Source organism: Exiguobacterium sp. s192, from assembly GCF_018618795.1.
GTDB lineage: Bacteria > Bacillota > Bacilli > Exiguobacteriales > Exiguobacteriaceae > Exiguobacterium_A > Exiguobacterium_A undae.
Genome location: NZ_JACSMS010000008.1, coordinates 1 through 115,343, shown reverse-complemented (window position 1 = coordinate 115,343; position 115,343 = coordinate 1). Strand labels below are relative to the sequence as shown.

The 115,343-nt window shown below is 48.7% G+C and carries 104 protein-coding genes and 1 riboswitch; of the genes, 64 read left to right on the top strand and 40 right to left on the bottom strand.

The genetic code is table 11. The features are described from left to right. Positions 1–40 precede the first annotated feature (40 nt). Genes kdpA through KNP87_RS13060 form a run of 4 tightly spaced genes read left to right on the top strand, consistent with a single transcriptional unit; the run spans position 41 to position 5,380 of the window. Positions 41–1,681, top strand: coding sequence for a potassium-transporting ATPase subunit KdpA (gene kdpA, locus KNP87_RS13075; protein ID WP_214721942.1), 1,641 nt, complete (start codon positions 41–43; stop codon positions 1,679–1,681). 17 nt (positions 1,682–1,698) lie between these two features. Further along, positions 1,699–3,762, top strand: coding sequence for a potassium-transporting ATPase subunit KdpB (kdpB, locus tag KNP87_RS13070; RefSeq protein ID WP_214721941.1), 2,064 nt, complete (start codon positions 1,699–1,701; stop codon positions 3,760–3,762). Positions 3,763–3,776: 14 nt separating this feature from the next. After that, positions 3,777–4,298, top strand: a complete 522-nt coding sequence (locus tag KNP87_RS13065) for a potassium-transporting ATPase subunit C (protein WP_214721940.1) — start codon at positions 3,777–3,779, stop codon at positions 4,296–4,298. Beyond that, the gene (locus tag KNP87_RS13060; protein WP_026832036.1) at positions 4,295–5,380 is read left to right on the top strand and encodes a universal stress protein; all 1,086 of its coding nucleotides are present in this window, start codon (positions 4,295–4,297) and stop codon (positions 5,378–5,380) included. The genes KNP87_RS13065 and KNP87_RS13060 overlap by 4 nt, the downstream gene beginning before the upstream one ends. 118 nt (positions 5,381–5,498) lie before the next feature. Here the strand turns inward: KNP87_RS13060 and KNP87_RS13055 are convergent, their stop codons facing one another. Both KNP87_RS13055 and KNP87_RS13050 read right to left on the bottom strand, forming a co-directional pair. Continuing rightward, on the bottom strand, positions 5,499–9,083 hold the full coding sequence (locus tag KNP87_RS13055; protein ID WP_214721939.1) for an SH3 domain-containing protein: 3,585 nt from the start codon (positions 9,081–9,083) through the stop codon (positions 5,499–5,501). Positions 9,084–9,281: 198 nt separating this feature from the next. Beyond that, complete coding sequence (locus KNP87_RS13050) at positions 9,282–11,315, bottom strand: thioredoxin domain-containing protein (protein ID WP_214721938.1); 2,034 nt, start codon at positions 11,313–11,315, stop codon at positions 9,282–9,284. Positions 11,316–12,058: 743 nt separating this feature from the next. Between KNP87_RS13050 and KNP87_RS13045 the strand changes: the two genes are divergently transcribed. Further along, positions 12,059–14,806, top strand: a complete 2,748-nt coding sequence (locus KNP87_RS13045) for a chitobiase/beta-hexosaminidase C-terminal domain-containing protein (RefSeq protein ID WP_214721937.1) — start codon at positions 12,059–12,061, stop codon at positions 14,804–14,806. Between the two features lie 27 nt (positions 14,807–14,833). Here the strand turns inward: KNP87_RS13045 and KNP87_RS13040 are convergent, their stop codons facing one another. After that, positions 14,834–15,190, bottom strand: a complete 357-nt coding sequence (locus KNP87_RS13040) for a hypothetical protein (RefSeq protein ID WP_119923571.1) — start codon at positions 15,188–15,190, stop codon at positions 14,834–14,836. A gap of 358 nt (positions 15,191–15,548) precedes the next feature. Between KNP87_RS13040 and KNP87_RS13035 the strand changes: the two genes are divergently transcribed. Further along, positions 15,549–16,427, top strand: coding sequence for a CAP domain-containing protein (locus tag KNP87_RS13035; protein WP_026832041.1), 879 nt, complete (start codon positions 15,549–15,551; stop codon positions 16,425–16,427). A 253-nt stretch (positions 16,428–16,680) separates the two neighbouring features. On the opposite strand, the gene KNP87_RS13030 is transcribed toward KNP87_RS13035, so the two are convergent. The 4 genes from KNP87_RS13030 to KNP87_RS13015 all read right to left on the bottom strand — a co-directional run bounded on the left by KNP87_RS13030 (position 16,681) and on the right by KNP87_RS13015 (position 20,637). Beyond that, a complete protein-coding gene (locus KNP87_RS13030) occupies positions 16,681–17,496 on the bottom strand; it encodes a MetQ/NlpA family ABC transporter substrate-binding protein (RefSeq protein ID WP_214721936.1) in 816 nt (271 codons plus the stop codon). A gap of 35 nt (positions 17,497–17,531) precedes the next feature. Beyond that, a complete protein-coding gene (locus tag KNP87_RS13025) occupies positions 17,532–18,197 on the bottom strand; it encodes a methionine ABC transporter permease (RefSeq protein ID WP_026832043.1) in 666 nt (221 codons plus the stop codon). Further along, positions 18,187–19,200, bottom strand: coding sequence for a methionine ABC transporter ATP-binding protein (locus KNP87_RS13020; protein WP_026832044.1), 1,014 nt, complete (start codon positions 19,198–19,200; stop codon positions 18,187–18,189). Before KNP87_RS13020 ends, KNP87_RS13025 begins: the two co-directional genes overlap by 11 nt. 83 nt (positions 19,201–19,283) lie before the next feature. After that, a riboswitch (SAM riboswitch) is annotated at positions 19,284–19,387 on the bottom strand. Positions 19,388–19,449: 62 nt separating this feature from the next. Beyond that, on the bottom strand, positions 19,450–20,637 hold the full coding sequence (locus KNP87_RS13015; RefSeq protein WP_214721935.1) for an aminotransferase class I/II-fold pyridoxal phosphate-dependent enzyme: 1,188 nt from the start codon (positions 20,635–20,637) through the stop codon (positions 19,450–19,452). 163 nt (positions 20,638–20,800) lie between these two features. Here KNP87_RS13015 and KNP87_RS13010 point away from each other — a divergent pair, with 163 nt between their 5' ends. After that, entirely contained in the window at positions 20,801–22,405 is a 1,605-nt protein-coding gene (locus tag KNP87_RS13010; RefSeq protein ID WP_214721934.1) for an alpha-glucosidase, read from the top strand. A gap of 87 nt (positions 22,406–22,492) precedes the next feature. Here KNP87_RS13010 and KNP87_RS13005 read toward each other — a convergent pair whose 3' ends face one another. From KNP87_RS13005 to KNP87_RS12990, 4 genes are all read right to left on the bottom strand, one after another. After that, positions 22,493–23,221: an MBL fold metallo-hydrolase gene (locus KNP87_RS13005; RefSeq protein WP_214721933.1), complete on the bottom strand. Its 729-nt coding sequence runs from the start codon at positions 23,219–23,221 to the stop codon at positions 22,493–22,495. A 101-nt stretch (positions 23,222–23,322) separates the two neighbouring features. Then, positions 23,323–24,126: an SMP-30/gluconolactonase/LRE family protein gene (locus KNP87_RS13000; protein WP_026832048.1), complete on the bottom strand. Its 804-nt coding sequence runs from the start codon at positions 24,124–24,126 to the stop codon at positions 23,323–23,325. 43 nt (positions 24,127–24,169) lie between these two features. Continuing rightward, positions 24,170–24,694, bottom strand: coding sequence for a YceI family protein (locus KNP87_RS12995; protein ID WP_214721932.1), 525 nt, complete (start codon positions 24,692–24,694; stop codon positions 24,170–24,172). Between the two features lie 150 nt (positions 24,695–24,844). Then, positions 24,845–25,108 (bottom strand): metal-sensitive transcriptional regulator, encoded by a 264-nt coding sequence (locus KNP87_RS12990; protein ID WP_012371399.1) that lies wholly within the window; start codon positions 25,106–25,108, stop codon positions 24,845–24,847. A gap of 226 nt (positions 25,109–25,334) precedes the next feature. On the opposite strand from KNP87_RS12990, the gene KNP87_RS12985 reads away from it, so the two are divergent. From KNP87_RS12985 to KNP87_RS12975, 3 genes are all read left to right on the top strand, one after another. After that, a complete protein-coding gene (locus tag KNP87_RS12985) occupies positions 25,335–25,880 on the top strand; it encodes an RNA polymerase sigma factor (RefSeq protein WP_214721931.1) in 546 nt (181 codons plus the stop codon). Then, on the top strand, positions 25,880–26,641 hold the full coding sequence (locus tag KNP87_RS12980) for an anti-sigma factor (RefSeq protein ID WP_214721930.1): 762 nt from the start codon (positions 25,880–25,882) through the stop codon (positions 26,639–26,641). Before KNP87_RS12985 ends, KNP87_RS12980 begins: the two co-directional genes overlap by 1 nt. 178 nt (positions 26,642–26,819) lie before the next feature. Continuing rightward, entirely contained in the window at positions 26,820–28,862 is a 2,043-nt protein-coding gene (locus KNP87_RS12975) for a putative bifunctional diguanylate cyclase/phosphodiesterase (RefSeq protein WP_214721929.1), read from the top strand. Between the two features lie 251 nt (positions 28,863–29,113). On the opposite strand, the gene KNP87_RS12970 is transcribed toward KNP87_RS12975, so the two are convergent. From KNP87_RS12970 to KNP87_RS12960, 3 genes are read right to left on the bottom strand one after another with little or no spacing between them, the layout of a single operon-like run. Next, entirely contained in the window at positions 29,114–29,461 is a 348-nt protein-coding gene (locus KNP87_RS12970) for an iron-sulfur cluster biosynthesis family protein (RefSeq protein ID WP_214721928.1), read from the bottom strand. A 51-nt stretch (positions 29,462–29,512) separates the two neighbouring features. Further along, the gene (locus tag KNP87_RS12965; protein WP_026832054.1) at positions 29,513–30,241 is read right to left on the bottom strand and encodes a TspO/MBR family protein; all 729 of its coding nucleotides are present in this window, start codon (positions 30,239–30,241) and stop codon (positions 29,513–29,515) included. Positions 30,242–30,300: 59 nt separating this feature from the next. After that, positions 30,301–31,146 (bottom strand): DegV family protein, encoded by an 846-nt coding sequence (locus KNP87_RS12960; RefSeq protein WP_214721927.1) that lies wholly within the window; start codon positions 31,144–31,146, stop codon positions 30,301–30,303. Between the two features lie 186 nt (positions 31,147–31,332). On the opposite strand from KNP87_RS12960, the gene KNP87_RS12955 reads away from it, so the two are divergent. The 6 genes from KNP87_RS12955 (at position 31,333) to KNP87_RS12930 (ending at position 36,312) form a co-directional block, all read left to right on the top strand. Beyond that, a complete protein-coding gene (locus tag KNP87_RS12955) occupies positions 31,333–31,878 on the top strand; it encodes a helix-turn-helix domain-containing protein (RefSeq protein WP_214721926.1) in 546 nt (181 codons plus the stop codon). 13 nt (positions 31,879–31,891) lie between these two features. Then, complete coding sequence (locus KNP87_RS12950) at positions 31,892–32,986, top strand: ABC transporter ATP-binding protein (protein WP_214721925.1); 1,095 nt, start codon at positions 31,892–31,894, stop codon at positions 32,984–32,986. Next, complete coding sequence (locus KNP87_RS12945; protein WP_214721924.1) at positions 32,986–33,792, top strand: ABC transporter permease; 807 nt, start codon at positions 32,986–32,988, stop codon at positions 33,790–33,792. Before KNP87_RS12950 ends, KNP87_RS12945 begins: the two co-directional genes overlap by 1 nt. Next, positions 33,792–34,592, top strand: a complete 801-nt coding sequence (locus tag KNP87_RS12940; protein WP_251135606.1) for an ABC transporter permease — start codon at positions 33,792–33,794, stop codon at positions 34,590–34,592. The genes KNP87_RS12945 and KNP87_RS12940 overlap by 1 nt, the downstream gene beginning before the upstream one ends. 3 nt (positions 34,593–34,595) lie before the next feature. Further along, a complete protein-coding gene (locus tag KNP87_RS12935) occupies positions 34,596–35,669 on the top strand; it encodes an ABC transporter substrate-binding protein (RefSeq protein ID WP_028105702.1) in 1,074 nt (357 codons plus the stop codon). Positions 35,670–35,802: 133 nt separating this feature from the next. Continuing rightward, positions 35,803–36,312 carry a hypothetical protein gene (locus KNP87_RS12930; RefSeq protein ID WP_026832061.1) on the top strand — a complete coding sequence of 170 codons (510 nt, stop codon included), beginning with the start codon at positions 35,803–35,805 and terminating at the stop codon, positions 36,310–36,312. 32 nt (positions 36,313–36,344) lie between these two features. Here the strand turns inward: KNP87_RS12930 and KNP87_RS12925 are convergent, their stop codons facing one another. Beyond that, positions 36,345–36,953 carry a YktB family protein gene (locus KNP87_RS12925; protein WP_026832062.1) on the bottom strand — a complete coding sequence of 203 codons (609 nt, stop codon included), beginning with the start codon at positions 36,951–36,953 and terminating at the stop codon, positions 36,345–36,347. Positions 36,954–37,202: 249 nt separating this feature from the next. Between KNP87_RS12925 and KNP87_RS12920 the strand changes: the two genes are divergently transcribed. Beyond that, entirely contained in the window at positions 37,203–38,780 is a 1,578-nt protein-coding gene (locus KNP87_RS12920) for a GGDEF domain-containing protein (protein ID WP_251135605.1), read from the top strand. 155 nt (positions 38,781–38,935) lie between these two features. Here KNP87_RS12920 and KNP87_RS12915 read toward each other — a convergent pair whose 3' ends face one another. From KNP87_RS12915 to KNP87_RS12900, 4 genes are all read right to left on the bottom strand, one after another. Further along, entirely contained in the window at positions 38,936–39,586 is a 651-nt protein-coding gene (locus KNP87_RS12915; RefSeq protein WP_028105704.1) for a homing endonuclease associated repeat-containing protein, read from the bottom strand. A 268-nt stretch (positions 39,587–39,854) separates the two neighbouring features. After that, positions 39,855–41,504, bottom strand: a complete 1,650-nt coding sequence (locus KNP87_RS12910; RefSeq protein ID WP_214721922.1) for a peptide ABC transporter substrate-binding protein — start codon at positions 41,502–41,504, stop codon at positions 39,855–39,857. Positions 41,505–41,829: 325 nt separating this feature from the next. Next, positions 41,830–42,279 (bottom strand): thioredoxin-dependent thiol peroxidase, encoded by a 450-nt coding sequence (gene bcp / locus KNP87_RS12905; protein ID WP_026832066.1) that lies wholly within the window; start codon positions 42,277–42,279, stop codon positions 41,830–41,832. A 12-nt stretch (positions 42,280–42,291) separates the two neighbouring features. Beyond that, positions 42,292–43,134: a hypothetical protein gene (locus tag KNP87_RS12900; protein WP_214721921.1), complete on the bottom strand. Its 843-nt coding sequence runs from the start codon at positions 43,132–43,134 to the stop codon at positions 42,292–42,294. A 111-nt stretch (positions 43,135–43,245) separates the two neighbouring features. Between KNP87_RS12900 and KNP87_RS12895 the strand changes: the two genes are divergently transcribed. From KNP87_RS12895 to KNP87_RS12850, 10 genes are all read left to right on the top strand, one after another. Beyond that, entirely contained in the window at positions 43,246–43,533 is a 288-nt protein-coding gene (locus KNP87_RS12895; RefSeq protein WP_026832068.1) for a HesB/YadR/YfhF family protein, read from the top strand. Between the two features lie 126 nt (positions 43,534–43,659). Further along, positions 43,660–45,204, top strand: coding sequence for an L-glutamate gamma-semialdehyde dehydrogenase (pruA, locus tag KNP87_RS12890; protein WP_028105707.1), 1,545 nt, complete (start codon positions 43,660–43,662; stop codon positions 45,202–45,204). A gap of 79 nt (positions 45,205–45,283) precedes the next feature. After that, on the top strand, positions 45,284–46,795 hold the full coding sequence (gene putP / locus KNP87_RS12885; RefSeq protein WP_285801250.1) for a sodium/proline symporter PutP: 1,512 nt from the start codon (positions 45,284–45,286) through the stop codon (positions 46,793–46,795). Between the two features lie 261 nt (positions 46,796–47,056). After that, positions 47,057–47,347 (top strand): Asp-tRNA(Asn)/Glu-tRNA(Gln) amidotransferase subunit GatC, encoded by a 291-nt coding sequence (gatC, locus tag KNP87_RS12880; protein ID WP_014971273.1) that lies wholly within the window; start codon positions 47,057–47,059, stop codon positions 47,345–47,347. Between the two features lie 16 nt (positions 47,348–47,363). Next, positions 47,364–48,806: an Asp-tRNA(Asn)/Glu-tRNA(Gln) amidotransferase subunit GatA gene (gene gatA / locus KNP87_RS12875; protein WP_214721920.1), complete on the top strand. Its 1,443-nt coding sequence runs from the start codon at positions 47,364–47,366 to the stop codon at positions 48,804–48,806. Between the two features lie 13 nt (positions 48,807–48,819). Continuing rightward, the gene (gene gatB, locus KNP87_RS12870; RefSeq protein ID WP_214721919.1) at positions 48,820–50,253 is read left to right on the top strand and encodes an Asp-tRNA(Asn)/Glu-tRNA(Gln) amidotransferase subunit GatB; all 1,434 of its coding nucleotides are present in this window, start codon (positions 48,820–48,822) and stop codon (positions 50,251–50,253) included. A 146-nt stretch (positions 50,254–50,399) separates the two neighbouring features. Beyond that, entirely contained in the window at positions 50,400–51,368 is a 969-nt protein-coding gene (locus KNP87_RS12865) for a diacylglycerol kinase (protein WP_026832073.1), read from the top strand. A gap of 27 nt (positions 51,369–51,395) precedes the next feature. Further along, a complete protein-coding gene (gene rlmD / locus KNP87_RS12860) occupies positions 51,396–52,760 on the top strand; it encodes a 23S rRNA (uracil(1939)-C(5))-methyltransferase RlmD (RefSeq protein WP_214721918.1) in 1,365 nt (454 codons plus the stop codon). A gap of 181 nt (positions 52,761–52,941) precedes the next feature. Further along, on the top strand, positions 52,942–53,586 hold the full coding sequence (locus KNP87_RS12855) for a hypothetical protein (protein WP_214721917.1): 645 nt from the start codon (positions 52,942–52,944) through the stop codon (positions 53,584–53,586). A gap of 16 nt (positions 53,587–53,602) precedes the next feature. Continuing rightward, positions 53,603–53,911, top strand: a complete 309-nt coding sequence (locus tag KNP87_RS12850) for a hypothetical protein (RefSeq protein ID WP_214721916.1) — start codon at positions 53,603–53,605, stop codon at positions 53,909–53,911. 259 nt (positions 53,912–54,170) lie between these two features. On the opposite strand, the gene KNP87_RS12845 is transcribed toward KNP87_RS12850, so the two are convergent. The 3 genes from KNP87_RS12845 to KNP87_RS12835 all read right to left on the bottom strand — a co-directional run bounded on the left by KNP87_RS12845 (position 54,171) and on the right by KNP87_RS12835 (position 58,949). Further along, entirely contained in the window at positions 54,171–55,364 is a 1,194-nt protein-coding gene (locus KNP87_RS12845; RefSeq protein ID WP_214721915.1) for a CDP-glycerol glycerophosphotransferase family protein, read from the bottom strand. Positions 55,365–55,389: 25 nt separating this feature from the next. Continuing rightward, complete coding sequence (locus tag KNP87_RS12840) at positions 55,390–56,544, bottom strand: helix-turn-helix domain-containing protein (RefSeq protein ID WP_214721914.1); 1,155 nt, start codon at positions 56,542–56,544, stop codon at positions 55,390–55,392. Positions 56,545–56,702: 158 nt separating this feature from the next. Then, positions 56,703–58,949, bottom strand: coding sequence for a methyl-accepting chemotaxis protein (locus KNP87_RS12835; RefSeq protein ID WP_251135604.1), 2,247 nt, complete (start codon positions 58,947–58,949; stop codon positions 56,703–56,705). 177 nt (positions 58,950–59,126) lie between these two features. On the opposite strand from KNP87_RS12835, the gene KNP87_RS12830 reads away from it, so the two are divergent. Continuing rightward, positions 59,127–59,549 (top strand): CBS domain-containing protein, encoded by a 423-nt coding sequence (locus KNP87_RS12830; RefSeq protein ID WP_026832078.1) that lies wholly within the window; start codon positions 59,127–59,129, stop codon positions 59,547–59,549. A gap of 127 nt (positions 59,550–59,676) precedes the next feature. Then, positions 59,677–62,472: a putative bifunctional diguanylate cyclase/phosphodiesterase gene (locus KNP87_RS12825; protein ID WP_214721913.1), complete on the top strand. Its 2,796-nt coding sequence runs from the start codon at positions 59,677–59,679 to the stop codon at positions 62,470–62,472. 245 nt (positions 62,473–62,717) lie between these two features. Here KNP87_RS12825 and KNP87_RS12820 read toward each other — a convergent pair whose 3' ends face one another. Beyond that, positions 62,718–64,424 (bottom strand): M3 family oligoendopeptidase, encoded by a 1,707-nt coding sequence (locus KNP87_RS12820; RefSeq protein WP_214721912.1) that lies wholly within the window; start codon positions 64,422–64,424, stop codon positions 62,718–62,720. A gap of 174 nt (positions 64,425–64,598) precedes the next feature. Here KNP87_RS12820 and KNP87_RS12815 point away from each other — a divergent pair, with 174 nt between their 5' ends. From KNP87_RS12815 to KNP87_RS12780, 8 genes are all read left to right on the top strand, one after another. Next, complete coding sequence (locus KNP87_RS12815) at positions 64,599–65,102, top strand: PTS sugar transporter subunit IIA (RefSeq protein WP_012371363.1); 504 nt, start codon at positions 64,599–64,601, stop codon at positions 65,100–65,102. Between the two features lie 165 nt (positions 65,103–65,267). After that, the gene (locus KNP87_RS12810) at positions 65,268–66,029 is read left to right on the top strand and encodes an ABC transporter ATP-binding protein (RefSeq protein WP_026832081.1); all 762 of its coding nucleotides are present in this window, start codon (positions 65,268–65,270) and stop codon (positions 66,027–66,029) included. Then, positions 66,016–67,932, top strand: a complete 1,917-nt coding sequence (locus KNP87_RS12805) for an FtsX-like permease family protein (RefSeq protein WP_214721911.1) — start codon at positions 66,016–66,018, stop codon at positions 67,930–67,932. Before KNP87_RS12810 ends, KNP87_RS12805 begins: the two co-directional genes overlap by 14 nt. 82 nt (positions 67,933–68,014) lie before the next feature. After that, positions 68,015–68,701 (top strand): response regulator transcription factor, encoded by a 687-nt coding sequence (locus KNP87_RS12800; RefSeq protein WP_026832083.1) that lies wholly within the window; start codon positions 68,015–68,017, stop codon positions 68,699–68,701. Further along, a complete protein-coding gene (locus KNP87_RS12795; RefSeq protein ID WP_214721910.1) occupies positions 68,698–69,690 on the top strand; it encodes a sensor histidine kinase in 993 nt (330 codons plus the stop codon). Before KNP87_RS12800 ends, KNP87_RS12795 begins: the two co-directional genes overlap by 4 nt. Further along, positions 69,683–70,447 (top strand): ABC transporter ATP-binding protein, encoded by a 765-nt coding sequence (locus tag KNP87_RS12790; protein WP_026832085.1) that lies wholly within the window; start codon positions 69,683–69,685, stop codon positions 70,445–70,447. Before KNP87_RS12795 ends, KNP87_RS12790 begins: the two co-directional genes overlap by 8 nt. After that, positions 70,413–72,344 (top strand): ABC transporter permease, encoded by a 1,932-nt coding sequence (locus tag KNP87_RS12785; RefSeq protein ID WP_214721909.1) that lies wholly within the window; start codon positions 70,413–70,415, stop codon positions 72,342–72,344. The genes KNP87_RS12790 and KNP87_RS12785 overlap by 35 nt, the downstream gene beginning before the upstream one ends. A gap of 25 nt (positions 72,345–72,369) precedes the next feature. Further along, on the top strand, positions 72,370–72,999 hold the full coding sequence (locus tag KNP87_RS12780; protein ID WP_214721908.1) for a helix-turn-helix domain-containing protein: 630 nt from the start codon (positions 72,370–72,372) through the stop codon (positions 72,997–72,999). A gap of 47 nt (positions 73,000–73,046) precedes the next feature. Here KNP87_RS12780 and KNP87_RS12775 read toward each other — a convergent pair whose 3' ends face one another. The 3 genes from KNP87_RS12775 to KNP87_RS12765 all read right to left on the bottom strand — a co-directional run bounded on the left by KNP87_RS12775 (position 73,047) and on the right by KNP87_RS12765 (position 75,630). Then, on the bottom strand, positions 73,047–73,478 hold the full coding sequence (locus tag KNP87_RS12775) for a hypothetical protein (protein ID WP_026832088.1): 432 nt from the start codon (positions 73,476–73,478) through the stop codon (positions 73,047–73,049). 66 nt (positions 73,479–73,544) lie between these two features. Then, a complete protein-coding gene (locus KNP87_RS12770; protein WP_214721907.1) occupies positions 73,545–74,747 on the bottom strand; it encodes an ABC transporter permease in 1,203 nt (400 codons plus the stop codon). Then, a complete protein-coding gene (locus KNP87_RS12765; protein WP_026832090.1) occupies positions 74,737–75,630 on the bottom strand; it encodes an ABC transporter ATP-binding protein in 894 nt (297 codons plus the stop codon). Before KNP87_RS12765 ends, KNP87_RS12770 begins: the two co-directional genes overlap by 11 nt. Before the next feature lie 173 nt (positions 75,631–75,803). On the opposite strand from KNP87_RS12765, the gene KNP87_RS12760 reads away from it, so the two are divergent. Together KNP87_RS12760 and KNP87_RS12755 are read left to right on the top strand one after the other, a co-directional pair. Further along, a complete protein-coding gene (locus KNP87_RS12760; RefSeq protein WP_214721906.1) occupies positions 75,804–76,748 on the top strand; it encodes a ring-cleaving dioxygenase in 945 nt (314 codons plus the stop codon). Continuing rightward, complete coding sequence (locus KNP87_RS12755; protein ID WP_119923601.1) at positions 76,745–77,347, top strand: alpha/beta hydrolase; 603 nt, start codon at positions 76,745–76,747, stop codon at positions 77,345–77,347. Before KNP87_RS12760 ends, KNP87_RS12755 begins: the two co-directional genes overlap by 4 nt. A gap of 56 nt (positions 77,348–77,403) precedes the next feature. On the opposite strand, the gene KNP87_RS12750 is transcribed toward KNP87_RS12755, so the two are convergent. Continuing rightward, positions 77,404–77,871: a hypothetical protein gene (locus tag KNP87_RS12750; RefSeq protein ID WP_026832093.1), complete on the bottom strand. Its 468-nt coding sequence runs from the start codon at positions 77,869–77,871 to the stop codon at positions 77,404–77,406. A 409-nt stretch (positions 77,872–78,280) separates the two neighbouring features. Continuing rightward, positions 78,281–79,021 carry an SGNH/GDSL hydrolase family protein gene (locus tag KNP87_RS12745; RefSeq protein WP_119923602.1) on the bottom strand — a complete coding sequence of 247 codons (741 nt, stop codon included), beginning with the start codon at positions 79,019–79,021 and terminating at the stop codon, positions 78,281–78,283. Positions 79,022–79,064: 43 nt separating this feature from the next. Here KNP87_RS12745 and KNP87_RS12740 point away from each other — a divergent pair, with 43 nt between their 5' ends. After that, positions 79,065–80,132 carry an acyltransferase family protein gene (locus KNP87_RS12740; protein WP_026832095.1) on the top strand — a complete coding sequence of 356 codons (1,068 nt, stop codon included), beginning with the start codon at positions 79,065–79,067 and terminating at the stop codon, positions 80,130–80,132. Positions 80,133–80,183: 51 nt separating this feature from the next. Next, positions 80,184–80,516 carry an Asp23/Gls24 family envelope stress response protein gene (locus tag KNP87_RS12735; RefSeq protein WP_233550691.1) on the top strand — a complete coding sequence of 111 codons (333 nt, stop codon included), beginning with the start codon at positions 80,184–80,186 and terminating at the stop codon, positions 80,514–80,516. Between the two features lie 48 nt (positions 80,517–80,564). Here KNP87_RS12735 and KNP87_RS12730 read toward each other — a convergent pair whose 3' ends face one another. Both KNP87_RS12730 and secA2 read right to left on the bottom strand, forming a co-directional pair. Continuing rightward, the gene (locus KNP87_RS12730; RefSeq protein ID WP_214721905.1) at positions 80,565–81,323 is read right to left on the bottom strand and encodes an SLAP domain-containing protein; all 759 of its coding nucleotides are present in this window, start codon (positions 81,321–81,323) and stop codon (positions 80,565–80,567) included. Next, on the bottom strand, positions 81,307–83,667 hold the full coding sequence (secA2, locus tag KNP87_RS12725) for an accessory Sec system translocase SecA2 (protein WP_214721904.1): 2,361 nt from the start codon (positions 83,665–83,667) through the stop codon (positions 81,307–81,309). The genes KNP87_RS12730 and secA2 overlap by 17 nt, the downstream gene beginning before the upstream one ends. A 275-nt stretch (positions 83,668–83,942) precedes the next feature. On the opposite strand from secA2, the gene pgmB reads away from it, so the two are divergent. Next, positions 83,943–84,605 carry a beta-phosphoglucomutase gene (gene pgmB / locus KNP87_RS12720; RefSeq protein WP_214721903.1) on the top strand — a complete coding sequence of 221 codons (663 nt, stop codon included), beginning with the start codon at positions 83,943–83,945 and terminating at the stop codon, positions 84,603–84,605. A 200-nt stretch (positions 84,606–84,805) separates the two neighbouring features. On the opposite strand, the gene KNP87_RS12715 is transcribed toward pgmB, so the two are convergent. Continuing rightward, a complete protein-coding gene (locus KNP87_RS12715; RefSeq protein ID WP_214721902.1) occupies positions 84,806–86,290 on the bottom strand; it encodes an N-acetylmuramoyl-L-alanine amidase in 1,485 nt (494 codons plus the stop codon). 292 nt (positions 86,291–86,582) lie between these two features. Between KNP87_RS12715 and KNP87_RS12710 the strand changes: the two genes are divergently transcribed. The 4 genes from KNP87_RS12710 (at position 86,583) to chrA (ending at position 90,481) form a co-directional block, all read left to right on the top strand. Then, complete coding sequence (locus KNP87_RS12710; RefSeq protein WP_014971241.1) at positions 86,583–86,984, top strand: Rok-like winged helix domain-containing protein; 402 nt, start codon at positions 86,583–86,585, stop codon at positions 86,982–86,984. Between the two features lie 57 nt (positions 86,985–87,041). After that, complete coding sequence (locus KNP87_RS12705; protein ID WP_026832101.1) at positions 87,042–88,085, top strand: glycosyltransferase family 4 protein; 1,044 nt, start codon at positions 87,042–87,044, stop codon at positions 88,083–88,085. A 56-nt stretch (positions 88,086–88,141) separates the two neighbouring features. Continuing rightward, positions 88,142–89,251, top strand: a complete 1,110-nt coding sequence (locus tag KNP87_RS12700; RefSeq protein WP_214721901.1) for a DUF418 domain-containing protein — start codon at positions 88,142–88,144, stop codon at positions 89,249–89,251. A gap of 72 nt (positions 89,252–89,323) precedes the next feature. Further along, entirely contained in the window at positions 89,324–90,481 is a 1,158-nt protein-coding gene (gene chrA / locus KNP87_RS12695; protein ID WP_214721900.1) for a chromate efflux transporter, read from the top strand. A 123-nt stretch (positions 90,482–90,604) separates the two neighbouring features. Here chrA and KNP87_RS12690 read toward each other — a convergent pair whose 3' ends face one another. From KNP87_RS12690 to KNP87_RS12680, 3 genes are all read right to left on the bottom strand, one after another. After that, complete coding sequence (locus KNP87_RS12690; RefSeq protein ID WP_214721899.1) at positions 90,605–91,021, bottom strand: GNAT family N-acetyltransferase; 417 nt, start codon at positions 91,019–91,021, stop codon at positions 90,605–90,607. Continuing rightward, the gene (locus KNP87_RS12685) at positions 90,996–92,027 is read right to left on the bottom strand and encodes an LCP family glycopolymer transferase (protein WP_026832105.1); all 1,032 of its coding nucleotides are present in this window, start codon (positions 92,025–92,027) and stop codon (positions 90,996–90,998) included. The genes KNP87_RS12690 and KNP87_RS12685 overlap by 26 nt, the downstream gene beginning before the upstream one ends. A 67-nt stretch (positions 92,028–92,094) precedes the next feature. Continuing rightward, entirely contained in the window at positions 92,095–92,736 is a 642-nt protein-coding gene (locus KNP87_RS12680; RefSeq protein WP_214721898.1) for a YigZ family protein, read from the bottom strand. A 98-nt stretch (positions 92,737–92,834) separates the two neighbouring features. Here KNP87_RS12680 and KNP87_RS12675 point away from each other — a divergent pair, with 98 nt between their 5' ends. From KNP87_RS12675 to KNP87_RS12610, 14 genes are all read left to right on the top strand, one after another. After that, positions 92,835–94,007, top strand: coding sequence for a sensor histidine kinase (locus KNP87_RS12675; RefSeq protein ID WP_028105735.1), 1,173 nt, complete (start codon positions 92,835–92,837; stop codon positions 94,005–94,007). Then, a complete protein-coding gene (locus KNP87_RS12670; protein WP_026832108.1) occupies positions 94,004–94,699 on the top strand; it encodes a response regulator in 696 nt (231 codons plus the stop codon). Before KNP87_RS12675 ends, KNP87_RS12670 begins: the two co-directional genes overlap by 4 nt. 135 nt (positions 94,700–94,834) lie before the next feature. After that, entirely contained in the window at positions 94,835–95,680 is an 846-nt protein-coding gene (locus KNP87_RS12665) for a DegV family protein (protein ID WP_214721897.1), read from the top strand. Between the two features lie 168 nt (positions 95,681–95,848). Further along, a complete protein-coding gene (locus KNP87_RS12660) occupies positions 95,849–97,063 on the top strand; it encodes a helicase-related protein (protein WP_214721896.1) in 1,215 nt (404 codons plus the stop codon). Continuing rightward, positions 97,060–97,698 carry a ComF family protein gene (locus KNP87_RS12655; protein WP_214721895.1) on the top strand — a complete coding sequence of 213 codons (639 nt, stop codon included), beginning with the start codon at positions 97,060–97,062 and terminating at the stop codon, positions 97,696–97,698. Before KNP87_RS12660 ends, KNP87_RS12655 begins: the two co-directional genes overlap by 4 nt. Before the next feature lie 42 nt (positions 97,699–97,740). Then, positions 97,741–98,121, top strand: a complete 381-nt coding sequence (locus KNP87_RS12650) for a hypothetical protein (RefSeq protein WP_214721894.1) — start codon at positions 97,741–97,743, stop codon at positions 98,119–98,121. Positions 98,122–98,157: 36 nt separating this feature from the next. Then, a complete protein-coding gene (gene flgM, locus KNP87_RS12645; protein ID WP_028105740.1) occupies positions 98,158–98,406 on the top strand; it encodes a flagellar biosynthesis anti-sigma factor FlgM in 249 nt (82 codons plus the stop codon). Positions 98,407–98,499: 93 nt separating this feature from the next. After that, entirely contained in the window at positions 98,500–98,907 is a 408-nt protein-coding gene (locus tag KNP87_RS12640) for a flagellar protein FlgN (RefSeq protein ID WP_214721893.1), read from the top strand. Positions 98,908–98,919: 12 nt separating this feature from the next. Continuing rightward, a complete protein-coding gene (flgK, locus tag KNP87_RS12635; RefSeq protein ID WP_214721892.1) occupies positions 98,920–100,446 on the top strand; it encodes a flagellar hook-associated protein FlgK in 1,527 nt (508 codons plus the stop codon). A 7-nt stretch (positions 100,447–100,453) separates the two neighbouring features. After that, positions 100,454–101,416, top strand: a complete 963-nt coding sequence (gene flgL / locus KNP87_RS12630; protein WP_028105743.1) for a flagellar hook-associated protein FlgL — start codon at positions 100,454–100,456, stop codon at positions 101,414–101,416. Positions 101,417–101,430: 14 nt separating this feature from the next. Continuing rightward, positions 101,431–102,009 carry a DUF6470 family protein gene (locus tag KNP87_RS12625; RefSeq protein ID WP_214721891.1) on the top strand — a complete coding sequence of 193 codons (579 nt, stop codon included), beginning with the start codon at positions 101,431–101,433 and terminating at the stop codon, positions 102,007–102,009. Positions 102,010–102,013: 4 nt separating this feature from the next. Further along, complete coding sequence (gene fliW, locus KNP87_RS12620) at positions 102,014–102,454, top strand: flagellar assembly protein FliW (RefSeq protein WP_026832118.1); 441 nt, start codon at positions 102,014–102,016, stop codon at positions 102,452–102,454. After that, positions 102,454–102,687 carry a carbon storage regulator CsrA gene (csrA, locus tag KNP87_RS12615; RefSeq protein WP_026832119.1) on the top strand — a complete coding sequence of 78 codons (234 nt, stop codon included), beginning with the start codon at positions 102,454–102,456 and terminating at the stop codon, positions 102,685–102,687. Before fliW ends, csrA begins: the two co-directional genes overlap by 1 nt. Positions 102,688–102,823: 136 nt before the next feature. Further along, the gene (locus KNP87_RS12610; RefSeq protein ID WP_026832120.1) at positions 102,824–103,648 is read left to right on the top strand and encodes a squalene/phytoene synthase family protein; all 825 of its coding nucleotides are present in this window, start codon (positions 102,824–102,826) and stop codon (positions 103,646–103,648) included. A gap of 54 nt (positions 103,649–103,702) precedes the next feature. Here the strand turns inward: KNP87_RS12610 and KNP87_RS12605 are convergent, their stop codons facing one another. From KNP87_RS12605 to KNP87_RS12590, 4 genes are all read right to left on the bottom strand, one after another. After that, positions 103,703–104,605 carry an alpha/beta hydrolase gene (locus KNP87_RS12605; RefSeq protein ID WP_214721890.1) on the bottom strand — a complete coding sequence of 301 codons (903 nt, stop codon included), beginning with the start codon at positions 104,603–104,605 and terminating at the stop codon, positions 103,703–103,705. Positions 104,606–104,636: 31 nt separating this feature from the next. After that, positions 104,637–105,518: a YitT family protein gene (locus KNP87_RS12600; RefSeq protein WP_026832122.1), complete on the bottom strand. Its 882-nt coding sequence runs from the start codon at positions 105,516–105,518 to the stop codon at positions 104,637–104,639. Positions 105,519–105,599: 81 nt separating this feature from the next. Beyond that, positions 105,600–108,425 (bottom strand): sensor domain-containing protein, encoded by a 2,826-nt coding sequence (locus KNP87_RS12595; protein ID WP_214721889.1) that lies wholly within the window; start codon positions 108,423–108,425, stop codon positions 105,600–105,602. Between the two features lie 538 nt (positions 108,426–108,963). Then, entirely contained in the window at positions 108,964–110,097 is a 1,134-nt protein-coding gene (locus KNP87_RS12590; RefSeq protein ID WP_214721888.1) for a hypothetical protein, read from the bottom strand. 129 nt (positions 110,098–110,226) lie between these two features. Between KNP87_RS12590 and KNP87_RS12585 the strand changes: the two genes are divergently transcribed. After that, positions 110,227–110,886, top strand: coding sequence for a response regulator transcription factor (locus tag KNP87_RS12585; RefSeq protein ID WP_214721887.1), 660 nt, complete (start codon positions 110,227–110,229; stop codon positions 110,884–110,886). Next, positions 110,883–112,151 (top strand): HAMP domain-containing sensor histidine kinase, encoded by a 1,269-nt coding sequence (locus KNP87_RS12580; protein ID WP_214721886.1) that lies wholly within the window; start codon positions 110,883–110,885, stop codon positions 112,149–112,151. Before KNP87_RS12585 ends, KNP87_RS12580 begins: the two co-directional genes overlap by 4 nt. A 45-nt stretch (positions 112,152–112,196) precedes the next feature. On the opposite strand, the gene KNP87_RS12575 is transcribed toward KNP87_RS12580, so the two are convergent. Further along, complete coding sequence (locus KNP87_RS12575; RefSeq protein WP_026832127.1) at positions 112,197–112,700, bottom strand: hypothetical protein; 504 nt, start codon at positions 112,698–112,700, stop codon at positions 112,197–112,199. 137 nt (positions 112,701–112,837) lie between these two features. On the opposite strand from KNP87_RS12575, the gene KNP87_RS12570 reads away from it, so the two are divergent. Beyond that, positions 112,838–113,320 carry a hypothetical protein gene (locus tag KNP87_RS12570; protein WP_214721885.1) on the top strand — a complete coding sequence of 161 codons (483 nt, stop codon included), beginning with the start codon at positions 112,838–112,840 and terminating at the stop codon, positions 113,318–113,320. A gap of 77 nt (positions 113,321–113,397) precedes the next feature. After that, on the top strand, positions 113,398–114,228 hold the full coding sequence (locus KNP87_RS12565) for a GNAT family N-acetyltransferase (protein WP_214721884.1): 831 nt from the start codon (positions 113,398–113,400) through the stop codon (positions 114,226–114,228). On the opposite strand, the gene KNP87_RS12560 is transcribed toward KNP87_RS12565, so the two are convergent. Then, positions 114,223–115,343 (bottom strand): IS1182 family transposase (locus tag KNP87_RS12560; RefSeq protein WP_214721883.1); only part of this gene is annotated, 1,121 nt, incomplete at its 5' end. The genes KNP87_RS12565 and KNP87_RS12560 overlap by 6 nt on opposite strands.

Genomic DNA, 115,343 nt, shown 5'->3' with positions numbered 1-115,343 from the left:
TGTATCCAGAAAAATTCTAATCGCATAGGAGAAACAAATCATGTGGACTCAATTTTTAATCCAATTTTGGATTTTGCTCGTCATTGCACTAGGGGCAGCCATCTTGCTCGGACGTTACATCGGAACTTACTTTGCACCTGTCGAGGATCGGAAAATGAATTCGTTCGGTAAAGTGGAACGGCGATTTTTACTTGTTCTCGGCGTTGATGAACGAAAACAAGACCAGTCGTGGGTCGGTTATTCGAAAAGCCTGTTGCTCGTCAACTTGTTCTTTTTTGTCGGAGGGTACTTGCTACTGCGTTTCCAGGGAAGCTTACCTCTGAATCCGAACGGAGCTGTCAATCTGGATTGGTCGACCGCCCTTCACACGACGATCAGCTTCATGACGAATACGGACCAGCAACATTATTCGGGTGAAGCGTTATCGTATCTGTCACAGACGTTTGTTCTCGGAACGATGCTGTTCGTCGCACCGACGATGGCGTTCACCGTTTGTATGGCAGTCATTCGCGGACTTGCAAATAAGCCGCTCGGTAATTTTTATGCCGACTTCGTCCGTTTCATCGTCCGAATTCTGTTGCCGATTTCGTTTGTGTTTGGACTGGCGATGATTCTGTTTGGTGTGCCGCAGACGTTCGGCGGTGCTGTCAGCGTCACGACGCTTGAAGGAGCAAAGCAACTGATTTACCGTGGACCGGTCGCTGCGTTTGAAGTCATCAAACAGCTCGGGAATAACGGTGGTGGTTTCTTCGGTGTCAACGGAGCGCATCCGTTTGAAAACCCGAACCAATACGTCAACTTCATCCAGATGTTCTTGATGCTGCTGATTCCGATGTCGCTTCCGATTGCTTACGGAAAAATCATCGGTTCGGCCAAACAGGGCCGCCTGTTCCTCGGCGTGATGACGATCTTGTTTGTCATGATGACGTTCGGCATGGCCGGCAGTCTCTTCGCAAATCCGACCGCACATGGTCAAGAGCTCCGGTTCGGACAGATTGGGACAGCATTGTACAGTTCGATTACGACGGCCGCCGAAACCGGTGCGGTCAATGCGATGCATGATTCGCTCCATCCGCTGGCCGGATTGATTCAGCTCGGGAACATGATGCTGAACGTCGTTTACGGCGGAACGGGTGCCGGTTTCTTGAATGTCCTGTTGTATGCGTTCGTTGCCGTTTTCTTGACGGGGCTGTTGATTGGTCGGACACCGACTTTCCTCGGCAAGAAACTGGAGACATTTGAAGTCAAACTGATGGCCATCACCTTGCTCGTCCCACCGTTCCTCATTCTCGTCGGGACAGCGGTCTCGATGTACGTCGCACCAGGAGTCGCTGGGATTTCGAATCCCGGGTATCACGGTCTGTCGCAGGTCTTATACGAATTTACATCCGCGACGGCCAACAACGGCTCTGGTTTTGAAGGGCTCGGCGATGCCAACGTGTACTGGAATGTCTCGACGTCGTTTGCTTTATTCTTCGGTCGCTACATTCCGCTGATTCTGATGCTGGCGATTGCCGGATCACTCAAGGCAAAACCGGCCGTTCCGCAAGATGAATTTTCGTTTAAAACAGATACCCCACTTTTCGGCACAGTTTTCCTCGGTACGGTCGTACTCGTCGGTGCGCTGACATTCTTGCCAGTGCTCGTACTTGGACCGGTCGCGGATTGGCTGACGATGTGAACAGGAGCTAATGAGAAATGATGGAACAAGTAAAATACCAACCAACTGAGCAGGAACCGAACATTCCTGAAAGAGAATCCAAATCTGCTGTCAATCCATCGATTGCGAAACAAGCGACACGCGATGCCTTTAAAAAGTTAAATCCGGTGCATATGGTGAAGCAACCGATCATGTTCGTCGTCTGGATCGGTTGCCTGATGGCGATTGGGTATACGGTTTTCATCGATGAGATGCGTGGCTTCAATCTGGCGGTCAGCATCATCCTGTTCTTGACGGTGCTGTTTGCGAATTTTGCAGAGTCGATTGCGGAAGGACGCGGGAAAGCACAGGCGGATTCGCTGAAGGCATCAAAAGCCGATGTCATGGCGCGCAAACGGGTTGGTCAGATGATTGAGAAAGTCTCGTCCGCGACATTGCGCAAAGGGGACATCGTCTTCGTCCGGACCGGTGAATACGTGCCGGGGGACGGGGAAATCATCAAAGGGCTGGCATCGATTGATGAATCCGCCATTACGGGCGAGTCCGCACCGGTCATTAAAGAAGCGGGCGGCGATTTCTCGTCCGTCATCGGTGGAACACTCGTCGTCAGTGACGAAATCGAAGTCCGGATCACAAGCAATCCCGGGGAATCATTCCTCGATCAGATGATTGCCTTGGTCGAAGGGGCGAGTCGTCAAAAAACGCCAAACGAGTTGGCGTTGTCGACGTTATTGACGAGTTTGACACTGATTTTTTTACTGGTCGTCATGACCTTACCCGTCTTCACGAACTATCTGGGATTTGAATTGTCCGGTCCAATCTTGATTGCGTTGCTCGTCTGTTTGATTCCGACGACGATCGGCGGATTATTATCCGCGATCGGGATTGCCGGGATGGACCGGGTGACCCGCTTCAACGTCATCGCGATGAGCGGGAAAGCCGTTGAAGCAGCGGGGGACATTCAAACGATCATTCTTGATAAGACCGGGACGATCACGTTCGGGAACCGGATGGCATCCGATATCACACCGGTCGGCGATGTGACGCAGGAAGCGGCGTTTGAAGGTGCGATCCTCTCCTCGCTCGCAGACGAAACGCCGGAAGGACGTTCAGTCCTCGAACTTGCCGGACTGCGAAATATGCCGATTGATCAGGATAAGTTACAAGGAGCAGAAATCATTCCGTTCCGGGCTGAAACCCGGATGTCGGGACTCGATTTAACAGATGGACGCCGCGTCCGTAAAGGAGCGGGGCAGGCGATTCAACAATGGGTTACAGAACAGGGTGGTGTGATTCCGGATAACCTGCAAACGACGGTCGATCAGATTGCCCGTCTCGGCGGTACACCGCTCGTCGTCGCCATCGATCAGACGATCTTAGGTGTCATTTATCTGAAGGATACCGTGAAACCGGGAATGCGGGAACGGTTCGACCGTCTGCGTGAGATGGGCATCAAAACGGTCATGTGTACCGGCGATAATCCCCTGACGGCAGCGACGATTGCCCGGGAAGCGGGTGTCGATGACTTCGTTGCCGAATGTACACCGGAAGATAAAATCCGTGTCATCAAGCAGGAGCAGGCAGCAGGACACCTCGTTGCGATGACCGGAGACGGTACGAATGACGCACCGGCGCTGGCGCAAGCGGACGTGGGTCTTGCGATGAACAGCGGGACTCAAGCGGCGAAAGAAGCGGCGAACATGATTGATCTCGATTCCAATCCGACAAAAATCATCGAGGTCGTCGAAATCGGCAAGCAGTTGCTGATGACGCGTGGCGCCTTGACGACGTTTTCGATCGCCAATGATGTCGCGAAGTATTTTGCGATCATCCCCGCGATGTTCATGGTTGCGATTCCGGAGATGGAGTTGCTTAATATCATGCGACTCGATTCACCGACGACCGCGATTCTCTCGGCCTTGATCTTTAACGCCATCATCATCCCGATGCTGATTCCGCTTGCGATGAAGGGTGTTTCCTATAAGCCGATGACGGCGGATCAGCTGCTCGGACGGAACTTATTGATCTACGGTCTTGGTGGGGTCATCGTCCCGTTCATCGGCATTAAAATCATCGATGTCTTGCTCGCAAGCATCCTATAAGGAGAAAAAGGACAATGAAACAAGCCATACGTGTGACGGTCTTCATCACAGCGTTATGCGGGATCGTCTTTCCCGCGTTACTGACCCTGTTTGGTCAGTTGCTCGTACCCGAGAAAGCAGCAGGTTCACTTTTGCAACAGAACGGAAAATTCATTGGATCGGAATTGATCGCCCAACCCTTCACGTCGAAGCAGTATTTCCATGGACGTCCATCGGCAGTCGATCAATTAGCGGGAGCATCTGCTGGGGATAACCTAGCAGCATCCAACCCGGAGCTCACTACGAAGATCAACGAGCAACAGGAACAGTCCAAAGAGGACGGACGTTCGCTTCCGGACGATGCCCTCGTGACATCCGGCTCTGGCTTCGATCCGCACATCTCGCTCGACTATGCACGGGCACAAGTGAATCGTATTGCAACCGAACGGGATCTCTCGCGTGACGAAGTCCGGCGGTTGATTGAGCAAGAAGCAGGAAATGATGCGTACGTAAATGTGCTGTTGCTGAATCTGGCGCTTGATCGGAGTCAGTCATGACACGAGGAAAGCTGAAGCTGTATATCGGCTCAGCTCCTGGTGTCGGAAAGACGTATAAAATGCTCGCCGACGCCCGAATGCTCATCGAAGAAGGGCGGGATGTCGTTCTCGGATTAATTGAAACACACGGTCGACGTGAAACAGCCGAGATGATCGGCTCCTTGGAGCAGGTCCCGTTGTTGGAAGTGTTGTACAAGGACAAGGTGTTTCTGGAAGTAAACGTCGACGCGATCATCGCCCGGCAACCGGATATCGTCCTGATTGACGAATTGGCGCATACGAATGCGCCGGGATCCATCCGCAAAAAACGGTATCAAGATGTTTCGGCGCTGCTTGACGCCGGTATCAATGTCTATTCAGCCGTCAACATCCAACATTTCGAGAGTCTGCTGTTTAAAGTCAAGGAAGTGACGGGGGTCGAGGTTCGGGAACGGATTCCGGACCCATTCCTTGGTGAAGCGGACGAAATTTTACTGGTCGATGTCACACCACAGACGTTGCGCGAACGGCTCGAACAGGGGAAAATCTACAGAAAAGAAAAAATCGAACAAAGCTTGAACTCGTTTTTTTCACTACAAAACTTGGCGAGTCTGCGTGAACTGTCGCTCCGGCAAGTCGCGGACGAGGTCGACGATCAAGTGTATCAGACGCGGTTGTTGATTGAAAAAGATCCGAAGCTGCTACAGGAACGAATTCTGGTCTGTGTTCAGTTAAACGGAAATGCCCGGAAATTGATCTACCGGGGATTCCGGATGGCAAGTCGCCTAAAAGCAGACCTGTATATCCTGACGATTCTACCAGGACCGGAGAATAAGCTGTCGGCAGGGCAAGCGGAAGTCCTCGCCATGTTACGTGAGAGCGGGTCCTTATTCGACGCCGAAGTGTTGATCCGCATTCAAGGAGAACGCTCCATCGCGACGACCATCACGGCGGTCGCGAAGCATCACCGCATCACCCAAATCGTACTCGGTCAATCCGCCCGGACCCGCTGGCAGGAAATCCGGCGCGGCTCGATCGTCAATCAGATCATGCGTCAAAATCGGGGTATCGATCTGCAAATCGTCGCCGATGATCAAGTCTGACAGGATGTCTCTTCCGCGTAAATGCAGGAGATGTCTTCCGTCAGACGGGGACGATGGAAGTACAAAAAAACATCGAGGCAACGAATCGATTGATTCAATGCCTCGATGTTTTTGTTGTTTAACGGGCGAAGACCGGAATATCAAAGACAGCCGTGTAGCTCTCCATCTGTTGATACAGGTTATAGATCTGAGTCGTTTGTTTAACGGCCCAGCCCATATCCGTTGCGTACTGATGCACACCAGGACGCATCGGACTCCAACGCATTTTGTAAAGGGTGTTTTGATCATATTGATTATGCACATATTTTGTACTGATGAATTCAGCACCACCGATGATCGCAGCTTCCGGTGTGAACCAACCTTGGCTGTAAGCATACGCTGCGCCTGTGTTGACGGCATCATAATCGTATGCACCGATGCCGTACATGTTATAAACGGTCCGTCCATTCCAGATGACGCCGGTTGCTAATTTCGAAGAACCGTTACCTGTCTCAAGCAAAGCGTGTGAAATCAAGTACGCTTCGTTCAGCGAATATTTAGCGCCCGCATCGATGAAGGCTTGTCCACAACTGCCGGTCGAACACTTCCCGAAGATGCCTTTTGTCGCAAGGATCTTGTTGAGTGTCGCGGCTGTAGCGCCCGTTGATTTTGATAAATCAAGGAATTGATAGTAAGCCGATGACTGGCGATCCACTTTCAGCGGATCCGCCGCGTTACGGACATCTGCTTCCAACGCATTTAACCAATAAATCGTCGAATAGCGTGTAGTCGATGTATAGATACGCGGATATGTCGTGTAGAATCCGCTGACGTTTTGATAGACCTTGATCATCGCTTGCGGTTTGAATTGACCGTAAACGTGACTTGCTGTCGTTGCGCCGGACCGGATGTTAAGTGGTGTCGTCGCAGTGACCGTTGCGATTGTTCCGTTGACCGGATCCAGTGCGCCACCAAGTCGGACATAATCCGCGCTGACGTACATCAGCTTCGATGCGTACAAATCCGTCTGTGGTGGTGGGTTCAATTTCATTTGCGCACTGATGAAACTGTCAAACGTAAACGGCGTCGCCACTGAATTGTAGATATTTAATTTGGACGATGTCATGACGAGTGTCCCGTTGTACGCATACAGCGTCTTCCCTTCGTAGGAAACTTCATACCAGTTACCGATTTTCCCTGTTACCGGCAAGACGGTGTCGAGTGAAACGGAAGCAACCGGCTGATACGCATCTCCGACATAGGACCGGAGTAAAGTCGTTCCTGTTGCCCGGACAAACGATTTTTCAATCGGTTCATAACCGATGGCTGAAGTCGGTTGACCCAGTTTGATGTAGCCGGTTTTCCCGTTAACCGTGACTTGGTGCCACTGACCATTTGCAGACGTGACAACCAATGTTTTAGTCGTGTAGACGTTTCCTTTGTTTAAGGTAGCGATCGTGCTTGCGGAATCTTTCGCATCACTTTTGACAGCGATGGATGCATCAAGCAAGAAACGAGCTTCTGGAATCGTCTTTGTTTCGGTAAACTCATTTAATGTCGAAGCAGACGCGTAGCCGCTCTTGCCGGCATACGTGATTTTCATCCAGTTGCCGATTTGTCCAGTTACCGTAATGATAGTCCCGCTCGGAATCGTCGTGACGGCCACATAAGACGGACCGGCGTATGAACGAAGTGGTGTCGAGCTGGATGTTTTATACTTTGTTGCTGAGACTGCGTTGTAAGCGATTGGTGTTCCTTGGTTGACGCGAACGTAACCAGTTTTACCGTTAATCGTCATCCGGTGCCATTGTTCAGAACGACCGTTCGTGACGAGTTGTGTCGTGTAGTAGACGTCACTTGCCGTTAATGTCGCCAAGTTGTCGGCTGTCGAATGATGCGTTTTCTTCACGTCGACCGACTTTGATAAGACGAATCGGGAAGCCGAAAGTGTCTTTTTCGTAATCAGTTCCGTCATCGTATCAGCAGGCACATAACCTGTTTTTCCGCTTGCCGACACTTTGTACCAGTCTTGGATTTTTCCGATGACCTGTACGTTTGTCCCGCTCGTAATCGTTGCGGTCGTCGCATACGAGTTACCTGCATATGTACGCAGTGCTGTCGTTGCAGTTGTCTTCATCGCGATGTTTTCCGATGTATAGGAAACCGGTGTCCCCTGGTCAACCGGAAGGTATCCCGTCTGACCGTCTTTCGTCACCCGGTGCCATTTCGATGAACCGTTCGTGACGAGTTGATTCGTTTGATAAATATCATTCGTTTTAAACGTCGTGACGGTCGTCGCCGTTGCTTTTGGAGCGGCTTTCACCGCGACGTCTGTTTTAAGCTCGAAGTCCGTCGTCGGGATCGATTGTGTCGTCACGTGATCGGTAAAGGTTGCACCTGACGCATAACCTGATTTTCCGTCATACGATACTTTGTACCAATTGCCGATTTGACCTTGAATCTTGATCACGGCATTACTTGGAATTGTTTTGACGACTCCGTAAGAAGGACCGGCATACGAGTGAAGAGCTGTCGCCGTCGTCGTTTTTAACGAAAGATCGTGGACCGTGTAATATTTGATGGCTTTTCCCTGGTTGACTTGAACGTAACCGGTCTTGCCGTCTTTTGAGACTTTGTGCCACTGTTGACCAATCGGATTCGTCACGAGTGACGTCGTGTAGTAGACGTTACCGGTTTGTAAGCTGGCAATCGTCGTACTCGATGACGATGGAGATGTTTTGATCGCAACAGCGTTTGATAACAAGAAGCGGGATGAAGCTAATTTCACGGTGGCTGTGTATTCCGTCAGGGAAGCAGTTAAGGCGTAACCTGTTTTCCCATTGTACGTGACACGATGATACAGACCAGACCGCGCCGTTGATTTGACGATCGTTCCGCTTGGGATTGTAATGAGCAGACGTTTTGTTCCGTCCGTCGCATCGTACAAAGCGAGAGCGGCTTTTGTCTTGAAGGCCGTTTCCGGAATCGTCGTTATGTCTTGTTTGGATGAACCGACGAAAGCTGCTTTATGCATGTAGCCTGATTTGCCTGCATAAGTGACGTTATACCAGTCACCGATCCGTCCTGTCGTTTGCAGGGATGTCCCCGTCGGAACGACGAGCTGACGTGGATACGCTGTGCCGGCATACTGGCGCAGGATGTAACCATCTGTCGTTTTCAACGTTGTTTTTGATAAACGCGTATAGCTGATCGGTTGTGCATTCAGAAAATGGGCGTAACCGGTCTTCCCGTCATATTTGACGCGGTACCAGACTTCGCCGACTGAATTCGTGATTTTTTGTGAACTGTAGTACGCATCCTGTTCATTGAGTGTCGTGATGACAGGAGCTGTCGTTGACGCCGCTGTATGGAGCGCCGTCTTTTTCGAAACGAGGAACCGTTGTCCCTTGATCGTTTCTTTTTTGTCGTATGCTGCTAGATATTTTGACGCGACATATCCCGTTTTTCCATTGTATGACACTCTTCTGAAGTAGCCAGAAGTGGACTCATACGTGGATGAAACGATAGTTCCGGTCTTGATCGTCAACAGGCGTTTCCGTGAAGATGTCGTCTTATCGTACAGATAAGTATCGGTAGACAGACGGTAGGTCGTTGCTTTCGTCGTTGCGGCCTCTAATGATGGACTGTAAGAAACAAATAGACCGAGGACCAGGATGAAGCTGACCAGCATCTTCAAGGTTTTCGTGAATAGTGTCGTGTTCAAAGATCGTATCCTCCTAGTTAGAATTCGTCCGAAGACGTATCGGGCTCTAGGATGTCAATTCTAAGATGTGAAATTAATTTGCCTATTCTTACTATCGACAATAAAACATTTATCTACAGTATATTTAGAATTTTTTTGAAAAAAGGGATTTTGTTTTTTAAAAAACCCTTCTGTTTTAGGAAACAGAAGGGAAGACGATTACGGATTCAGCTGTTGAAGAAGTGATTCGAGGTGTGTTGTCGGACGGTCACATTGAAAATCATGACAGAGATAAGCGGTTGGGGCTGAATCGATTGGTTCATAGTCCGCGAGAAAAGGTGCGATGGACAGCAAGTCCGTCTTTTTGCCGACGAGCAGCGACAATTCCGGTATGCGTTGTGCCAGGAGTTGCGATAAAAAAGGTTCGACGGCTTCCTGAGTGTCGGTCAGGATGATCAGCTCTTTTGGCTGCATCAAGGTGCGGACATAGGCACTCATCAGACTGGCGAATCCGGTCGGCTGTGCCTTGACTTCGAGCGCAACGGATGCAAAAATCTGATGGGCTGCGTCCCGATAATCCGTCCGGCCGGTCAGTTGGGACAGACGCAACAGATTCGAGACTGCTGTACTGTTTCCGGCAGGCGTGACGCCGTCGTACAAATCCTTTGGGCGGACCAATAAGGTTTCATCATTAACAGACGTAAAGAAGAAACTGCTGTTGGAATCTCCAAAATCACGGAGCATCCGTTCCGTCAGACGGAGGGCAGCATGAAGGTATTGACTTTTTTGTGTCGTATGATGCAGTTCCAGGTAAGCTTCCGTCAAGAAGCTGTAGTCATCGAGAAACCCATTTCCTTGCACGTGACCTTCACGGTAACGGACTCGAACCGTATCGCCATCGATCAGACGAGTCTCGAGGAACGCCAAGGCACGTTCCGCGACAGACGTGTAATGTGGATTGGCAAAAACCCGTCCGGCCTTGGCATAAGCGGAAATCATCAAAGCGTTCCAAGACGTCAAGACTTTATCATCCCGAAACGGACGTGTCCGCGTGTTGCGGATACGAAGTAACGTCTGTCGTTCCCATTCGAGTTGGCGCACGACGTCGCGAACGGGCATGTCTCGTTCATCAGCGAACGCTTGAAGGGAGTGATCGGTTCGCCGGAAAATATTTCGTCCCTCAAAATTACCGCCGGTAGTAGCCTGATAATAGAGCGGGAACAAGGCTTCTTCCCCAAGTAACGTGGTCAGTTCCTCAGAGGTGAAGGTATAAAACAGTCCTTCCCGTCCCTCACTGTCCGCATCCTCCGCCGAATAGAATCCTCCTTCCGGAGATAACAAATCCCGCTCGATATACGTGAACACTTCTTCCGCGTACTGTTTGAACCGTTCGCGCCCGGAAGCTTGGAACGTTTCGATGCAAGCTGTCGCAAACAAGGCATTATCATACAACATCTTTTCAAAATGCGGCGTTTCCCAACGGGCGTCGACGGTGTACCGATAAAGACCAAAGCCGACTTGATCGGTGATTCCACCGTCGCGCATCGCCGTCAACGTCCGCATGACCATCTGTAAGGCGGTCTCGTCTTCTGCAAAGCGATGATAATCAAGTAAAAAAGTCAGCAGGGAAGGAGAGGGGAATTTTGGTGCTTCACCAAATCCGCCGTTTTTGACATCGAATTGCCGCATCGCCTGATCAAAGGTGTCGTGAACGAGTGACTCGTCGAGTTGACCCGAGGTGTCACCATGAAGGACCTTTGATAGAGCTTCGTTGATTTCAGTGCCAACCCGTTCAATTTTTTCGGGATCCGTCCGGTAATGTTCACTCAGTTGCAACACGACCTGCCGGAAACTAGGACGATTGAATTGCGGCGTTTTTGGAAAATAGGTCCCGATGTAAAACGGGGTTTGATCAGGAGACATAAAGACACTAAGCGGCCATCCCCCTTGACCATTCATCAGTTGGGCTGCCGTCATATAAATTTGGTCGATGTCCGGACGTTCTTCCCGGTCGACTTTGATGGAGATGAAACGGTCGTTCAGCAGATGCGCGGTCTCTTCATCCTCAAAGCTTTCGTGCGCCAAGACGTGGCACCAATGACACGTCGAATAGCCGATCGACAGGAAAATCGGTTTATTGGTCGTCCGGGCCATGGCGAACGCTTCTTCCCCCCACGGATACCAGTCGACAGGATTTTCAGCATGTTGCAATAAATAAGGACTTTTTTCATGGATCAATCGATTCGTAGGCATCTCTTTTGACCTCGTTTCTTCTATAGTAATGTCATCTCCCTAACGATACCGATTTTGAAAGGGGGAATCAACGGTTCGTTCAGTCCGGCAAAAATATCACGCTGAAAAAAAGATTGACTTTATAAAATAAAATGTGTTATATTAAATTTTGTCATGAATCGGGGATGATCACTCATGTGAGAATCTTTCACTTAAATACACAATTTAATAATCAGGTCAGGATTTTTAGACCTTACTGACAAATGAGTCAGACATAAGTCATCGCTTTTATTTTGTCCTTCTTCTGTTCAACTAGAAGAAGTTGACCCAGCAAGATAAACCTTCCATTCGATACTTTTCAGCTCATTCCGAGCGAAATTCTAAAAATCCCAGTAAATACGCAACCCAACGCGTAACTTGATTCTTGCTAAAACGCTTGATTCAGCTGGCGCGGCCAAGGAGCCGTAACAACGAAAGAGAGGTAGGGCTTTCGTCGTTTCAGGTGTTTTGATCACCTGTATCCTCGATTCTCATGACACCTAAAAACAGACACGCTGAAAAGGCGTTTTTTTTATGCCCTTTTTTAAGCAATTGTCTGTCTTTCGTGTTTCTTTGTAACGTAAAGACGAATGATTAATTTTTGTAAGCGTTAACAATTAATTCTTTTACGAATATTAAGGTCTTTTTTTACACAAAATATACACTATCCGTAAATATATCTGATAATATGAAGAAGTGTCAGAAAATTCATAGGGGGTAACATCATGAAGAACGTCAGTACGTTTGGGAAGTGGGCATTGGTCGGCGCATTAACAGCAGGAATTCTTCCGCAAGCAGGCATTACGGTCGGGGCAGAAGGCGAAGGCGTCATCTTGTCTGAGTACATAGAAGGGTCAAGCAACAATAAAGCGATTGAGATTTATAATGGTTCGGGGCAAATCATTAATTTAGCCGATTATACACTTGTCCAATATACGAACGGTGGACCTTCGGAAGCGAAAATCACATTGTCCGGCACGATTGAACCGGGAAAAACGTTTGTGATCGCCAATTCAAGCGCGAACGCAGACATCAAGGGAAAAGCGCAACAAACAACCGGTTCACTGAACTTCAACGGAAATGATCCCGTTGCCCTGAAAAAAGGGGAAGAAGTCCTTGATATCATCGGACCCGTCGGATCGAGCACGGACTTTGCGAAAGATACGACACTTGTTCGCAAGACAAATGTCACAGCAGGATCAAAAACATATGAACCGTCGCAATGGACAAGTTTCCCGGTCGATACGTTGACGGATCTCGGGACACATGCTGCTGAAGCAGGAGACATCTTGGTCGCACCAACAGCATCACCCGTCGGAGAAGTCGAACGCGGCGATCAAGTCACACTGACGGGCGAGGGAACGATCCACTTTACAGTCGACGGCTCGACACCGACAGCAGAAAGCCCTGTTTATTCTGGACCGATTACAATCAATGACGAAGTCACGATCCAAGCGGTTGTGGTTAAAGACGGTAAAACATCTGCCGTATCGACGTTCAAATATTACATCGCACCACCCATCACGAAAATCAGCAGCATTCAAGGGGTAGCCCACACGTCACCATACGCGGATCAACTCGTCCGGACGACCGGTGTCGTCACGTATATCGTTGATGCAAACAACTTCTACATGCAGGATCCGAACCCGGATAACAACAGCAAAACATCAGAAGGTGTGCTGGTATACGCTAAAAATCACGGTGCGGCGATTGGTCAGACCGTCGCAACGACGGGTTACGTCAAAGAATGGTTACTTGGCGGATACAGTGATAAGTTTGACACAGATCTTGCGGTCACGGAGATCAGTACAGTCAACCTCGTTAAGGGAGCATTGAACACAGGATTACCGGCAAGCATCGTGCTCGGGGAGAAGGGTGTCTTGATTCCGACACAAGTCGTCGACAACGATTCGTTCGCTGAATTTGACCCGGCGGAAGATGCGATCGATTTATACGAGAGTGTCGAAGGAATGCGTGTCGCGCTTCCGAACGCCATCGTCACAGGTCCACAGGCCAACCGGACGATTCCAGTGCGGACACAAACGGCAAACAAAGACTATACGAAACGCGGGACACCAATCTTAACGGCAAATAACGTCAATCCGGAGCGTCTGTTCGTTGAGATGGGCAGCAGCTCGTACCGGGCGAAATCCGGCGACCGCTTTGACGGAACGATTGAAGGGGTCATGAGTTATAACTACTCGGCTTACAAAGTGCTTTCAAAAGCAGCTGACTTACCGACGTTGATCACAAGTGAAGTGGATCGCCAGCCGACGAACATCGAAACAGGAGATTCACGTTTAACAGTCGCCTCGTATAACGTCGAGAACTTCGCTTCAACGGCAGATGCCGGCAAGGTAGACCGCGTTTCTGAAGGGATCGCGACGTTCCTGAAAACACCGGACATCGTCGGTTTGACGGAAATGCAGGATAATGACGGCGCGACAGACAGCGGCACGGTAGATGCTTCGAAGTCGTTTGAGACATTGATTGCTGCAATCGAAGCGAAGACGGGTGTCCGTTACGCGTATACCGATATCGCACCGGAAGATAAAAAAGACGGCGGACAGCCGGGTGGAAACATCCGTGTCGGTTTCTTATATAACCCAGCACGTGTCTCACTCGCGTCAGGTGAAAAAGGAACGGCAACGGAAGCAGTGGCTGTCGAGAACGGTAAATTGACGAACAACCCGGGACGCATTCAACCGACGGATCCAAACTTCGATAGTTCACGGAAACCACTCGTTGGAGAGTTTATCTTCAAAGGGGAATCGTATCACGTCATCGCCAACCACTTTAATTCAAAAGGCGGCGATGGAGCGGACTTTGGTAAAAATCAACCAGCCGTCCGTAAAAGTGAAGTCCAACGCCATGCCATCGCGACGATCGTACAAGATTTCGTCCGTGAGTTGGAAACCGAAGTCAAAGATGCGAACGTTGTTGTACTTGGTGACTTAAACGACTTCCAGTTCTCGAAAACGCTGGATATCTTAAAAGGGAAAAACCTTTGGAATACGGTAGATGATCTTCCGAAATCCGAACGGTATTCGTACATCTATAACGGAAACGCACAAGTCCTCGACCATGTCTTGATTTCGAAAAACCTGAAGTCGTATACATCGTCTGATATCGTCAACATCAACTCTGATTACATGGAAGCAGACGGCAGTGCCAGCGATCATGATCCGGCCATTATTTCGATTCAAGGAGCACAAAGCGCTTATCCGGTCAAAGGGAAAGCGGAAATTGGAAAATGGCGTGCTGTTCAAAAAGGAAAACACGTGACCATCGAACGGAAAATTGCAAATCGTTGGTTAAAAGTCAGTGAAACACACGGTCATCAACAAGGTGAACTTTTGGAACTTCGCGTGACAAAAGGTATTCCATATGTACTTGTCAAAACCAAAAAAGACGGTAAAACGTGGCTAGAGCTTTCGAAGCGCTATAAACTAGTCGAGTCGAACAAGTTTTAATCGTTGAATAAACAAGTAAAAGCGGACTTAATCGTCCGCTTTTTTGTATGTTCGGATAAATAGAGAGAGAAAAGAAAACAGACTGATGGAAAGAGTGAGCAGTAAAGCGAGGTGGAGCGGGATAGCGCGGAACATGTACGTAAAGTGTATGATGATCAGCAGAAGGATAATGGAAAGACCGGGAATGAACTGTTTGCGTAATAAATGACCGACGCCGGGCACAAGCAATTCAAAACCAAACCGCTGACTGATATGAACTTCTTCATGGGCATTGGCGATACTGAACGAAACAGTCAGTAAGACTAAAATCATCCATCCGGAAAACAAATACTGCTGGATCGGCAAAAACGTAATCGATTCGTAAATAAAATAAAGTAGGATCATGGCATACTCCTTTGGAAGTAGGATATTATATAGAATTTCCTTATTTTTTCCTTACGAGTTCTAATGATAGCGAGGGTTTTCAGGAACGGCAACAACATTTAAAAGGAATGAAAATAAAAGAATGTTCACACATTTTAACAACAGGGAAAGAATAGTTTATTTTATGTATGATAATGGTGTGAGAATGTGATGAATAAAGACGTCAGACCTCCTTTACACGAAAATCTGAGATGTGTCAAAAGTGTGAAGAGGAATACGCAATCGTGTGATTTCACTTGAAACGATAGCTTAGACTGTTCGAATGGACTGGTTTCTTTTAAAATTAGGGTAATGGAACAAATGAGGAGGCGAAAGACACATGAAAAAGTGGTTAGTGCTCGGAGTAGCAGCGGTCGCTTTCTTTAGTTACGAAAACACCCCTATGGAACAGGCGGAAGCGGATTACCCGAAAAGCGGGGGAACGCTGATTGATCGATATACGAGTGAATACCCGGGTTATGACTGGGAAGTGAGGCGAACGGCGTCTGAGGAGTTTGTCGCCCTGACGAAAGACGGGAAAGATTACGGGAAGTACCGTTCGAAAAATGGTGTGACGACGCAAGGAGCCGTCTTGAACAAAGATACGGAAGCAACACTTGCGAAAAAAGGCTGGAAAGCCGTCAAGTCGTACCGGAAAGGGAATACCAATTATTTGTTGAACCTCGATCACGCTGCCGTTTATGAAAAAAAGGACCGGTACGTCACGTACTTCTTTGATCAACACGACGGCAATAAGGTCAAAGCGACACTCGCGATCCCGAAAGACGTGGAAGCGAAGAAAAGCGGCTTCTATGGAACGGCATCGAGTGCGTTACGGACAACGGATGAGAAATTGATGTTGCGCCTGATGAACTGGGACCGGGCAGAGTATAAGCGTGGGGCACTCACGCCGTACAATGCACTGAAACCTGTCACACGGGCCCACAGTGAGAACATGGCGAAAAATAATTTTTTCTCCCATACCGATCCACAAGGACGCGACCCGTTTAAACGGATGAAAGAAAAAGGAATCCGCTTCTCGACAGCCGGAGAAAACCTGTCGATGGGATACCCGAACGTCTTTGCAGCACACTGGGGGTTGATGAACTCAAAAGGACACCGCGACAATATCATGAACAATGATTTCAAGCAGGCGGATGTCGGTGTGGCTTTCCGGGAAAACTCGCCGTACTTCACGATTAACTTCCGGACACCGTGAAGTAACACTTAAAACGAAAGCGTATATATTACCCCGATTTTGCGAAAGCAGGATTGGGGTACTTTTGTGTGGAACAATCTATTAGGTTGACGTTCTCCACTCGCTTTTCTCGGGCGGAAGACGTGATGTCTCCAGGAGTCATCATTCAATGGAAAACCCCTGAAACCGTTCCGTATCCTTTTTGTAAGGGGAGGGAGCTGTTTCAGGGGTTTTATATCATCTTTAGATGAATGAATCCACAAAAGGAGTTACGTCAGTTTGCCCACTCGGGTTTACTGAAGCCTTTAAAGAACTTTTCAATGACAGCGTTAAAGTCATCTGATTCGACGACAGCCGTCAAGTCTTTCGCGAGCTGTTTCTTTTCATCTGCTGTTTTGACAGCGACTAAGTTACGGTACTGCTCGTCCATTTTCTCGAGTGCCAACGCATCAAGTAAATCGAATTTCGCAGCAAGGGCAAAGTTTCCAGGGACGGCAGAAATATCAACACTCTCGATGGCGCGTGGTAACTGTGCTGCCTCCAGTGGTTTGATGACAAGTTTTTTTGGATTCTTGACGATGTCTTTTTCAGAAACCGTCAATGGATCAGCGTCCGGCTTCAACTCAATCCAGCCTTGTTCAGCGAGTAAGTTTAGCGCGCGGGCTTGGTTGGTCGGATCGTTTGGTGTTGCGACTTCCGCGCCTGTCTTGACGTCATCAAGTGACTTATAGGATTTACTGTATAAGCCCATCGGTGCCGTTGGAACAGTGATCAGCCCTTTAAGATCGAGATTCTTTTCCTTCGCGAACGTCTTCAGATAGATCGAGTGTTGGAACAAGTTCGCGTCGATGTCGCCGCTGCCGAGCGCGATGTTCGGCTGGATGTAATCGCTGAATTCAACGATTTCGACTTTGTAGCCTTTCTTTTCAAGACCAGGCTGAATCGCTTCTTTGACCATGTCACTGTAAGGACCGCTCGTCGCACCGATCTTAATCGACTTGGTTTCTTCTTTCGCACTGCTGTCGCCACAGCCGGCAAGAATCCCGGCTCCGAGTAATCCTGTTGCTAAAAAGGCATATCGTTTTTTCATAGTCATTCTCTCCCTTAGTGGTCTCTATTTTGGATTTAACGTTTATCAGCACGACGGGCGAGTTGATTGCCGAGTCCTTGAATACTTTGGACGATGACGACGAGTACGATGATTGTCACAATCATGACGACGTTATCATACCGGTAATAACCGAAGCGGATAGCGAGGTCACCGACACCACCGCCGCCGACGATGCCGGCCATGGCAGAAAAGCCGATCAGGCTGATTGTCGTCAACGTCACCGCTTGGATGATCCCGGGAAGGGCTTCTGGTAACAGAGCGCTGATGATGATACGAAACGGTGTTGCGCCGCACGCCTCAGCAGCTTCGATCAAGCCCGGTGGAATCTCACGGAGTGAGGTTTCGACGAGTCGGGCAAGGAACGGAATAGCGGCAACACTTAAGCTGACAGAAGCGGCCGTCGGACCGATCGTATTGTCGAGCAACAATTGTGTCAGTGGAATCAGCGCGACAAGCAAGATGATGAACGGTAACGAACGAACGATATTAACGAAAAAGTCCAAAATACTGCGAACGAAGACGTTTTGGAAAAACAATCCACGGTCGGTGATGAATAAAAGAATTCCCAGCGGAATCCCGACGACGAGGGCAAAACCAAGGGAAATCCCGACCATCAAGGCCGTTTCGCCTAAGGCTTTTGCCAACTCCGGTAACATCGTTTGAATCCGGTCAAGCCACATCCTGAATCACCTCAAGCGTATGGAGTTGCTCCTCAAGCCAAGTGAGGGCTCGGTTGACATGAAGTGTTGGACCGGTCAGGCTGACGATCAACACCCCGAAGGCGACGTTTTGAATATAATCGACCTTGCCGTGCAGGATGCTGACCGAGATATCAAATTGTTTGATTGCTTCTGACAGCGTACTCTCACCGGTCTTTTCTCCCGTGAATTGGAGGCGGATGATCTTTCCGGGTGTCGTCCGAAGTATCCGTTCCGGTAACTCGATTTGGAGTGCTGTATCGACGTAATGTTTTGTGACGTCATGGGTCGGTTGACTGAATATGTCGTAGGTGTTGGCGACTTCGACGACTTCACCGTGAGCCATGACCGCGACGCGGTGACAAATCTGTTTGACGACATCAATCTCGTGAGTGATCAGGATGATTGTCAGACCAAGCCGTTCATTCAAGTCCTTCAGCAATTCCAGAATTTGCAGGGTCGTGACCGGATCGAGCGCTGATGTTGCTTCGTCACATAACAGGACACTCGGATTATTCGCAAGGGCGCGGGCAATCCCGACCCGTTGTTTTTGTCCGCCGCTGAGTTGGCTCGGGAAATTCGTCTCAAATCCTTCAAGTCCGACCAGGGCGACGAGTTCTTTGATCCGGCTTGGGAAATCACTGCGTTTGACGCCGGCTGCTTTTAAGGCGAACGCGATGTTGTCGGAAACGTTCCGCGATTGAATTAATTGGAAATGTTGAAAGATCATTCCGATCTTCAGGCGCAACTCTCTTAGGCTGCCTTTGGATAAATCGGACAGTTTGATACCTGATACTTTGACCGTTCCTTGGGTCGGTGTTTCGAGTCCGTTGATCAAGCGCAGCAGTGTACTTTTTCCGGCACCGGATTCACCGATGATGCCAAAAATTTCTCCTTGCTGAATCGTTAAGTTGACGTCACGCAGGGCGAAAATCGGTGTTCGGTCACGTACAAACCGCTTGGTGATGCCTTTGAATTCAATCATCTGTTGTTTCCTCCCTATACAAAAAAATCGCCTTTTTCCAGTTAAGAGCAACCAGAAAAAAGCGACGAAGTGTAAGATTTCGTAACTTATCTCTCAGAATGAAACATTCTGTAGGATGTGGCACCGTTCCTTAAAGGTGGTTGCCGGACGTCGTTGGGCCTAATCCCTCGGTCGCTCGCGATAAGTAGATATGCTGTTGGGATTTACTTTAACGGAAATCATTCCCATCTGTCAAACGTTTTTTCAGAATTATTCCGCAACGGCTTGCTGAAACAGATTGAGCTGACCAATTCGTTCAGCGGCTTCGACCAATCGTTCGGCGTCGGCAATCAAGCTGATCCGGACGTAGCCTTCGCCATATTCACCGAAGAAATGTCCCGGTGTGACGGCGACATGCGCCTCGTCCAGCAAGTGGTCGGTAAAGCTTTGTGATGTAAAGCCGGACGGGACCGGCAACCAGACGAAGAACGAACCACCAGGGATCGGTCCGTCCCATCCGATGTCTTGTAATTTGCCGAACAAGGCATCGCGACGGGCTTCATACAGCGCACTCAGCTCACGGACACACGTCTGGTCGCTTGAGAGGGCGACGGTCGCTGCGTGCTGGATGGGTGTGAAGGCACTGACGTATAAGTGTTCCTGGTACGTTTCAATACTTGAGATGACGGATGGGTTCCCGATTGCAAAGGCGATGCGGAAGCCGGACATGTTGAAGCGTTTGGATAACGAAAAGAGTTCGATTCCGACGTCTTTCGCTCCTGCGGTCTGGAGGAAACTTCGGGTCGGACCATCAAAACTGATACCGCCGTATGCCAAGTCATGGACGACACAAATATCGTTCGCGTCAGCGAAAGCGACCGTCTGTTCAAAGGCTTCCGCCGTCGCCGTCGCGCCGGTCGGATTGCTCGGGTAGTTGAGGAACAGCATCCGCGCCCGTTCGACATCCGTCGTATCGAGTAACGTGTAGTCAGGTAAAAAAGCATTTTCCGCAAGGAGCGGTAATGTGATCGGGTAAGCACCTGCTAATGCCGCGCCGGACAGGTAGTCAGGGTAACCGGGATCGGGAACAATGACACCTTCACCCGGATTGACGATTGTTTGCGGCAAGGCGACGATACCGGCTTTACTGCCGAGCAAAATGGCGACCTCAGAAGCAGGATCAATCGTCACACCGAATTCGGACTGATAAAAATCGGCTACGGCCTGTTTGAGAAAATCATGTCCGCGAAACGGAGGATATTGCAGATTGGAGGCGTCATTGATGGCCTCTTTTAAGGCGTCCAAAATATGTACAGGCGTGGTTTGGTCCGGCGTTCCTTGACCAAGCGTGATGACATCGTGGCCGGCTGCTTTGACGGCACCAATCCGCTGAGCGAGTTCAGCAAAGACCGGAGCGGGCAGCCGATCAATCGCAATCGATGGGGCGAAATGTTTCATCTGTGTTCCTCCTTGTTAGGTATTGTCGTCAAGGATAGCGAATTTTCAGTCAAAAGAAAAGGGTTTTTTCATAATTGTTGATAATTGGGAAAAACGGCCGCTCTCTTTCATGTTTTTGATACACTGAACAAGAAGACGATTAGTTAACTAAGGAGATGATCGGATGAATCGAACCTGGTGGAAAGAAGCCGTTGTCTATCAAGTGTATTGGCGCAGTTTTAAGGACTCGAACGGAGACGGGATGGGGGATTTACGGGGTGTGATCGAAAAGTTGGATTACATCGCGTCGCTTGGTGTGGATGTCATCTGGTTAAACCCCTGTTATACATCACCCGATGTCGATAACGGATATGATATTTCCGACTATTACACGATCATGGAAAAGGCGGGAACGCTGTCCGATTTGGAGGAATTGATTGCGGCAGCCCATGAGCGGGGCTTAAAATTGATTCTTGATCTCGTTGTCAACCATACGAGTGATCAACACGCTTGGTTCGAGGAGTCGCGACGTGGCAAGACGGGCGAGAAGGCGGACTGGTACATTTGGCAGGATGGGGAAAAAAGAACACCTCCGAATAACTGGCGCTCCTATTTCGCACCGAGCCCGTGGACGTGGGATGAGACACGCGAGCAGTATTATTTCCACTCGTTTGCATCGGAGCAACCGGACTTGAACTGGGAACATCCAGCCGTCCGACAAGCCGTCTATACGATGATGCGATGGTGGGCGGACAAAGGCATCGACGGATTCCGGATGGATGTCATCAATCTGATTAAAAAACGTGCCTCGTTTTCGGATGTTGCCGATCCTTTTGATCTGTCCTATCTCGGGAATCAACCGGGCATCCATTCCTTTTTACAAGAAATGCATGACGAAGTACTTGCGGGGACCGATTTATTTACGGTCGGAGAAATTCCGTTCGTCGGTCCGGAAGACGGTTTGCTGTACGTCGGGGAAGACCGGAATGAATTACGGACGCTGTTTCACTTTGAAGTAGCGGATGACATGGAGACGATGGATTTACCGCGGTTCAAGCAGATTCAAAAACAGTGGTATGACGCATTGTATCCGCGTGGGGTCGCGTCCCAGTTTCTGAACAACCATGATCATACACGTCAGGTGACACGGTTCGGAAGCGAACGGTACCGGGTCGAAAGTGCGAAATTACTTGGTTTGATGTTACACACGTTACCCGGCATACCGTATATCTATCAAGGCGAAGAAATCGGCATGACCGGGATCCGGTTTTCTGACCCGGAGGCCTATCAAGACGTCGCATTCCGGAACCAATACGCGGAACGGGTTGCAGCCGGTGAATCACCGGGGACTGTCCTGTCATCGATGCAGATGCGGGCGCGGGACAATTCCCGGACACCGATGCAATGGAACGCAAACCAACTGGCGGGCTTCACGGAATCTGGTCACTCCTGGATGACGGTCAATCCGAATTATTTAGAGATTAACGTCGAGGCGGCGGAACAAGATCCCCATTCCGTCCTCGCCTTTTACCGGACACTGATTGCCTTCCGGAAAAAACATCCGGTCATGGTATACGGCGTCTACCGCGATTTGGCGATTCAAGATCCGTACTTGTACGTCTACGAGCGGGAACTGGACGGTGTCACATGGCGAATCGTCTTGAATCTTCATGACGAAGCCGTCGCGACGACGCTCGCTTTGCCTGAGAAGCAACTGCTGTTGTCCAATCATGAAACCCATGATCCAAAACGGTTGGCACCGTATGAAGCCCGTTTGTACCACTATTAAACAAAATGATTGGACGAATAAAACACCGCCGTTCCTCTTTGTCGCGATGCGATCGGGAGAAACGGCGGTGTTTTTTAGTATATTCGTTTAGGTATAACCGTTTCGCTTTTTAGCGGATAACAGGTGTTCGAATCGATCGACCGCTTGACGCATATCAAAGCTTGGTGCGACGACAAGCGGACCGTGACCGACCGCTAGCACGTCCGGTGTCAACTCCGTCAACTGATGCGCGGACTGGAGTGCCACGTCCTTATCCCACGTAGCGAGGGACGGGAAGGGGAACTGCCATCGTGTGTCGCCGGATACAGCTAGTCCACCTTGTGTTTGAAACGCGTCTCCGGCAATCAAGGTCCGGCTGCCTTCGTGCCAGAGGGAAATCGAGCCTGGTGTATGACCGGGTGACGCTATGACACTTAAACTGCCGATTTGTTGTCCGCTTTCGAGTAGTCGATCAGGACGGGTCTTGATGTTTTTCGGAATGCCGCCTTTAAGAGGTGTCGTTTCGCCTTCGCGTAGCGATTCGTCACCACTGAGCAGGGCGGCGTCCCGATAACTGATGGACACTTCAGCAAGCGGGAAGGCACTCGCTAAAAAATCAAGGGAACCGACATGATCGGCATGCGCGTGGGTCAAGATGATGGATTGTAACGGTTTATCAAAAGACTTGATGACGGAATAGATGGCTTTGGCATTCAGTGAGATTCCTGTGTCAATCAAGGTAAGGCTGTCTGCTTCTTCAAATAGGTAACAGTTGACCGGAAAAAAGGACGGGGTCGTTTGCAGTTGATGAAGCCGTTCAATCGATGAAATACGCATCCAGGTACACTCCCTCGTCAAAATATTCGCTTCTCTTTCAGTATCGCCTGTTTTAGTACAGGCGTCCACAAAAAAACTCCCTTAAAAGGGAGTCTTAAACATCAATACGTGACTTCGAAAACGGCACCGGCATGTTCGGCGTCGTCGCCGTCCGCGGCCGTCGTAACGAGTAAACGGTCTTCGTACAAAATCGGACAAGTCGGATTCGAGACAGGGAACTCGACATGGGCAAGTTTTTCACCTGTTTCAAGATTCCAACGCGTTAAGCACGACCCGGCATAATGGGCGATGAAGACGTGACCGTCCCGATCTTTTGTCATGCCGTCCGGGAAACCATCCTCGTCTTCTAAATCGATGGCGACACGACGGTTCGTCAACGGTTGATCCGCCGCATAATCAAAGGCATAGACCTTTTTCGTCGGCGTATCGATGTGGTAAAGCGTCTTACCGTCTTCCGACCAAACGAGTCCGTTTGAGTTCGTTAAGTTTTCAAGCAAGACATCGACTGAACCGTCATGACGCAAGCGATACAGCGACGCTGTTTCACCGTCTTCTTCATTGATGCTACCCGCTACATATTGACCGGACGGATCCAGTTTCCCGTCGTTCATCCGATCCGATTCAGGCAGTGTCAACTGGGTTTCCAGTGAGAGGCGTCCTTCTTTTAAGTCGAACGTCCCGAAGCCGTGTGCCGACGTGACGCGCAAGAAGTCCGGTGCGTCCGTCAAGGCGATCGAAGTGATCGCGCTTGGCAACTGATACGGTTTTAATGCTTCTGTCGTTAAATCATATGAAAAAAGAAGCTGACCCGGAATATCGACGAAATAAAATCGTTTTGTTTTGGCATCGTACACCGGTGATTCACCGGTCTTACAAGAAACATCAATAAAAAGTGACACTGTCATATCATTTCCCCCTACAGATACTGTTACGTGAATTGATTAATGATTAAGCGTGAATGAATTCGAGGTGCAATTGGAACTTCACATCACTGCCGACCAAGACGCCACCGGCTTCGAGTGCGACATTCCATGTCAGGTTATAATCTTCGCGTTTGATTTTACCGTCCACTTCAAAACCGGATCGTGTATTGCCCCAAGGATCGACGCCGCTGCCTTCATACTCGACCTTAAACGTTTCCGTCCGCGTGACGTCTTTAATCGTCAGATCACCCGTGACTTCATATTCGTCACCGGAGTGTTTTTTAAACGAAGTCACGCGGTAAGTAATGTTCGGATATTGCTCGACATCAAAAAAGTCAGCAGATTTCAAATGCGTATCGCGGTCATTGCTGCGAGTGTCGATGGTTGAGACTGGAATCGTCACGACAGCGGAGGCATGTTCTAAATCATGCGCTTCCCCGCTGACATCAAACGTAAAATCACGGAATTCCCCTTTTACTTTTGAAATCATCATATGTTTGACTGAGAATGAAATGGAGCTGTGGTCTTGATCGAGCTGATACGTGGTCATGGTCGATTCCTCCTCATATTCAATTCACTTTAGGCATGCCTTTTAATGTTCCTTTTTATCTTGATTGCAAAACATCTAAATGAAGAGAATCAAAAATGCCCTGCTCCGCATTCAGACGGAGTAGGGCAAGTAAACGATCCAAAGGGACGATCAACGACTTTTGACAAGTAAGTTGACCGCTTCCTTGACCAATTCTTCAGTTTGTCCTTCACCGGACTGTTCCGCTTCTTTGACACACTCGATGAGATTCGAGCTGACGACGACACCGATCGTCCGGTCGATCGCGGAACGCGCAGCGGACAATTGGGTGATGACATCACGGCAATCTTGCCCTTCTTCCATCATGCGCAAGATACCACGAAGTTGTCCTTCGATGCGGCTGACCCGATTCTTCATTTTCCGATCGTAATCCATTCATTTTCCTCCATTCTAAGATGCAATCCGTCTATTCGATATCTTTATGCTATGCCCATCATGGTATTGCTGTCAATCCAACCGCTTTTTGAGCTATATTTTTTAGTAGAATAGGGAATATGGATGTGGTGGACAAAAAAATGAAAAAAGATAAAAAACTAAAACGATTTCGCGTCAGCTTGCGTATACTATATGATAAGGCTGACTGATCACAAGGAGGAGAAGGATGCATACTCAATCCGATGAATCGCTTTATCATGAGATGCGCAGTGGAGATGAACTGGCTCTGGAAGCACTTTACGAAAAGTACGAAAGGCTTTTGTTCTCATTCGCTCATCGCTTTACGAATAACGATCGTTTATCAGAAGAAGTCATTCAAGAAGTCTGGATGAAGATATGGAACGGACGCGTTGATTTTAATACCGATAAAGGAAAGTTCTCCTCTTGGATATTAACGATTACCCGCAATGCCGCTCTTGACTGTTTAAGACGTGAAAAACGACAACCGACAATCGAAGTCGAGGAACGGGATGGTGGATTCGATGAACCCGTCGAACGCACTGTCATGGAACGGGAGACCGCTTCGGAGGTCCGGAATGCCGTCAGCGAATTAAAACCGGATCAGCAAGAATTGATTGAACTGGTTTATTTTAAAGGATTGACCCAGCAACAAATCTCAGATCAATTGAATTTACCGCTCGGAACGGTAAAAACGAGAATCAGGAGTGCCATCCAATCACTCCGGAAAATAATAGACGGGAGGGAACGTTGATGGAAGAACGTTGTCATGACTTAATCGACTACTTCAACGGCACATTATCAGCTAGCGATCGCGACGCGTTCGAAGCACACTTGGCAACTTGTGATGACTGTAAGCAGGCGCTTCAAGAGATGCAAGACTTGATGCTCCCCATCGCGGAATCGCTTCCGGTACGACCGGTACCAACAGGCATGAAATCAAGAATTCTCGGGGAGGTCCTCGGATCTGCCCGTCCGACTGAAGAACCACTGGAGTCGACATCGAACGAGCCCGTTCGTCAGGAAACGCCACACGTTTCCGAGTTCGAAACCGCTCAAGCCGAGAAAAAGAAAAAGCGTTCCGTCCCACTCGGATGGTTGATGAGTATTGCGGCCGCCTTAATTCTGTCACTTGGTGCCAACGCGTATTTCCTTTCACAGGACGAAGCTTCGCCGGAGGAAGAGTTCGCGATGGACGAAGTCAAAGGAATGGGCAACTTTGAGAGTACCGCCTCCATCAAGGGATCAAGCATGATCTTCACGAAAGATGATCAGGAATATATGCTCGTTCAACTGAAAGATTTACCGCCTTTAAAAGAAGGGGAGTTGTATCAGCTCTGGACGATTCAAGGGGACACCCCACGCGCGAACGGAGTCATTGAACAAGATGGGGAAGCTGCTGCGGTCTTCCCGCTGAAAGGAGACGGAACGATTGATGCCGTCGCCATCACCGTCGAACCGGAACCGGATTTAGAGAAACCGACCGGTGAAATCGTCGCTTCTGTCGCTTTATAAAAAAATGCTCACACGAGATGCCGGAATTCCGGCATCTTTTTTTTGTCCTTTTTCGAGTTTGTCCGTCCATTTTAGAAAAAGCAGATCGATTCTGATGAAATTTCGGAAGAAGACTGAAGAAATGATGGCAAGTAGACGATACTAATAGGAATGTCAGTCAAAAAGAGAGGCACTTACCATGAATGAATGGATCATCTTAACAAAACACTATGAAGAGACATTGGTCATCCTATCGGTCATCGTTGCCATCGTCGGATCCTATGCTTCTCTTGAATTAAATCGCCGGTTAGCCAAGGCAACCTTTTTGAAAAAACGCGCACTGTTTTTATCTTCATTAACAATGGGATTGTCCATCTGGGGCATGCACTTTGTCGGGATGGGGGCATTTGAGTTGGCAGTCCCGGTCAGCTATGACTGGTTCTTGATGTTTTTGTCGATCGTACCCGCCGTGACGGCCGCATGGATTGCCTTTCATTTATTATATTATTCAGAGCTCACCTGGAAAAAGGTGATGGTTGCCGGGACCTTCATGGGCGTCGGAATTGCGATGATGCATTATCTGGGAATGGTCGCGATGCAGTTCGGCGGCGATGTCCGTTATGACGCAACGTTGTTTATCTTATCGGTCCTGATCGCGATTACGGTCGCCTATGTAGCACTGCTATTGCTCTACGTGACACGTCATGTCAAGAAAAAACGGATTTTGATTCCCGTCGCGATTGTGATGGGATTTGGTATTTCAACGATGCATTATGTCGGTATGCTCGGAACGACGTTTTGTATTCCGAGTACTTCAAACGTTGAGATCGCAGCAGGTCCGGTGACATCGAATGTCCTGAGTAATGTGGCCGTTCCTGTATTCATCATCATCATTCTGATTGTTGGATTGTATATACATCTCGAGCGTCGGGCCTTGCAGGTGATGGCGTATACCGACCACTTGACGGGTCTTCATAATCGTCGGTGGCTCGATCATCACATGCACAAAGTCGATGCCCAGTACAGCCGGACCAAACAACATATGGCGATGGCCTTACTTGATCTGGATGGCTACAAATGGATCAATGATACGTTTGGTTTTGATCAAGGAGATGCCGTCATTCGTCAATTTGCGGATCGGATTAAAGGTTTACTGCGAGAGGATGAAGCGTGTATCCGGTACAACGGAACCCAGTTTTTCCTGATTCAAAACATTGATCCGCATCAGCTCGAGCCAGCATTCACTGAGGTGTTGGAAGCGATTCGGCAACCGATTTCGCTGGAAGGACAAGAGATTCATCTGACAGCGACGATGGGCATCATCGTCCCGAATCCGGAAGATACGTTGGAGATGCGGATTGGTCAGATGGAAAGTGCTTTACGCGCCGGAAAAAATGAAGGGCGCGACCGTTTCGTCATTTACGATGAAGCTCTCCATTCTGACCGCCGGGAGCAGCAAATCGTCGGTTCGTTACGTCGGGCGATGACGGATTTTAAAGAATTTAATCTGGTCTATCAACCGAAAATCGCATTAGCGACAGGGAAAGTGGAACAGGCGGAAGTCCTGATTCGTTGGAATCATCCGAAGTTTGGATTCATCTCACCGGCAGAATTCATTCCGCTTGCGGAAAAGTACAGTCTGATTCATCGGTTGACGCAGTGGGTGCTCCAAGAAACCGTCAATCAGATGGAAGTGTGGCGGGAAGAAGACCACTTCATCCGGCAAGTCTCAGTCAACCTGTCGGCGATGCATTTCCGTTCCGAATCACACAACTTGATGATCAAGGAAATCGTACATCACTCACTGAAAAATGGCGGAGAGCTGCAACTGCAACTCGAAATCACAGAGACGTCTGTCATGGAGAACTTGGAACGGGCCCTCTTGATGCTAGGTGAATTGAAGCAGTTGAGTTTAACGATTGCGCTTGATGATTTCGGAACAGGCTTATCTTCGTTGACGCACTTGAAGCACCTGCCGATCGATATTCTGAAGATTGATAAATCCTTCATTGATGAAGTACCACACGATGAGCGGGGGACGGCGATCACGGAGATGATCATTCAGCTAGCGAAGAGTCTCGGGATTGAAGTCGTTGCGGAAGGCGTCGAGACGCTCGAACAACATGAATTCCTAAAACGACTGGGTTGTGATTATGGACAAGGGTATTATTACAGCCGCCCGGTTCAGGTCAAGGATTTGGACCAGCAGACGATCGAACGAACGGTTCTGAATGTCGGCTGAAACTGTCAAAAAAGAAATCCGTTTTACTGTTTTATACGTATACTAGATAAGCACGCGGGTACAATGCGTGTGATCATGGGGGACGCAACAGCTTTATGAACAGATTCCGGGCAGGGATTTGTTCGACTCGTGCAAGATGCAGACAGAATCGCAGTACATTTACGATACGACTCGCTCTGTAATCAACCCAGCTCCTGTCTGTCCATCTAACTACAAAGGCAGCTTCCGTAAAGGAAGCTGCCTTTTTTGATTCATCGGTTAGCCGTCAGCTGACAGCCCGTTTGATCCGTGACAAGAACATTCGTATTGAAATATTGACCGTCACTTTTTAAAATCAGTGATTTCTTCTCGGCGTTGTAGTCGAGGGTCATCTCTTGATCGAGAAAGTGGCTCGACCAACGTTTGACGAGAACAGGACCAACGTTTGAGTCGATCGTCATATCTTCGTCTGTTGCGGCAGGGACAAGCCGGATGCTGAAGATACCGGAGTTCCCGCAACCACAACCTTCTGTATCGTAGTAAAGATGCAATTGACCTGTCGTATCGCCACGTAATTGGTCGATGCGACCAAGAGCGGCTTCTGTAAATGTGATGCGCATGACATTCACTCCTTTGATACTAGTATACGCCGAACGGAACGGAAAATAACGTTACTTGCTCACGTGTACTTGGCGGCGCATCCGGACGAGCAAGAAGACATATCCGGCGAGTAAAACGACGACGCTGCCCAAGACGACCGTATCCACCAGTCCGTTATCTGACTGGAAGTTGATCGCGATATAGGCCCAGACGAAAACGAGCGGATAGATCGGATCGCGGTTCGCAAACATGAACAATAAGGCGACGACGACACCGACACCCAGCATGATCATCGTCCAACCGGCATCCCCGATGCCAAGCAAGGAGTTAATGTTTTCTGTATCGAGTGTCAGGAAGATGTTGGCGATGGTTGCGACCGACACCCAACCGAGGTAGAGCGAAAACGGAAGCTTAAAGCGTAATGCTTTTGTCTCGCGATCGATTTTCGAATAAATGACGATCAACGAAAGCAACAGACCAACGATGACGACGACAGACAATGGGAACAATTTGAAGGAGAACGTGACGATCCAAGCAGCATTAAACAGACAGCTGATCAAGAACCACGGACCAATCTTCTTCGCAATCTCATGTTCCTTGAACTTTGGAATCGTCTGTAAAATCAACCAAACGAGTAAAATTGCATAAATCAATCCCCAAATTGAGAACGCGTAACCTGCGGGTTTGAAGAGTGTCGAAATCGTATCCGAAATACGACCTGTTTTTCCACCGTCTAACGCATTGATGGCAATCGTGAAGACAAAACCAAGCCAGTTGAGCCAAATCCATTTGTTTTTCAAAACAAAAACCTCCTTTAATCTCTAAAGGAGGTTTACCCGGATTCCGGAATTTCTAGACATCATCGTCGGCTCGTCGGATTGAGGAAGGACATGCCGATCGCCGGATTACCGGTATGGGAACCGAGGACAGGCGTCAGATTATCGATTCGGACCGTAACGTCAAACCGTTGCTCAAGCGCCGTCTTCCACTCGAGTGCCAAGTCGTAAGCAGTCGCATGAAACAACGAGACATCGGTCACGGTGCCGCTCTCGAGCATCTCGACGAGGTGATCAAAAATCTTGCCATGTGCCTTTTTAAAGGTCCGGACCGTCTGATACGGTACGATTTTTCCGTCTTCAAAGTGGAACAGGGGACGCAGTTGAAGCAAATTACCGACAAACGCCTTTGTCGAAGAAATCCGCCCGCCGGCCTGCAGTTGATCCAAATTGGCGACAGTAAATTCAATATGATGATCGAGTCGACGGTTCAGAATGTATTGTTCGATGTCTTCGACGGCAGCACCTGTTGCTGCCATTTCGATCGCTTCCGCCAACAGTTGACCTGCCGGATAGATCCCGCAACGGGAATCGATGGCAATCAACCGAAAACCGGCAATCTCTGCTCCTTGGACCGAAGCATTGTACGTACCGCTCAGTTCACTGGATAGATGAACCGCAAAGCCGATATCGTACTGTTCTTTTAAGCGTTCATAGTGTTCGGTGAACGTTCCGATCGATGGTTGGCTTGTCGTCACCTTATGCTTGGCACCAATCCATTCATAAACGGTTTCTGCTTGGACGTCGACGCCGTCGACAAAACTCTCGCCATCCTTCATGACGAGAAGCGGGACGACGGTCAGGTCGTCACGGCCGGCGATCGAGTCCGGTAAAATGGTTGTACTGTCTGTAATCCATGCAATTTTCATGCTGTCTCCTCCTTGTTTTAGTACCTGATATTAATTGTAGGTGTAAGCGTTATCGCTGTCAAATGAACCTCGGAAAAATTAAAACATTTTAGTTGATTAATTGACTGAATACGCTATAATCGGTACGTGATTAGTAAACTTAAAGTCGTCTTATACTAAACTAGCGAATCAAAAGGAGGGCGTGGATTGCGTACGATCGGCAATAAAATCAAGAATCTGCGTCTTCAAAAAGGGCTGACACAAGAAGAGCTCGGTGAAAGAACGGATTTGAGTAAAGGATACATCTCGCAGATTGAACGTGAAATCAGTTCACCGTCAATTGAGACCTTATTCAGTCTGCTCGAAGTACTCGGTATCTCCGCAAAAGATTTTTTCGATGATGATACATTAAATCAAAAGGTCGTCTATGCACAAAATGATGTCACGAGTTATGAAGATATAGAGCAAGGGTATCACGTGACGTGGTTGATACCAGAATCAAACGAGAAAGATATGGAACCGGTATTACTTCAATTGGCGCCAGGAGGCGCGTTCAAGACATACGAACCGTCAGGAGCCGAGACGTTTGTCTACGTGTTAGAAGGACGTGTGACACTTCAGCTGGGACGACAATCCTATATCGCAGCCCAAGGCGAGACATTATACTATAAGGCTTCGGAAATTCATCAATTACGAAACGAATCGGATATGAAGACAAAGGTACTGGTCACGGCAACGGATTCGTACCTATAAGGAGGAACAGAACTTGGCAGAGAACACAATCATTCAATTTACAGACGTGACAAAACGGTTTGACGATCAGACCGTCCTCGATCGGGTCAGTTTTGAGATCGAACGCGGAAAATTCTATACCTTGCTCGGACCATCGGGTTGCGGAAAGACCACCGTCTTACGCCTGATTGCCGGATTCACGGAGGCGACGGAAGGCGATATTCTGTTTAACGGGAAACGAATCAATGATGTTCCTGCCAATAAACGACAGGTCAATACGGTTTTTCAGGATTATGCTTTGTTCCCACATTTAAATGTTTTTGAAAACATCGCATTTGGTCTGCGGATCAAGAAGATGAAGGAAGCGGAAATCAAGACACGTGTGCTTGATGCGTTGAAGTTCGTCAATTTGTCCGGATATGAATCGCGGGAAATCACAGAAATGTCGGGTGGACAACGTCAACGGGTAGCGATTGCCCGGGCCATCGTCAATGAGCCGGAAGTCATCTTGCTGGATGAACCGTTATCGGCACTCGATTTAAAACTCCGGACCGAGATGCAATATGAACTACGGGATTTACAACGTCGTCTCGGCATCACATTCATCTTCGTCACACACGACCAAGAGGAAGCACTGGCGATGTCGGATGAAATCTTTGTCCTGAATCACGGTCTGATTCAACAATCGGGAACACCGACGGATATTTACGATGAACCGATCAACCGCTTCGTCGCGGACTTCATCGGCGAATCGAACATCATCCCGGGCCGGATGCTGTCGGATTACCGCGTATCGTTCGCGGAAAACGAATTTGATTGTGTCGACCGGGGGCTTGAGTTGAATGAGCCGGTTGAAATCGTCATCCGTCCGGAAGACCTGGAGATCACGGGTGTTGCGCAAGGGAAGTTACGTGTCACGGTCGATTCCCAGTTATTCCGCGGCGTTCATTATGAGATTGCCTGCATGGACGAGGTCGGAAACGAGTGGCTCGTTCACAGTACGAAAAAAGCGACCGTCGGCGAACAAATCGGTCTGACGTTTGATCCGGAAGCAATCCACGTCATGCGTCTGAATGAGACGGAAGAGGAATTTGATAAACGTCTGGAATCCTACGACGGGGTGCTCTGATGCAAAAAACACGCAACTGGTATCTCATCCCGTATAGTTTTTGGATTGCGCTGTTCGTCATCGCGCCGATCGTCCTTGTCGTCTATTATTCGTTTTTGGATCTTGAAGGGAACTTTTCGCTCATTAACTATCAAAAGTTCTTCAGCTCAACCTATTTGACAATGACGTTAAGTTCATTTTGGTATGCCTTTTTAATCACGGTATTTTCACTCGCTATCGGTTATCCGACGGCGTATCTGCTGACGAAAACGAAACATAAGCAACTCTGGTTATTGTTGATTATCTTACCGACATGGATCAACTTATTGCTTAAAGCGTATGCCTTCATCGGTCTGTTCAGTACGTACGGACTGGCGAACCAGACGCTTGAAGCGATCGGCATCGGTCGGCAACAGATTTTGTTCACGGATTTCAGCTTTGTGTTCGTTTCCGTCTACATCTTCATTCCGTTTATGATTCTGCCGATTTTTAATGCGCTTGAAAAACTCAATCCATCGCTTGTCTTTGCGGCACGGGATCTCGGGGCTTCAAACTTCATGACGTTCCGCCGGGTTGTCTTCCCGTTGACGCTTGACGGCGTCAAATCAGGCTGTCAGCTCGTCTTCATTCCGGCGCTGTCGCTGTTCATGATTACACGTCTGATTGCCGGGAACCGTGTCATCACGCTGGGGACAGCGATTGAGCAACAATTCCTCGTCACGCAGAACTGGGGCATGGGTGCGACGATCGCCGTCTTCTTGATCATCGCAATGGCCATCATTCTTGCTTTGACGAGCACAAAACGGAAGAAAGGGGCGACAACGTGATGAAACGACTGAAACTAGCGAATCTCTATTTAATCGGTGTCTTCATCATCTTGTACGCACCGATTCTTTACCTGGCATTTTACTCGTTCAACAGTGCCGATAACATGACAAATTTCGAGTCCTTCACTTGGGACTGGTACAAAGAAGTTTTCCAGGATTCACGGCTTTTGATCATCGTCTTGAACACCTTGGTCATTGCCCTCTTATCGGCAGCGATTTCCACGATTATCGGTGTATTTGGGGCGATCGGAATTCAGGCGGTCCGACGCAAGCGGATTGAGACGTCGCTGTTGACGCTCAACAGCATCTTAATCGTCAGTCCGGACGTCATCATCGGGGCATCGTTCTTGATTTTCTTTACGATGCTTGGGATTAAACTCGGGTTTACGTCGGTATTGTTATCGCATATTGCGTTTTCCGTCCCGATCGTCGTCATTTTGGTTCTTCCGAAACTGCAGGAGATGAGTCCGACGCTCGTCGATGCGGCGCGTGATTTGGGCGCAAGCCGACTCGATGTCTTGACGAAGGTCATCCTGCCGTACATCACGCCGGGAATCTTTGCCGGATTCTTTACGGCGTTGACGTATTCGCTTGATGATTTTGCCGTGACGTTTTTTGTGACGGGGAACGGATTCACGACCTTGTCCGTTGAAATTTATTCACTCGCCCGACAAGGAATTTCAATGAAAATCAATGCCTTATCGACAGTGATTTTCCTGTTCACGTTCCTGCTTGTCATCGGCTACTACTTCTTAAACCAACGTGCTGCGATGAAGCTGTCCCGACCGGAGGTGAAATAACCGATGAAAAAACTTATTCAATTGTTCGTCGCGATTTTTCTAATATCGGGGATCATTTTATTTGCTTTGAACCGGTTAAACGCGACACAAGGGTATTCGGGTGAAAATGTCTTGAACATCTATAACTGGGGCGATTATATCGATCCTGAACTGATTGACCAGTTTGAAAAAGAGTCGGGTATCAAAGTCGTTTACCAAACGTTTGATTCGAACGAAGCGATGCTGACGAAAGTCGAACAGGGCGGGACAACGTATGACATTGCGGTTCCTTCCGATTATGCCATCGCGAAGATGATCGATGAAGAGTTGGTCCTGCCGATTGATCAGACGAAAATCCCGAATCTCAAAAACATCGATGAACGTTTCTTGGATTTATCGTTTGATCCGGGCAATCGCTACTCGATCCCTTACTTTTGGGGAACGGTAGGTATCGTCTATAACGAGAAATTGATTGACGGGAAACAACCAACGAGTTGGAAAGATCTTTGGGATCCGGCTTTAAAAAATCAAATTCTTCTGGCTGACGGAGCACGCGAAGTGATGGGGATGAGTTTAAACAGCCTCGGTCATTCGTTGAACGAAACGGACGAAACGAAGCTGCAGGCGGCAAAAGCCAACTTGATGGAGTTGACGCCAAACATCAAAGCGATTGTCGGTGATGAAATCAAATTGCTGCTTGCAAACGAAGAAGCCGGAATCGGCGTGGTCTGGTCGGGTGATGCCAATGAAATCATGAGTGAAAATGAAAATTTAAACTATGTGATTCCGAAAGAAGGTTCCAATGTCTGGTTCGATAATATCGTCATTCCGAAAACAGCGAAAAATGTGGACGGGGCGCACCAGTTCATCGACTTCATGCTTGAGCCGGAGAATGCGGCGAAGAATGCCGATTACGTCGGCTACTCGACACCGAACGCAGCGGCTCTGAAATTACTGGATAAAGAAGTGCGGGAAGATGAACGTTTTTATCCGAACAAAGAAGTCACGGATACACTAGAAGTATATGAAAATCTCGGTAAAGAAATGTTGGCTCATTATAATGAGCTATTTTTAGAGTTTAAGATGCATAAGAAATAACAAAGAAAAGTTGTCGCCTTTTAAGGTGACAACTTTTTTTAAAATATTTTTTAAAAAAATGTATTGAAAGTGAATAGTATTTCAAAAATGGGGGAATGAGATATTTATCAAGCAATTCAAGGGGGAGTACATCATGAAACAAATTTTTGGTCTTATCTTAACTGCCGCACTTACCGTGAGCCTTGTCTCAGGTCCTTCATATAACGAATCTGCAGAAGCTGCCAAACCGACGGACGTCGATTGGTTGAAACAAATCAAAACAAGTGCGACACAAGCAAAATCGACCGACAACAAAGTGAAACTCGAACAGACGACTTTAGCTCAGGTACATAACGCGTATAAAGGGGAAAGAAACTCGACGTGGTGCCAAAGCGGGAAAGGCTTAGTCACACCAAACAAAGCCGTTCATTATTGTTCAACATTCGGCGTGCCGGATCGGAAAGCGAAAGTTTCGGCAATCGTCTACAACCCGAAAGCAGTTGATCGAACAGTCTCTGTCAAAGAAGTTCAAAAAGCCTATTCAACGGCCAAGCTCGATAAAACGTTTAATGTCATGACGGTTTCGACGAAACAGGTCAACATTTATCTAAATTTAAATTCTGACCGTACACAAGTCATGTCAATTCTAGTAAAATATAACTAACGAACAAAGGATGACCTTTTAGGCCATCCTTTTTATTTAATCTTTTTATAGATTGGGACGAGTTGTTCGTAGGTATTTCGAATCATCTGGACTAAGTCATCATGTGACATCGCACTGACTTGATCTGCCGAGACATGGCGACCGACTAAAAACTCTGCCTTTTTTACATCCCGGAAGCGGACGAGACCTTGCTCGAGCGTCGTCTCATCAATCGGCTGTGCGTCCTTTTTCATATGGTCATAGGAAATGACGAAGTCAGACGGGAGCGCATGCAGGAGCTGCTGCTGTTCCAACAACTTGGTCGCGTACTGTGATTTGTTCGGAAGCTCGTAAATATAGGCCAACCAGATGAATAAGTGGTCATCGAACAGACCGACTTGAAAATGAGGATGTTTTTTATACCCTCTTTTGTTAGGAGAAAAGGCCATCCACGTATCATTGGGTGGATTTACTTTCCGACGTGCATGCTGTGCGATATGCACATACATATCTTCTGCAAGATGAACGGTTAAATCAGGAGAAACGTCTTGCCCGATCTGTCTGAAGACGGGCTGTATCCGTTCCCGAATCGCCTCCATCCGTTGTTCCAGTCCATCGATTTGAAACGCATTAAATGCTTCTTTTGTAAATTGATTAGTCACTGAATGATCACCTCTATTATCAGTGTAACAAATTAGCGCGTTCAGAATAGACTTCCATGCTCAGGTAAGGAATAATAAAATTGTGTTTTCCATTTATATACAAAAATGTTTTGGGAAGGGGAAGTCAACGTGCGTCGCTTTCAACAATATCTCCTTCGAAGCTGGATTGTCTTTTTTCTTGTGGTCATTGGGATAGACCTACTGGCGAAAACAAGAGATTACAGTCCGAGTATCGATTTTTTTACATTCATGCTGGTTGTGGTCTTGGCTACGATTTTTGTCATTGATCCGGTTCGCAGAAGACATATGAGTTTTACCTTTCATTTTGGATTCGTTCTTTTTACTTTTTTAACATATGGTTTATTATCAGCCGTCTGTGTCGGTCAATTAACGATGTTGATTTATCAATTACGGACTGTTCACACGGCAATCGGACGGAGACGTATGCTACATAATTATCCGTTTAACGTCACGCTCGAATTATTATTGATCTTGCCGGCAGGGCTTGCCTACAATGCGTTAGGCGGCACACACGGGCAAGATTTCACCTTGATTCAGAATCTTGGACCATTGCTCGTCATGGTCGTGATTTTATGGTGTGTCTTATTGTTCCAATACAAACTATCGAATTTTTTACTCGGTGAAAATATTCCGAGCAGTGTCATGTTACCGTTATTACGTTTTGAAGCTGTCGTCATCGGGGCAGAGTTATTGTTTGGTGTTTTCAGTACATTGATGGTGCAAAACAACGGAAACAGTGGTCTGGTCATGACCGCCTTTGCGCTCTTCATCATCAAACGTTCACTCGGCAGTTCCGTTCATGCTAGTGATCGGATGGAACACTGGGAACAAATTGAACGTTTAAAAGAAGCGGCCTGGAAAGACGGCGATGCTCAGTTCATCATCGAGCGGTATCTCCGGCAATTAAATCATTTTGTTCGTCCTGATATCGCCTGGATCAAGTTTGACTTCAGTGATGGTCATTCCGTTTACTATTCGTTGAAGGATGGGCGGAAATTAAAAGCCGATCATGTCCGGGGGATTGTCATCGAAGAAATCATCGAAGAAAAAGAAGAAGTGCTGCTATATGGCATGCAGCAAGAATGGGATATCCGTCTCTATGATTGTGTTCCGGAAGAAACCCAGTCCATTTTATTCATTCAGCCGGAAGCAACGGAAAAAATCAACTGCTCCTTATTCTTGGCATCCGAGGCGAGCGGTGAATTCACAAAAGATTTTGGCTATGAACTGTACCGGGCGTTACGTGTGCTGTCTTGGGCCGTCGAACGGGCGCAGGAGCGGGAACGCCTCTTGACGGACAGCCGGACTGATGCGATGACCAAATTGCCGAACTACCGTGCCTTACAGGAGTGGGGCGATCGACGGATCAGACAACGGGACCTCTATCCGTTCTCGGCCTTAATGATTGATTTGGATCACTTCAAGCAAATCAATGATACGTATGGGCACGAAGTAGGGGACGTCGTGTTGTTCGAAGTCGCCAAACTTTTGATGCAGGCGACACGCATCACGGATCTCGTCGCCCGGTATGGTGGTGAAGAGTTTGTCGTCTTATTGCCGAACACCGATCTTGATTCCGCACAAATCGTCGCCGAACGGATTCGTGAGACGCTTCATGCCAATCCGATTCAAATCGAGGAACATACATTAAACATCACAGCCAGCATCGGAATCGATACATTAAACGAGCTCGGTGATTTAGCGAGCCTGATCCGGAATGCGGACCGCGCGATGTACATTGGTGCGAAGTTCCAAGGACGAGATCGTGTCGCATCGTATCAGGAATGGAAAGAACGTGTCGTTTGATGAAGAGACGCAAGAACCGCTGAATGATCAGCGGTTCTTTTTTTGTCGTTGAGAGGAGAAGGCAGTCGAAAGACGATGGAAATAAAACACGCCTCGTTCTGATGAAAGAACGAGGCGTGTTCGTCGAATCGTTAAAATAAAGAATAAAAGCAAGATTATTGAGCCTGTTGTTTACTGATCCGGATTTCACTTTCGATGGCATGAATCGCAGCCGACCATGAACCATAGCGGTGCAGCAACGCTTTGGTCGAGGGTTTGTTGTTGCGTTTTGCCCATTCGCGGTATGCTTCGAATGAGAGGGAGAAACCGACTTCTTCGATCGCTTGGCGAAGTGAAGCGGCAAGTTCTGCTTTTGAATACGTCACACTGGCTTCTAATCCGGCTGCCGTACAGGCATCATGCCATGACCCGAACATCTTCACGATATGATAATGACTCGGGGCATGATGAACCGATTTTCGCCAGATCTGATACTTCTTTAATGTGATCGTCGAACCGACATCTTGAGCGTAACGATGAAACGATTTTAAGATTTCATCTTTCGTATATTTTGGAGCACGCTCGAGTTCTTCCGGTTGCTGATCGATATGCCATTCGTATCCGGCTGCGGATAAGGCTTCCGGCCAAGAACCGAACTGACGGATGATGGTCTCAGGTTGTGGCCAACCATGTTCGATGGCGTAGCGACGGTAAATCGTCCGGCGGGGACGGTCTTGAATCAGCTCGCCCAATGCTTGGATGGCTTGGATCATTTCCAATTGTTCCTCCGTCCATGCTTGCTGACTCGTAAGTACACGTTGTTTCAAGGGTGAGTCCTCCTTCCTAGTCAATCGTAATAGTTGAGGCAAAAGTCCTCTGTATAGAATATATCGGCGCTTTTCCATTAATTATGAATAATTACCGTGAAATATTGTAAATAAAGTGAAAATCATTCTTCAGCTAAGTATAAATGGAAGTAATTCAAATGAAAACAGAATGTTATCAATTTTTAATGAATGATATAAAAACAGTTCATTTGACTCATATGGAAAAAAAGACCAGACACGCATATGGCGGTCTGGTCTGAAGTCCTGCTTATTTTCCTTCGATGTATGTCCATTTGAACGAAGTATCCGCACCCACTTTGTGGTTAACGATTCCCTTGACGTAAGGCTTACGTAAGAGTGAAGCACCGCGTTGGTACATAACCGAGATCGCTTGATCGTCTTCAAGTAAAACTTTCTCTGCGTCTTTGAGGGACTGCCAACGTTTCTCAGCATCCGTTTCCTTCATTGCCGATTTGATGAGTGAATCATACTGGTCGCTTGAGTAGCCACCGCGGTTGTACGGTCCACCTGTCATCCACATATCGAGGAATGTCATCGGATCCTGATAGTCAGGTCCCCAACCAGCGAATGAAAGTTCGAACTCGCCTTTTGATTCAAGCTCCAGCTTGTTTTTAAACGGCTGTTGTTTGATTGTAACTTCAAGACCCGGAAGGTTTTTCTCCCACTCGCCTTTGAGGTACTCAGAGATTTTCTTCGAGTTGTCGTCATCATACGAGAGAAGTTCAAGTTTGACTGTCTTCTTGCCGACGTCTTTCAGACCTTTCTCGAACGAAGCTTTTGCAGATGAAGCGTCGAATGAGCCGAATCCTTCGTTGCCGTCACGGAAGTCTTTTCCGTCCGGACCTTTTGCGAATTCTTTAGGCACATAGTAGTAGGCAGGGATTGATCCGTTGTTCAAAAGAACTGCTGCCATCTGCTCTTTGTCGTAACCAGAATCGATTGCTTTCCGGATGTCTTTGTTTTTGAGCAGTTCATTTTTGAAGTTCATTTGGATGTAGTACATCGAAGCATCAAGACGTGTGTCGAACTCATCACTGTCTTTATACTGATCAACGAACTCACTTGTCAGACCGACTGTGTCGATGTCACCTTTTTCATAGAGGTTGACGGAAGTCGAAACTTCCTTGACGACTTTGTAGTTCACTTCTTCAAGTTTAACCGTGTCGGCATCCCAGTACTGATCGTTTTTCTTGTAGCTCCAGCCGACTTCTGTTTTCCAGTCCGTGAGTTGGAACGGTCCGTTGTAGAGGAAGTTTTCTGGGTTTGTCGCAAAGTCTTTTCCTTTTTCTTCGACGAATTCTTGTTTGAGCGGCATGAACGAACCGAAGCCCGTCAACGCTTTAAAGTATTCAGCCGGTTGTGTCAGCTTAACTTCAAGTGTTTTGTCGTCCACTGCTTTGACGCCGACATCAGCTGGTTTTCCTTTTCCAGTGTTGTACGCTTCTGCACCGTCGATGATATACATGATGTACGCATATTGCGATCCGCTTTTTGGATCAAGGACACGTTTCCAGGCATACTCGAAGTCTTTCGCCGTGACGTCACTTCCGTCCGACCACTTTGAATCACGTAATTTGAATGTGTATGTAAGACCATCTTCAGAGACGTCTACACTTTCAGCGACACCAGGTGTTGCTTCTTGTTTCTCATCAAGGCGGAACAGACCTTCTTGAACGTTATTGAGGACTGTGAATGAAACGGAGTCCGTTGCAACGGTTGGGCTGAGTGCCGGGATATCTGAACCGCTTGTCAGGTTAAGGACTTGTTTGTCCGATGCTTTTTTCGTATCCGTAGAACCTGATGTCTCTTTTGAGTCGTCCGTAGAACTACAAGCAGCAAGGCTTGATCCAGCGATTGTCAGGGCACCAACGAGTGCGAGTGTCTTTTTCTTCTTCATAATAATAAGTTCCCTCCCAAGAATGAATATATATGATTGAAATATGAGTACCGATTAGAATAGCGATCCGGTGTCCTATAAAAAATAAGAGGGGTCATCGCCTTTTATTTGTTGAAGGAAAGCACCGGATCAACTTGTTACCAATAATAAATACAATATTCAGAAAAATCAATAGCTTATTTTCAGATTATTTCAAAATCATTAAAATTTCATGTGTTATCAACGTTTTTTTTGTAAAAATAATTTTTTAGGGAGGATAATATTGGGAAGGAAATAGGAATTGAAAATGAAAACACGCGAATCGCTTCGCGTGTTTTCGGGTCGATCAATCGAGTTGGTCAAGAAAGGAAAGTGCTTCTGCGACATGGTCTTTGACTTTTACAGAACGCCACTCCTGAATTAGTTCACCTGATTCGTTAATTAAAAACGTCGAGCGAACAATTCCATAATATTCCTTTCCGTAATTCTTTTTAAGTTGCCAGACGCCATACTGTTCACAGACGGTATGCTCGACATCGGACAATAACTCGAATGGAAGTTCGTATTTCGAAATAAAGTTCTGGTGCCGTTTTTGACTGTCAGCCGAAATACCGAGGATGACGGTATTTTTCGCAGCGAAGGCTTCCGTTGCGTCACGGAAATCACAGGCTTCTGTCGTACAGCCCGGTGTAGAATCTTTGGGATAGAAGTAGAGGATGACTTTTTTGCCGCGGTAATCACTTAACGAAATCAAGTCTCCTTGTGCATTAGGCAGTGTGAAATCAAGTTTGTTCATGAATAGTCCTCCTCAGCCGAGTTCCATGTTTAACTGGTCGGCGTATTTTTCGAGCTTCTTTTGCAGGCTTTCTTTTAAAGGGTCAAGAGCAATCAAATATTTTTCGAAATCCGTGCCGGCTTTTGCCGTCTTTAGCAACAAGGCTTGTTCATCACGGTACCAGTCGGCGTAATCTTCATAATAGTCGACCAGTGTCTCCGGATTTCCTTCATTGCCGAGGGCTTGACCGTAAATCATCAAGATGTTGCTGTTCATCTCAAGCGCCATATAGTCTGTCTGGGCATTGACGCGTGTGAAGACTTCGTCTTGTTGATCTTCTTTCGTATTCCCGACGGCTTCCGCGGCTTTCGCGTTGACCCCATATTCGTCGGCATTAAAGGAATCAAACATCGAGGCGAGTGTCGTAAAGACTGCAGGCTCAAATGTCGTCGGGACGATGACGACCTTCCATTCATCTTCCTGCTTCAAAAACAGCTTGGACGCCCGGTTCGGGAGGGGGGAACCGTCTTCATCGTTAAACTCGTGAATGACGTAAGCTACATTCCCTTCTTGAAAGCTTTTGACGACCTTACCCGGTTTGATTTTTAAGTTTTTAGCACCAAGCATGGCAGGGCGGAGTAATTGTTCCTCTCCGGTATATTCGATCCGGGCAAGGGCTTTGGCGTCAGCCGCACCGGACTGCCCGACGGTTTGTTGGTACGTCTTGTAGACAGCGAGAACGTCTTGATCCGCTTGTTTGGTTTGTTTCGTTTCCGTTGACTTCGGGGATTCAGTATCAGTAGACGGAGCAGAATCGTTTCCACATCCGACGAGGATGATACTCGTTGACGCTAATATCGTCAGCAATCGTTTCATTTTTGGTTCCTCCTAATGAAAAACATCAATACTTTGTGTCTTCACCATACAGGAAATTCGCTTTTTTGAGTAGGGAATAGGTACACTAAACTAAAGGAGAGTGGGTTCAAGATGAAAATTCACGTAACAGACGAAGCATTACAATACTTCAAAGAAGAGATGGAAGCAAAAGAAGGCGACACGATCCGATTTTTCGCCAAATACGGCGGATCAACTGATCTGACACAAGGGTTCTCAGTCGGAGTCCACATGGAAGCCGTTGACCGGGCGGCAGTCGAAGAAACCGTCGATGGAATTCATTTCGTCGTTTCCGACCAAGATGACTGGCTGTTCCAGGGACAAGACGTACAAGTATCCGTCAAAAACGAAGAAATCGTCTTTTCACAGGCGAAGCAATAAGCAGGACATGAAGGGGGCCAAATCGGTCTTCTTCATTTTTTTGGCTAGAATAATTGTAAGCGGCGACATGCTTCTGTACAATGGAGAATGTAAGCGATTAAAAGCAAGTATAAAGGGGGAATAGAGATGATTCCGTACAAACACGAACCATTCACGGACTTCTCACAGGAAGCAAACAAGAAAGCGTTCGAAGAGGCGTTAACTCTTGTATCGAAAGAGCTTGGCAAAGATTATCCACTCGTCATCGGGGGAGAACGCGTGACGACAGAGGACAAAATCGTTTCTGTCAATCCGGCAAACAAAGAAGAAATCGTCGGACGCGTTTCGAAAGCGACACAAGCGCATGCTGAAGATGCGATGCAAGCGGCAGTCAAAGCATTTGAGACGTGGAAATTCGTTAATCCGAGTGTTCGTGCGGACGTCTTATTCAAAGCGGCGAACATCATCCGGAAACGGAAACATGAATTCTCAGCTTATCTCGTCAAAGAAGCGGGCAAACCATGGAACGAAGCGGATGCGGATACAGCAGAAGCGATCGATTTCCTTGAGTACTATGCGCGTCAGATGCTTGTCTTAAAAGAAGGTAAAAAAGTCGAGAGCCGTCCGGGTGAATACAACCGGTACGACTACATTCCACTTGGTGTCGGTGTCATCATCTCGCCATGGAACTTCCCACTTGCGATCATGGCAGGGACAGCGGTTGCTGCGATCGTTGCAGGAAACCCGATTCTCTTGAAACCAGCATCAACGACACCGGTCGTCGCTGCAAAATTCGTTGAAGTCATGGAACAGGCAGGTCTTCCGGCGGGCGTCTTGAACTTCATTCCAGGACCGGGCGCAGAAGTCGGTGACTACCTCGTCGATCACCCGAAAACACGTTTCATCAGCTTCACGGGTTCACGTGATGTCGGACTCCGGATCAACGAACGTGCTTCGAAATTGAATGACGGTCAAATCTGGCTTAAACGTGTCATCGCTGAAATGGGCGGAAAAGACACGATGGTCATCGATGAGTCAGCCGATCTCGACTACGCAGCAGATATGATCACAAAAGCCGCATTTGGTTTCTCTGGTCAAAAATGTTCAGCGTGTTCACGTGTCGTTGCGCTCGATTCAGTCTACGACGAGTTGCTCGCGAAAGTCGTCGAGAACACGAATAAACTCAGTATCGGGAACCCGGTTGATGTGACGAACAACGTCGGTCCGGTCATCGATGCAGCTGCTTTCAAAAAAATCACGTCATACTTCGACGTCGCGAAACAAGAAGGCCGGATCGCAGCGGGTGGTACGGCTGACGATTCAACAGGATACTTCGTCTCGCCGACAATCGTCGCGGATGTAAAGCCGACGGATCGTCTGATGCAGGAAGAAATCTTCGGACCGGTCGTGGCGTTCACGAAAGCAAAAGACTTCAAAGAAGCGATCGATATTGCAAACAACACGGAATACGGTTTGACAGGTGCTGTCATCACGCAAGACCGGACGAATCAAGAGTACGCACGTGCGAATTTCCACGTCGGTAACTTGTACTTCAACCGTGGTTGCACAGGTGCAATCGTTGGATACCAACCGTTTGGCGGCTTCAACATGTCAGGAACGGATTCAAAAGCAGGCGGTCCAGATTACTTGACGTTACACCTTCAAGCAAAAACTACTTCTGAAATGTTCTAAAATGATGTTTAATAGATGAAACGGGTATGCGACCTGCATACCCGTTTTCTTTTTACATCATGGAAAAGGGGGAGCAAGGATGAATGGAATGTGGTTTGCGATTCTGCTGTATCTCGGCCTGATGGTCGCGCTTGGTGTGATCGCCTATTATCGGACGAAGAACATGAATGATTATATGCTTGGAGGTCGGACGATTGGTCCCGTCGTCACTGCGCTCTCAGCAGGAGCAAGCGATATGAGTGGGTGGCTGTTGATGGGATTACCGGGGGCGATGTTTGCAACTGGTCTGTCCAGTGGCTGGATTGTCATCGGATTATTGCTCGGTGCGTATGCCAACTGGTTGCTCGTCGCTCCACGCTTACGTGCGTATACGGCACATGCCGGGGATGCAATCACGATTCCGGACTACTTTGAAAAACGATTCCACGATAAAAGTGGGGTTTTGCGTACCGTTTCAGCTGGAGTTATCTTAATATTCTTTATAATGTACGCGTCAAGTGGTTTTGTAGCCGGTGGTCGGTTGTTTGAATCGGTGTTTGGGTTGGAATATACGACCGGTTTATGGATTTTAGCCGGAGTCGTCATCGCCTATGTGTTCCTCGGCGGATTCCTCGCCGTCAGTTGGACGGATGTCGTGCAAGGGATGATCATGGTCATTGCCTTATTAATCGTCCCAGCCGTCACGTTGTCACTCAGCGGCGGGATCAATGAGACGCTTGAGACGATCCGTTCGACGGACGGATCGAAACTGGAATTGTTTAAAGGAACGACGGTTGTTGGAATCGTTTCATTACTCGCGTGGGGACTCGGTTACTTTGGTCAACCCCACATCATCGTCCGTTTTATGGCGATTCGGAACTTACACGAGATGAAAGCAGCACGTCGTGTCGGGATGATCTGGATGACGTTCTCGATTGTCGGCGCGATGGTGACAGGCTTGTTCGGATACGCTTACTTCACGCAACAAGGCGGGACGCTCGAAAATCCGGAGAACGTCTTCATTCAATTGTCGCGTGATCTATTCCCAGGGTTCGTGACCGGTTTGTTACTGGCAGCGTTACTCGCTGCCATCATGTCAACGATTTCGACGCAGTTACTTGTTTCATCAAGTGCCGCAACAAATGATTTTTATCAACGGTTCTTGAAGCGGAATGCGTCGGATAAGGAACTGATGGTCGTCGGTCGTGTGATGGTCCTCGTGGTTGCTGTCCTTGCGATTTTGTTGTCGTTTGGTGCTCAAAAATCAATTTTAACACTCGTCGGATATGCCTGGGCCGGATTTGGTGCTGCGTTTGGACCAGTCGTGCTGTTCAGCTTATTATGGCGCCGAATGAACAAACATGGGGCTCTTGCCTCGATGATTACAGGAACAGTCGTCGTCATCGGATGGATTTTGATGGTTCAAAACGTCAGTGGTCTGCCATCGTATATCGCCGACCTGTATGAAATGATTCCTGCGTTCTTCGCGTCGACGGTTGCGCTCGTTGTCGGTAGTCTGTTGACGAAAGCGCCAAGTCAGGCAATTTATGATGAATTTGATGCCGTCCAAGCTCAGCTTAAAGGAGCGGAACAAGAACGGAAAGTAGTGTAACGATGCACAGAGGAATGGGAGAGGGGAACCTCTCTCATTTTTTTGGTAATGCTGTTTTGAATATTCAGATTTTTTGTTTTGCTTCTCGACAGCTTGGGTAATTCATAACTAGAAGCTTTCTGCCCGGAAGCTTTGCTACCCCTATAAGGACGATGGTGCGGACCTCCCCCCGATGCACCATCGTCTTTTTTGTCTGGACAAAAAGTGCTATGATTAGAAATAGTGTAAAATATATTGAAAAAGTTCCGGAGGTGGAATCAGATGGCAAAGATTAATGAAGAACAAGTCCGCCATGTGGCGCATTTAGCACGTCTCGCCGTAACAGATGAAGAGGTTCAACAATTTACCGTTCAACTCGAGAAGATTCTTGGGTTTGCAGAACAATTAAATGAGCTCGATACGACAGGGGTCGAACCGACGACACACGTCCTCGATCTCAAAAACGTCTTGCGTAAAGACGAAGTACGCCCATCACTTCCGCGTACGGAAGTAGAACGACTCGCACCTGATTGGGAAGACGGACAAGTCCGCGTCCCGGCAGTGTTCGAATAAGGAGGAGACCACCGATATGTCACTTTTTGAACATGGTGTAAAGAACTTACACACACTCGTCAAAGATGGGGAAGTTAAAGTATCTGAACTTGTCCAAGAATCCTTTGACCGGATTGACCGCGTTGATGGAAAAATCGGAGCCTTTTTGTCTCTGAATGAAGATGCTTTCGAACAAGCAAAACGAATGGACGAAATCGCAAAACACGAAGCAAGCCCGTTATTCGGTTTGCCGATTGGTGTCAAAGACAACATCGTCACAAAAGGAATGACGACGACATGTGGTTCGAAGTTCCTTGAAAACTTCGTACCGGCTCACGATGCGACGGTCGTCGAACGGCTGCATGAAGCAGGTGCCGTCACAATCGGGAAGTTGAACATGGATGAATTCGCGATGGGATCATCAAACGAAAACTCGGCGTATAAGCCGGTTCGCAACCCGTGGAACACAAAACACGTACCGGGCGGTTCGTCAGGCGGTTCAGCGGCAGCTGTCGCAGCAGGAGAAGTCTTGTTCAGCCTTGGTTCTGATACGGGCGGTTCGATTCGTCAGCCGGCTGCGTATTGTGGTGTCGTCGGTTTAAAACCGACATACGGTCTTGTCTCGCGTTTCGGTCTCGTCGCCTTCGCGTCGTCACTCGATCAAATCGGACCGGTGACACGGACTGTCGAAGACAATGCGTACTTATTGAGTGCGATTGCCGGACACTGCGACATGGATTCAACGTCGGCTAACGTCAACCCGACCGATTATACTCAAGCATTGACGGGTGACATTAAAGGCTTGAAGATTGCCGTTCCGAAAGAATATTTCGGCGAAGGTGTCAGTGAAGGCGTCAAGGAGAATATCCGGACGGCCATCAAGAAACTTGAGTCGCTTGGTGCGACGGTCGATGAAGTCTCGCTTCCGAACTCGAAATATGCGCTTGCGACATATTACTTACTCGCTTCTTCAGAAGCCTCATCGAACTTGGCACGTTTCGACGGCATCCGTTATGGTGTCCGCGCCGAAGCCGATGCGCTCGAAGATGTCTTCAAGTATTCGCGCGCTCAAGGTTTTGGTGACGAAGTCAAACGCCGGATCATGCTCGGAACGTATGCCCTCAGCTCAGGCTATTACGATGCGTACTATAAAAAAGCACAACAAGCACGGACATTGATCAAACAAGATTTTGACCAAGTCCTTGCGAAATACGATGTCATCATCGGACCAACTGCACCGACTCCAGCCTTTGAACTCGGGGCACAGAACGATGATCCGGTCACGATGTATGCGAACGATATCTTGACGATTCCGATCAATTTGGCAGGTGTACCGGCGATTTCGGTTCCAGCCGGTCTCGTCGACGGATTACCGGTCGGTCTGCAAATCATCGGAAAACACTTTGACGAGGCGACGATTTATCGTGCTGCGCATGCATTTGAGCTTGCGACCGGTGGATTCGCGCTTCCGAAGTTATAAAGGAGAATGCCTTATGAACTTTGAAACAGTCATCGGTATTGAGGTCCATGCCGAATTAAATACGAATACAAAGATGTTTTGTGGCTGTGCCCGGGAATACGGAGCGGAAACGAACACGAAGACGTGCCCGATCTGTCTCGGACATCCCGGCGTCCTGCCGAAAATCAATGAAAAAGCGGTCGAACTGGCCGTTCGTGCGGCAATGGCTTTGAACTGTCACGTTGCCGATCAAACGAAATTCGACCGGAAAAACTATTTTTATCCGGATACGCCAAAAGCCTATCAAATTTCGCAGTTTGATCAGCCAATCGGTTTTGACGGCTACATTGATGCTGAAGTGGACGGCGAAACAAAACGGTTCCGGATCGAACGCGTTCACCTGGAAGAAGATGCCGGGAAGATGAACCACACCGGTGCCAACCATTCGGTCGTCGACTTCAACCGGACAGGCGCACCGTTGATCGAGATCGTCAGTGAAGCGGACATGCGCTCACCAAAAGAAGCGGTCGCGTATCTCGAACGTCTCAAAGAAGTGTTGCAGTATGCTGGCGTCTCGGACGTTAAGATGGAAGAAGGTTCGTTGCGGTGCGACTGTAACATCTCTGTGCGTCCCTACGGGCAAGAGAAGTTCGGGACAAAAACCGAGCTGAAGAACTTAAACTCGTTCGGAAACGTCTTAAAAGGTCTGGAGTTTGAAGAAGACCGCCACCGTAAGCTGTTGTTATCCGGCGGTGTCATGCGCCAGGAGACACTTCGTTTTGACGAAGCGAAAAAACAAACCGTCTTGATGCGGGTCAAAGAAGGCGCGTCTGATTACCGCTACTTCCCGGAACCGGATCTCGTTAAGTTGGTCCTCGATCATGACTGGAAAGAAGCGATTCGTGCCGGTATCCCGGAATTACCGGATGCCCGCCGTGTCCGGTATCAGGAAGCGCTCGGTCTATCGGCGTATGACGCGAAACAACTGACGGTCACACGTGAGATGGCGGAATACTTCGAAGCGACGATTGCAGCCGGTGCGGAACCGAAAGCAGCGGCGAACTGGACGGTCGGTGAAGTCCAAGGTCACTTGAACAAATCGACGGAAACGTTTGACACGATCAAGTTGACACCGGTCCGTCTTGCGGCAATGATCGAATTGATCGCCGGCGGCACGATTTCATCAAAAATCGCGAAACAAGTCTTCACGGCAGTCATCGAACAAGGCGTCGAGCCACGTGATTACGTCGAAGAACAAGGACTGGCTCAAATTTCGGATGAAGGACTGCTTCGCGGACTTGTCGTTGAGATGTTCGAAGCAAATCCAGCGGTTGTTGAAGAACTCGTCAACGGACGCGACCGGAAAAAAGGGTTTGTCATCGGTCAAATCATGAAGAAAACAAAAGGCATGGCGAATCCTGCCTTGCTCGACCAACTCTTCTATGAGGAATTGGAAAAATTAAAATAACCATTCGGAAGCGGCTGTTTCTCGTCTTGCATCAAGGCGGAGAAGCAGGCGTTTCTTTTTTTGCCTTTGTAATGTGCCGGGACTTCATGTAAAATAAAACAGTTATGTATCAAATGGATCGGTTGAGTAAAAAAGGAGAAAATCTTATGAGACCTAGAGCGCGAGTGATTTATAACCCGACTTCCGGGAAAGAGATGGTAAAGCGAAATCTGCCGTATATCTTGGACCGGCTGGAAGCAGCGGGTTATGAGACTTCCGTCTATTCGACGAAAGCGGTCGGTGACGCGACATACGAAGCAGCACGGGCCTGTGAAGCCGAATTTGACCTTGTCGTTGCTGCAGGTGGAGATGGTACGTTAAACGAAGTAATCAGCGGGATGGCGTCTTACCCGGTTCGTCCGAAGTTAGGTGTCTTGCCGGTCGGGACGACCAATGATTTTGGTCGGGCGATGCGGATTCCATTGACGATTGAAGGGGCGATGGATGTCATTTGTACCGGTTATACGATGCCGGTTGATATTGGTAAGATCGAAGGATCGACCGGAACCCATTACTTCATCAACATCGCAGGTGGTGGCATCATGACGGAATTGTCCTACGAAGTCCCGTCAAAGCTGAAGACAGCACTTGGACAGTTGGCGTACTACGTCAAGGGAATGGAAAAACTTCCGCAAATCCGTCCGACGTACGTTGAGCTTGAGCATGAACGCGGGATCTTTAAAGGTGAAGTCATGCTCTTTTTGACATCGAACACCAATTCCGTAGGCGGGTTCGAGAAGCTCTCGCCCAATGCCTCCCTCAATGATGGACGGTTTGATTTATTCATTTTGAAAAAATGTAATCTTGTCGAGTTGATTCGCGTGATGCGTTTGGCTTTAAAAGGCGATCATTTCTCTGATCCATGTGTCGAACACGTGACGACGTCATTCGTCCGGATGAAAAATACATCCGAAATGAGCTTGAACATCGATGGTGAATTCGGCGGAATCTGTGAAGGCGAGATGACGAATCTTCGGTCGCATTTCGACGTCATGACGCCGAAATTCCGGATCGATGAGATGGAAACGATCAATGTACAGTTACGAGCTGAAGAAGAAGAAACAAACCTCGCGTAAAGCGCAGGGTTTTTAGGAGGAAACAAGATGATTCCAGTACAAAAAAATGATGAGCACGTCGTCGAGATCGTCGATTTGACGCACGACGGTTCTGGTGTCGCCCGGATTGACGGCTACACGGTCTTTATTCCCGGTGCATTGCCGACAGAGCAAGTGAAAGTGAAAATCACGAAAACGACGAAATCGTACGGTTTCGGACGGATCATCCGTCAAAAAACGAAGAGTGTCGATCGCGTTGAACCACCTTGCCCGGTCTATAACCAGTGCGGCGGTTGCCAACTGCAACACCTTTCGTATGAAGCCGAACTGAAATTCAAACACAACCGTGTCCGTGACGCGTTTGCCCGTCTTGCCGGTCTTGAAATTCCGGTCCATGAAACAATCGGCATGGAAGACCCATGGGGTTACCGCAACAAGGCACAAGTCCCGGTTGCCTTCCAATCGAACAAACTGATGGCTGGTTTTTATCAAAAACGCAGTCACCGCATCATCGACATGGATTACTGCTTGATCCAAAACAAAGAAAATGATGAAGCAATTCAAGCGGTTCGTAAAGTATTGGCCGACTTGAAGGTTCCAGCTTACGACGAAAAGAAAAACAGCGGTGTCATCCGTCACATCATGGCACGCCACGGATACCATACAAACGAATTGATGATCGTTCTTGTAACGAAGGTCAAACAATTGCGCGGTGTGGATAAAATCGTCGAAGGCATCTTAAAGGCCGTTCCGAACGTCACATCGATCCAGCACAACATCAATCCGGATGAGACAAACGTCATCTTAGGAAAACGTAACATCGTCCTGCACGGACCAGCCGTCATCCGCGATCAAATCGCCGGATTGACATATGAAATTTCACCGCACTCGTTCTTCCAGGTCAATCCGTTACAGACGGAAAAACTGTACGGAAAAGCACTCGAGTACGCACAATTGACAGGCAATGAAATCGTCGTTGATGCCTACTGCGGTATCGGTTCGATTTCGTTATCACTGGCCCAACAGGCGAAACACGTCTACGGCATCGAGATGGTTCCACAAGCGATTGACGATGCACGCCGGAACGCAAAAGCAAACGGCATCGACAACGTATCGTTTGAATACGGAACTGCAGAAACGGTCATGCCGGCACTTGTTAAAGGCGGCATCAAGCCGAACGTCATCGTCGTCGACCCACCACGTAAAGGCTGTGACGAAGAATTCTTGCGTGCTGCGGCTGAAGTTGCACCACAACGGATCGTCTACGTCTCATGTAACGCTTCGACGCAAGCGCGTGATGCGAAGTTGCTTGCTGAGCTTGGCTACAAGCTGATGGAAGTCACACCAGTTGATATGTTCCCGCACACGACGCACGTCGAGAGTGTTGCATTGTTCGTTCGTGAAGAAAACTAAGAATAATTTATCTCAAACTCCTTTTGTTAAACGGTAACCCCGTTACAGCAAAAGGAGTTTTTAGTTGTCCGTAAATCTTCAAGTATTGAGTCAGAATCCCAAAAAACATTTTATTTTAAAAATGTGATAAAATGTAAAAAAACCTTTATTTATTCCATTTTGAAGGGGAGTCTGTTCAAGTATGAATCATCAGAACGTTCAAGCATTTGGTACCTTTATGAAAATCGGTGACCGTATCCATCGGCATGAGACCTACCTGCAATGGGGCGAAGGAACAAATTCACTCGGTGCCTGTCTGTTGTTGAATCCCGGATCTGCGAAGTTAACGAAACAGTTGGATAAAGTACTCCATACGACTGGGCAAGCGACCGGACCTATTCACGCCAATGACCCAACGATGAAACAGCTGATACGTATCGTTGAACGTATTCATACTGACCAAAAACCTTTATCAGGGCGTTTCCATTTGTATAATTTATTTCAGCTTCGCCATGGTAACAATGTGGAATCCATTCGACACTTCGAAGAATTATCCCGACTTGGAATCTATGATTCAAGTGAGTCGTTTGCTTCTGTTGAAGAATTAAAGATGCATCCCTGGTTGCTTCTCGGCTGGGGTGTCGAAAACCGGAGATCATGGCTTTATCTCGAACAAGCAAAACAAGAGTGGATGAAACGTGTCCAAGAATCAGGTGTTCCTTTCTTCGGAAAAGAAAAGCAAGGAACAACAGACTACTATCATCCGTCTCCTCAAAAGGTAGCAGATCGAAATGTTCGATTTGAAGAACTTGTCGAGTTGCATCAAACGAAATTTCGTAAAGATTGAGACAGGAGGAGAAAACGTGGAAACAGTATGGGAAGAAATACTTATATTACGATTTGAAGGTGGACGTGTCACCTTGATGGGACAGAAACAACCGGACGGACAATGGGTGTTCGTAAAAGAAACGAACGAAGCCGCATTTTTTGATGAAGAAGATGAAGATAATCTGAACGCCCTTCTTCAGACTAAGTCATCTGTAATCCATAGTTGGGAAGAAGCAATAGAATCGCTAGGAACAGGTTGGGAGAGAAAAAGCCCTGCTTATGTTCATCCTGAATTTGAAGAATTGGTGCCGAATAAACCACTTCGACGGCGACCGAAAAGATGAATTCAGTCGATTTATAATTGAAATGGTGTAAAAAAACCTGAATGATTTTCTTTTTCTATAGAGAAGAAGAAGCATCATTCAGGTTTTTTTGTTGCTTAAACCGAAAAAACAAGGCAGGAGTAGAAGGGGAGACGCGGACTCCTGCGGGAAAAGTGAAATAGGTGAGACCCCGTAAGACGTGGATGCGTCGCGGAGGCTCACCTTTCGCCCGCGGAAAGAGACGTCTCCCCTGAGAATCATCCTACCGTGAGCGATTACTTCATTTTTTTCGTGCTGTAAACAAAGTATCGATCACCCGCTGACTCGCCTTCCCGTCATCTAAGCCGCAGAATTGCTCTTGAAATACTTTATATTTGTCCGCGTACTGCTTGGATTGTGTTTCAATGTCTTTGATATAGTCGATGACCTGATTACTTTCTTTTAACAAAGGGCCGGGCACAACCGCTTCAAAATCAAAGTAGAATCCGCGTAAGACGGACGCGTATTTCTCCAAATCATACGTAAAGAACAGCATCGGTCGATTCAAATGCGCAAAATCAAAGAATACGGAGGAGTAATCAGTGATCAGAAGATCGCTGATCAGATAAAGCTCGGCGATGTCGCCGTATGACGAGACGTCATACGCAAAACCGGCATACGCATCGAGATCCAAATGTTCAGCAATCAGATAATGCATCCGCAACAACACGATATAGTCTTGACCGAGACGTTCCTGCATCTGTTGTAAATCAAGTTGAAGGTTAAACCGGTATTGACCTTTTGTCACGAACTCGTCATCGCGCCAGGTCGGTGCATATAAAATGACTTTTTTGTTCGGTGGTACGTCCAATTTCCGCTTGATCGTCTCTGCCTGTTGATTCCGGTCAGGAGCGTATAAGAGATCATTTCGCGGATAGCCGCTTTCCAGTAATGTGCCGCTGAAACCGAAAGCACGTTTGAAGATTTCGCTTGAGTAGGTGTTTGGTGAAAGTAGATAGTCCCACTCCTGTGCCTGCTGATAAAAATTCTTTTTGTATTGTTCGGTCGTCGTTCCTGCCATATGGACTTCCTCCATATCAAGACCGAGTCGTTTCAAAGGTGTCCCGTGCCACGTCTGGAGATACGTCGTCGCCCGCCGTTTCTTTAAGCTGAGCGGCTGACGGGTGTTGAAGATCCAGTACTGTGCGCGTGCCATGTAGTAATAATATTTCGGACTGTTCCGTAAAACCCAGTTCGGACAGACCGCTTTGACATCAGCGGTCGGCTCCTTCGCAAAAATCCAGACGAGCGTCAGTTCCGGACGTTGCGTCTTGAGCATTTGATACAGTGCTTTCGGATTGTCAGAGTAGCCGCGTCCTAAAAAACTTTCGAACAACACCAGATTTTTTTGGACCGGCAGTTTTTGGAACAGACGGTAGAGCAGTAATCCTTTATGAATTTTTTTTCGGCGAATCGTCGTAAGTAACTGTGTCATGTGAGGCTCCTTCTAAAAACTAAACTTAAAAATGATGTTGCCTGTAGTGAGTCGGCGTCTCGCCCGTCGTCTGTTTAAAGGCTTGGCTGAAGTGGCTTTGACTCGAAAAATGCAGCTTATTGGAGATGGTCAGTAACGAATCATCCGTCGAGCGGAGCAACCGTTTGGCTTCCCGAATCCGTTCGCGAATCACATAACGGGCGAGCGGAAGGCCGGTCTCTTCTTTAAAGAGGACAGACAAGTAGTTTGATGAGACGTGAATCGCTTGGCTGATCGATGAGACGGACAAGGGATCATACAGATGTTGCTGGATGTAGCGGATGGCGGCTAAAACGTGCGGCGAATGGCGGAGTTCTTGAATCTGTTTAACCGCTTCCGCAAAACTGACGGTGATCCGGACATGACGATTTCTCAGTTCGGAAATACTTGTTGCAGCTTCGATCGACTCAATCATCCGGTCACTGAGCATGAAAGCTTCATCCGGCTCAAGCCCACCTGTGATGGCGGCGCGGGCACTTAACAACACGGTACCGAGCAACAGGTTTTTTTCGGCGCGTAACGGCTGATGACGGGCCAGTGAACCGAATTCTCCGTAGGCGGGCAGGGAATAGGTCGTCGCCAAGCGTTCACTTTGTCCGGAAGCAATCCATTCGATGATTTGTTGTTCCCGCTCCCAGGCTTTAATGTAGGCGGTTGTCGCCGTATGGGGCGGGACATCAGCGACTAACGGAATTTCCGGATCATCGCTTTCGGATTCCGTCCGGATATCACGCGCGACCAACTGTTGACCGGTCAACAACCGGTAAACCAAGTGAGCGCAATCAATCAACCGATTTTCGGTCGTCCGCGTCAATGATTTATAAAATTGATGGAAGGTCTCGTCCTGAATATGTGCGCGAAACAGCGCGGACTGCAGTAAAACAGGACCGATTCGGTATTGTCCTTGATCGAGTACAGGAATGAACAGATAAGCCGTTCCGTCCTTTAACGTATACAACAACGGCGTCGTATCCGGCGTCGGCCATTCCTGTTCAATGGCAAGCTGGCTCGGATGGACCGGCGCAGCAGGGCGAATCGGTAAAGTGTCTCCTGACGACGATTGATACGACACGAAAAAACCAGTCGTTCCGTACAGATTTTCTGCGGTTTGGATTAAATCCTCCTGGTGCAAGGTCGGCACTTCAATCCCTCCTTTCTCTAGAAACGTGTTGCTTCCAGTTTACGTCGTGTCTTGTCGATTGTATAGCAAGAATGAATCGTTAAAGATTAAACAGAAATGAAAACAGACATCAACTACCCGAGAATCGGAGAGGTCGATGTCTGTTCGTTTGAAATCAATTAACGATCGGGTTGATCTTCGTCGGCGCGCGTTTCCTGCTGCACCGTCAAGTCGTCTTCAGAAAAATCAGTTGCGGAGGATACGTCCTCATCGAGTGATGCGGCGGCTGCTTCTTCATAAGTCAGCGCGTCCGGTTCAAGCGATTCTGTGCGTGGTGTGCTGTCATCTGGAACGGTCGTCTCATCCAATTGGAAGTCAATCGTCAAGGAGTGGAGTTCCGTTGCGATCTGTGCCAAATGGGATGCCGCCGTCGTGACGGCTTCAATTGTGGCATTCGTTTCCTGAATGCTCGCGGCACTCGTCTCGATTCCGGCTGCGTTCTCCTCCGTCAACGCGAGGATCGTTCCCATGGCGTCCGACACGTCTTCCGTCGCTGTCGTCAAGGCACGGATATCGCCCGTCAACGACTCCGTCCGTTTCGAGACGTGTTGGACAGAACCGGCAATCTGTTCAAAATCGACTCCCGTCGTCTTGACGGATTCAAGGGACTGTTTTAAGTCGTCCATGACACCATTCATTGCACCCATTGCCGTTTGGGTTTCATGCTGGATGTTATCGAGCAACTGTTTGATTTGTTTGGCTGATTGATCACTTTCTTCCGCAAGTTTCCGGACTTCACTTGCGACGACGGCAAAACCACGTCCTTGTTCACCGACACGGGCAGCTTCGATTGCGGCATTTAATGCCAGCAGATTCGTCTGACTCGAAATGGCCTGTAAGGTTCCGAGGATCTTCCCGATTTCATCCGATCGTTTCCCGAGGAAGTCGGAGGTATTTTGAATTTCTTGTTCCAGTGAATCGGAATGCTGCAACAAGTCCGTGATGGTTTGCTTCGTCAATGAACTGCCGCGTGTCGCAGCATCTGCGACCGTAGCGACCTCGAGTAGTGTTTCGGAAGCCGCGGCCTGCATCGCGATGGATCGTTCTTTAACGCCGTAGACAGCATGAGAAGAACGTTCCGCCTGTTTGGTTTGTGTCTCGCCGGCAGCTGCGATTTCTTCCATCGTTTGTCCGATTTGAACGGATGCATTTTGAACGTGAGTCGCATTCGACGATAACTCCTGCGAAGCATCGCGGACGGTTCCGGCAGATTGTGTCATCGCCGTAATCGTTTGACGCAACTTATGACGCATCGCATCAAAGTTTTCGCCGAGGTCGGATAATTCATCACGAATCAGACGTTTTGGACGGACTGTCGTTCGTAAGTCACCGTTCGCAATGGCCAGTGCTTCGCTGCGAAGACCAGATAATGGACGGTTAATCGACCGACCGATCAACCAGGCGATCAGCGTTGCCAATGCAATCGCAATGACGAAATTAATCAAGGACTGGGTGAGCATCGCATCCTTTGGTGCATATAACGAAGCGTAGTCGAGAACAACGGCTAATTTAAAGCCGGTCTTGGAAGACAGTTGCCAGATGACGACGGATTTTTTGCCGTTGACGTCCATGATGGCAGAACCGGATTCTTGGCTGATCATTTGTTTAGGTGCTTCAAAGTAGGCATTGCCGTTTTCACGCAGTTGATCCACTTTTTTGAAGAAGTAATTTTTATTCGGGTGGGTGACGATTTTGCCGTCCTTCGTGTAACTGAATACGAAACCGTCCTGACCGATCTCGATTCGTTTCATGTCTTCGGACAGCCGATCAACACTTTTATAAACGGATAATACACCTTTGATGTTGGCTTGATCGTCCAGCGTCGCTTTGGAGAAACCGATGACCGATAATTTGGTCGCTTCGTCGTAATACGGTTCGCTCATGGCGACGGTGCTTGAATTTTCGAGTGCTTGTGTGTACCAGATTTCCTTGCGGGGATCATAACCCGATGCCGCGTCTTGTTTCGGCCAGTTCAGATAACCACCGTCAACGTCCGCATATTGAACAAAGGAGTTCTCAATTTTTGACGAACCGTATTTTTCAAGGATGCTGTAGATGTCTTTTGCTTTTTGGGAAGGCAGTTCGGTCGATGTGGGTGCGTCACTTGGTTTTATGTAGTTGGGTAATTGCCCATCGGCACGGTTGAAGGGAAGACCTGCGAGTAAGGTCGTATCTTTTTTCGTGTCATCGATGATACGGGAAAATGATTGTTCCAGTTGTTTTAAGGCCGTCTGCGACGTCGAGTCGACGAGACGTTCGACCGTCTGACTCGTCTGATCATACGAAAACCAGGTCGAGACGCCTAAAGTAAGAGCGGGTAGTAAAATAAGTCCAATAAAGAGCCGACGTGTAATCGGGAGGCGCATATGTAATTCTCCTATCTTTTGAAATAGTCTTTAAAATCTGTCTATTCTGATTATCGGAAGGGTAGTACTAAATATGAAGGAATTGTGGGGAGATTTTCATGATTTGGGAACTGAACGTAACCAGAGTTCATGATAAAATAGAAGAGGTGTCACAGAGTGGCTAGGGAGGAACCAGAAATGAATATCGCTTTTTTCTTATTACCAAAAGACGAAGTCAAATACTTAGATCCGGAGTCAACGGTCAGACAAGCACTGGAAAAGATGAAACATCATCGTTTCACATCGGTCCCACTCGTTGACGATAAAGGAAAATATGCAGGAACCCTGACGGAAGGGGATGTCTTGTGGGCGCTGGAAAAAAATCTGGAACATGCGGATTATGACCATGTCTTGCAGACACGTTTGACGGACATCAAACAACGTGTCCGGTATAAGCCGGTTTCGATTACCGCACAGATGGAAGAGATGATTGAAGTCATCACTGATCAGAATTTCGTCCCGGTGATTGATGACGGCAGACACTTCATCGGAATCATCCGCCGGCGTGATATCATCGATTATTTTGCGAAAAAAGTCGCCCGCGAAAACGTCGAATATTAAAATCTAGTATTAAAAGCACTTATTTTCGCGAAATGTGAGGATGAGTGCTTTTTATTGACCCATTTTGACTTCACGAATCGTTCTTGCAAGACGATATAGAAGCATAATGACAATTAGGGAGGACGATGTGTTGCGACGTTTATCACCAGTCTCCATCGTAGAAGCATTCCGAAAACGCTCCTACTACAAAACGTTCTCATGGATGATTTCAATCATTGGGTTATTAGCGTTATTAATCGCGACGCAACAACTTATGAAAAATCTGGAAGAGGGGTATCAGTTTAAGCGCTCAAGTGAGATGATGAACAATTTTGATCAATTGAATCAAGTTGAACGGGATTTGACGAGTGGTTATTATCAGACGTTAAGTGACGGTAATGATTCAAATCGAGACACTGAAACAAGCAAACCACTTGAGGATGGATTAACGACGCTCAAGCAGCAAATCAAGGCGACCCAGACGGCGGATGCAGCTCAAAAAGATCTTCTTGCAGAAATTAATCAGATTCAAACGGACGGTCCTGAATCGGATCATCAATTTTTTTCAGCAGCCACCCTGTACAAAAGCGAGATTTTGTTTAATCAGCTTTCGTTAAGTGGAGAAACCGGAACTTATTATTCTTTATTCTCTAATCTGATTTTGATGGAAGAGGAATTCGGACGGGCGGGACAGTTTCTTTTAAGTACGGATCAAGACAGCCAGTTGGATTCGATCGAACTGTTGCGGATGCGTCAAATCCGGCAAGATGTCAATTTACGAAACAACACGTTAATTCAATCGTTGTATGCAACGATGCAACCGGAAGATACTGGACGCAGACGGGATATCTCGGTGATGAGCAATCAAATGTATGCCTACTTACGGATGCTCGACGCGACACTCAGCCAACCGGACAATCCGCAGTACGGAACGATTGATAAGATATCAGGACGGTATCAAACGAGTATGTACCGTTTGTTTGATGAAGGGATCCAACGTGTCCAGTCCGAAATGACGGAGAAAGGGAATACCTTGATCCGCAATGCCTGGATCATGTTCAGCGTGACGTGCCTTGTCATTTTGACATTGCTCTTATTGACGTTATCGTTGTTACGTGCTTTTCGAAAAGATTTACATATCCTCCAAGAGGAGGCTGTCTTTTTTGCCGACGGTCCCCGTCAGTCACATTATCAAGTGCCGGACCGCAATGATTTTCGTCCCGTCGTGCAAGCCTTTCGGACGATGACGACCATCATCTCCGGGTTACTGGATTATAACGATAAAAAAACCGTCGAAATCAAACAGAAAAAAGCAGAAATTGAGTCCTTGTTTTCGCAAAATACGGATCCGATCATTGCGTTGTCCGCAGAGTTTGAGCTGTTGAGCGGGAATGACCGCTTTCAACAGCTGGCTCAAACGTCTGAACTGCTGACGATCGAAGAATTGATTCATCCGGCAGATCTCAATCGCTTCCGCCGTGCGCTGAATCGGGCGGTTGAGGGATACAGTCAGACGATTCGTTGCCAGATGATTTTTAAGCAGGACATTCGCAATATGTTCGTCAACATCATTCATGTTCCGACGAAAAGTGACGGCGGTACCGCCCTTTACTTGACGTGTCATGACGAAACAGACCAGTTCAAACGGGAAGAACGGATCACGCAACTGGCTCTGTATGATGTCTTGACCGGATTGTTGAACCGAAATGGATTTGAACAAAAGATGGAAGAAGCACTCGCTGCACCACAACCGGGTGAGCTCGTCACGATCGGTGTGCGCCAATTTAGACGAATCAATGATATTTATGGTCATAGTGCCGGTGATCAGATTTTAAAAGAAGTTTCGAACCGGTTGCGTCGTCACTTCATCGGAACGGGCGCCGCAGCCCGCATCGGAGGAGATGAGTTTGCGGTCTTGATCTTTCAGCAAGAGATCGTTGACTACCGTGACCTCAAAACAATCATCGAACGTCCCTACCACATCGAGGGGGAAAAAATCGACGTCAGCATCAGCATGAGCATGGTCCGTTATCCGGATGATGCCGTCGCGGTGACGTCCTTGCTGTCATCGGTCGATATCGCGATGCAACATGCAAAGCGGGAACAAGCGGGTGAACCGGTATGGTTCGAGTCGTGGATGAGTGAGGAGTACCGGGAATCGGTGGTACTGGAGTCGGAGTTGCGGGAAGCGATTGCCCGAAACGAGCTGCAGTTATTTTATCAGCCGCAAGTCAACTTACAGACGAAAGAAGTGGATGGCTGTGAAGCCTTGTTGCGGTGGTTCCATCCGGAGCGGGGGATGATCAGTCCAGCCGTCTTCATTCCGATTGCCGAACGCTCGATGCTGATTGAAGAGATCGGCATGTGGGTCGTCCAAGAATCCGTCCAGCAAGTCAGACGATGGGAAGGAACACCGCTTGAATCTTTGCGAGTCTCGGCCAACTTGTCCGTTAAGGAACTTGTCTCCGGTCGGATCGTTGAATTTCTGACGGAAGTCAGAAACCGCTATCCCGGGATTGAACAACGAATGGAGCTCGAGATTACAGAATCATTTGGTGTGTTTTCGGATACACGTGTCTTTGATGCGTTACAGACATTACACGGCATCGGCTACCGGTTAGCGATTGATGATTTTGGAACAGGCTATTCATCGTTGTCCTATCTCAGCCGCTTGCCGATCCAACGCTTGAAGATTGACCGGTCCTTTATCAGTGGGGCGGATGCCTGTTCGAACGCCCCGTTAATTGAAACGATTATTCGACTCGCGCATACATTAAAGTATGACGTCGTCGCCGAAGGGATCGAACAAGCGGAACAAGGGGAGAATTTACGAAAACTTGATTGTGAGTATGGGCAAGGGTTCTATTATTCACGCCCGATTCCAGCGGATGAATTCGAAATTTGGTATGACCGGTATCAAGAAAAAATCAAACAATCTGGTTGATGCGTTCGCATTGTTTCGCCAGAAGATGAAAGATGACCGCTTCCGATTAAATGGAGGAAGCGGTCATCTTTTTTAGTTTCATTGAAAAGCGAACGTCCTTGTCCGTTCCTTTCTGTCTGACCTTTTCTTGATCTGGACAAAAAAACGAAACGATGGATTCCCTTACGAAGGGACCATCGTTTCGTTGTTTGGTTTACTTTAAGCATTCGTGCCTCTAATCCATTCACAGCAACTCTGTGAATTAATTAAACACGGTCGAGTGCGAGATCGTCTGTTTCTGCCAAGTACGCCTTGATCGGAGCAACTGCTTCGTTGACCGTACCAGGAGCGAACGGAGATTTTAATCCGGCACGTTCCACGAGCGTAAGGAAACTTTCCGATCCGCCCGCCTTACAAAGCTCAAGGTAGGACTTCCAAGCCGCTTCCCGGTCTTGCTCCATCCACGCATAGAACTGGAACGCACAGACTTGTGCGAGCGTGTAATCGATGTAGTAGAACGGACTGCCGAAGACGTGTCCTTGCTGATGCCACCAAGCGCCGGAATCGAGATAATCATTTTCTTCGTAGTTGCGGTGTGGCAAATATTTCTGTTCGATGGTACGCCATGCCGCACGACGCTCAGCCGGCGTCAGTTCCGGTTGATTGTAGATGACATGTTGGAACTCATCGATCGCGACGCCGTACGGTAGGAAGGTAACGCCACCCGCAAGGTGACTGAATTTGTATTTGGCCGTCTGATCGCCAAAGAATTCCTCCATCCATGGATACGCAAAGTATTCCATCGACATCGAATGAATCTCACACGCTTCATACGTCGGGAACCCGTATTCCGGCACAGTGAAGTGACGGCTTTCATAGACTTGGAAAGCGTGTCCGACTTCGTGTGTCAAGACGTCGATATCGCCCGCTGTTCCGTTGAAGTTCGAGAAGATGAACGGGAGTTTTTCATCAGCGATATACGTACAGTATCCGCCGCCTGCTTTACCCGGTTTCGCAGTCAGATCAAGCGCACCGCGATCAATCATGTACTCGAAGAACTCATTCGTCTCCGGAGACATGTCCCGGTACATTTTTTTGCCGCCTTCGATGATGAAGGCTTCTTCGCCTTGTGGTGTCGCGTTACCGGACTTAAAGGCGAATCCTTCATCGTAATAATAAAGGGAATCGACACCGATCCGGCGTTGCTGGCGTTCTTTTAATGATGTCGCAATCGGTACGATCGTCTCGAGAATTTGCTCCCGGTAGTTTTCGACCATTGATTGATCATAATCGACACGCAACATCCGGGCATACCCGAGTTCGACGAACGACGGGAAGCCGAGCGTCTTGGCGATATCGGTCCGAACGTGGACCAGTTTGTCGTAAATCGTATCAATCGCGTCCCCGTGTTCCTTCAAATAGCCGTAGCGTGCTTCAGAAGCCGCTTTTCGGACGCTCCGGTCAGATGACTGGAGGTAAGGGCCGAACTGGGATAAGTTCAACGTCTTGCCGTCAAATTCGATTTGAGCAGCCGACATCAACTTTGTATATTCACTCGCCAGTCGGTTTTCTTCCTGAAGTTTTGGGATGATGGCATCCGAGAACGTTTTTAAGCTCGCTTCCGCCAGTAAAAACAATTGTTTGCCCCACGTCGATTCGAGTGAAGCGCGGAGTGGATGAGCCGTCAAGGCATGGTAATAACTTGAGACATAGCCTTGGTAAACAGGACCGGCTTCGTCAAAGAAACCTTGCTCCGTTTCATAAAAACCATCTCGTGTATCGATCGTATGCCGAATCTCAACGAGCTGGCTGGCTGTTTCAAATTGATTTCTGAGGGTATTAATCTCAGTGATGGCATTGTTTGCTGCATCGACGTCTGTTGCTTCACGCAATCGATTAATCGCGGCATGCATAGAAGTTTCAAGGACGTTTAAGTCAGGACGGACATATGTAAGTTCTGAAAATGTTAACATGTAAGCGCCTCCTTGTGATTTCTAACTATTATCACACAAAAATACTTGCAAAACCAGAGTTACAAACGTATGCTTTTTGTGAGAACGTGAGCGAGTTTGCAATTAACTGGCTCCTATAAAAAAATCGAATCTTCTAACAGAAGAAAACGATCGAGAAAGTAGAGGGATAGTATCATGGGATTCTTTAAAAAATTGTTTGGTGGTAATGACGCAGGAAACACAAAAATCGCTTCTGCCCTTACAGGTAAAATCGTCAGCATCGAGAACGTACCCGATCAAGTCTTCTCACAAAAAATGATGGGAGACGGCATTGCAATCGAGCCGACTGAAGGAAAAGTCGTTTCACCGATCAACGCGACGGTCGAAACAATCTTCCCGACGAAACATGCGATTGGTCTCAAAGGCGAAGATGGTCTTGAACTGTTGATCCACGTTGGATTAGACACAGTCAATCTCAAAGGTGAAGGATTCACGGCACACGTTCAATCTGGCGATAAAGTCAAAGCAGGCGATGTCTTGGTAGAGTTCGACCTCGAATTCATCCGTGCAAACGCACCGTCAACGATCACACCAATCATCGTGACGAACCACGATCAATTTACACTTTCTGCTGTACCGGCTGAAGGCACATCTGTTGTCGCAGGTGAAACAGAACTGTTCAAAGCGACACACAAATAATTCGTTCACTCAACCGCTCCCTCGTCCTAGACGAGGGAGCTTTTTTTGTCGTCTCCTCCTCGAGCTTACTGTTTTGTAAGATGCTTGAAAGTCTAACCGATTCTTGCGGAGAGCGTTTGCCCGTTACACTAACAGCAAGATAAAGAATACGGGAGGAAACACATTATGAAATCGATTTTACACGCAGAACAGATTACGAAAGTCTACCAAACCAAAAACGCCCGGCATGAGGCGCTTCGTCCGACGACGTTAACGATTCACCAATCGGAATTCGTCAGCATCATGGGACCGTCAGGAGCAGGAAAGTCGACGTTGCTGAATCTCTTATCGACGATCGATCAGCCGACGGACGGCACGATTCATATCAACGGGGAAGACGTGACCGGGATGCGCGAAAAGCAGTTGGCCCGGTTTCGACGTGAACAGCTCGGCTTCATTTTTCAGGATTTTAATCTGCTCGACACGATGACGATTGAAGAAAACATCGCCTTGCCGCTGGCTTTGCAACAGCTGCCGAAAGCAGACATCTTGGTCCGGGTCGAGCAGGTGGCAGGCGAACTCGGAATTCAGGAGTTATTAAAGAAGCGACCGGCTGAACTGTCGGGTGGTCAAAAACAGCGGACGGCCGCTGCCCGGGCCATCATTCATCAACCGTCGTTGATTTTAGCGGATGAGCCGACCGGCGCCCTCGACTCGAAGTCGGCGACGGGATTGCTTGAAGCCATGGCTCGTCTCAATGAGCAGGGAGCGACGATTTTGATGGTGACGCATGATCCGATGACGGCGTCGTATGCAGAACGCGTCGTGTTCGTCAAAGACGGTGAATTATTCCGGGAGATTCATCAATTTGGATCACGGAAAGAGTTTTTTGAGCAAATCATGGAAGTGCAACGTGAACTCGGAGGTGTCGCGCGTGAACTTGTTTAAGCTGGCTTTTCGTAATTTAAAGAACATTCGTCAAAACATGATGTACCTCGGCGCAGTCACCTTTGCCATTTTGATTTATTACACGTTTTTAGCGATCCGGTCGAACGAAGCGATGTTGCAGGCCAATGAGTTATATGGAAAACTCGGTACCGTCTTCACCGGATCGAGTGTGATTTTAGCGTTGTTCGCAGCCATTTTCATCTGGTATTCAAGCGACTTCTTCTTGCGTCGCCGCAAACAGGAGATCGGGCTGTATGCGTTGCTTGGTCTTGAGCGCCAACAGATCGCTAAATTGCTGTTTCTTGAAACGATGGGATACGGTCTCATCGGTCTCTTGATTGGCGTGTTGCTCGGAACGATTGCTTCGAAGTATTTTGTCATGCTGCTTGCGTACGTGATGGGGATGTCGATTGAAGCAGACTTTTCGATTAATGCCGGCGCAATCGGTCAGACGGTTGCTGTCTTCTTAACGATCTTTTTATTGATTGCCATCCGCTCGGCACGGACGATTTACCGTTTTACGTTGATTGAACTGTTTAAAGCAAAACAACAGGTCGAGACAGTTCCGAAAGTGCATCCGATTCTTGCCTTGTTATCCGTGATGTTGATTGGCATCGGCTACTACTTGACCGGAAAACCGTTACTGGAACACTTCACGATTGTTGCTCCAATCTTAATGTTGTGTGTCATCATCGGGACGTTCGGAACGATGAGTTACTTCACGATTTTCTTGTTGCGCCTGCTCAGTAACCGGGTGCGGCATTACCAAGGAACGAACTTGATTTTACACGGACAGTTGTTGTCGCGCGTCAAATCCAACGCCGTCATGTTGTCGACGATCACCGTCATCACGGCCGTGACGTTGACGACGGTCGGAACCGCAACCTCAATTTACTATTACATCGACCGGACGGTGGAAGAACAGATGCCGTACAGTTTGTCGATTTCGAGCAAACGCGAAGAAGCGGAAGCATTAATCCGTCAGTCGAATCAGAAAATCGAGTCGCGGACGATGGTCAACGTCAAAAACGTTGATCATACGCTCGAGGAGCTGCCGAACCCGCTGTCGTTTACGACGTCGTACCAGACATATGCGTTTGACGGAGAACCCGGACAGTTCAGTTACATCAGCTATTCCGACTATGAAAAGTTGGCGAAGAGCAGCGGGAAAACCGTTTTACCGGAGCCAGGTACAGGCGAAGCGATTGTCCTTGAGACCTTCAAAGGAAATGATCTGTTAAAAGAAACCGTTCAGTCACCAATTGGGGTTTCCGTCAAAGATACGCATTCGTCCTTTCGGATTACCGGTGCAACGAATTTACCACTCACTCAACTGTATGCGAAAAAACGTCTGGCCTTTGCTGTTTCCGATGATGCCTTCGCGATGATGCCGGAAAAAGCAGCGATGCTGACGAACTATCAGTTTTCGGATGAACGGTCGGACGATGGACTGATCAACCAGCTGGAACAATTGTATGGCAAAAAAGCAGAGACGGACATGGCGGCCTATTATCCCGTCTATGCCATGACGACGGCGACGACAGGATTGCTCGCCTTTGCCGCTGGCTTCCTCGGACTCGTCTTCTTGCTGGCGACGGGGTCGATCATCTACTTTAAGATGCTTGCTGAAGCGGAGGAATCGAAACAACGTTTTGCAATCATCCAAAAGATCGGGGTGGATCAACAGGAGCAGACGGGAATCATTCGCCGGTTGGTCGGCTTTATGTTCTCGTTGCCGTATCTCCTTGGACTTGTCCACAGTCTGTTTGCGATGCAAGTCCTGCAAAAATTGCTGGACTATAATCTGATCTTGCCGATGTCGATCGCCATCGGTTGTTACACGCTGGTATATCTGCTGTATTATCTCGTCACAGTGCGTGCGTATCGCCGGATTGTCATGTAATTCAAATGGGCGGGAAACGAATAATCGTTTCCAGTCCATTTTTTGTTCGGTATCATGGAGAAAGAAGGAGTTGAATCTGCAAATGGAAACGATTTTATTAGTAGAGGACGATCAACAGATTGCGCTGTTGTTAAAAGAGTTGTTGGAACGGTATGACTTTAACGTCATTCATGAAGACGGGTTCGGGGATGTCGTCGCTCGATTCGAGGAAACCCAACCGGATGTCATCTTACTCGACGTCAACTTACCGAAGTTTGACGGATTTTACTGGTGCCGCCAACTGCGGATGAAAACACGTGCACCGATTTTGTTCATCTCAGCGCGTGTCGGAGAAATGGATCAAGTGATGGCACTCGAATATGGAGCGGATGATTATATCGTCAAGCCGTTCCAAGGTGCCGTCGTCATCGCCAAGATCAAAAGTCAGATTCGACGCGCCTACGGAACGTTATCCAATGAAAGTGACGAACGGACGGTCAACAAAGCGGGTATTACCTTATACTTGGATCGGTATATCGTCGAACACGGGGACCGGTCGATCGAGCTGTCGAAAAAAGAAGGATTGATTTTAGAGATGTTGCTGACAGCGAGTCCGCGAATCGTCAGCCGGGGGGACTTACTGGAACGTATTTGGGATGATGAAGCATTTGTCGATGAAAACACACTGAACGTCAACATCACGCGTGTCCGAAAACGATTGACGGAGATTGGCGTGGACGGACTGGAAACGGTCCGGGGCGTCGGTTACAAACTGGTGCTCGACCGATGAAGTTGTTTCTCAGGCATACGATTCCCGGCATCCTGTTTTTCAGCGGTCAGATGATTGCCTTGTTCATCATCTTGTGGTTGTACGATTTGTATCGACCGGCCGCCTTTTTTTACATTGCGCTCCTGAATGGAATTGCCTTGGTCATCTATCTGAGTTACCGCTTTTTCAGCATGCTGCCGTTACTCAAACGGCTTCAGACGCCGGTGCAGTCGGTTGCAGAACCGATTCGGAGAGATAGTGACGAACCGCTTGCCGCTGCGGTCGAACAGTTTCTGGAGCGGCAACAAACGTTGTTCCGCAACAGTCTGTTCGCCGAACGGCGAAAGGAAAAGGAACGGCACCGGTATGTCGATCAATGGATCCACCAGATGAAGACGCCCTTGTCGGTCATCGAACTGATTTTGGAACATCCCGGGGAACAGTTCCAGACCGATTTACGGCATGAGGTCGACCGGATGCGGATTGGTCTGGACCAAATGTTGTACTCGTCGCGGCTCGAAGCCATCGAGACGGATTTGAAGGCGGAACAGTTGAATTTACGGACGTTGGTCACAGGGATCATCAATCAGGAAAAACGGTTGTTCGTTAAAAATAAAGTGTATCCGAAGCTCGAACTTTCAAGTCAGCTCTATGTGTATACGGACGCCAAATGGTTCCGCTTTTTACTGCTTCAACTGATCACGAATGCCGTCAAGTATACGTCAGGTCATGGTCGGGAAGTGGTCATCCGCGCTGTCGAACAGGCGGGACAAGTCACGGTCACGATTGAAGATGATGGTGTCGGGATTCCGAAACGCGATTTGCCGCGTGTCTTTAATGCCTTTTTTACGGGAGAGAACGGACGGCGTTACGGGGAATCGACCGGGATGGGTCTCTATTTTGTCAGTCAAGTCTGTCAAAAGCTCGGGCATACGATTGAACTCGACAGTACGGAAGGGGTGGGGACGATGTGTCGTCTGACACTGGTAGGAGGGAAACAGGATGATTGAAGTCAAACAGGTCGGAAAAGTTTATCCGGGAAAAGTGATTGAACAGCCGTTGACCGACATCAACTTTCGGGTCGAAGAAGGGGAGATGGTCGCGGTCATGGGACCTTCCGGAAGTGGTAAGTCGACCTTGATCAATTTACTGGCGACGCTCGATCAACCGAGTTGGGGATCGATTTTGATTCAAGGCATCGACACGGCGACATTCAAGCGGAAAGAAACGACCCGGTTTCGGCGGGAGACACTCGGGATCATCTTTCAGGAATTCAATTTGCTCGACTCTTTGACGGTCGCGGAAAACATGCTTGTCCCCCTGATGCTGGGCGGTAAAAAGACGAAAACGGCACGGGAGGAGATGCATCATCTCGCGAAGCGACTCCAGATTGACGAGTTGCTCGATAAACAGGTCGACGAAGTGTCAGGTGGACAACGGCAACGGACAGCAATTGGCCGGGCTTTGATCCACGCGCCCCGCTTGATGCTTGCGGACGAGCCGACCGGTGCCCTTGATTTTCAAGCGACGAAACACGTCATGGAATTGTTGGCTGAATTAAATGAAGCCGGCATGACGATGGTCATCGTCACCCACGATCCGACGGTCGCGTCCTATTGTAATCATGTATTGTTCTTAAAAGACGGCAGTATTCAGACCGAACTGTTCCGGGATGAGCCGCGGCGTGTCTTTTTCCAACGTGTCATCGAATCGCTCTCGTTATTAGGAGGGGATGAACATCACTTATCTGCAATACGCCCTACGTAACATCAAACGGTACCAGCGTCTGTACTATGGGTATGCCCTGACGATTATCGTCGCGATGACAATTGCCACCAGCTACTGGAATCTTGTTGTCAGTGAATCGTTTCAGAATATCGCTAAAGTGTTGAGTCAGTTGAATCAAGTCATCGAAATGACGATGATTTTCGTGTTCATCGCCGAAGTCATCATCTTGTTTTTCAGTATTTTATTCATCTATTCGACGACGTATACGATGCTTGAGCACCGTAAAAATGACCTGCGGATCATGCGGACGCTCGGGAGCGGTTTTTCGCACTTTTTGAAATATTTTTTGATTGAAATTCTGATTGTCGGTGGTCTCGCAATCATGGCGGGCATCACACTGGGGATCGTGCTGACGAAGTTGATGTTGCTGTCAATTGAAAAGGTCATGTTTTTACCAAAACTGTCGACTGAAATCTCTGTTCTTTCATCGTTGGTGTTGATTGCAGGTGCCTTGTTGGTCTTACTGATAGCGACTGTTCTTGCCATCTATCGCTTTCGTCCCGATCGTCCCGTCCGGACCCGGTCCCGTTTTCGGGTCCGGTTGAGTCTGGCCGTTCAGGGATTGGGGATACTCACGCTGTTTTACGGTTATTATTTGGCAATCACAAGACAAGGAAACTTTTTGCTTGTCTTTCCGTTGGTCATTTTCATCGGTTCCTTTTTTTTCTGTCGGCATGTCATTCCGACACTCTTGAAACTGTACCGTCCCCGGCGTTTGTCGTTACGTAAATTAATCATTTCCGAGATTGCAGTCCAATTACGGACAAACAGTACGTTGGTTGCGCTCGGGACGATTTTGACATCATGCGCCTTGACGGCGGTCGGGCTTGTTTTTGTGTTTCAACTGATTGGTTTTGATGTCTCGTCGAAAAACCAGTTTGGTCTCGTTTATTATGAGGAGTCGACACAACCGTCGAAGCGGTTGGTCACCATCCGACAGATGATGACGGAGACCTTTCCGGATAAGTATCAACAGGAGGTCCGTTTAAAATCGTTTGACACGCGTTATGTGCTGCCGTTATCGGACTACAACCAATTGATGCAGCATCTCGGCTATGAGCCGCGCGCCTTAACGAGCGGAGAAGCCTTTATGATTCCGGCGCGGCCGGTCCAAATCAAGGAAGTCACACCGACGATGAAACGGGCACAAGCAGAGATGAAAGAAGCGGGTTACGGTTTAGAGGAAGCTTCGGACCACGGACTGTTGTTCGGATACAATGATCGGATCGAGACCTTGTTCGTCGTCACGGACAGCGAATTTGCACAACTCAAGCGTCCACTTGCGACGATCCGTGTGTTTGATACCCCGTCGTACACGGACTATGGAACAAAATCTTGGGAGGATTGGATGTCGATCGTTCGCAACATCCAATCCAAATCGAATATGGCCGAAAAGGAAAAAGCACCTTATCAATTGATCAATGAAACGGAAGATGAACTGGACGGCATCCGGATTGTTCGTCTCGTCTCATTCGTCGTCATCTTGCTGACGATCTGGTTGTTCGTCATCAATGCAAGTTTCCTGCATGTCTGGATGCAGATGACGGCCGAGAAGGAACAGAAACGCTTGAAGACGCTGTTTGCCCTTGGTTTCAGTAAGCGCAGCATCCGAACCTTTTTGCTCGTCAAGTATGGAGCGGTCTTGATGGTCCCGTATCTGATCTCGATTTTTCACGCCTGGTTACTTTTTCAGGTCATCTTGTCGGAAGGTGGTCTGAAGCTTGGACCGTATCTCCCTCTCTCCTTGATTTGGATTGGAATCGTCACCTTCTTCTACTTGATCAGCATCTTACCGCTTTGGATTCGTTATCCGCGTCACCTGCTTAAAAAATCGTGCGAAAGTTCGATGTATCCAATGGCGGATTCAAGGGTATGATAAAAGCATAGCGAGGAGGGATAACATGCTGGATCATTCACCTTACCGGGGATACGGGGACCGGATCCGAATCCTGCGAGAACGGGCCGGAATCTCGATTGAGGAGTTGGCAAAACATCTTGGTGTCGCACCGTATTTCATTCGCCGGACGGAACTGAGCGAAGTCTACCCGACGAAAGCCTACATCGAATCGTTGGCCGAAGCATTACAGATTGATCCGAGTTACTTGGCGCGGCATATTTGGACCGGGGAGTCATTAAAATTCGTCATGCAGGAAAAAACACCGCTCGAAGAAATGCGGCTCGCCTACGAGCAGACGATGGGGCAGGATGAGTCGTTGATTGAGCAACAACTCGAGGAACGGATGCGGTTGTTTGATTTGATGTATGACGAAGATGTCAAACGGATTGAACAAACGATGGATGCGACGGAACAACGGATTTTTCATGAACTGGTCGAAGCGGTCATGGAAGCCGGGGAACTGAATCGACAAGAAGCGAATGAAACGTTTGAATTGTTTTCCGATAAATTACCGACGATGCTTCAGTTGGATGAATACCTCAACCGTCTGACGGAAGAGGCGGAAGTTTCGGAAACGACCTGTTATTCAAAGTATAGTCAACAGATCAACCGCTCGCGGTATCACCGGAAATAACACGAAAAAACGCCGTCTCTTTGACAGAGACGGCGTTTTTGAATTCATTAACGTTGTGGAGCCGGACGAGGCGCACGGCGTCCTTTTTGACGGGTACGTCCAATCAGGAAACCGATGATCGCGTTTGCGATGACGAGCACCCAACCGACATAACCGAAGTTTAAGGTCAGGCTGCCGAGCATTGCCTGCCATTTGAAGATCATCATGAAGTCTCCCCGAAGTAAAAAGCGGGCGACACAGACAAGCAATACAGTCGTTCCGCCGATAAAAACACCGATCCAACTGCCGTACAAACGAGAAGATTGAATCCGGACGGCAACGAAGGACCAATAAAACAGACTGACGATGAATGTCGTCCCTCCGTAGGCGAGGACAAGTTTCCATGTCTCACTTGCTTGTGGGAATTTCGTAAACATGACAAGGGACGAGACAATGGCGACAGCAGTAAATAAAATCGCTGCCCAAAAACGAGACCGCATAACGTAGTTCCTCCTAAAGGCTTTTTCTCACCTAACGATAGCGGAAACGATTCATCTTGTAAACCACTACTGCCGTCCACCTAAGATCCGGCGTAATTGTTTTAACGGATTGGAGCCGTAGAACAGGACACCGCCCCGGTAAAATTTTGTTCCGACAAACAGGGCAAGAGCGATGCTGAGACCCATCAGGATCAGGGATAAGGCAACTTGCCAGACCGGTACTTCCGTCAACATGACACGGAGGAACATCAGCATCGGCGTAAAGAAAGGTACAAACGATAAGACGACGACCGCTTGATTCGTCGGGGCATTCAAGCTGAAGATCGAGACGGTGAACGCTGCGACGATCAACATGATGACCGGCAACGTCACTTGCTGGGCATCTTCAACACGGCTGACGAGTGAGCCGAGGGCGGCGAGTAACGTCGCATAGAGCAGATAACCGAGCAGGAAAAAGACAAACAGGTAAACAATCGTCTTGACGCTCAGTGAATCGAGTGACAATTGATCAAACAGGCTGCTGCTTTGCGCACTATAGTATCCGACACCGACGAGTAACGACAGCTGAATGAGACTGACGGTCGCGATCGAAGTGATTTTAGCGAGCATATGCTGAATCGGACTGGCTGCAGAAATCAACAGTTCCATGACACGTGATGATTTTTCGTTGGCGATTTCCGTGACGATCATTCCGCCGTAAATCGCAATCGTGAAGTACATCAAAAAGAGCAGGACATAAACGAGAGCCGAAGCGGCGAACAGTTCATCTTCACTTTTTCCGCCGGTCGACGTCAATTCCTGTTTCACATCAATCGGATTAGCGAGAGAGGCGAGCAGAGCGGGATCGACCTCTGCTTCCGTAATGATGTTCTGATCGCGGACTTGTTTCAGAGCCGTTGACAACTGTGTCTGCAACTCCTGCTCCGGACTCGCACTGATCAATGTGACCCGGTATGGATCATCGGACAATAAGGCGACGGCATCATACGTACCTTTGTCGACGACTTGTCGCGCCTGTTTCAGCGTGTAGTCTTTTTGGGTAATATCTGTTTTGATTCCGACCTCTTTTAAGACAGGAAGAATGTCGGTATCAAGTGAAGTGACGACGGCGATTTTCGGATCGTCGCCCGAGAACCAATCGATGATCCGCTCGATGTTACTGAACCCGACGAGGAAAACAATCATTAACACCGTCGAAATCAAAAAACTTTTGGCCCGCAGTTTTTGCAGGAGACTGAAACGATACAAGGTAAAGAATTTACGGTTCATAACGTTTTCCGACCTCCTCGATGAAGATATCTTGAAGCGACAGCTGGTCCCAGACGAATCGTTCGACATGGAAACCTTCCGTGATCAAATGACGTAACAATGCATCGGCTGCTTCCTTGGATTCGACTTGCAAGTTATGACCGGTCCCGTCTGATTCGACCTGGAGGATACCGGGAAGCGCGTCCCACAACAGAGGCGGGGCATCTGTCGTCAACAAGACGCGTGTCTTTCCGTAACCTGCCTTGATATCAGGCAGATATCCGGCAACGACCGGTTTTCCGTGGTCGAGGATTGCGACATGTTCACACAATTCTTCGACATGGTCCATCCGGTGGCTCGAGAAAACGATTGTCGTTCCGTCTGCGGTCAATTTACGGACGGCCTTTTTCAACTGTTCGACGTTGACCGGATCCAGTCCGCTGAACGGTTCATCTAAAATCAATAAATCCGGTTTATGTAAGACGGCGGAAATCAGTTGGATTTTTTGTTGATTTCCTTTTGATAATTGTTCGACCCGCATCTTCTCATACTGCGGAATCTGGAAATAGTTCAGCCACTCCTGCAAAGATTGTTTTGCATCTTTTCGTTTCATCTCACGTAGTTCCGCTAAGAAGATCAACTGTTCATCGACGCGGATTTTCGGATACAATCCCCGTTCTTCCGGGAGATAACCGATCTTTGAGAGCGGAATCGGTTGTCCTTTCCACGTGATGGATCCTTCGGTCGGTTGCAATAAACCGAGCAGCATCCGGAAGGTCGTCGTCTTGCCGGCCCCATTCGCCCCGAGCAAACCGAAAATTTGTCCTTCCGGTACATGAAAGGACAGTTCGTCGACCGCTGTGAATGTTCCAAACTGTTTTGTGATGTTTTTGATTTCCAGCATGAATCGATCCTCCTTTTTCTGAATCAATAAGTGACTAGATAGACTGTATTCATTCTACACCTACGGAAAAAATGGTTAAAGGTTCCAGAAAAGAAACAAATCAAGCATATGTGTTTACTTTTAGTAAATTAGTTACTAATATTGTGTTAAAGAGAACGAACAAGGGGGAAATCATGCGTATGCAAACAAAAGGAATTCACCATATTACCGCAATGGTCGGTAATCCACAGGAAAATCTTGATTTTTACGGAACGGTGCTCGGGTTACGTTTTGTTAAAAAAACCGTCAATTTTGACGATCCGGGGACGTATCATTTTTATTTCGGCAATGAATCCGGTGCACCGGGAACAATCATCACTTTTTTCCCGTTTGAAGGGATTCAGCAAGGCAAAGTCGGTGCCGGACAAGTCGGAACGACCGCTTATGCCATTCCAGCCGGTGCCTACGATTTTTGGAAAAACCGCTTGACCGCAAAAGATGTCATGTTCGAAGAAGCGGAACGGTTCGGCGAAAAGCAGTTGGTCTTCAAGGATCCGCATGGCTTACAAATCGAACTGGTCGAACGAACCGAGGGACCAAACAGCCGTTTTGAAATCGACGGAATTTCTACCGACGTCGCCATCAAAGGGTTTGCCGGAGCGACGTTGCTGTCGCACGATCCAACGGATACGGCACGTCTTTTGACGGAAGCATTCGGATTGACGCTTGCGAAACGGTCAGAAACGATGGACCGATACGCAGCGGCCGGTGAATTTGGAAACACGGTTGACGTCCTGCATGCGAATGTCCCTGTCGGACGACCGGGAGCAGGAACCGTTCACCATATCGCGTGGCGCTCGAACGATCAGGCTGATCAACTCGATTGGATGAAACAAATCAATGCCTTTGGTCTGATGACGACAGAGGTCAAAGACCGCAATTACTTCACATCGATTTACTTCCATGACCGGGGTCGGATTTTGCATGAAATCGCAACCGATATCCCTGGTTTTGCCGTCGATGAAGCGTTTGAAGCATTGGGTGAAGAGTTAAAGTTACCGGAGCAATTTGAAGCACACCGGGCGACGATTGAAGGACATGTCGCACCAATCACACTATCAAAGGGGAGACTTGTATGATCCATCTATTTGAACCGGCGAAACAACCAGACGCACCGATTTTTCTTTTGTTACACGGAACAGGCGGGACGGAGCAGGATTTGATTGGGCTCGTGTCACTGTTACATCCGGAAGCCGGCTATCTGTCGGTCCGGGGCGAGGTAACGGAAAACGGAATGCCGCGCTTCTTTAAACGATTGGCGGAAGGTGTATTTGACGAAGCAGACCTTGCGCTCCGGACAGAGCGGTTGATCACCTTCTTGGAAGAAATGAGCGAAACACACGGTTTCGCTGTTGATCAACTCATACCGGTCGGCTATTCGAACGGAGCCAACATCGCAGCGAACATGATGTTTGAAAAACGTTTGTTTGAACAGGCGATCCTGCTTCATCCGATGGTTCCGCGACGCGGTCTGACGTTGCCCGATTCCTCACAGGTCCGGGTTTTCATCGGGGCAGGGACCAATGATCCGATTTGTCCGGCTTCAGAAACCGAGGAGCTGTCGCAACTGTTTGAACAGGCCGGCGCAGACGTCGACGTGACTTGGTCTCACCATGGTCACCAACTCGTCATGCCGACGATCGAAGCGGCGGCACAATGGTTGGCAGTTAAAAAATAACAGACAAAAAGCATGGAATCCAGGGAGCTGTTGTCCCGGTATTCCATGCTTTTTGTTTAAGCCGGATGATCGCTCTTAGGACGTGAATAGACGATGAGGACGCCGCGTTCGACGAGTTGCGTGGCGAGTGTTTCAATCGATTCTTGGGATGCTTTCGTTTGCGTGATGTGTTTGTAGAGGTGACGGAGTTCGCGGCGCATCGGTTTGCGGATCAACCACATGCTGTCGATGATGGGGCACCAGCTCAGAACGGTTTCATGACCGATGTAAAACTGGGTTTGGCGGTCGAGATACCGGATCCACCATTCATCGCGTGCCATCTTTAACAGGACGCCTGTCAGGAAGACGACGGTTAGGGCAAGTGGAATGCTTTCATAGAAAGGAAGGTTTACGAGTACTTCACGGAGCCCCGTGACAAAGCTGAGCATTGTCCATCCAATGAGACCGATGACGAGCCAATAGCCAAAGTTGACTGTACTTCGTTGCTGCATCATAACTCTTGGTTTAAGGATTGGGGTAGCCATCAGAATCACCTCCTTGTTAAATAATCGAATTTTCTGACAATTTATAGTTGTCCTTTTACTATAGTTACTTTTTCCCGAAACGTCCAGTCCTTAGACATAGAAAATGTGTTTCTTTCTTGACGAATTTCGTGTACGCTAAAAAAAGAAAGTGAACGGTTACATATAAGGGGGAGAAAAGATGGATCAAGTCGTGTGGATCGCAGTTGGCGTCGTCGCAATCGCTGTGTTCTCAGCATCAAGCATCGCCGCATACATGGGTGTCAAAAACCAAGAAGACTAAGCAAAGAGCGGTTCATTTTTAAGATGGACCTTAAAAAAGGGAGGTTCCGGTTTGCGGAATCTCCCTTTTGTCATGCCTGAATTTGATCAAAAAATCGAATCGGTGTTTAACGATCGGCTAACGATTTATTTATTGGTTTTCAGTAATCTGGATTTTCTCAGCAAAAGGTTTCAACGCATCACTCCAGCGTAAATAACCGCCGCCGACCAGATGGAGACCATCGTAGGTCATCCGGTTTTGAAGGTATCCTTGTTGATTCGTCAATCCTGGGCGTAAGTCGATGAACTCGGCGTCGAGGGATTGAGCCAGCTGTTCCAAGTTCCGGTTTAACGCTTCGACATCCCGGTTGACTCGAACGGAGTCCGAATATTTAGGCGCAACGGGTAACGTTGACTGGATGACAACATCGATGTTATTTTTTCGAAGAGTCGTCACAATCGTCGTCATGTTTTCCGTAATCGTCGGAATCGGCGTGAAATGCCGGATATCGTTGATGCCGCCCATTAAAAAGACACGTTTTGGTTTCATCTCCACGATGAGATCCAGTCGGGTCAAAAATCCTTCCGTCGTATCCCCCGGAATGCCGAAGTTGACGATTGTCGGATCATTCAACAAGATCCGCCAATCTGCAAAATTCGTCATTGAATCACCCAACATGACAGCATTCGGCGATTTTGGGTATTGATAAGTATGGAAGAGACTATTCAAGCGAACATAGTTCGGATTTTTGGTGTACTGGAATGTCGTCACTGGTTGCGTACTCGTTGCAGGAAAGGCACTTTCAAATAACTCGAGTGGTTTCCGTCCTAACAGAAGGGCAAGGAGGACGATGTTTACGACAACAGAGAGAATGAGTAGAGCTTTTTTCATAAAACAATCGTTCCTTTCGAGGGAGTATAAGGGGTAGTGTAACATGAATCGAAATCCATGGTTCGACAATATCAAAGGATTTCTCGTCATTTTCGTCGTCATCGGTCACATGCTGACCGATTTACGGTTTGACTATGACGGGAAACTGCTTGAAACGGTGTATCTGATCATTTATTCGTTCCACATGCCATTATTCATCATCTTAAGTGGCTACTTCTTCCGGGAAAATAAATATCTCCGTGTCATCCAACTGTTTGCCGTTTACTGTGTCTGGCAAATCCTGATTGGATCATGGGCGACGTTTGGAGAAGGGTTGCCGCTGTTATCAGGCGAGAATATCGGAACGCATCTGTTACGACCGTACTGGGCCCTTTGGTATCTCTTCGTCATGGTCGTCTGGTATATCGTCACACCGTATGTCGTCCATCTGCGTGGGTATGTCTGGTTCGGACTGGCCTTTGCCTTGTTATACGGCTTTGAACTCGAAAATACAGGGTTTTTAGCCCTACGAAAATTGATCATGTTTTATCCCTACTTCCTTCTCGGAAACTACTTGTCCGAGCATGAATTCATTCGGATTTTTGAAATGCCGAAAAACTTTAAGCGGCGGATGAATGTGCGGTTGATCGGCGGGCTGGCGTTTGCAAGTGTCGTCGGCTTCCTACTATATGAAGCATGGCGGGATACACCACAGGAAATCGTCGCGCTCGCCAATGCCTTTAAGCACCGCTTCCCGTATGTCGTCCAGTATGACAGTGATGCCTGGATCGGTGTCTTGAAGCACGGCGTGATCTATTTCCTCTCGATTACGGCGTCGCTTGGATTCATGATGCTTGTCCCGATGCGCCGTCTGCCGCTCGTGACACGCGCCGGCGAACTCAGTTTATACGTCTATCTGCTCCACGTCTTCTTCGTCATGGCATGGCGGCAATACGTGACGGAAGCGTTCGTGCCGCAACCGTGGCTCGCGCTGCTGATCGTCACCGGTGTCGGGTTACTGATTGTTGGGGTCATCATTCACCCGCTCGTCGTGCGGATCTTACGACCATTGATTGAAATTGATATTCGCCCAATTGTCGAAGAACGACAAGACCTTTCAAAAAAAGGTTAAATGCTATACAATTTAAGGTAGAGCGATTAATTGATGAAGGGCGTGGAAAGTATGTCGTATAACTTAAACAATGCGGATGGTGTCGTAAACGTTTCGCAACAAGTCATTGAAGTCATTGCCGGGGTAGCAGTTCAGGAAACAGAAGGTATTGCCTTTACGCAGGACGATTCAAAATTACAGGAAAAACAGATGGTGAAACTGGTGAAGGTCGAAGATGTCGACGGTTCGATCACGGTCAGCCTGTCCGTGCATATCAAATACGGGATGTCGATCATCAAAACAGCCGGCAAGGTCCAGGAGCGCATCGCCCAAGACATGGAAAACATGTTGGCATTCCAGCCAAAAGCGATCAACGTCCGCGTCATCGGTTTATTAAAAGGATAATCAAAAATGGACTTTTCGTCACTGACGAGAAGTCCATTTTTTTAATCTTTAAGGAAGATACCGTAACGCAAGGGAATCCGCCGCCGGAGCCATGTAGTCAAAGACGAGTCGGATGGCCGTCTCACTCGTAGCAGAGACGTGGACGGACCCGTGCCCGGCAGTCGATACAGTCTGCTCGCCCGAAACGAGCTCAAACGTAAGGGAATCAAGCTCAAGCGACTGTTCGTTTGGATTGCGGACTAGGACGATGGCTTCGACAGTGTGCTCCCGCTTGAAAATCGAGACAGGCAACAGCGACCAACCATCTGTTGGTGGAGTTGGATGCGAAAAAGCAACTTGTCGAATCAATCGTTGTTCCGACAAAGTAAACGTGTCATCAATCACGAGATCAGATAAATGCTCATTCGAGAACACGAGTTCAAGAGGAGCATCGAGCGTTTCCAAGTCGACTAATCGTTCTTCCTCTGAAAATTCGAGCCAGAGTGGTAACGTCGCCATCGGCAGCAGGACGGGGACTTCTTCGATCGTGAAAGTTTTTCGGGCGACGAGTTGGTCACCGGACAGGACCAGAACAACTAAATCATTGAGCTGGAACTGTTGGTCGAGTGTATTTTGAAACAGGGCGATGACATGAAGTGGATCTGTTTGTAACACCTGAAACAGATGAATCGCCAGTTGACCCGGTCCCAGTTTCGGCAACTGATTCACCGCATAACGAAATACATACTCATCTTCTTTGACAATCGGCATATCCTCGGTAAAGTACAGCGCAGGTTGAATCCAGACAGAATCAGTCGACGGTTGCATGAATGAGTCCTCCTTGCATCGGTGTCTCTTCGAAACGGCAAAAGCCTGAGACGACTTGTTTTTCAAAGCTGAAGATGGCATAACGGAAATAATCCATGCCTTCCCGTTCAAAAATCCGGACCGGTTGTTCCTGGCCGTAACTCCGGAGGTGAATCCCTTCTTTCAGCGAGTTCATGGCAGTCAGGTGACTGGTCCACTGTTCGTCAAGCGCCAGCAGCATGAAGCGGCGTGCCGTCTCCTCGTGTTCAGAGAGGTGCCGCGCCATCAATTGCTCAATCGATTCCACAAGGGGTTCGATCTCTTGTTTGACGGTGTCGACCGAATCCGCCGGCACTAATGTGACCGGTTGGTGGAGCAATTGTTCGAGTTCTGTTTTCAATAAATCGATCGGCCATTCCTCCGGCACGAGATCATCCGTTAAATACTGCTCGATATAGGAATAAATCGTTTGTCGGGCGAAGGGGTGCACAAATTGATCGAGCGTCGCCGAGTCGACGATTTGATTTCGCAAACGATAGATGGCAAGTCGCTGTTCACTGATGACTTCCTCGAGTTGCACGAGATCGTCCCGAACACTTCGGTTGACGGACTCACAAGTCTCCTGCGCATATGCCATCAGCTGTTGGGCTTCTTTCGCCGCGATCGGACCGCTGACGGAACCGAGTTTCTTTTTGACACGTACCAGCCGATCGCGGGCAAAACGGCGGGGTAACTCATCTTCAAGCGAGAGATAAAAACGTGTCAGACCGGGATCCCCCTGACGACCGGCGCGACCGCGCAACTGGTTGTCGATCCGGACGGATTCGTGGCGCTCTGTTCCGATGACGAACAAACCACCCTGTTCTTTTGCGGTGTCGTCAAGCAGGATATCGGTGCCGCGACCCGCCATGTTCGTCGCAATCGTCACCCGGCCGGATTGACCTGCCGAGGCGATGATCCGGATTTCTTGATCGACCGTCTTGGCATTCAAAATTTCATAGGGAATGTTTTTGTCGTCTAAGACTTGTGCGACTTTCAACGATTGTTCGATCGAAGTCGTTCCGATCAGAACCGGTTGACCGGTTGCGTGGGTCGCCGCAGTCGCTTCCGCGATCGCCAGATACTTTTCCCGGCTCGTCAAAAACAGGACGTCTGTGTCGTCATGGCGAATCTTCGGTCGGTTCGGCGGAATTGAGACGACGTCCATCCGGTAAGTCTTCAGGAATTCATCCCGGGAAGTCGCAGCGGTTCCCGTCATGCCGCAGACATGCCGGTACAACCGAAAGTAATGTTGAATCGTAATTTGCGCCGTCGTTCGATTTTCTTCCGTCACACTGACCTGTTCTTTTGCTTCCAGCGCTTGATGGAGACCGTCCGACAAGCTGCGTCCTTCCATCAAACGTCCCGTGAAAAGATCAACAAGAGCAATCTTGTCGTCCTTGACGATATAATCAACGTCGCGTTGCAAAACGACGTGCGCGCGCAGCGCTTGGATGACGTAATGGAACAAGACGGCATGTTCAGCAGCAAACAATTGATCGATGCCGAAGACCCGTTCAATCGTCTCGATCCCTTGATCGGTCAAGGCAACGGCTTTGATTTCTTCATCAAATGTATAATCCGTTTCATTCGTAAAATCCTGCACGACGTGACGGATCAGCTGTTGTAATCCTTCGTGGACGGTATCACGTTCCGCCATGATGAGCGGGGTTTTCGCCTCGTCAATCAATACGCTGTCGACTTCATCAATCAAGGCGAAACGAAGTGGACGCTGCAGACGCTCCTCAGGTCGCATGATGAGGTGGTCCCGCAAGTAATCAAAGCCAAATTCGGTTCCGACGCCATATGTAATGTCAGAAGCGTAAGCCTGTTGTTTTTCCTCAAACGACAGTTCCGCTGAATTAATGCCGACCGTCAAGCCGAGGAAACGGTGAATTTGACCAATCTGTTCCGCATCACGTCGGGCGAGATACTCGTTGACCGTGATGACGTGGACACCGTGACCATGTAAGGCCTGGGTGAAGCTTGCAAGGGAAGCGACTAAGGTTTTTCCTTCACCGGTCGCCATTTCGGCAATATGACCCGAAAGCAACGAAAGCCCGCCTAACAACTGCACATCGTAATGACGTAACCCGAGTGTCCGTTTGCTTGCCTCGCGCACGAGTGCAAAGGCGGTGACCGTGACCGCTTCGATTTTTTCACCGGCTTGCAGACGGTCTTTTAAGGATTGGGTCAGTTGTCGCAATTCGTCATCGGTTTTTTGTTCCATTTCTGCTTCTAAGCTGTTAATTAATAAAACGGTTTTTTCATAACGCCGCATTCTGCGACTCTGTTCATCTATTAATTGTTTAACACGCTGAAACATAGTTGGTCACTCCTTCAGTTCGACTATCAGACTGGCTTCATTATAACAGTTAAAAATTGTAAAACGAATAGTAAAGAACGAAATAAGTAAAACATTCCCTTGAAATTGAAAACGTTTTCTTTTTAAAGGAATAATTGTTTTTCTTTTGTTTTTTGATAACGCTTGCAAAGAAGTGAACGAACAGGTAAAATAATTCTTGAGGCAAGTGCAATCGTTTGCGCAAATCATTCGATTTCTTGTCTTTCATGTACGATGGATGAAAGGATGGATGTCGGATGGCACCAACGATCGAAGCCGTTATTTTTGATTTAGACGGCGTAATTACCGATACAGCCGAGTATCATTATCTGGCTTGGAAACAACTGGGTGAGGAGTTGAATATTCCGTTCGACCGGGATTTCAATGAAACACTAAAAGGCGTCAGTCGGACCGATTCGCTCGAGCGGATTTTAACCCTTGGCGGAAAGCAAGCTGCTTTCACGGAACAAGAAAAAACTGCGCTCGCGACGAAAAAGAATGACCATTACGTCACGTTGATCCAACATATCTCAGAACAGGACCTTCTACCGGGAATCATTGCGTTCCTTGATGAAATCCGTGCTGCTGGACTGAAAATCGGAATGGCGTCGGCTTCTAAAAATGCGTTGAGCGTCGTTGAGGCACTTGGAGTTCGGCACTATTTTGATGATATCGTCGATGCCGCGACCGTAGCCCAGTCGAAACCACACCCTGAAGTGTTTTTACGGGCAGCGGAGGCGCTTGGCGTCGAACCGGCACGTTGTATCGGTGTAGAAGATGCAGCAGCAGGTATCACGGCGATTCACGCAGCAGGTATGTATGCTGTCGGAGTCGGACCGGAAACGACGTTACATGAGGCAGACTATCGTGTCGATTCGACGGATTTGCTTTCCCTTGAGCAAATTCTAGCTAGTCGCTAATGACTTTTAACCATTCCCTGATGGTTGACAGTTTCATCTGATTGATCTCTTTTCATGTGAGTACAAAAGGACCGCTTCCCTGAGCGGTCCTTTTGTCATTCCTTATAAGCGAGACGAGGGCGGCAGAATGATCATCTGCCGCCCTCGTCAGTGTAGAGATTGATTTTTGGGTCAAATCTTTTTTTATTAAGTGGACGGAATTAAAGCGTCACCAGAATACCGTCTGCAATCGCTTGGGCATAACGGGCCTGATAGGTCGGACTCGCTAATTTCGCACGATCGGTGCTGTTGGACAAGAAACCGAGTTCGGCGAGGACTGCCGGTGCTTGTGTGCCACGGATGACAGCATAGTTGGCAAAATGAATATTTCGGTTCCGCATGCCGGCATAACTTGTCAAACGTTGTTGGATCGCTTGAGCCAATTGGACCGAAGTCGATCCTTTGTAATAAAAGCTTTCCGCTCCTGACGCGCTGAGAGCAGTCGAGGCATTGATGTGGATACTGACGAACCGGGACGTCGAGTGTGCATTTGACATCGCACTCCGGTCACCGAGTGTCGGATAATAATCGTTCGTGTAGCGGGTGAGGGTCAAATCGACTTTTCCTTCAAGCAAACTCGCAACTTGGCGGGCGACGGACAAGACGATATCGCGTTCTGCGAGACCGGACCGGACAGCACCCGGATCGTGCCCACCGTGCCCAGGATCGATGACGATCAGCGGACGGTTGGACGGGCTTGGTTGGAACAGTGTCAAATACGTCGCTTCGATGTATCCGCGGCGACCGTCTGCGGTTTGGACGGCGACGAAACCACGTGTCTTATGCAGACTGTTCGTGACGATGACCGGTGTTCCGCGCCCGACGCGAGCAATCTGTCCGCTCAAGACGGATGCCGCAGAACGCAAGGCAACCGTACTGCCGGAGTCAGTCAGGACAAACATTTTGGCACCGCTGTAATCCGCTTTTCCGGCAGGTGTGGAAGCCGGTGAAGCCGTTCCCTTTTTTAAGTAGGTTCCCATGACATACCCTGTTTTTCCACCGTACGTGACTTTATGCCAGTTCGAACTGATGGATAACGACTGCACGACTTGACTCGTTGGAATCGTCATCAGCAAAGCACCTGATGTTGTTGGTGCACTTCGCAAGTTCAACCGTTCTGTTGTCGTGTAAGCCGTCGAAGAAGACGTCGTGACTTTCTTTAAGTAAGAGCCGGAGACGAAACCGGTTTTTTTGTTATACGTGACCTGATACCAATTGCCGTTTCGGAAACTCGATGTGAGTTTGGTTTTCGTCGGGATCGTCAGCAGACGTGTCGACGAGGTCGAAGCCGCTTGACGTAACGACAGGGCATCTGTCGTTTGATAGGTCGTTTTGGTAAAGGATGTACCGGTGACGAATTTCGTCAAATATTGCCCGATGACATAACCGGTCTTTCCGTTATAGGTGACTTTGTACCAATCGCCCAACCGGTAACTGGAAGTGAGCGATGTGTTCTTCGGAATCGTCGTCAATCGGTTGGATGAAACCGAGGTGGAAGAGCGGAGATTCAACAAATCGGTTGTTTTATATGTCGTTTTCGTAAACGTTGTCCCGGTTGCAGCCGATACTAATGAGGACGGAAAAGCGATGGTGATCAGAAGCAAAAGTACTAGGGCCGCTGCTAAGATTTTAGTTAATTTGTCCATTAATTTTCCAGTCTCCTTTTAAGTAAGATGAATAGGTACAAAAGCTTATATAGTCAATTAAATACTTTTAAAATAGTTTAATTTATAATTTATATGTTCCGTTCCATCTCCTTTCTGGTAATATGAAGTGTAGCTGAAACATCGACAATGAGATAAAAATATTACAGAATAATTAAATATATAATTAAATTATATATTAAAGAGGCAAAAAGTAGTGCTTTATATTTCAAAAAACATACAATTGAAACATAATTGAAATATTTATGTTTAATTTAGGAAAGTAGGTCAACGAATGGGAACGAGTGAACATATCTACCGAGAACTGATGGAAATTGAAGAAGAATACCGTCGTCTGCAACGGCGTGCCGAGTATTTAATCGCGGAGCTGAGCCGGGGAACAGGGGATTCGGCAAAGGAAATCGCCGTCACACAAGAACGTCCGTTAAAACAACGCCGCGTGAATCAACGTTATCCACTGGAGGTCTATGTGCATCAAATCAGTGATCTGATGCGTGAACGCGAGTCGATGTCAGCACGCGACATTCAGATGGAACTTGAATTACGGTACCGGCATCAAATCAGCAACATCTATCAATTGATGGCAAAAGTCGAACAAGCGAATCCTGCAATCAAAAAGGTAGGACGCGGTATCTATACATATGATCCATCTGCAGAAGTTCCAATCTTCATGTGAGCCGCTCGTCGGCTCTTTTTTTTTATGATATAATTCGCGCAGGAGCGTGATGTTATTATGTTATGGACGGCGTCCATTGTCTGTTTTATCGCGGCCTTACTGATCACACCCGTCGTAAAACGCTTTGCGATTGCAGTCGGTGCCGTTGACAGTCCGGACGCGCGAAAAGTACACGTGCGGATCATGCCGCGTTTAGGGGGACTGGCGATTTATATCGCCTTCATGATCGGCTACTTTATTTTGCAACCTTCGAGTCCATATGCGACTCATATTTTAGTCGGTGGTTTTGTCGTGATTTTGACAGGAGCACTCGATGACCGTTTCCAATTAAATGCCCGTTTGAAATTGATGGGGCAGATCGTCGCGGCCGTCGTCGTCTTAAACGGCGGCATCCGGATCGAATTCATCAACTTACCGTTTGACCAACAACTGTTTCTCGGTTGGTGGAGTGTTCCGTTGACGTTTTTATGGGTCATCGGGATCACGAATGCTGTCAACTTGATTGACGGACTCGACGGTCTTGCAGCCGGTGTCTCAAGTATCGTCCTGCTGACGCTGATCAGTCTGGCCGTCATTCAAGGAAACGTCTACGTGACGATTGTCGCGATTCTGCTCTTGATGAGTACGTTCGGATTCTTATTCCACAACTTTTATCCGGCGAAGATTTTCATGGGCGATACCGGTGCCTTGTTCCTCGGTTACATGCTTGGTGTCTTGTCCTTGTTAGGGTTTAAGAACGTCACCTTGTTCTCGCTGGCGGTTCCTGTCATCTTGCTCGGAATTCCGATTTCGGACACGCTGTTTGCGATCGTCCGCCGGGTCTTGCAAGGGAAACCGCCGTTTGCACCGGATAAAGCGCATTTGCATCACCGGTTGCTCGATCTTGGATTTACGATGCGTCAAGCTGTGCTCGTCATCTATGGACTTTGTGCGATTTTCGGTATGACGGCGATTCTGTTTTCCCAGACGAATTCGCTTGGTGCGCTTGTGTCCTTACTGATGCTCCTGCTTGTCCTCGATATCCTCGTCGAATCACTCGGATTGCTCGGAGAACGATATCGTCCCTTGTTGAATTTGTTGGAACGCATTACATCAAAATGACCAATCAGCCGCTCAAACGATTTGAGCGGCTGATTGGCGGTTAAGGAGTGTTTCGTGTGAATCTGATCGAACGAACAAATCGTATTGTGTACTTGGATGTGTTACGCGGTTTTGCATTATGCGGCATTTTATTCGTCAATATGCCGAGTTTTCTCGGGGAACGGACGACAAGTGAGATGGGACAGGTCGATCAACTGCTTCGACTCCTGTTTGACCTCTTCATCCAGACGAAATTCTATACCTTATTCAGTGTCTTGTTTGGAGCCGGTTTTATTTTGTTTATCGATCGCCTTCGCGTGAAAGGCAAATCCCTTTGGATCTTCGTCCGCCGGCTGACGATTTTGTTGGCATTCGGACTGATCCACCTCTTGTTTTGGAAAGGGGATATACTTCAGACCTATGCGTTAAGCGGCTTCTTTTTATTGTTGTTCGTCAAAACGCGGCCGACGACGAAGCTGTTCGTCGGGATTGCCTTGCAGGTATATACGTTTTTCCTCTACTTATCGATTTATCTGTACGCCCGCTCGGAAGGAGATCAATCGATCGTCGAACCGGACGGAACAGTGCAGGAATTGATCGCGTCTCGTCAAGTCCTGGACTACATAGCACATCATGCCACGATCGAAATCCCGATGGCGTTGACGAACACGCTGACGATTTTCCCGGAAATCCTGTCTTTGTTCTTGATCGGTGCCTATTTGATGGAACGGTTTACGGTCCGACCGCCGACGACCCGAACGCTCGTCGTGCTGCTCACGGTGAGTCTGCTGTTGTCGCTGCCGGCACTTTATCAGATCGTGATGATTCATCAAGGCGAAGTACCGGACGGTTTGGCCAACTTCTTTTTCGTCTGGTTATCCGGACGGACACTTGCTGTAACTTATGCGGCGGCGATCGCCTTGCTGATCCGATCCGGGCGTTCCTTAAATGGATTTCAGGTGCTTGGTCGGATGGCATTGACGAACTATCTGTCGCATACGCTCGTCTTTACAGTGTTGATTTTCTTGACCGGCGCCTACGGGACGATCCCGCTTTGGCAAGGCACGGTAGCGGTCATCGTACTCTTAATGATACAAGTTGTCTTTTCCCGTTGGTATTTAAGACGACATGCCCAAGGTCCGGTTGAAGCCGTCTGGCGTGCCGGCACTTATGGACGTCGCAAATAACCAGACCAGAATGTGCGGGCTGTCACAAAAAATTTACAAACTTTTCGTATAATCAGTGGTGGAGGTGGTTATATGAACAGATGGATCGAAATTTTTATCTTGTCCTTGAAGCTTGGGTTGACGTCCTTTGGCGGACCTGTCGCCCATTTAGGATACTTTTACGAGGAATATGTCAAACGAAGGAAATGGGTGGATGAGAAGGCTTATGCCGATCTCGTCGCCCTCTGCCAATTCCTCCCGGGACCGGCGTCAAGTCAGGTCGGGATGGGAATCGGTCTTGTTCGAGGCGGCGTCGTCGGTGCAATCGTCTCATTCATCGGCTTTACGTTACCATCGAGTGTTCTTTTGGTCGTGTTTGCCGTGCTTGCGACGGAATATGATTTGGCGGAAGCCGGCTTCATTCATGGGTTAAAACTTGTTGCCGTCGCCATCGTCGCGGATGCCGTCCTTGGTATGGGGACGAAACTTGCGGTCGGTCCGAAGCGTCTGTTTTTGATGTTGCTCGCTCTGGCCGGAGTGTTGCTCCTCGCACATCCATTGGCGCAAGTCGGTGTGCTCGTGCTCGCGGCATTGCTTGGTTTGGTTCTGTTTGACGACGAACCGAAAAGCGGCGGACAACTCAACATCCGTGTGCCGCGGCTTCTCAGCATCAGCGCGTTAGTGCTGTTTGCCGTCCTGCTCGCTGCGACACCGATTTTAGCGAACGTCGCGACTGGGAACATTCAATTGACAAGCATCATGTACAGTGCCGGAGCGTTAGTGTTCGGCGGCGGACATGTCGTCTTGCCGTTTCTGCAGCAGTCACTCGTCCCCGACTTTTTGACGGGCGACAGTTTTCTGGCGGGATATGCGGCAGCACAAGCCGTTCCGGGACCACTCTTTACTTTTGCGACCTACTTAGGAACGGTCATCCATGGTGTGACCGGTGGAATTCTTGCGACGCTCGCGATTTTCCTGCCCGGTTTCCTGCTCGTCATCGGGGTGCTCCCGTTTTGGGACCGCGTCCGCGGCAACAAACAAGTCAGCCGCATGTTGATTGGTGTCAACGCAGCCGTCGTCGGCATTCTGCTTGCTGCCTTGTATGATCCAATCTTTACGTCAAGTGTCAAAACCGGGTTCGACTTTTTCGTCGCCTTCGGACTGTTTTGTTTACTTCGCTTCTACAACCAGTCACCACTGCGCATCGTCCTCATCGGTGCGGTGATCGGAACGATCATGAGTTGGATTTGAAGCCGGTTCAACCGAATTGTAAACGGCACGTAAAAAACGAACGCTTTTTCTGTTTAAAACAGGAAAGCGTTCGTTTTTTTGATTAGAATGAATTGTTGAAGCAGTAACCCGGTGAGTTGGCCGTCACTCCCGTTTAAGCGTCACGAGGGCAATCGTATCACGGCTGACCTGATCAATCTGTCGAAATCCGAATTGCTGATACAACGCGATTGCCGGAAGATTGGCCGCGGCAGTCGAGACAAAGTGGAGCCGGTGTTTCGCCAAGGCATGGCGAAGCATGTGTTTGGCAATCCCTTGACGAAAATAATCCGGTGCGACGACTAAGCATGTAATCGTCTCCTGTTCGATCGTCAAAGCACCGACGATTTGTTCATCCAGACAATAGACGTAACCGCTTGGCTGCTCGTGTACGAGTTGTGCGGGCGTTTGCTGCAGCGGCGGGAAGTCGGAAACACCGATCAGATCCGCCTCGACTTGATAAGCCCGCTGTTGGAGCCGGTGAAGTGCCGGATAATCAGTTGCTTCCAGTCGTCGAATCATCCGTGACCTCCGGTGTGGACGTTAAGTCATCGGTTGTTTCCGGCAAGTTCAGTTGTTCTTTTAGCGTGGCTTTGGCGTCCGATAATGAAGCCGGATCCAGTTGATAATAGTAGGCCCCGTTGATTTTCGTATCGGTTCCTTTTAAATCGATGCGGTTCACGGCATTCAGTGACTTCGCGAACGGTTGCAGCTGGAATGCTTCCGTCAGCGACATGTTGGTCGTGAAGTTGTCGCCCGTCGCATCCATCAATTTATTGAGTTTCGTAATGGATCCAAAGGACGTCGACTGATCGATGATCGCCTGAACGACCTGCTGTTGACGTTTTGTTCGTCCGATGTCTCCTTCAGGATCCTGATAACGCATGCGGGCATAGGCAAGTGCTTCCTCTCCGTTGAGCTGTTGGAGACCTGGCTCCAACTTCACACCGTTTTTTTGATCCGAGGAATCGAGTGTATCGATCGGTAACTTGACATCGACCTCAATGCCGCCGACGGCATCGACGATCGCGACGACACCATTAAAGTTGATGGAGCCGTAATAATCGATCGGGATATCAAGCAGCGTCTCGACGGTTTCAATCGTCGAATCAATCCCGCCAAACGCATAGGAATGGTTGATTTTATCTTCATACCCGACAGAAGGGATCATGACGAGGGAATCACGGGGGATGCTGAGCAGATTGACTTTTTTATCGGTCTTGTTGAAGGTTGCGACAATCATCGTATCGGCCCGCGAAGACGTATCACCGGGACGTTCATCCGTCCCGACGAGCAGGACCGAGAAATGATCCTTTGTTAAATCGACGGCTGCTGCGCGTTTGTCTGATTTGTCGCCACGCGACAATTCAACCTCGGATTGTTTGGCGGCTTGGAACGTCTTGTTCGCGACATACGCGAACGCGGCGCCGCCTGTAATGAAGATCACCAGGAATCCGATGACGAACATTTTAAACCAGGGACGCTTTCGTTTTGGTTTTGCAGAACGGGATCGTTTGGAATCATCCACTGTTCATTACTCCTTACTTTACTGAATTATTAAAAAACTTTTAAATCTTTATAATTAGTATAGCAGGTCAGGGTTGAATGTCACGTTCGACGTAGCGGGAATGGGTTTTCTCAAGAACGGCCTGACCGTTCGTCAAGTTGGTCATCCAGTCGAGGAAAAGGGGCACGGCGCTCTTTTCCACCCAAACGTCAATCTTGACCTGATCCAGATAATGAATCTGATCGATGATGTGCGGGGTTGCCCGCAGTTCATTCTCAAGCTTCCCGAGCCACGTATAATCGACGGTGATTTCGACCAGATCGTGCGCGACACGTTCGACGATTCCGACAGCATTCAACGCTTCCGAGACACTGGAGCCGTAAGCCCGGATCAATCCGCCGCCACCGAGCTTGATGCCGCCGAAATAACGGGTCACGACGACGACGGTGTTGCGGAGATTCCGCTTTTTCAGGACTTCGAGCATCGGAACACCTGCCGTCCCGCTCGGTTCACCGTCGTCATTGGCTTTTTGGATTTCGTTTCGTTCGCCGATGACGTAAGCAGAACAGTTATGATTGGCGTCGTGATGTTTTTTCTTGAGGTCCGCGATGAAGCTCTGTGCCTCCTGTTCTGAGGTGGCGCGCGCCAAATATGTAATAAATCGTGACTTTTGGATAATGATTTCATGGAAACCGTTTTCTTTTACTGTATAATAATTAAATAATGTCATAATCAAAAATGTCCTCCTCGTTAACTAGTTCTTTCTAGCATAACGACGATTAGAGAGAGAGACAACCGTGGGGACTGGCAAGGAACGGAGGGAGTAGTATGACGAATGAGATGGGGGAGCGACTGTCCTTGAATGATATCGTACAGAACATCATTGGTGTCGTAGAAGAAAGTCGGGAAGAAATCGTCCGCATCACGGAAAGTTCGCGGGAACAGTATGCTGAAATTCAGCAGGAGTTACGGGAATTGAAGACACGTGTCCACGACTACATTAAAGAAGCCGAGCGGCTAGAACGACACATTAAGGACTCGAAAGCGCGACTCGTCATCGTGAGCAAAAACTTCGACAACTACTCGGAACAAGATATTCGTTCTGCTTATGAGACGGCGAACTCGCTTCAGCTCGAGTCATTCATCAATCAACGGGATGAGATGAACTGCCGCAAACGGCGGGACGAGCTCGAACGCCGTCTGATCCAGCTGGATGAAACAATCGAGCGGGCCGACATGTTGATCAGCCGGGTTTCGGTTGTCTTGAACTTCTTGACGGACGACATGCAGGTGATGAATGAGAAGTATGAGAAGGCGATGCAAAAACAGGAGATGGGATTAAAGGTCTTCCAATCGGCAGAAAACGAACGCCGGCGTCTGTCCCGTGATATGCATGACGGTCCTGCACAAACGCTTGCTCATGTCCTGATCCGCGCCGACTTGATTGAAAAAATTCACCAACATAACGGTGCGGAAGCCGCTTTTGAAGAGATTCACCGCTTGCGGACCTTGATCCGTGACGGTCTGGCCGACATACGCCGCATCATTTATGATTTACGACCGATGACGCTGGATGATCTCGGGTTCGTCCCGACACTCGAGCGGTATCTGCGTCATATGCAGGAAATTTCGAATATTCCCATTCACTTCAACTATCTGGGGGGAGGGGAACGGATCGAGTCGACGTATGAAGTCGCCGTCTTCCGGATTGTCCAGGAAGCGGTCCAAAATGCAGTTAAGCATTCCAAAGCAGGGGACATTCGTATTATCATAGAACAGTATCAACATTCCGTCCGAATCCATGTCAAAGATAATGGGATTGGATTTGATTTTAATTCGATCGTCGAATCGTGTGATGAGTCATTTGGACTGATCGGAATGCGGGAACGGATCGAATTGATTGATGGAGAGTTTGAGATTGAGACGCAGCCAGGTAAAGGGACAGTCATCAAGGTAAGGATTCCAGTTGAGGAATCCGGAGCGAGAGGGGAAACACTGTGAATAACGAGCAAGTAAAAGTAGTCATCATCGACGATCATCAGCTATTCCGTGAAGGCGTCAAACGGATTCTCGATTTCGAAGAAGAATTCATCGTCGTCGCGGAGGGTGAAAGCGGAGCGGATGTCATTCCACTCGTCGAAGCCCACCAACCTGATATCGTCTTAATGGATATAAATATGCCGAAAGTCAACGGTGTCGAGGCAACAAAACGCTTGATGGAAGTGCACCCGGAAGTCCGGGTCATCATCTTATCGATTCACGATGACGAGACATACGTCATGCACGCGCTGGGTGCCGGTGCAGTCGGTTACCTCTTGAAAGAGATGGCGACGGATGAGCTCGTCAATGCCATTCGTTCCGTCTACCGGGAAGGCGGTTACGTCCACCCGAAAGTCACACCGAACTTGCTGCAGGAATACCGCCGTTTGATGAAGATGAAACAAACGATGTCTTCGCAGCCGATTGAAAAACGGGTCGCGGAAGCACCGCTTCACGTGCTGACACGTCGTGAATGTGAAGTGTTACAGTTGCTCGCAGACGGTTTTTCGAACCGGGCGATCAGCGATACGTTGTTCATCAGCGAAAAAACCGTCAAGAACCATGTCTCATCCATTTTACGTAAGATGAACGTACCCGACCGGACAGGTGCCGTCGTCGAAGCCATTCGACGGGGCTGGGTCGTCGTCGTATAAGAACAGGACGGAAGCCGATTCGGGCTCCGTCTTTCTTTTTTTTAGACACCAACATATGGTATGATAAAAAGCGATTGTGACCTGTCAGAATACCTTATGTCACGACGGAACTCTTAAAAGCGAGGAAATTCACGAATGAGCCAGATTGTGATTTTAACGGATAGTACTGCCTATCTGCCAACTACCTATTGTGAAGAAAACAATGTCCATGTCGCACCGCTTAGTGTCATCTTCGACGAAGAGGCGTATCGTGAAGGAATTGATATTTCCGTACCGGACTTTTATGAACGGATTCAGACGGGAAGCCTGCCGACGACGTCACAGCCGAACATCGGCGATCTCGTCGATGCCTTTGAACGCCTTCCTGCAGGGACGGACATCATCGGCATCACACTCTCAAGCGGAATAAGTGGAACGTACCAGGCACTACATACGATCAACATGATGGTCGAACACGTCCAGGTACATCCGATTGATTCCCGGATTTCCTGTATGCCGCAAGCCTTTTTGGTCAAGGAAGCGGTTCGGATGCGCGATGCGGGTGCAACGGCCGCTGAAATCGTCACCCGTCTCGAGGAACTAAAAGAAGTCATCCGTGCCTATTTTGTTGTAGACGACTTGGAACATCTGCAACGCGGCGGACGTCTCAGCATGACGCAAGCGGTCGTCGGTTCGTTCTTGAAGATCAAACCGGTCCTTCACTTCGTCGAAGGAAAGATTGTACCGTTTGAGAAAATCCGGACGTTTAAACGGGCCGTCAAACGGATTGAAGAAATGATGGAAGAGACGATTCGTGGAAACGGTGCCGGTTATGTCATCGGTGTCATTCACGCAGAAGACTCGGCTAAAGCAGAAGCAGAAATCGCCGTCTTACAGGAACGATTCTCGGAAGCACGGATTGAGATGAGCTTGTTCGGACCGGTCATCGGGACCCATCTCGGACCGGGTGCGATCGGCATCACCTGGTATCAAGAAAACTAATCCTGCGACAACGGTAGGACATATACGAAGAATACGGCGTGCCTGCAACAGTAGGCATGTCTTTTTCGTGCCGTTATCACGGACTAGCCGCGTATTAGCAACTGGCGCAGGAGGCGCATCTGTTTTGCCGAACTGAATCCTTACATTAGTTCAGGGAGAGTGAAGCAGATGGATTTACGAAAACGATGGATCCCGGATTACCAGTTGGATGTTTCTTTTGAACATCCGGTTGAGACCCGACCGGCCGTGACATGGCGTTGCCAGCGGTGCGGCAAGTTACCGACACGTGGTCCGTGTACGTGTGGCCGACGCTGTTATTATTGCCGGCATTGTTTGATGTTTGGCAAACTCAGGACGTGTGACCACCTTGTCACGGATCCGCGCCCGCTTGATCCCGTGCGGCCCGACCGACATAGCGAACTGCATTTGACGGTCGATCAGCAACGGATTGCGGACGCCATCACGCAGACGATTGAGCAGCGAAAACGTCTGCTCGTCCATGCTGTCTGCGGGGCGGGAAAAACACCGATGCTGTTTCCCGGCATCGAACGGGCCCTCTGTTCAAACAAACGGGTCTTGATCACGACACCGCGTGCCGATGTCGTCCGAGAATTGACCGGGCATCTCAAACGTGCCTTCCAGCAGGCGGACATCGTGTCGTTGTTCGGGGGCTCACCGGATCGCTTGAAACTCGGTGAGATTACAATCAGTACGACCCATCAATTGGTTCATTACCGGACCTGTTTTGACGTCGTCTTCATTGATGAAGTCGATGCCTTCCCGTACCAAGCCGATCGGACGTTGCATCGGTATGTCCGTCAAGCGATGTCTCCGGACGCGGCACTGATCTTGCTCAGCGCGACCCCGTCTGTTCGGAACCGGCTCCTGCCGACCGTCCGGCTGATGCGCCGTTATCACGGCTTTCCGTTACCCGTCCCGGAGCTCCGCATCCCCTATACGACAAACGATGTCCTGCACTGGCTTCAGCAACATCCGGCGAAGCCCCGGCTTGTCTTCGTACCAAGAGTCGAAGCGCTCAAGACATGGCAGGGGGTATTGGAGCAACATGGACTTGCGAGTGAAACCGTCCATGCGGCCGATCCGGACCGCGTTCAAAAAGTCGACCAGTTTCGCCGGACGACGGGGATCCTGCTGACGACGACGATTCTTGAGCGGGGTGTGACATTGCCGGACGTGCAAGTCGCAGTCCTTGATGCCGACCAATCGTTCAGTGTCGCGGCGTTGATTCAAATCAGCGGACGTGTCGGACGAAGTGCTGATTTTCCGGAAGGTGAGATCCTCTTTTTTGCGAACGACCGGTCGAATGCGATGTACCAAGCGGTTCATCAAATCAAGCGTACAAATCGGGAGGGATTTCAATGAAGTGTTTGTTATGCGATCAGGACTTTTTACCCAGTTGGGCATTATCGAATGTATGGACTAGGCAAACCCTGTGTCCGACCTGTAAAATAGAATTTGTAAAAAGAGGGGAATGCACGGATTGCGGCAAGCCGGGTCAACCGCTTTGTCTCGATTGCCACAATTGGCGTCAACAAGGACAGCTGCTCGTGACCCATCCGCTCTTTCTGTATCATCCGCCGGCGAAAGCGTTCATGAGGCGGTATAAGTTTCTCGGGGACACGGCATTGCTCGACGTGTTTCAAACCGAGCTGAAGAAGGTAAAAGTCAAACAGGATTGGATTGTTCCGATTCCGCTGAGTCCGGAACGGTTGCGGGACCGTCGGTTTAATCAGGCGGAACTGATCGGGCGGATGATGCGGGGGCGCATCCGCCTTGTGCTCGAGCGGACAGATGGTCTGGCGTTAAGCCATCTATCGAGGCAACAACGGCTCGACCGGGACAATCCGTTTCACGTGACGGGTCCCGTTTCCGGAAAAACAATCTTGCTGGTCGATGATGTTTATACGACGGGAATCACCTTACGCCAAGCCGCTTCTCGACTGCGGGAAGCCGGGGCGAAAGAAATTTCTGCCGTAACTTTATTTCGAAGTGTTTAAAAAATCTTCATTCCTGCCGATATTCAATATGAGGTGAAGGAAATGGATGTATTAAACTGCAAATCTTGCGGGAAGTTATTTGTTCGTCAATCTTCGGATCTGTGTGTGGATTGTATCAAGAAAGATCATACTGATTTTGAGAAGGTGCGTGAGTTCCTGCGAGAACGGCGAAAAGTCCGAACCTCACCTAAAGATGTTGAGATGGCTATCGGAGTGAAGAGAGAAACAGTCTTCCGTTACATTAAAGAAGGGCGATTGTTGATCTCTGAGATTTCTCAGATGGAGATCATGTGTGAGAGTTGCGGGAAGCCCTCCCGTGATGGCACGATTTGTGCCGAATGTCGTGAAAAGTTGCGACGTGACCTCGCCCAAGCGATGCTAGATTCTTCTGCCCCTTCGAAACCGAAAACGTATCGAACTTGAATTAAGAATCTTGTAGTCTAGAAAGCAGGTGTTCACATGCGAATTGATTCTACGAAATGGGTTAACATGCCTAAGACGTACGAAAGAAATCAAAAAGTAGAAGGAACAGAACCAACACGTACGAATCGACCGGACGAGGTGACGATCTCAAGCGAAGCGCGGATGCGTTTCAGTGAGACAAGCTCATCCCGGACCGAGAAGATTGAATCCCTTCGTCAAGCTATTCAGGATGGAACCTATAAACCGGATGCGAAAAAAATCGCGGAACGTTTCTTGAACTTGTAAGAAGGTTAACTCAGACAGTAGAGGCGACTCGGGGCACGGATGCGCGGGTCGCTTTTTATATGAACACATACTATGGAAGAGGAGGAACTAGCGGTGGAACTCATCAATCAGCTCACGGCAACGCATATGGATCTGTTGGAACTGGCACACGAAAAGAAACATGTTCTGATTCAAAACGATATGCCACGCCTGTCGCAAATCGTCAAGGAAGAACTGGTTTATCTGAAACGGATGGAGCAGTTGGAACAGCAACGGATCGAACATATGGGAGCGGTGACGATGACGGAGTGGCTTCAAGCCCATCCGGAAGATGTCGAGGCCATGCGCCAGTTACTTCAGGCAATCGGCAAGCTCAAGATCATCAACGAATTGAACGCCGATTTGCTCGAGCAATCGTTACAATACCTCAACTGGCATCTTGAATTGTTGATACCAGAAGCAGATGATTTTACATATGGTCAATCAGCGCTTGACCGCGCCCACTTCAATCGAAACGCCTAAGGAGGGAAATACATGGGATCGACGTTCATGGGACTTGAGACCGGACGACGTGCACTGACGACGAATCAGTGGGCGCTCCAGTCGACAGGAAACAACATCGCCAATGCAGGGACTGTTGGCTTTTCACGCCAACGGTTGGTCATGGCAGCAACAGAACAATTGACATCCGCCATCGGAACGGGACGGATGGCTCAGATCGGAACCGGTGTCCGCGGAGAAATCCTCGAACGGGTCCGCGATGTCATGCTCGACAAACAATACCGCGACGAAGCGACGAAAACGGCTTATTACGGCACGAAAGAAGCCGCCTTCGGACGGATGGAAGATATCATCAACGAACCGTCGGATACGGGACTTGCCAAAGCGTTTGACGGTTTTTGGGAATCACTGCAGACGTTGTCGACGAATCCACAAGATTCCGGTGCCCGCAGTGTCGTCCGGCAAAAAGCCGAGACGTTGACGCAAACCTTTAACTATATGTCGAAATCACTCAGTCAGGTCAAAGAAGACTTGAAGAGTGAAATCGACGTTTCGACCAAAAAAGTGAATGATTTATTTACGAAAATCTACAACATCAATGCGGAAATCCATACGGTCGAACCGTTAGGTGTCTTGCCGAACGCATTGTATGACGAGCGGGATCGCTACATGGACGAACTGGCACAGTATGTCGACTTTGAGAAGGTATCGGTCGATGCCGACGCCATCATCCAAGGCAACATGGGAAATGCATCAAAAAGTGCCGAAGGACGGATCGATATCCTCGTCAAGTTACCGAACGGCGACAAGTTGCGTGCTGTCGATTCCGACTTGCCGCAGGCAGGTACGTTGGCGTTTACGACAAACGAAGACGGTCTGTACACAGGATTCAAAACGAACAGCCAGACGATCAGCTTTGATGACGCCGGCGGCTTCGCGAACGGACGGATCATCGGTTTGATTGAGATGTACGGACATATGAAAAACGGTGAGCCTGCCGGCGAGTTCGTCAAGATGCAGAGCAATCTGGACGAGATGGCGGTGACGTTCGCGACAGCCTTCAACGAGGCGCATGCCGCTAACATCAAAAAAGATAAGACGAACGGCACCAATCAATTTTTCGTCTCGACGAACGGTCCGGTGACGGCAGGAACGATTGCAGTCGGTCAAGAAATCAAGGCGAGTCTCGATAACATCGCGACGTCGACGGACGGCAACATTGGTGATAGTGCCGGTGCACTGAAGTTGGCCAACATTAAGACAACGAGCATCTTATTCGCAGCGTCTGCGACGACGACGACAATCGGCTCGTTTTACCAAAACGTCATCGGCGACATGGGAGTTGCGACGGATCAGGTCGGGCGACTCGGTCAAAGTTCTGCCGTCTTGATGGACAGTGCCGATCAACGGCGTATGTCCGTTTCAGCTGTCTCGATTGATGAAGAAATGACGATGATGATTCAGTATCAACATGCATACAACGCGGCAGCGCGTAATATCACGACGGTTGATGAGATGCTCGATAAAATCATCAACGGTATGGGAATCGTAGGACGGTGATGACTAAATGCGCGTAACACAGACGATGTTGACAAAAACAAATATCGGTTATTTATCGGCCAGTTATCAAAAGCTGAGCTCGATGCAGGAACAGTTGATCAGCGGGAAGAAAATCCAACGGCCGTCTGAAGATCCGGTCGTCGCGATGCAAGGCATCCGTTACCGGACGGAAGTCCGGGAAGTCGAACAATTCAAGAAAAACGTCAACGAAGCGACGGGCTGGATGGATTTAACGGATTCAGCGCTCGACGAAGTGACGTCGGCGATGAGCCGCGTTCGAGAATTGACGACGCAAGCTGCGACCGACACGTATGATGCGACGCAGCGAAAAGCGATTCAAAGCGAAGTCGGGCAATTGATTGAGCATATCGGGACGCTCGCCAATACGAAATACAATGAAAAAGGCATCTTCAACGGAACGAAGACGGATCAACCCTTCGTGTCGATTGAAGGATTACGCAACTATTTGTCGAGTTCGGATCAAGCGGTCGATACCGTCTTCACGGATGGGGATCCGGCAACAAAAGACAGTGAAATCATCCAGTATGAAATCTCGTCCGGCATTCAAGTTCAGGTCAACGTGTCGCCGACGGACATCTTTAGTCCGGAGACCTTCACGACGTTAAAAAAATTGTATGATGCCCTCGGCGGCGTTTCGGAAACCGGTGCTGCGACCGACAGTTCCAATAACGGAGCCCAGTTATCGGCGATGTTAAAAGACTTGGATTTGATGGTCAATCAGACGGTGGAAACACGGGCTGATCTCGGGGCACGTGTCAATCGGCTTGAACTGAATGCCTCACGCCTCGAAGATCAAGAAATCATCGTCAAGACAGTCATGTCGGACAATGAAGACATCGAAGCGGAAAAAGTCATCATGGAACTGAAATCGTACGAGACGTTACATCGTGCGGCACTCAGTGCAGGGGCACGGATCATTCAACCGACATTGCTTGATTTCTTACGTTAAGGGAGTGACGGGCGATGAATCTGCCACATCTTGAGATGCGTCAAACGTCTGCAAAAATCGGCATCAATACGACACGGGCGACGCTTGAGCAACGCCAAGCACCGGCGACGTTATCGATCGAACAGCCGAAGGGGAATCTGTCGATGGAGACGGTCGCGGCCCGACTTGAAATTGATTCGACCCAGGCGATGATTGAAGCGGGACGGATTCCGGCGCTCGAATCCGTCGAACGGTATGCAGCATTTGGACGGCAAATGGGACAACAGGCAACCGGTCAAGCTGCAGCCGAAGGGGATCAACTGATGCGGATCGAACAGGGCGGCAATGCGGTCGCCCGCGTCGCCAAATCACGTGATACACCTCCTGCCGAAGTAACGACACTCGGTTTTATACCGCGTAGTCTTGATCGTGTCAAAATCAATTACACACCGGCAGAAGTCCGGATCAACTATACGGCGGAGAAACCACGAATTGAGGTTCAAATCAACCGACCGGAGTTGAACGTCACGGAAGGTACGGTCGAAATTTATCTACGGGAACAAAATCAACTGGATATGTGGCCGGTCGGCGGCATATTCGATGGGGAAGGATAATCATATGCAAATCAACACGGATTTTTTTGGCACCGTTCAAGTAGACGAAAGTGAAATCATCACCTTCGCTTCGGAAGTACCGGGTTTTCCGGATGCACGACGTTTTATTCTGTTACCGTTCGGAGAAGGGATTCCGTTCTGGTCGTTCCAATCGATTGACCAGACCGAGTGTGCCTTTGTCGTGACGAATCCGTTTTGGATCGACCCGGAATATGTCTTTGAGTTGCCGGAGTCGGCGAAGGAGCAGCTTGGGATTCAGGAAACGGCACAAGTCGCGGTCTATACGACCGTCACGTTGCGGGAACCATTCCAGGAATCGACGACGAACCTGCGGGCACCGTTCGTCATGGAGACGAAACGCCGTCAAGCGAAACAGATCATTCTCGATGAAACGTATGCGAACCGACGGATGATCGGCAGTTTGACTGAAGTAGGTGGACGCTGATGCTCGTCTTAAAACGAAAAACCGGTGAGGCGATTCAAATCGGTGACGACATCGAATTGACGATTCTCGCAATCGAGGGCGACCAAGTCAAATTGGGGATCCATGCCCCGCGGCAGATTGATATTCACCGGAAGGAAATCTATCTGGCGATTCAAGACGAGAACGCCGAAGCTTCCCAAAGTACAGGTTTGATGAGTCAGTTGTTGAAGCAACGGACCGATACGGAAACTTGACCGACACTTCTTTTACTAGTTCGCTAGTAGAAGAAGTTTTTTTCATTCACAACGAAAAAAATGCTCATTTCTTTTGAATCGTGTATAGTAATGTAGAGAAAAGAAACCTTTTTGACTAAAGAGGGAGTGTAGTGGGATGAATGAGACGAAGCAGCTGAAGAAAGATGCGAATCGTGTATTAAAAGCGACGAGCCGGACCTTTTATATACCGATCAGCCGTCTGTCACAGGAATTGCAGGAGGCGGTAGGAGCCGCCTACTTATGTATGCGTGCGATCGACGAGATCGAGGATCACGAAGAACTGCCGACGGACGTCAAGACTACGCTATTGCGGGAAACGGCATTATTGATGCGGGGAACGTTCTCGGACGAGACGTATCGGGCGTTGATTGCACCGTACGCCGACCAGTTGCCGGAAGTGACGCTTCGTCTTTCAGAATGGATTGCTTATTGTCCGGAAGGAATCCGGTCGAAAGTGCTGGAATCGACAGCTGAGATGGCGGAAGGCATGGCAGTCTGGGCGGAGCGTGACTGGACGGTCAAGACAGCTGCGGACCTTGACGAATACACGTACTACGTTGCGGGACTCGTCGGTGTCATGTTGTCCGATATCTGGTACTGGAAAGCCGGCATCGTCACGGATAAACAACAGGCCATCGGTTTCGGTCGGGGCTTGCAAGCCGTCAACATCCTACGGAACCAACAGGAAGACGCCGAACGGGGTGTCGGTTATTTCCCACCGGGTTGGACGACGGAAACAATGTTTGACTATGCGCGTGACAACTTGGCAGAAGCGGATGCCTATCTCGCGTCGATTCCGAAACAGACGACAATCTACGAGTTTTGTAAAATTCCCCTGGCACTTGCGCACGGAACGCTCGATGCGCTTGCCCGCGGAAAAGAAAAACTCAGTCGTCCGGAAGTCTTGAAAATTGTTGGAAGTGCCGTCTTAAAACGCTAAATGCATCAAAAAGGAGACCTCGTTCACGCGGAACCGGGGTCTCCCTTTTTGTCGTTATCGAATATCTTCGAGGTAGGACAGGACTTTTTCTTCGTATGCTTGACGGTCATGTTTATAGGATTGGACATGTCCATCGTTTTCCGTGACATAGAGTTCCGACCGGGGCGCTGCTTTTTGCAACCGCATGCTTTCCGTGACCGGAATCGCGTCATCGTCTTTCCCGTGAATCATCAAAATCGGGTACTCGATGCGACGGATCGCTTCAACCGGTTGGACCCGTTCCGGATTGAGCCCGGTCAAAGGCGGGGTGACTTGTAAGATGACCGGCGTGAACGGGAAGTTCGGCAATCCGCTCCAGACCGGCAGATTCGTTTCGAGATAGTTTTTGAGGTCGCTGAACGGACTGTCGGCGATGACACCGGCGACTTCCGCTTTTGGTGCCGTGACGAGTGAGGTCGCAGCCCCCATCGAGATACCATAAAGGACAACCGGTTCCGAGGCGCGTGACTTCGCATAGTTCACAGCGGTCAACAAATCATCCTGTTCCTTGGCACCAACCGTGACCCGTTTTCCGTCCGATTCACCGGATCCCCGAAAATCGAATGTCAGCACGTTGTAGCCGGCTTGATTAAATTTCTTAAATAACGGGAGCACCGGCAAATCGTTTTGTTCCCGGTTTTTCCCGTAACCATGGGCAAACACGATGGTCAGCTTGGCGTCTTCGCTGGGAATCCACCACCCGGACAAACGTGTCCGGTCCTTAACGGAACGGAATGATACATTTTCATAAGCAAGTCCTTCTGCTTTTTTCGGATTGGTCGTCAACGGTTCCTTTGCCGGCTCCGTCAGTGACGAACCGACATAGGCCGAGATGCCGACGATGGCGATGAGGACTAAAACAATTAAGACAATCAGTCCGGCAATCAGTTTCTTACGGTGTTTCTTCAACAACGACACGACAATCCTCCCTTTCTTCGACAGCGGTAGGTTAGTGGATATCTTTTTTCTTGAAGCGTCCGCCGTGGACATCGTGGATGTTCCCGATGGCGATGAAGGCTCCTTCATCAAAGTCGCGGACGATTTCTTTTAACTTCGTTTCTTCCAAGCGACTGATGACACAAAAGATGATCTTTTTGTCATCTCCGGAAAAGGCGCCTTCCCCGTTTAAATACGTCATCGTCCGACCGAGCCGGTCCATGATGGCAAGTCCAATCTCTTCATGATTTTCCGAGATGATCCAGACACTTTTCGATTGGTCGAGTCCGTCAATGACGACATCAATCGTCTTGAAGGCGATGAAGTAAGTAATCAAGGAATACATCGCCCGGTCCCAACCAAAGACGAAACCGGCGGCTCCTAAAATGAAAACGTTAAAGAACATGACGATTTCACCGACGGAGAAGGGGGTCGATCGGCTGAACGAGACGGCTAAGATTTCCGTCCCGTCGAGCGACCCGCTCGCCCGGATGACGATGCCGACACCGATTCCGAGAATCAGTCCCCCGAACACCGTCGCAAGCAAATCGACCCGTGTCATCGGACCGATGTCTTCGAGTAATTTGGTCGCGACCGCCATGATTGTGATGGCATACAGTGTGGATAAAGCAAAGGTTTTTCCGATTTGTTTATAACCAAAAAAGATGAACGGAATATTGAGGAAAAACAGCCAGAGGGCAAGTGTCGAATCCGTCAGCTTGGAGCCGATGATCGAGATCCCGACGATGCCGCCGTCGATGATGCTGTTTGGGACAAGAAACCCTTTTAATCCAATCGCAAAAATGACCGCTCCAATCGTCAATAACAACAGGCGGCGTACCAGTTGCCATTTCGTTGACCGGCGGTGTCGTTTGGCCTGTTCAGTCGCAGGCATCGAATCCCTCCCTTTTTCAGCACTTTTCATTACTATAACAAAAAAGCACTAAGGCGCGCGAGAACGACCTTAGTGCGATGCTTATTCTTTGTAGCGTAATGACTGGAAAAACCGTAAGACAAGTTCTGCTTCCTGTGTCGTCGTGTATTCGCCGACGTACTGCCCCTGTTCGATCGCTGTGACCGTCAAGGTGCAGGAGACAAGTTGAATCCCTTCAAACAGACGCACTTCAAACGTCGCGCTTTGCAACGGGAGTGGCGTATCCGTTGTGAAGTACAGAAACCGGGTGCTGGTGCGATGAGCCTTGATGTCCGAAAAGCCTAAATCAAGTGCTTGATTTTGGTGTTTCAGCATCTTGATTTTTCCTTGAACCGAGAAGCTCGGCACACTGTCTTCCGCAAGCGAACAGGCTTCGATCGGATACAAGACTTCCCGCAGCAAATAACTTTCCATCACGTTGGCTGAGACCGGTTTACTAAACAGGTAGCCTTGGATGTTCGGACAATTGAGCGCCCGGAACGTCTCGAGTTGGCGCAGTGTCTCGATGCCTTCTGCAACGACGGATAAATTGAATTCCATTGCCATGTAGAGAATACTTTTGACGATCGCCTGCGCCTTGGCATCGTCTGCGATATGCGTCGCGAACTGGCGGTCAATCTTGACGACATTGATCGGATACCGTTGCAGATACACCATCGATGAATAGCCTTTACCGAAATCATCGAGGGCAATCCGGACACCGATCTGACTGACGTATTCGAGCGTCCGACTGATGTTCGGATCGTCCATAATCAAGGCGGCTTCCGTGATTTCAAGCTCCAGCAAGTGGGGCGACAAGTTATATTTGGTCAGGACTTGTTCGATTTGATGTTCAAATCCGGGAATCAAAAAGCGTTTCGGTGAGACGTTGACCGAAATCGGAATCGCCGGTGCCCCGGCACGTGCCCACTGCTTCATCGTTTTACAGGCGGTGTCGACGACCCAGTCACCGATGGCGACATGGAGCGCACTTTCTTCCGCAAGCGGGATAAAATCATTTGGCGGAATACGCCCCCATTCCGGGTGTTGCCAGCGGATCAAGGCTTCGAGACCGATGATTTTTCCAGTCCAACTGTCGACCTTCGGTTGATACTCGAGAAACAGCTCTTCCCGTTCGATGGCATAATGTAAATCCTGTTCCAGCCGGTAACGGCGGTAATAGTCGATGTCGAGATTCGAGGCGTAATGATGCAAGGCGCTGTGATTTTCACGCCGTGAACGCCGCAGTGCCGTATAGGAATGTTTCATCAGCTCAATCGGGTCATCACTGTCGTCAGGGAAGCGGCTGACGCCGATCGAGACGCGGGCAAACAAGGCATACGGTTCGATTAAAATCGGTTCGGCGGATAACCCCAGTAACATGTCAGCACATGAGGTGACATCTTCCTTGTAGCTTGACGGAATCAGCATCGCGTACTCGTCCCCGCCGAGATGACCAAAAAAGATTTCTTTTGGTTTCGATGAATAAAGCAGGCTGCTGGTCGCTTGAATCCATTGATCGCCGGTCGCATGACCAAACGCGTTGTTGATATCCGTGATCCGGTTGAACGAGATCGAGAGAATCGAAAAGTTAATGCCTTGTTGCATCCAGTCTCGAATCGTATCCGTCAACGACAGCCGATTCGGCAAACCGGTGATCGAGTCATGCATCGCGAGTTGCTGCAACCGTTCCTCGTACTCTTTTTGCAAGGTGATATCGTGCATGATGCTGTTCGTATAGGCAATCGTTCCATCGAGTTGGAAGACGGGAATCTGTTGATCCTCGATCCATTTGCGACGTCCATCCGGAAACAGCAGTCGATACTGGATTGTGCCGGATTTCCCGGACGTCAGTCGTTTGATGAATCGTTTCATCGCCGCTCTGTCACGCGGATCCAGTCGCTCAAACAGCCAGTCTTGACTGAGAATCAAGTCTTTTGGCAACTCCTCGAAAATCTGGAAGAAGCCTTTGGAATGAAACAGCAGCCGTCCGTTCGATAAATCGATTTGCGAGATCGCTGCCTCGAGCGCCTCATAAATTTCTTTTGTTTGTTCACGTTCCATTTTCAGTTGACGCCGGACGTCATCGACTTCCGACAAATCGTACAGAATCACGGAAATCGGACCGTTCAAACCGTCGCGTCGTAACGCTTTTAAACGTAAGAGTTGGTACTCTTGATTGGCGTTCAGCACCGACACCTCTTGTTCAAAGGTCTCGATTTCGCCGTCCAGCAACCGGATCATCTGGAAACGGAGCGGATCGAAGTCACGCGGGTGAATCCGTTGGTGCACCTGTTCATTTGACAGGTGTTTGGGGTTCGCCGGATCGAGACCTAAGTAGTTAATCAAGGACGGGGAATACTCGATGGTCCGCGTCGATGAATCATATGTGAAAACGACCAGTTCCGGAATCTGTTCCGTCAGTTCAAGCTGGGAACGGATTTGCGCGACATCATCCTCAAGTTGTTTTTCGCGGGTGATATCGCGGGCAACCCCATAGACCCCGACAATCTGACCGTCTTGTTCAATCGGCATGTTGGTGATCTTCAATGTCAGCCGATGTTGATCGACGTGCAGTCCTTGCGCCGTATAATGGACGGTTTCCCCGGCAAGGGCACGGTTGAAGAAGGCAGTCACGGCCTCAATTTGTTCCGGTGGATTGAAGACGGCAAAGTGCTCATACAAAGTATCTTCCGAATAACCGAGCATCAGTGGAAGATATTCGTTAAAGTAAATAATTTCACCGAGGTGATTGAAGAAAAAGACAGCATCCGTCGTCTGTTGAAAAAACGGCTCCACACGTTCCGGATGTGACAGTTCTAATCCACCGATCAACAAGGGGGATGTGGACGAACGACTGAGTCGTTGCATCGCATTGAAAAAAGTCATGGCTGAATCTCCTCACTCGAATTTTTGGCTCTCTTTCTAGTATCGGAGTATCGGTCCCTGAATTGCAATCAAAGTTCGGCAGATAGACTTATTTTTCAAAAAAAGTGAATCATTTTCTGGGGAATGAGCAAAAAGGGAGAGCGGGGCGACTGTGTCCACGTTCTTTCGCTCGCTTTTCTCGGGCGGAACGGAAGCCGCGGTCGTCTTGACAGTCGACCGGGTCTCCCTTGTTCCTGACGGAAGCAAAGCTTCCTTTTCCCGTAGAAGTCGAGCTTCGAACGTGGACACAACCGTCTTATGTGATTCGCGGATTGAAAGGCAAAGAGAAAAAAATAAAAATAAAAGACGATAAGAGAAGATAAGGTCATAAATCGTAAAGAACATAAATAAAGACAAAAAGACAAAAAGACAAAAAGACAAAAAGACAAAAAGACAAAAAGACAAAAAGACAAAAAGACAAAAAGACAAAAAGACAAACCTGATCACGCTCCACTTGGTGTGAAGGCGGACTTGGTTTGTCATGATTTTTAAGGTGTAATCAGATGGCTAAGTCGACAGACGTGTCGCTGGCATTTGGATCGGCTTGTTCAGATCGGTCGGACTCGTTCATTCCGTGATGACGTCCCGGACCGTGTCCGCCGCGGGGACCTTGCTGTAAGTCGTCATAGCTTGAGACTTCATCGGCACGTCCTTGCATTCGTTCTTTAATGGCTGCTGCTTGTTTTTTCGTAATGGCACCACTTTTGACTTTTGCCTCAATCGCTTTTGTCTGTTCCGCAAGCACGGCCTGTTCGAATTTTGCGAACGAGACGTTATTTGCTTCCGCAAATTCCGGTAACGATTGATCGGCTGCTTTGAACTTGGTTTCATCGAGGTTCAGTCGTTTGAGGATGGCAGAGGTCGTATCGCCAAACACGTCGTGACCGCGTCCGCCGTGTTCACCCGGTCCGTGCTGTCCGCGTTCCGGCAGGTCGTCGTAACTGTTGGCATCGGAAAATTCCTCCGTCAGCCGTTCTTTGATGTCCGTTGCCTGTTTTTTCGTCATCTTTCCGTCCTTGACGAATTGATCGAGTTGCGTCGTCTGAGCGGCAAGCAAAGCTTTTTTGTAGTCGGCGAACTTGATTGCTTGAGCCTTCGCGTAAGCGGCGAGTGATTGGTTCGCGGCGTCAAATTTATCCTGGCTCAGACCAAGTGCTTTTAAGACGTCAGCAATCAACGATTCATTGAAGAAACCGCCTTTGTCACCGTGATGTCCTTTTGGCATCTGCTCTTTCAGCTCGGCGTAACTTGAGACACCACTGAATCGTTCCGTATGGTGTTTTAACATATCGGCTGCCTGCGATTTCGTTAAGTCACCCGATGTGACGAGCGAAGCGAGTTGTTCTTTGGCGGCGGCGAGCTCCGCTTTTTTATAGTCCGTAAACGAGATGCCTTTTTGTTTGGCAAGATCAGCAATCGATTGCCCTTTTTCCCGGGCTGTCTCGACCTGTTGTTCGGTCAGATTGAGTTTTTTGAGTAATAACGTCAAGTCGAGTCGTTTCATCCCTTCAAAATGCGGACGTTCGGATTTTGTAGCCGTATCGCTGTCGTTTGTCGCAGCATACGCCGAAGCTCCTCCTACGGTTAAAGCGCTGATGGTCAGTGCGGTGATCCATTGTTTTTTGAATTTCATGGGTGATCACTCCTTTCACCTTTTATGTTAGCGGGCGAGAGAATCAAAGTTGTGAGGAAGTTGCAAAGAAATCGCGAAGAAAGACCAAGCGCTTAAAAAAGACGGTACACTACAAATGGAGGGATGAAGATGAAGATTTTAGTGATTGAAGATGAACTGAAACTGGCGCAAGTCACGGAACGTTTTTTACGGCATCATGGTTATGTCGTCACGATCGCGGGATCACTGGCGGAAGCAAAAACGAGCTTAAGTTCGAATCAGTTTGACGCCGTGCTCGTCGATGTCCGCCTGCCGGACGGGGACGGTTGGTCACTTGTTCCGTCAATCAAAACCAGGCAACCGGCACCGGTCGTCTTTATGTTGACGTCACGCGGGGAAGCGGACGACCGGGTATTTGGGCTGGAACTCGGCGCCGACGACTATCTCGTCAAACCGGTTGTTCTAAAGGAGTTGATCATTCGACTGGAGCGGGCGTTGAAGCAACGTGTGCCAGCCGGACGACAGTTAGGGGACGTGACGATTGACGAAAAAGCACGTCAGGTCAAAAGTGGCGCGGAGACAATCAGTCTCGCGAAGATGGAATTTGAATTGCTCGTCTACTTTATGGAGCATCTCGGTGAGGCACTGAGCCGAGATCAAATTCTCGATGACGTCTGGGGTTACACGTTTGGCGGCGATACGCGGACGGTTGATACCCATGTCAAACAGTTACGAGATAAGCTGCCGACCGTCAAACAACAGTTGAAGACGGTGCATCGGGTCGGGTACCGGTTGGAGGCGATCGAATGAGTAAATTGATGCGGAAGTTTTTACTCGCCGTCATCGCTCCGTTATTGATCATGGGGGTGCTCAGTTTTGGTCTGACAGCGTTTCTCGTCAACCGGTTTGCCGAAGACGAACGCTACAGTCAACTGGCGCGGGAAGCGAATATCATCGAAGAAGCGCTGACAGAAAATCGACCGGTCCCGCGTGAGATTCAAGGCTTCATCACGACAGACGGCGTGACGGAACGGATTGGCGGGCGTGGTCGGCAAGTCGTCGACTTACCGATTTTAGAGGACTTGCAACAAGAGGACGTGATCGAAGTTCAAGGCAATCGTCTGTTGACCTATCAGGTGACAAACGGGGAAACGGTCATCACGACGATTCGGGAAGCACCGCTTGCGAGCAGTGCGCTCGACGGCGTCTATGTGGCGATTGGCGTCGCCTTTCTCGTGACGCTGTTGCTCGCGGCAGGACTTGCCTACTATATGGGACGGCAGTTCATTCGCCCGATCATTGACTTACGAGCCGTTGCCCAGCAGATCGGCGACGGACAAAAAGACGTTGTGTTACCGGATCGACCAAACGATGAAGTCGGCGAATTGATCAGTGCCGTGGACGAGATGCAGGAACAATTGATACAAAAAGAGGTCTTACAGAAATCGTTTATCGCCGGTATTACGCATGATTTACGGACGCCGCTTGCCATCATCCGCAACGAAACAGAAGCTCTTGCGGCAGGAGTGATTCCGGTCGAAGAGTTGCCGGAGGTGACCGACAGTATCATCGAGGAGACGGATCGATTAGGTCTCTTGATTGACGAGACACTGGTCTACTCGAAACTGGCCGGCGGAATGATGCCGCTTGACCGAACGGAAGTACAGCTTGATCGGCTGGTGCAGGAAACGGTCGAACGCCTGCAGTCGATGTTCCAAAAAGACGGTCTCCGTTTGACGGTTGTAACGGAACCGGTTCAAGAATTCCTTGACCGCCGGATGTTCGAGCGGGTCCTCGTCAATTTCCTGATGAATGCGCACGTCGCTGCCCCAAGTGGGAGTGAAGTCCGGGTCCGGCTGATGTCAAACGAGCTGACGGTTGAAGATGCCGGAAGTGGTGTCGCAGAGGCGGATCGGGCGACGATTTGGGATCTTTACGTCAAACAAGCCGGTGGTTCCGGACATGGACTGGGTCTTGCGATCAGCCGGTTGATTCTCGATAGTCACGGCTTGACGTATGGCGTTCAAGACAGTGAACTCGGCGGCGCCTGCTTTTATGTCCGGTTCGAAGAATAAAAAATGTCCCACTCCTCATACGTGATGAAGGGCGGGACGTGTAGTTCATTCAGAATCGTTTGCTTGGACGAGGCTTGGTTTGACGAGTGTATAAAATTCATCACTCATCCCGACGCGGCTGCCCATCTGGCAAGCCAGTTCAAGTGTTTCTTGGTAGAATTTCGCGACCAGGTTATGGTTTTTGATGTGCATGTCCTTCATCGCTTTTTCGACACCGAGGACAACTTTCGCGATTTGATCATCGGCATCATTCCGGACAGGAACGACGTTTTCCGGAAGATCAACTTCTTTGTCGTGTCCGTTAAAACGGAACGACGCTCCGAATCCAAGGTGTTCGAGGAAGAAATGCGGTAACAATTTACCGGCGAAGAACTGGTGCCACTCTGATTCTTTCATCGTGTCCATGTCACGTTTGAATGATGTCGTCGCGAGTGCGTAGCGGTCATGTGTATCTTTCATGAACTTCTCGAGGATTGGTACCTGCATCGCAAACGAATTCTTCAGCAGATTATCGAGCTGTTCTTGCGTTAATTGTTCTTGTTCAGCCATCAGTTTAACCCCATTTCGTTTCGTTAGTTCTATCGTAAGAAATTTAGACAATTCCGTCAAATCTTTTTCAAGAATAGAGTTTACCTATTTCACAAAAGGGAATTCTTCTACTATCGAAGAGTCAAGGGGGAGTTAGCATGAAACGAGTAGCAATGACAGGGGTATTAATCGGGGCATGTCTAATTCCAGTGACAGCTTTCGGTGCCAGTAACGTGACGTACAAAACAGGAACGATTCAAAATAAAGAGTTCGGTTATTCCGTCAAGGCGACGACGGCGTTGCAAACGGCCATCAAGCAGGATAAAGTCGAGCTCGTCAAAAACAAAACCGTGAAGTCGAAATACGGCACCGTGACACGTAGCGGAACGTTTTCGCTTTATTATAAGGTAAAGGGGAAAGATCAGTTGCTCGTCAACTTGAACTTTGAACCGAAGAAATTGTCAAAAAAACAATTTGAGAAACAAGTCGGATTCGGCACGTATCTCGGCACAAAAGGCAACAAAACGTATTATTACGTCCAGCCGACCGAAGCCGTCAAAGGGGCAGTCGGCAAAGCGAAAATCGCCAACTTGATCACAAGTGACGTTCCGGCGATGATGAAGACATTTAAATTAAAATGAGAAAACTGCAAGGAGCACCAGCTTTTGCTAGTGCTTTTTTTGATGGTTCGATATAGTAAAGGTTGAGGTGAAGTGAAATGGAATGGACAGTATCAGAAGTCAAACAAACAACAGAAGTTCTACAACTTGAGAAATGTGTGAATGATCACGATGGCATTGAATTAAAAGTCGCGGCAGATTGGGTCGGACAAAACGATTTTGCTGTTTATGACGATACGAAATTGATTGGTTATCTGCAAGCATTTGCTTACTTACCGACGGAATGGGAAATCAATGTCTTCGTCGATCCGGATTACCGGAAGCAGGGTGTCTTCAAGACACTTGTCGAAGCGGCGAAAGAAGCAGCCCGTCCGCAAGGCGTCGAAGCGTTTACGTTCGTCATTGATGATGCGAGTAAATCAGGTCAGGCTGTCCTTGGTCAGCTCGGTGCGGAGTACCGGATGACGGAATACAACATGGTCTTGAAAAAAGCTCAGTTGTTCTTAAAAGCGGATCCGGATTTCGAACTGCGGGAAGCAACAAAGGACGATCGTCCGTTCATCGTCGAGACACTCGGTTCATCGTTCGGGAACACAGCCGATGAAGCGGAATCGATCTATCAGGCGATTGAGTCGGAGGATCGCATCACGTTCATCGGTGTCGCAAACGGCAAGCCGGTTGGTGTCATTCGGGCGTACTTGGCTTCTGAGACACAAGCGAGCATCCATGCGTTTGCCGTTCGTCCGGAAGCGCAAGGCAACGGCTATGGCAAAAAGATGTTGAAGCTGATGGTCCAGGCAATGTTCCGCACAGGTCGGACGCAGCTTGAACTGGATGTCGAGACGGATAACGCGCGGGCGCTGGATCTCTATAAAGAGGCTGGATTCGTGGTTGGGCGTGGTTATCAGTTCCACGTGCTCGGATTATAAGAAGATTGAAGGAAAGTCCACGACAGTGGACTTTTCAGATCGTAGACAAACCCTCATTTCAACGTTGAAATGAGGGTTTGTCTTATGTAGTCGTATAAAGTGATGTGAAAAATAAGGATTCCCACCGGAATCCCATGACCAGTTCGCTAATTTTTTGAGGTTCAGGGCACTAAAAGTAAGCATCGCTTGTAGCGTTGTTTTTTTCAGACCACGATATCGGGCCCAACGCATGCCATGCTTTTCTTTTGCATCTGCGAAGACGCGTTCGATTGTCTCCTGTCGTTTTCGATACAATGAACGATTCACGGAAGTATGCCGTAAATGCTCCACCTCATCCATTGCTTCCTGCCAGACATGACGCAGGATCATTTTTTTATTCTCTTGGCTCTTCGTGCATCTTGAAAGAAAAGAGCACGACGCACAGATTGTGGGGGCAGAGACGTATTCCTGATAGCCCTCTCGATTGGTCGTCCGATAACGAAGAACTTGATTCTTAGGACACAAATAACAGTCATAGTATTCGTCGTAATAGAAGTCTTTCGTTTTGAACATTCCTTTCACCCCTCTGGGGCGGTTATAAGGAAAAACTGGTAAGATGTTTCGTTGAAGGAGATGACGTGCGAGTTGGACGGTCTTGTAGGCAGAGTCAGCTACGACAGCGAATGGCTGACCAAAACGATGACTGACGGACTCAAGAAGAGGTTCAAGCATTTTACTGTCATGTACATTGCCAGGTGTGAGGATCAGTCCAAGTACGAAGCCATTTCGATCACAGGCTGTATGGCAAGAATAAGCGAATAGTCGTTCACGTTCCCCCTTCACGTAATAACCACTCTCGGAATCTGTCGTACTTTCCTTGATTTCCCTTGTTTCAAGACGGCTCTCCTTGGGGGGGAAGGGCTTTTTTCCATGAAGTACCCGATCCTCGTTGATTTCCAGGTCGAGTTCTTCTTTATACTGTTGGATAGCGCGACGGACAATCTTTTTTTTCTTGAACTTCCGTTTGTTCGCGTTCGCCTTGATGTGTGTGGAATCCATGAATAGGACCGAAGGGTCCACGAACCCAGCATCGACAGCTTGTGAGAGGATACGATAAAAGATGGTTTCGAACACAT

What these genes read in the sequence shown, in the direction of transcription:
- KNP87_RS13065 (WP_214721940.1), top strand. Translation starts at nt 3,777, where the DNA reads ATGAAACAAGCCATACGTGTGACGGTCTTCATCACAGCGTTATGCGGG.
- KNP87_RS13030 (WP_214721936.1), bottom strand. Translation starts at nt 17,496, where the DNA reads ATGAAAAAACGATATGCCTTTTTAGCAACAGGATTACTCGGAGCCGGG.
- KNP87_RS12790 (WP_026832085.1), top strand. Translation starts at nt 69,683, where the DNA reads ATGATTGAAGTCAAACAGGTCGGAAAAGTTTATCCGGGAAAAGTGATT.
- KNP87_RS12760 (WP_214721906.1), top strand. Translation starts at nt 75,804, where the DNA reads ATGCGTATGCAAACAAAAGGAATTCACCATATTACCGCAATGGTCGGT.
- KNP87_RS12935 (WP_028105702.1), top strand. Translation starts at nt 34,596, where the DNA reads ATGAAAAAACTTATTCAATTGTTCGTCGCGATTTTTCTAATATCGGGG.
- KNP87_RS13060 (WP_026832036.1), top strand. Translation starts at nt 4,295, where the DNA reads ATGACACGAGGAAAGCTGAAGCTGTATATCGGCTCAGCTCCTGGTGTC.
- KNP87_RS12780 (WP_214721908.1), top strand. Translation starts at nt 72,370, where the DNA reads ATGCTGGATCATTCACCTTACCGGGGATACGGGGACCGGATCCGAATC.
- KNP87_RS12705 (WP_026832101.1), top strand. Translation starts at nt 87,042, where the DNA reads ATGTTATGGACGGCGTCCATTGTCTGTTTTATCGCGGCCTTACTGATC.
- KNP87_RS12710 (WP_014971241.1), top strand. Translation starts at nt 86,583, where the DNA reads ATGGGAACGAGTGAACATATCTACCGAGAACTGATGGAAATTGAAGAA.
- KNP87_RS12920 (WP_251135605.1), top strand. Translation starts at nt 37,203, where the DNA reads ATGCTGGTTGTGGTCTTGGCTACGATTTTTGTCATTGATCCGGTTCGC.
- KNP87_RS12990 (WP_012371399.1), bottom strand. Translation starts at nt 25,108, where the DNA reads ATGGATTACGATCGGAAAATGAAGAATCGGGTCAGCCGCATCGAAGGA.
- KNP87_RS12675 (WP_028105735.1), top strand. Translation starts at nt 92,835, where the DNA reads ATGACGAATGAGATGGGGGAGCGACTGTCCTTGAATGATATCGTACAG.
- KNP87_RS13040 (WP_119923571.1), bottom strand. Translation starts at nt 15,190, where the DNA reads ATGATCCTACTTTATTTTATTTACGAATCGATTACGTTTTTGCCGATC.
- flgL (WP_028105743.1), top strand. Translation starts at nt 100,454, where the DNA reads ATGCGCGTAACACAGACGATGTTGACAAAAACAAATATCGGTTATTTA.
- KNP87_RS12745 (WP_119923602.1), bottom strand. Translation starts at nt 79,021, where the DNA reads ATGAAAAAAGCTCTACTCATTCTCTCTGTTGTCGTAAACATCGTCCTC.
- KNP87_RS12775 (WP_026832088.1), bottom strand. Translation starts at nt 73,478, where the DNA reads ATGCGGTCTCGTTTTTGGGCAGCGATTTTATTTACTGCTGTCGCCATT.
- KNP87_RS12585 (WP_214721887.1), top strand. Translation starts at nt 110,227, where the DNA reads ATGAAGATTTTAGTGATTGAAGATGAACTGAAACTGGCGCAAGTCACG.
- KNP87_RS12810 (WP_026832081.1), top strand. Translation starts at nt 65,268, where the DNA reads ATGAAATCGATTTTACACGCAGAACAGATTACGAAAGTCTACCAAACC.
- KNP87_RS12735 (WP_233550691.1), top strand. Translation starts at nt 80,184, where the DNA reads ATGTCGTATAACTTAAACAATGCGGATGGTGTCGTAAACGTTTCGCAA.
- KNP87_RS12960 (WP_214721927.1), bottom strand. Translation starts at nt 31,146, where the DNA reads ATGAAAATTGCATGGATTACAGACAGTACAACCATTTTACCGGACTCG.
- KNP87_RS12970 (WP_214721928.1), bottom strand. Translation starts at nt 29,461, where the DNA reads ATGCGCATCACATTTACAGAAGCCGCTCTTGGTCGCATCGACCAATTA.
- KNP87_RS12610 (WP_026832120.1), top strand. Translation starts at nt 102,824, where the DNA reads ATGAATGAGACGAAGCAGCTGAAGAAAGATGCGAATCGTGTATTAAAA.
- KNP87_RS13000 (WP_026832048.1), bottom strand. Translation starts at nt 24,126, where the DNA reads ATGACAGTGTCACTTTTTATTGATGTTTCTTGTAAGACCGGTGAATCA.
- gatC (WP_014971273.1), top strand. Translation starts at nt 47,057, where the DNA reads ATGGCAAAGATTAATGAAGAACAAGTCCGCCATGTGGCGCATTTAGCA.
- KNP87_RS12680 (WP_214721898.1), bottom strand. Translation starts at nt 92,736, where the DNA reads ATGACATTATTTAATTATTATACAGTAAAAGAAAACGGTTTCCATGAA.
- gatA (WP_214721920.1), top strand. Translation starts at nt 47,364, where the DNA reads ATGTCACTTTTTGAACATGGTGTAAAGAACTTACACACACTCGTCAAA.
- KNP87_RS12600 (WP_026832122.1), bottom strand. Translation starts at nt 105,518, where the DNA reads ATGCCTGCGACTGAACAGGCCAAACGACACCGCCGGTCAACGAAATGG.
- KNP87_RS12985 (WP_214721931.1), top strand. Translation starts at nt 25,335, where the DNA reads ATGCATACTCAATCCGATGAATCGCTTTATCATGAGATGCGCAGTGGA.
- KNP87_RS12975 (WP_214721929.1), top strand. Translation starts at nt 26,820, where the DNA reads ATGAATGAATGGATCATCTTAACAAAACACTATGAAGAGACATTGGTC.
- KNP87_RS12750 (WP_026832093.1), bottom strand. Translation starts at nt 77,871, where the DNA reads ATGGCTACCCCAATCCTTAAACCAAGAGTTATGATGCAGCAACGAAGT.
- KNP87_RS13045 (WP_214721937.1), top strand. Translation starts at nt 12,059, where the DNA reads ATGAAGAACGTCAGTACGTTTGGGAAGTGGGCATTGGTCGGCGCATTA.
- putP (WP_285801250.1), top strand. Translation starts at nt 45,284, where the DNA reads ATGAATGGAATGTGGTTTGCGATTCTGCTGTATCTCGGCCTGATGGTC.
- KNP87_RS12940 (WP_251135606.1), top strand. Translation starts at nt 33,792, where the DNA reads ATGAAACGACTGAAACTAGCGAATCTCTATTTAATCGGTGTCTTCATC.
- KNP87_RS12910 (WP_214721922.1), bottom strand. Translation starts at nt 41,504, where the DNA reads ATGAAGAAGAAAAAGACACTCGCACTCGTTGGTGCCCTGACAATCGCT.
- KNP87_RS12795 (WP_214721910.1), top strand. Translation starts at nt 68,698, where the DNA reads ATGAAGTTGTTTCTCAGGCATACGATTCCCGGCATCCTGTTTTTCAGC.
- KNP87_RS12785 (WP_214721909.1), top strand. Translation starts at nt 70,413, where the DNA reads ATGAACATCACTTATCTGCAATACGCCCTACGTAACATCAAACGGTAC.
- KNP87_RS12835 (WP_251135604.1), bottom strand. Translation starts at nt 58,949, where the DNA reads ATGCGCCTCCCGATTACACGTCGGCTCTTTATTGGACTTATTTTACTA.
- flgK (WP_214721892.1), top strand. Translation starts at nt 98,920, where the DNA reads ATGGGATCGACGTTCATGGGACTTGAGACCGGACGACGTGCACTGACG.
- KNP87_RS12855 (WP_214721917.1), top strand. Translation starts at nt 52,942, where the DNA reads ATGAATCATCAGAACGTTCAAGCATTTGGTACCTTTATGAAAATCGGT.
- KNP87_RS12595 (WP_214721889.1), bottom strand. Translation starts at nt 108,425, where the DNA reads ATGACTTTTTTCAATGCGATGCAACGACTCAGTCGTTCGTCCACATCC.
- pgmB (WP_214721903.1), top strand. Translation starts at nt 83,943, where the DNA reads ATGGCACCAACGATCGAAGCCGTTATTTTTGATTTAGACGGCGTAATT.
- KNP87_RS12580 (WP_214721886.1), top strand. Translation starts at nt 110,883, where the DNA reads ATGAGTAAATTGATGCGGAAGTTTTTACTCGCCGTCATCGCTCCGTTA.
- KNP87_RS12715 (WP_214721902.1), bottom strand. Translation starts at nt 86,290, where the DNA reads ATGGACAAATTAACTAAAATCTTAGCAGCGGCCCTAGTACTTTTGCTT.
- KNP87_RS13010 (WP_214721934.1), top strand. Translation starts at nt 20,801, where the DNA reads ATGAATCGAACCTGGTGGAAAGAAGCCGTTGTCTATCAAGTGTATTGG.
- KNP87_RS12830 (WP_026832078.1), top strand. Translation starts at nt 59,127, where the DNA reads ATGAATATCGCTTTTTTCTTATTACCAAAAGACGAAGTCAAATACTTA.
- KNP87_RS12690 (WP_214721899.1), bottom strand. Translation starts at nt 91,021, where the DNA reads ATGATTCGACGACTGGAAGCAACTGATTATCCGGCACTTCACCGGCTC.
- flgM (WP_028105740.1), top strand. Translation starts at nt 98,158, where the DNA reads ATGCGAATTGATTCTACGAAATGGGTTAACATGCCTAAGACGTACGAA.
- KNP87_RS12895 (WP_026832068.1), top strand. Translation starts at nt 43,246, where the DNA reads ATGAAAATTCACGTAACAGACGAAGCATTACAATACTTCAAAGAAGAG.
- KNP87_RS12765 (WP_026832090.1), bottom strand. Translation starts at nt 75,630, where the DNA reads ATGCTGGAAATCAAAAACATCACAAAACAGTTTGGAACATTCACAGCG.
- rlmD (WP_214721918.1), top strand. Translation starts at nt 51,396, where the DNA reads ATGATTCCAGTACAAAAAAATGATGAGCACGTCGTCGAGATCGTCGAT.
- KNP87_RS12930 (WP_026832061.1), top strand. Translation starts at nt 35,803, where the DNA reads ATGAAACAAATTTTTGGTCTTATCTTAACTGCCGCACTTACCGTGAGC.
- gatB (WP_214721919.1), top strand. Translation starts at nt 48,820, where the DNA reads ATGAACTTTGAAACAGTCATCGGTATTGAGGTCCATGCCGAATTAAAT.
- KNP87_RS12845 (WP_214721915.1), bottom strand. Translation starts at nt 55,364, where the DNA reads ATGACACAGTTACTTACGACGATTCGCCGAAAAAAAATTCATAAAGGA.
- KNP87_RS12655 (WP_214721895.1), top strand. Translation starts at nt 97,060, where the DNA reads ATGAAGTGTTTGTTATGCGATCAGGACTTTTTACCCAGTTGGGCATTA.
- KNP87_RS12980 (WP_214721930.1), top strand. Translation starts at nt 25,880, where the DNA reads ATGGAAGAACGTTGTCATGACTTAATCGACTACTTCAACGGCACATTA.
- csrA (WP_026832119.1), top strand. Translation starts at nt 102,454, where the DNA reads ATGCTCGTCTTAAAACGAAAAACCGGTGAGGCGATTCAAATCGGTGAC.
- KNP87_RS12770 (WP_214721907.1), bottom strand. Translation starts at nt 74,747, where the DNA reads ATGAACCGTAAATTCTTTACCTTGTATCGTTTCAGTCTCCTGCAAAAA.
- KNP87_RS13005 (WP_214721933.1), bottom strand. Translation starts at nt 23,221, where the DNA reads ATGCGTATTTCATCGATTGAACGGCTTCATCAACTGCAAACGACCCCG.
- KNP87_RS12740 (WP_026832095.1), top strand. Translation starts at nt 79,065, where the DNA reads ATGAATCGAAATCCATGGTTCGACAATATCAAAGGATTTCTCGTCATT.
- KNP87_RS13020 (WP_026832044.1), bottom strand. Translation starts at nt 19,200, where the DNA reads ATGATTGAATTCAAAGGCATCACCAAGCGGTTTGTACGTGACCGAACA.
- KNP87_RS13050 (WP_214721938.1), bottom strand. Translation starts at nt 11,315, where the DNA reads ATGCCTACGAATCGATTGATCCATGAAAAAAGTCCTTATTTATTGCAA.
- KNP87_RS12625 (WP_214721891.1), top strand. Translation starts at nt 101,431, where the DNA reads ATGAATCTGCCACATCTTGAGATGCGTCAAACGTCTGCAAAAATCGGC.
- KNP87_RS13025 (WP_026832043.1), bottom strand. Translation starts at nt 18,197, where the DNA reads ATGTGGCTTGACCGGATTCAAACGATGTTACCGGAGTTGGCAAAAGCC.
- KNP87_RS12650 (WP_214721894.1), top strand. Translation starts at nt 97,741, where the DNA reads ATGGATGTATTAAACTGCAAATCTTGCGGGAAGTTATTTGTTCGTCAA.
- KNP87_RS12660 (WP_214721896.1), top strand. Translation starts at nt 95,849, where the DNA reads ATGGATTTACGAAAACGATGGATCCCGGATTACCAGTTGGATGTTTCT.
- KNP87_RS13035 (WP_026832041.1), top strand. Translation starts at nt 15,549, where the DNA reads ATGAAAAAGTGGTTAGTGCTCGGAGTAGCAGCGGTCGCTTTCTTTAGT.
- KNP87_RS12800 (WP_026832083.1), top strand. Translation starts at nt 68,015, where the DNA reads ATGGAAACGATTTTATTAGTAGAGGACGATCAACAGATTGCGCTGTTG.
- chrA (WP_214721900.1), top strand. Translation starts at nt 89,324, where the DNA reads ATGAACAGATGGATCGAAATTTTTATCTTGTCCTTGAAGCTTGGGTTG.
- kdpB (WP_214721941.1), top strand. Translation starts at nt 1,699, where the DNA reads ATGATGGAACAAGTAAAATACCAACCAACTGAGCAGGAACCGAACATT.
- KNP87_RS12820 (WP_214721912.1), bottom strand. Translation starts at nt 64,424, where the DNA reads ATGTTAACATTTTCAGAACTTACATATGTCCGTCCTGACTTAAACGTC.
- KNP87_RS12565 (WP_214721884.1), top strand. Translation starts at nt 113,398, where the DNA reads ATGGAATGGACAGTATCAGAAGTCAAACAAACAACAGAAGTTCTACAA.
- fliW (WP_026832118.1), top strand. Translation starts at nt 102,014, where the DNA reads ATGCAAATCAACACGGATTTTTTTGGCACCGTTCAAGTAGACGAAAGT.
- KNP87_RS13015 (WP_214721935.1), bottom strand. Translation starts at nt 20,637, where the DNA reads ATGAAACATTTCGCCCCATCGATTGCGATTGATCGGCTGCCCGCTCCG.
- KNP87_RS12755 (WP_119923601.1), top strand. Translation starts at nt 76,745, where the DNA reads ATGATCCATCTATTTGAACCGGCGAAACAACCAGACGCACCGATTTTT.
- KNP87_RS12945 (WP_214721924.1), top strand. Translation starts at nt 32,986, where the DNA reads ATGCAAAAAACACGCAACTGGTATCTCATCCCGTATAGTTTTTGGATT.
- KNP87_RS12665 (WP_214721897.1), top strand. Translation starts at nt 94,835, where the DNA reads ATGAGCCAGATTGTGATTTTAACGGATAGTACTGCCTATCTGCCAACT.
- kdpA (WP_214721942.1), top strand. Translation starts at nt 41, where the DNA reads ATGTGGACTCAATTTTTAATCCAATTTTGGATTTTGCTCGTCATTGCA.
- KNP87_RS12900 (WP_214721921.1), bottom strand. Translation starts at nt 43,134, where the DNA reads ATGAAACGATTGCTGACGATATTAGCGTCAACGAGTATCATCCTCGTC.
- KNP87_RS12865 (WP_026832073.1), top strand. Translation starts at nt 50,400, where the DNA reads ATGAGACCTAGAGCGCGAGTGATTTATAACCCGACTTCCGGGAAAGAG.
- KNP87_RS12590 (WP_214721888.1), bottom strand. Translation starts at nt 110,097, where the DNA reads ATGAAATTCAAAAAACAATGGATCACCGCACTGACCATCAGCGCTTTA.
- pruA (WP_028105707.1), top strand. Translation starts at nt 43,660, where the DNA reads ATGATTCCGTACAAACACGAACCATTCACGGACTTCTCACAGGAAGCA.
- KNP87_RS12730 (WP_214721905.1), bottom strand. Translation starts at nt 81,323, where the DNA reads ATGCAACCGTCGACTGATTCTGTCTGGATTCAACCTGCGCTGTACTTT.
- KNP87_RS12995 (WP_214721932.1), bottom strand. Translation starts at nt 24,694, where the DNA reads ATGACCACGTATCAGCTCGATCAAGACCACAGCTCCATTTCATTCTCA.
- KNP87_RS12575 (WP_026832127.1), bottom strand. Translation starts at nt 112,700, where the DNA reads ATGGCTGAACAAGAACAATTAACGCAAGAACAGCTCGATAATCTGCTG.
- KNP87_RS12815 (WP_012371363.1), top strand. Translation starts at nt 64,599, where the DNA reads ATGGGATTCTTTAAAAAATTGTTTGGTGGTAATGACGCAGGAAACACA.
- bcp (WP_026832066.1), bottom strand. Translation starts at nt 42,279, where the DNA reads ATGAACAAACTTGATTTCACACTGCCTAATGCACAAGGAGACTTGATT.
- KNP87_RS12570 (WP_214721885.1), top strand. Translation starts at nt 112,838, where the DNA reads ATGAAACGAGTAGCAATGACAGGGGTATTAATCGGGGCATGTCTAATT.
- secA2 (WP_214721904.1), bottom strand. Translation starts at nt 83,667, where the DNA reads ATGTTTCAGCGTGTTAAACAATTAATAGATGAACAGAGTCGCAGAATG.